Origin of the sequence: Vibrio japonicus (genome assembly GCF_024582835.1) — a bacterium.
Lineage (GTDB): Bacteria > Pseudomonadota > Gammaproteobacteria > Enterobacterales > Vibrionaceae > Vibrio > Vibrio japonicus.
Window position 1 is genome coordinate 865071 of the sequence record NZ_CP102097.1, and the last position, 115343, is coordinate 980413.

The window sequence follows — 115343 nt, forward strand, 5'->3', positions numbered from 1 at the left end:
CATCTTTGATGATTGATTCTTCATTGGTGTTCAGTGTGAGCAGGAAATCTTGATGCTGAATAACTTCTGGTAATGACATAGCTTACATCCTCGTGATTGTAGTAATGTGGCGTACTTGCCTATCCCATTAGTGGGTATTTGAAATTTTCAAAGCCATCTGAAGCGTTGATAGTGCAGCCATTTATGCAGTTTGCTTTTTCACTGACTAGAAAAGCCACAACGTCTGCGATCTCTTCTGGTTGGGTAAAGGTCTGGCGCATCTGTTCTTTACGAATGTGATCCCAAAGGCCAATTTCTTCGTATTGTCTTAACATCGGAGTGTCAACACGGCCAGGCGCAACAGCGCATACGCGAACACCAAGCGGCGCCAGCTCTAAGGCGGCACATTTGGTCATCATATCGACGGCGGCTTTGCTGACGTTGTAGGCGAAGGTCATCTCTGCCGCCATTTGAGCGTATACAGAGGAAGTATTAAGAATCACGCCCGGTGTGCCTTGAGCTTGGAACTGACGCCCCGCAGCTAAAATACCGTAGTAAACGCCGTTTTGGTTGACCTTTGAGACAGGTTCAAAATCTGCAATTGGGTCGTGCTCAAGGAGTGGTTTTGCCAAACCGATACCAGCGTTGTTAACCATGATATCGAGCTTTCCGAAATGGTTGGTCGCTTGTTTGACCATTGCTTCCACTTGCTGGTAGTCGGTCACATTTGCAACAAACGTTCGCAGTTGGCTATCGTCATATCCTTCAAATACTTGCAATGATTGTTCGGAAATGTCGACGGCAAGTACTTTCGCTCCTTGAGCAAGAAGTTTATGAATAATCGCTTGGCCAATGCCACCTGCAGCTCCCGTGACTATTGCGGTTTTGTTGATAAGTTCCATAAAGCGCCTGTCCATGTTTGTTTGTTATCAAAATGTAACTTAGATCAACTCGTCGGCACTCACTTGACCTTTTGCGAAGTTAATTTGATATATTGCGATTTACAACTTGTTAACATTTAAAAATCGAGACATGGATATCGTAAGAAGTGGTGCAGCAGACAAATTTGATAGCTTGGTTTCTGAACTTGGTCAGAACCCTATTGAGATCATGAAGCAAGCAGGGCTGTCAGCGGCACAGTTTCGCGATCCCAATACGTATATTGCAAACTCTCGATTGGCTGAATTATTGGAAGTGGCCGCATTGCGCTGTCATCAGCCATTGTTTGGCGTGATGCTCGTTCAGCGCCAAACCACGAACGCGTTAGGTGATTTGCCGATGTTGGTTGCGCGGTCAAAAACGGTCGGTGATGCGTTAAAGAAAGCGAGTGATTACCTTTATCTGCAATCGTCCGGCGTAAAGTTCTCGATGACTCAGCATGATGAATGGATACGGCTGTCGCTCAGCTTTGACGCTTACAGCGAGCAAGGTGTCAGGCAGTTAATGCAAGTCAGTGTTGCCCAGTTAGCCAAGTTTGTTGCTAGCTTGCTCAATATTGATCGCAACAGTTTTTGTTTGCACCTATCTCAAGCCAGTGGTGTTGAGATAGCAGAAAATGTTCTGTCCAATTCGCTTCAAATACGTTTTGGTGAAAAGTTTGATGGCATCATGCTCAAAGCAAGTTTGCTCAGCACTAAAAATCACCAAGACGAAGAGGTGCTAGAGCGCCATTTTCAGGAACATTTGAAGTATCTACAAAACCGCTATCCGAATAACTTGCGTGATCAAGCCGCAGATATGATCGGAAGGCTTTTACCAACCGGGGAGTGCAGTGTAGAGCAAGTCGCCCGAGCATTAGATATGCACCCTAGAATGTTGCAGGCTCGGTTGAAAGCACAGAGCAATAGCTATCGACAGATACTGCAACAAATTCGACAAAATTTCGCCGAGCAAAGACTCAGTGAAAATGTACAAAGTATCACTGACATCGCTCTCCAACTGGGTTACGCAGAAACCGCCGTCTTCAGCCGACACTTTCGTCGATGGACAGGCAAATCACCCAGCCAGTGGCGGCAGGATAATGTAAATAAGTAGTTATTCTCTTATGAGACGTCAGGAAAAACGTCTTTTTGGGTCTCTTGCTATGAGCCCTGTTCAGAAAGCAAAGAATATAAAATATAAAAAACATATTGAAAATATAAATGATATTTGTTCTTATTCGTATCCGATTGATTTTATACTCACTCAAATGGAATTTGATTAATGAACAAATGCTCGCCTTTGCATCCTGTCGCGCTCGCTGTGGGTGCATCACTGGCCACGTTAACTTTCACTTCTACCGCTTTAGCTACTGACGACCTCATCAGCGATAAAACGACGCTAGACACACTGACAGTGTATGGGCATCAGTATGAAGGGTACGCAGAGCACTCGCCTCAATCAGGAACAAAAACCAACGTCGAATGGTTGGACGTACCTCAAGCTGTTTCAGTGGTGACCAAGACGGAAATTCAGGATCGAGGTGCTGTAAGGCTTGTTGACGCACTCGATGGCGTGGCAGGTGTTAACAACACGCTTGGTGAAGGCAGCCGAGACCAATTTGTCATTCGTGGCTTTGATGCCCTGAATGATATGTATCGCGATGGTATGCGTGACGATGGAACACTTCAGTCTTACCGCAGTCTGGCGAATATTGAACGCGTTGAAGTTGTGAAAGGTCCGGCAGGTGCGTTATATGGACGAGGTTCAGCAGGCGGTATCATCAATTTAGTGACCAAACGTGCAAATGGCGAGACTTTCACGCATGTAAACGGCAGCGTAGGAAGTAATAGCCAATTTATAGGTCAAATTGACAGTTCTGGTTCTTTCTCTGAAACGGTAAATGGGCGAATTAACTTGGAATACCGACAAGCGGATTCCTATGTGGATTATGTCGATTCGAACGACTTTTTTATTGCGCCAACGATTCGAGTTCTGCCAGCGGAAGGTCATGTGGTTGATATTGATGTCGAGTACGCTCAACAAGAGTTAGTTCCATATCGCGGCGTGCCATCTAAAGACGGGAAGCCTGTTGATGTGCCTGCAAAGACGTACTTTGGCGCAATGGATGATTTTCAAGAGTCTGACAGTTTACGCTTGGCAATTAACTATGAATGGAAGTTAAACGATCAGTGGGTATGGAATAACCGTGCGTCTTATAACCACATTGAGCTTGAGCAAAAAGGGACTCGCCAGGGAGCGGTTACTGGTGATCAGGTTTCTCAAACTGTAAACAACTTTGGTTATGACCCGAGAACCACCACCACACTTCAATCCGAGTTGGTGTGGCAAACAGAGGACAATCAGTTGTTGATCGGTGCAGATTACAACCAGATTGAGATTGATCTCACCCTAGCCAGTGACAAAACGCTTCCTTCACAAAATATTTACGACCCTGTGGTTGGTTCTACCCCAAACCCCGGCTTTAAACCCTTCCGCGACAATACCACCACGAGCACCGGGCTCTATGTACAAGATGTTTTCACGCTTGGCGACCTGTCTCTTATTGGTAACGTGCGTTACGACGCAATGGATCTAGAACAGCAAAAAGCCGGATCAGACAAAGAAAATCTGGACGATAGCAAATTCAGTTACCGAACTGGTGTTGTTTACCGAATTAACTATGACGTATCGGTTTATGCGAGTTTAGCGCGTTCTTGGCAGCTTCCTTATTCGGGTATCTACATCAATCCAAAATTAGCGGAGTTTTTCCATACCGATCTTAAAGAAGTGGGTGCGAAAGCCTATCTGCTGGATGATGCGTTAATGCTGAACGCCGCACTATTTCAAATCGACCAAGAGCAGCCACAAACTAACATTGATGGTGATGTGATTGATAAAATTGAAGCGCGCCATCAGGGGATAGAGTTGGAAGCACGTGGTCAGCTTAACGATCAATGGGATATTTCTATCGGCTATAGCTACCTAGATGCAGAAGATAAAGATACGGGTAAAAAACCGAATGATGTGTCGGACCACTTGTTCTCACTTTGGAGTTCCTACCAACTTAACGACAATTGGCGAATCGGTGGCGGCTTAAAGTATGTTGGAGATCGCTACGCAGGAAATGATGAAACCGTCGCACTTGGAGACTACACCACGGTAGATTTGGTGGCGGCCTATACGACCGGTCGCCATAAGATTCAAGCCAACGCGTATAACATCTTCGATGAAAAATACATTCTGGGCGCAACCAATGGCACGTCTGGCCTCAACCAAATCGGTTACGGTTCGCCAGCGGAATTTATGCTCAGCTATGGTTATCAGCTTTAACGCTTCTCTCAATTTTTCTTCCTCAGTTTGAGGAACTTTATCCCTTCGGGTTACGGCAAATTTATGTGCTGTAACCCTCAAATCCCTTAAAGGAGTACCAATGTCTTACCAGAACTTGGATGGTAAAGTGTGCCTGCGATACAACATTTTAGCAGCAGCTATTGCCTCTGTGACTTCCATGAGCGCCACGGCGGCGTCGCACAACCATGAAGATACAACGAAACTAGATACGGTGGTGGTGAGTGCCAGTGTGATTGGGAATTCACAAATCGACGATGTAAAAGAGTATCCGGGTGCTCGTACTGTCATCGACAAATCGCACTTAGAGAAAACAGCGGCGCAATCAATCGATATGGCGCTGCAAAGCGTTCCAGGCATTAAAGTACAAGATGAATCTGGTACAGGTGTGCTACCTAATATTTCCGTTCGTGGCCTGAAAGCAAGCCGCAGTGGTCACGCGCAATTCTTAATGGATGGCGTTCCGTTGACGCTTGCACCATACGGTCATACCGGACAATCTATTTTCCCGGCAACCCTCTCAATGCTAGACAGGATCGATATTGTTCGCGGCGGTGCTGCGGTTCAGTACGGTCCTAACAACGTGGGTGGCGTGATCAACTTGGTCACTAAACCTATTCCTGATGTTTGGCAGACTGAAATCAGCAATCGTCTGACTGTGTTTGAAGGTGGTGACACACCACTGAATGACCTTTACCTAAGAACGGGTGGGTGGTTGAACGATACCTTGGCACTTCAGCTCGAAGGTAACTTCCTCAATGGGGAGAGCTTCCGCGAACATTCAGATACTGAGGTGAAAAATTATCAGGCAAAGGTTCAATGGCTGGTGAGTGATTCACAAGAGCTACAAGCCTTCATCCAGCGTTACGATGCAGACACACAAATGCCCGGCGCGCTATCTCCCGATGACTACGAGCAAGATCGTCACCAGTCGAAACGCCCATACGATGAATATCAAGGAGAGTCGACGCGCTGGAGCGTCAAATACCTTCAAGATTTAGATCTAGCAGGTGGTGCAGAATTTGAAATTATGACGTTTGGCCACCGCTCAGAGCGCTTTTTCCAGTGGGGCTTTAACAATGCTGGTGGGCATTGGGCGGATCCTGCACTTCCTTCCACACTTGTTCGGACGTCACCTCGCGAATTCAGTGTTTACGGTATTGAACCTAAACTTGCCGTTTTCGTTGATGGCACATCAGTTACGCAAAACTGGATTATAGGTGCACGTTATGTCAACGAAGATATCGACTATAAGTTAACTCAGACCCCAATTGCTGGTGGTGTGACAGCGGTTCCTCGCGACTGGCATCTAGATACAGATGCGTATGCGGGTTATGTGAGTAATGAAATTGGCCTGTTTAATGATGCGTTAAAAATTACGCCGGGGCTTCGTTATGAGCGTGTTGATATGTCATTCAAAGACTTAGGCCAAGAAAGTCAGGCTGACAACGAAGTGACTGAATGGCTACCGGGTTTGACGGTTGCTTATCACTTTAACGATCAATGGCTTGGCTACGCGAACGCGCAAAAATCTCTTCGAGCTCCCCAGATTGCTTATATTCGAGGTTTAGGAGAAGAGGGGAGTGAGTTGGCTTGGAACTATGAGCTTGGCGCACGTTATACCCAAGGAACAACCAGCTTTAACGCTGCGTTGTACCGCATAGACTTTAAAGATCAGTTGCAATGGCAAAGCGCCACTCAAACGTTTGATAATATAGGAAAAACCCTTCATCAAGGGTTGGAGTTATCAGCGCGTTACGTACCTGTCTTTTTACCAGCTTTAAGCGTGGGCGCAAGCTATAACTATCTCGATGCCACGTTAGAGGAAGAGGGTGCAAATAAGGGGAACCAACTGCCTGATACTTCGAAGCATCAACTTAGCTGGGATGCAACCTACGCGTTTACTGGATTTGATACCACGTTGTCAGGGTTCTATTTCAGCGAAGCGTATTCAGACAACGCGAATACCAGTGAAGAGGATGCAAGCGGAGCAACGGGTAAAGTGCCATCATACATGGTGTGGAACTTCAATTTGGGCACCGATCTGTACAAAAGCGAAGCCAGCACACTTCGTATGAATCTTGCGGTGAGTAATCTGTTTGAAGAGGATTATTACTTCCGTGGTATCGATACCAGCCCGGTTGGACGTTATCCAGCACCTGGTCGCTCTTACACCTTAGATATCAACTATCAGTTTTAGCCATTAGGCTTCGCGTGAAGGGTAAGCCGTCAGCGTTTGTTGGCGGCTTTTTTGCGCAGATTGGTTTTTGATACACAGACGTTGGCTGGAATTTACACTATAAATTTCTGTTCGATACGTGTTGTCGGTTATTCACTGCTGATGATCTCAGTCGTGAAACGGTGAATGACAATATCCTCACTCCAGTATGCGCTTGGCCATCTCCCTTTTCTTTTCAACTCAGTAACAAATCGTTCTGGTGTCGTTAATGTACTCCACACTGAGGGGAGAAAGACCGCGCGGTGAGTCTCATCTTCAAGCAGTAGCCCATCCACACCGGGTTTTAGCGTGTTTAGTAGGGCGGATTCCCCCTCATTATCCATTGCAATCAATGGCGACAACACGGACACTTCCAGGCTTAAGTCAGAGCGTTCCTCTTTAGTCAGTGGCAGAAAGCGTCGGTCGTTAAATCCGCTTTGGTACGCGTTTTCACAAGCATCGCGCCATAGCGGCTCGCGTACCTCTAATGATCCGATACAGCCACGCAGCTTTCCATTGTGCAGCAAAGTCACAAAGCAGGCGGCTGGCGTTAACAACTCATTGATGTTTGGCGCAGGGGGAAGTTGTAATCCTTCTCCATTTAGGGCTTTATCCAGCACCCCCCACACTAGATTAATTAAGGTGTCACGAGCCGTGTCGCTCAATTTAGTACAAGACGAAACTGGCATAACCGACTACCTTGTTGATGTGTTGTGGAGAGCGTTGTTCGTGACGGGCGATGATATCTCCGGAGTTAGTATGACTGACGCATTTGATCTGCCAGTGCTGTTGCTCGGCATATTGCATTAAACCATTGATGCCATAAAATCCGCAGGCTTGTTCGGGGTGAATATCCGTATTGAGTGCCAGAACATGTTCAATGGTATTGGCGTCAATGTCGTTGGCTTCCAGATAAGGGTGATAATGGCTCAGATCGCTACTAACGACAATTAAGGTATCTGGCTGCTGTGCTGCCGAGGCCAACAACCGCCGAACGAGATCGGATTGCGAGTGCCCAACTACGATGGGAAGTAAGGTGAAATCGTCGAGACAATATTGCAAAAAGGGCAGTTGAACTTCCAGAGAGTGTTCCCAATGATGGGCTCTGGTCGACTCGACGGCTAAACCCTGGTTGATGAGCGATTCAGCGAGTTGTTTATCGATTGTTACTTCCCCCATCGGGGTTACAAACACATCGCAACTTGGTACGGCGCATCCATCAAGGGCAACGTAGTGGCTAGGCCCTAAAAGCACAACCTTAGAAAATGGCGGCTTGGCGTTGCTAAGTAAGCGATAAGCCGTTGCCGCCACCTCGCCCGAATAGAAATAGCCCGCATGTGGGACAATCAAGGCCTTGGGTATCACTGAACAACATGGCTCCTCAGAGAAATACTCATCCATCATATGTTTGAGATCGCTTACTGTGCTGGGGTAAAACTGACCGGCGACGGCGGCTTCCCGGTACTTCATCATCTTCCTACACACATTGCATCAACTATACTTTCAGTGTAGGTCATCAGATGGCAAATTCACTATGCAAAGCACCCCTCCCGTATCTTTCCCCACCAAGTATTGGCACAAACTGGACGATGGCCGAGTCTGCTGCGATGTTTGCCCTCGCAAATGTACTCTGCGAGAAGGAAAGCGTGGCGCGTGTTTTGTGCGAAAGCATGAAAATGGCGAAATAGTACTGACGAGTTATGGCCGTTCGTCTGGATTCTGTATTGATCCGATAGAGAAAAAACCGCTGAATCACTTCTTTCCTGGCTCGAGCGTACTGAGTTTTGGGACCGCAGGTTGCAATCTCAGTTGCCAGTTCTGTCAAAACTGGGATATCAGCAAATCACGCGAATTTGATACTCTGTGCGACAGCGCCATGCCTGATGTATTGGCGCAATCGGCGTTGAAATACGGCTGTAAAAGTTTGGCATTCACCTACAACGACCCGGTCGTGTTTATGGAGTACGCGATGGATGCCGCCCAAGCTGCACGGGAGCTGGGGCTAAAAAGCGTCGCGGTGAGTGCTGGCTATATGTGTGATAAGCCAAGAGAAGAGTTCTATCGCCATATGGATGCGGCCAACATTGATCTGAAAGGATTTACTGAGCAGTTTTACCACAAGATCTGCCATGGTCATTTGCAGCCTGTGTTAGACACCTTGCTTTATTTGAAGCGTGAAACGGACGTCTGGTTTGAAATCACCACTTTGTTGATACCGGACGAAAATGACAGCGATGAGGAACTCAATGCCATGTGTCAGTGGATCGCTGAACATTTAGGGCCAGATGTACCATTGCATTTCAGTGCATTTCATCCGGATTTTAAAATGTTGGATAAACCGCGCACGCCGCTTAGCACCTTGCTCCGAGCGCGCGAGATTGCCCTTAGCCATGGCTTGCATTTTGTTTACTGCGGCAATGTCCACCACCCAGAATCCGACGCGACTTATTGCCCTAATTGTGCCGCGCGGGTGATCGAACGGGATTGGTACAAGCTGGGTGACTACGGGCTAGATGACCATGGCCACTGCTCCCATTGTGGTTATTTAATTCCAGGCTGCTTTTCTGGGCCGAAAGAGAACTTTGGTCCTCGACGAATTCCCGTGTCTATTCAGCGTAATTGATTATGTTTGGCGATGTTCGAACTAACTTAAAGTAATTAGGTTTCAATCGCCAGCTACGAATAGCAGCTGGCGGAGGGGCATTGAACAATGGTGTTAACCGCGAGCCTCAGTGATGGCTTGCTCGCTATCAAGGTCAAACAGATGGCAGTGTGTGGTATCAAAGCTCATCATGACGGGTTCGCCGTCTGTCACCATTCTATCGGCGTCAAATGGGACGCGAGCTACCATCTTATCGCCGCCCAGCGCAAAGTAGAGGTAGAGCTCATTACCCATCGATTCCACCACGCGTAAGGTATGGCTTTGCGTGTTTACATCCGTTGCCAGAGCATCATGGTTTGCTAAGCGAATATGCTCTGGGCGAATACCAAACCAGACCCATTTTCCACGATGCTGACGAGCAAGGGACTGTTTGTGTTCGGGCAATTTCCATAGCGTTCCGCTTTGGCTAATCACGTGCATCACGTCATCAATTTCATCAATGCGCGCTTTGACAATGTTCATCGCGGGCGAACCAATAAATCCGGCAACAAATTTGTTGGCAGGGTAGTGATACAGATTCATCGGCGTATCCACCTGCATGATCTCGCCTTGGTTGAGCACACAGATGCGATCGCCCAGCGTCATGGCTTCGACTTGATCGTGGGTCACGTAGATCATGGTGGCGTTTTGCCCTTCGGCTTTTAAATCGTTGTGCAGTTGAGCAATGCTGACACGGGTAGATACACGCAATTTGGCATCCAAGTTAGACAATGGCTCGTCAAACAAGAACACATCTGGTTTGCGTACCATTGCGCGTCCAAGTGCGACACGCTGCCTTTGCCCGCCAGACATCTCGCCCGGTTTGTTCTCCAGAAGGTGTTCAATCTCTAACGTTTTGGCTGCCTCAGAAATGCGCTTTTCAATTTCATGTTTCGGCAGTTTTTGCTGTTTCAGGCCAAACGCCATGTTCTCGTAAACCGACATATGCGGATACAGTGCGTAGTTCTGGAACACCATTGAAATGCCGCGATCTTTAGGCGGGAGGTCATTAACGCGCTTATCACCAATGTACACATCGCCGTTTGAAATCTCTTCTAAGCCGGCAATCATTCGTAGTGTGGTCGATTTCGCGCAGCCCGACGGGCCGACAAACACCATGAATTCCCCTTCACGGATGGTTAGGTCTACGCCATGCACCGCTTTAAAACCATTTGGGTAGGTTTTTTCTACCCCTCTTAACGTGACTTCAGCCATTGTCCGTCCTTAAAACAATTCATTAAATGCGTGAGCGTCAAAGTGTGCCACCGAAGGAATCACCAAATCGGCGATCGGCTCCAGCTCGCTTCTTAGCGCGGTTCCGGTTAAAACCCCGACCTTCTTGGCTCCTGCGTTGTGGCCAAACTCCATATCTGACACGGTATCGCCAAACATGATCACCTCGTGCGGCTCAATGCCACATTGCTGGCAAAATGCGTTAAGCAGTGCTGGTGCAGGTTTGGGTTCAATGTCACCGTCTGAATAGCCGACGTAATCAAAAAATTCGCTCAGTCCCGATTGCGCCAAGGTGTACAGCGTGGAGTCTTTGGTATCTGCGGTTGCAATGCCCAAAATCATGCCTTGCTGTTTGAAAGTCAGCAGTTTCTCGGTGACGCCGGGCAGGGCGGCGATCCAATCTGGGTTGTCTTCCACTTGGTCATTAAACGCGGCCTTGGTGATGCGGGTGAATGTTTCCAAAGACACGTCCGGTTGTAACATTTCAAACCAAGCCAACGCCGTGTCTTCCACAGGGTTTGACGCCAACAAACCGTGGTTATGTACGATGTCGCCTTCAACGCCGATGGCAGAGAGTAGCTCAGTATCGGTGACAGTTTGATGACCCTGATGGGCATCACTGAACGCTTTCACTTGCGCGCACGCACTGCGGGATACGTTCAGCCACATGTTGTGAAATTCCAGTAACGTGCCGTCTTTATCAAACAATAGTGCTTTAAACTTCATCACTATCTAATCGCTCCATAAGTTCGCCCCAAGTGTTTACCAAAGGCGTGTTGAATATTGATTGGTTGCCGTCAAACACGGCATTAATGCAGCCTTCTAATTCGCCGCGTGCTTGCTCATTTTGTTGGCGGCGGATGTCGATACGACACCATGTGTAGCCCTGTGCGACTTGAACATGCGTCGGCGCTTTGGAAAGAGGAATGCGCGCGGTGACTTCGCCATCCACCACCACTTCGGCAAGGTAGTGTCGCGTGGTATCTGCTACGGACAGCGTGTAATCCAGCGCTTGGCCTTTCGAGTCTTGTCCTGGGATCAACTGCCCGTGGTTGATGTTAAATTGCAGCCCGCAGCGGCGTTCAAAGTAAACATGACCATGACGCAGTCCGGCTAAAATGCCTTCGCCGCTTAAGCCGTGACTAAATACAAAGGTGGAAGGGTCACCGTAAATGGATGGTTCATCCGCTTTGGGATTGCGTTCGTGTGGTTCTAGGTGAGAGTCACTGCCACCAATAGCGGTGATCCGATGGCCGCAGTTCCACATCTCGTTAAGTACGATCAGTGCTTGCTCTGCGGCTTTGGGTGAGGTAGACCACGTTGGATCGCAACACACTTCGAAGGTGGAGACTCGGCTCAGCTCAATCTTGTCATAGTGCCAGTGCCACGGTTTCATCATCGGATGGTTGATACCTATCGAGGTATGATTGGCTTTTGCTAGCGCCAGGCCCGCCTCGATAGTAGCTTGGCTTGAATGTTCTACCTCACGGAGATCGAGCGATTTTACGCCGCCATGGACATTGAAGTGGCCTAAATCGGTGGTGATTTCGACACCGGGTAGGAATAAGCACTGTTGGGATACGGGCAATTTAGGCTGCGAGATATTGTGCTCGGTGAAAAAAAAGAAATCGAGTCCTTGGCTTTCTACGATGGATGTCGCCGCTTCTAAGGTGTTGTGTCCATCAGACAGTTGGGTATGCGCATGCAGATCGCCGCGATACCAACGGGAATCACGGTTTAGAACGGCGCTGTAGTCAAATTCAATCTCATGGCGACCAGTCACCGTGTTGACGAGCTCAAGTTCTGATGCGGTGTGAGGTTGGTTGAAGCTCACTTCGACGTGATACTGCATCGCTCGCTCTGTGCGAAATTCGCCTTCAAGGTTATAAAGTTCCAGATACCACTCGCCCGATGTGATGGTTCCGTCAAGCGCGCCTAAGCCAGAATGGTGCGGCTGGATATCGAGTGATTTGTGCGCTTTTTCAAACAGCACTTTGCCACGAAAGTCGCCATTTGCATCGTACGCCGCAGCGTAAAGAAAGCCTTTTGTCACCGTAGTACCAGTAATTGAGACAGAGCTGGCATCCGCTGGGACATCAAAATGGAGACGGACTCTACCGAAAGGCAATTCACCTTGAAATTGGGTCATAGTGTTCATCAAATTCGTCCTTTATCGGACTGGGTCAAAAATAGCCCGCCTGCAATGAGTGCAAAACTCGCTGGTTGGCGGGCTGGTAAAGGGTTACGAGCGGTTGGCTTTATCCAATGCGCGCTGCGCTTTCTTCGCGGCGGTTTTTAGTGCTTTTTCTGCTGGCACGTTTTGGATTTGTATCTGGTCTGCTGCGACTTTGAGCGCATCCATGATTTTGCCGTTGGTTGGGTCTAGGAAGTCTTTAGACGCGAAGCTCGCTTGTTTCAGAGGGATCAACGCTTGTGGGTTCTTGTCCGTAAACGCCTTGTATTCCGGTACATTTTCTACGCTCATACGTACAGGGATGTAGCCCGTGAACATCGACCAAGCGGCGGTATTTTTCGCATTGGTGTAGAATTCCATGAATTCAAATGCGCCTTTGGCGGCTTCTTCATCGGTGCTTTTCGGCATCACGAACACCTGCGCGCCCGCTTGTGGTGCGGATGGGTTTGAACCCCAGCCCGGCTGCGTGGTTGCCGCTAATTTTTTGAAGTCCAAATCACCTTGGTCACCGGATGAGCCCGTGTAGCCCAGCGCGTTGTCTTTCATCACATCATCAATGGTTTTGTACCAGTATTCCCAGCCTTGACCGCCGTAGTGAATGCGCATGATTTGGTCGTCGTGAATCCATTTGCGGAAGCTATCCCACACTTCCACCCACTCAGGTGAGTCAATCAACACTGTTTTGCCATCATCGCTGATCACTTTCGCGCCGTTAGAAAACGCGGCATCAATCATGTTGTGCTGGCCCCACATTGGTTCCCAGCCATAAAAGGTGGTGTTGCCTTTGTCATCACGCTTGGTGACTTTTTCAGCGACTTTCGCAACACCCTGCCAAGTGCTGAGATCTTTTTCGCTAAAGCCGTTGCCTGCCAATACTTGTTTGTTGTAGTAAAACACTTGTGTGGTGCCGTAGGCAGGTAGGCCAATAACTGTGCCATCTTCAGCCGTTACTTGATCTCTAAAGGCACCGACGAAATCAGCAAAGTTAAACGCTTCATCCATGTATGTGGAAAGGTCACGGCTTAAACCACGTCCATGCATCGCTTCCGCACGTCCAGAATCCAGCAGTACCAATTCCGGTGCGGTTTTAGACGCCAAACCCGCTTGCAGTTTTTGGTAAGTTTCTGAGTAGTTACCTTGTAGTGCTGGTTTGATCTCGTATTCATCTTGGCTCGCGTTGAACTCTTCGATCAGCTTCACCATCATTTGCTGTGGCTTAGTTCCGCCTGAATACCAGAAGTTCACCTCTGTTTTAGCCAAAACGCTGCCAGAGAAGATTGAAGCGCTTGCAGCGCTAGCACACACTAGTGCGAGAGTGTTTAGTTTCATTTCCGTTTACTCTTTTACGCCGTTATCGGCGATACCTGAAAGAATCGTCTTTTGACAAATGACGAATAGAATTAACAAAGGCAGCACCGCGATTGTGCTTGCCGCCATAATCTGCGACCAGTTCAACCCGTAGTTACCTTCCGCAATAAAATAGTGACGAATACCAGTCGCAATCAGGTTGAGTTCCTGAGTGGTGATAACCAGACTCGGCCACATGTAGCTGTTGTAGTTTGTGATAAAGGTGATGAGGAAAAGGGTCGCGACCGCCGCTCGGCATTGTGGCAGCAGGATTGACCATAAGATTTTCAGCTCACCCGCGCCGTCGATACGCGCCGCTTCAATAAGCGAAGGGTGAATTTTGATAAACACTTGGCGCAGGTAGAACACACCAAAAATCGACGCCGCGTTCGACACCACCAGCCCTAAGTGAGAATCCAATAAGCCCAGTCTTGCCAACGTGATGTAAGACGGAATATACGTCACCGCACCCGGCAGCATGTAACAGCCCATCACCACAAAATAGAGCACGGTTTTAGAGCGAAACTTAAGCTGAGTGAGCGCGTAGGCAAACATCGCAGAGTTAATGATCACCAGCAAAGTGGTGAACAGTGCGACGCTAAAACTGTTAAAAATGTACAGACCGAATGGCGCGCTCTGAAACGTCTCAATGAAGGTTTCCCAGCGAAAATGCTCAGGGATTAAATTCAGTGGATTGGCAAAAATCTCGTCGTTGCTTTTCAGTGAACCTGACAGCATCCACAAAAACGGAAACACCATGATCGTGCCGCATGTGGCGAGAAACAGGTGCTTTGCCCATGTCGCCATCGCTTGCGTATTCAATCCTATCGGACGATCTTCCGTCGCCGCTTTATCTGCGCGTTTTGTTGCCGTTTTTTGTATTGATTGTGCCTTTATCGCTTGGTGCACAACCTGATTTGAATCCATTACTTGAGTCGTCATAACCGTGTCCTTAGTAGTAAACCCAGCGCTTGCCGATGTACGTGTTTACTAGAGCTAATGCCCCTGTGATGATGAAGATCACCAGTGAGGTCGCCGCCGCTGGCCCCATCTCATAGCGTTCAAACGCTTGTTGATAGAACAGGTACAGCAAGGTGCGCGTTTCACCGCCCGGGCCGCCTTGCGTCAATATTTGGAACTGGTCGAAGGCTTGCACCGCGGTAATGATGTTGACTACGACCAAGAAGAAGGTGGTTGGCGAGACCAGCGGTAAAGTGATTTTGAAAAAGCGGGTTAGGCTGCTGCATCCATCAATCAACGACGCTTCGTAGAGAGATTCGGGGATCTTGTTTAAGGCGCTGATGTAAAACAGCATGGTCCAGCCAATCGCCTGCCAGATGGTGACAATGATCACCGCAACCATGGCCGTATCGCCTTGTTCAAACCACGCGATTTTTTCAAAGCCCGCCGACATTAACAGCTGGTTCACCAGCCCGGATTTGGACTCAAACACCCAAGACCAAACGATAGACACCGCTACCGTTGGGGTAATCCAAGGCGAAAAGATCACCGCGCGATAAAACTGGCTGCCCGCGAAGTTCTTATGCAGCATTAGCGCAAACAGCAGCCCCAAAGTGACCGTCGGAACAACCACGCCGAGCGAAAACCAAAACGTGTTGAGTAGCGCCTGGGTAAATTCAAAGTCTTCGACCATATATTGGTAATTGTCTAAGCCCACAAAGTCATACTCGGGGGAGATGTAATCCCAATCGGTAAAACTGATGTAGATAGAGTAGCCAAATGGCACCAACCAAAAGGCCGCCAAAGGCACCAATAGCGGCGCGGTAAAAAGCAGCACCTTGAATCGATTTGTTAGTTGTTGAGAGAAAGCACTCATGGCGACCTCGTCCGTGTTTGTATGCGGTTAAATTAAGCGAGTAATGTGACAAGTCTGTGGGCGTGTGCCTCATATTTTTTATGGCGACCCATAAGAAAATCTTTAATCTTGTTCGCTGGTTTCAATTTGGTGGTGCAGCCAGTCACAAAAGAAATTCACTTTGGCGCTGCGGCTGTGTTTGGTGATCAAATAGTGGCCGGACTCCGCTGGCATCGAAGCATTCACCGCCAAGACTAGGTCGCCATTTTTGAGTTGCTCCGAGACGGCCAACGAGCGAACCAGCAGCACGCCCACACCTTGTTTGACCGCTTCTAGCGCGTGCAGGGAGTTACTGATTTCGAGCTGAACTTGAGGCAAGGTGACGTCAAATTGGTTATGACTGAGCCACTGCAACCAGTTTTCCTGGTAGCCTTTGACTTGTACCGCGGGAAGTTGAGAAAAGTCTTTCGCATCCAACGCCTCTTGGTATTGCTGCTTAAACTCGGGGCTGCAAACCAGTTGCCAATGCTCCTGAAATAATCGCTCTGAATGGGTGTCTTCGCTGTCGACTTTGCCATTGGTCAGCTCGATATCGACATTCTGACACGGGGTCGTCGAGGGCCAATCGACCAGCTGGATATCCAAGCGAATAAACGGGTATTTTTGGTAAAAGTGCGGTAAGCGAGGCAGCAACCAGTTGTGGCATAAGGTGTGGTTCACCCGCAGGCTAAGTACATCGGCTTCTTTTTCCCCGAACAAGATTTGGGTTTGCAGCTTCAGGTGGGTGAGTGAGCCAGACACAATCGGTTGATAGTGCTGAGCGGCCGATGTGAGCTTCACCCCTTTTTGGCTACGTTCGAAAAGCGTAGTGCCAAGGAACGCTTCTAAACTTTTGAGCTGCTGACTGACAGCCGCTTGCGTTACGCAAAGTTCACGCGCAGCAGCGCCAATAGAGCCTAACCGGGCAACGGCTTCAAATGCCACTAAGGCACGCAGAGGGGGTAACATAGCTTCACCTGATTGAAATAAAAGTGAAAAGTACTTCAATCAGGTTGCAGATTTTCGACGTTTAGATGACAGATTAGTGACTAACGGACGAAGAAAAGACGTTGATGATGACGGTTCCCAGCAAAATAAAACCGATACCGACTAGGGCGTAAACATCGAGTTTCTGTCCGTAGACCAGCCAACCAATGCTGGCGACTAAGACAATGCCGGCGCCACACCATATCGCATACGCCACGCCTAAAGAGAGACTTTGCACCGCAACGGAGAGTAAATAAAACGCCAACCCATAGCCCAGCAGCACACACAGCGTGGCGGGTAATGAAGTAAATTGATTGGTTTTCGGTAGCCAAGAGGTGGCAAAGACTTCCAGCACAATCGCTAAAGACAGGGCCAGAAAAGGTGAAGATGACAACATAGACAACTCAGAGTAACGCTAGGGAACGGGAAAAGTAGCGCAACTTTATTGCAAGTGTGTGCCTTGTGTCGATAGAAAAACTCGCCCTTTTGCTTAGCTTTTCTACGTGCGCGTTTTACGGTGATGTTGCGAGGTTTGCTCTAGGGTTTGGGCTTGCCACGGATTAAGGTGGCAAGCGGAAACCAGCGTGACCAGTCACAATTAAAATTGATTGATGAGATTTTGCGTCGAATCGACCTTGCAGTAGCCAAACTCCAGCGCGGCCATAAAGGCGGCGTGCACCAGATGTGCTGGCACATGAGTCCCATTGAACTCTAGGTCCAGAGTTGCACACGCATCGTGCGCTAAGTGGCATTCATAGCCTAAGTCCGCTGCGGCGCGTACCACGGCGTCGATACACATGTGGCTCATCGCGCCAACCATCACTAGGCGCTCAACGCCTTTCTGTTTTAACACCGCATCTAACTCGGTGTCTTTAAAGCTATTGATCGCCGATTTCACCACCACGGTTTCCCCTTCTTGTGGCGCGATGCTGGCGTGGATCTGCGCGCCCTCTGAATTCGGAGCGAAGAACGGGGCGTCTGGGGTCGTGAACTCGTGTCGCACATGAATCACTGGCAGATTTTGTGCTCGGAACTTGGCTAATAGCAGTGCGGCATTGCTTGCAGCCGCTTCTGTGCCCGAAAGCGCCCATTTAGCGCCGTCAAAGCTTGAAAAGTAGTCATTTTGAATATCAATAATCAGCAGTGCAGTTTTCGTCATGGGTCTGTCCTTACGTTAATGTGTTGCGTTGCATAACCATTATGACTAGTCTGGGCATTCTATCGAATGTCAAAAATGACAGAGTCTATGGCAAAAGTGACAAACACGATTACGGTTGAAATCATCAATTACCCCGGAGCATTGCAAAGCGCCGTGCATGGCATGCAAGAGTTTTTGCTGTTAGCCAACAAGCAAACCACGCCAGAGTCATCTCGGTTTGTTCCAATTGTGTCTGAGGTGTCTGAGGTGTCTGGGGTGGCGCAGCTCAACACCATAGACACAGACATTGTGGTCTTGCCGCCTAATCTGGAAGGAGAATACTTTTTAGACCCCGATGAGGCGCTGCTCGATTACTTGGTGGCCGCGCACAGCAAAGGCACGGTAATTTGTTCGGTGTGCGCAGGGGCGTTTATTCTCGCGCGTTCGGGTCTGCTGCGTGGCAGAACCATAACCACACACTGGCAGTTAGAGCAGCAACTGGCGCAACATCACCCCGAGGTGAAGATTGATATCCACAAAATCGTGATTGATGACGTTGATATTGTGACGGCTGGTGGACTGATGTCTTGGATGGATTTGTGCTTTGCGCTGATCACTCGGTATGCGAACGCCAAAGAGACCAGACAGTTAGGAAAGTATTTGGTGGTCGATACGGGCGAGCGAGATCAGCGCTACTACCAAAGTTTTACTCCTAACTATTCCCACGGCGATGACAAAGTGGCCCTGGTGCAGCGCCATATTCAGACTCACTTTCACACCCCACAGGACATCGACTCACTAGCTACCCTTGTATGCATGACGCGCCGCACCTTTATTCGCCACTTTGTGAAAGCGACGGGACTAACGCCCATCCACTATATTCAGCGAGTTCGTATTCAAAAGGCATGTGAACTGCTGGAGGGCAGCACTAAATCGGTCGAGCAGGTAAGTTTTTTGGTCGGCTACGAAGACGTTAACAGCTTTCGTAAGGTGTTTGTCAAAGTCATCGGCCTGACCCCGAGTGCATTCCGAAGCCGTTGGAATAGCGTCGTACCAGACTAATCGATATAATAAATTTCGTCAGAAACACTAGGTAAATTATGGAATTACAGATCTATCAGGTCGATGCGTTTGCATCAGAACAGTTTAAAGGGAACCCTGCCGGGGTATGTATTACCGAAACGGCATTGGAAGAAGGCTTAATGCTGGCGATCGCCGCAGAAATGGCCGTATCGGAAACCGCGTTTTTGTCGCTCGATAGCATGCAGTTAAAGTGGTTCACGCCCCAAGTGGAAGTGAAGCTGTGCGGTCACGGCACGTTGGCTACAGCGCATGTGCTTAAATCGATGGGGATGTACCAACAAGGCGATAGCATTGCCTTTAATACCCTGTCCGGCGTGTTAACCGCAGAGTTAAACCGTGACAGTATCGATTTGGCTTTCCCTGCGCCAGAGCTGGATTTCACCGTGGAGGCGGATGCCGATATCCTTCGCCTGCTAGGGTTAAGCACGAGCGATGTGGTTGACTACGGAATGTTTGATAGCAAGCAGTTTATTGTGATCGATAATGAGCAAAAGCTGCTGGAATTGCAGCCAGACTTTAACGGCTTAAAAGCGCTAGCCGGACGTGGTGTGTTGGTGACCGCCCAATCGAATGCGGATCAGGATTTTACCTCTCGTTACTTTGCGCCTTGGGTTGGCGTTGATGAAGATCCGGTTACGGGTTCAGCGCATTGCGCGCTTGGCGTCTATTGGGCTAACAAGTTCAGTAAACACAAAATGCTGGGCTACCAAGCCTCTGCGCGTGGCGGGTATGTCGGTGTGGAAGTGCTTTCGCCATCCTTGGTGAAGCTGTCGGGCAGCGCAGTGACCGCGCTTTCTGGCGTTATGACCGTCTAAGTAAACATGATCGTCTAAGTAAAAAAGAGCCGCGTGATGCGGCTCTTTGAGTATTTATGGTTTGAAAATGCAGCAGTTACAGCGCGGCTTTTTTCGCTTCGGCAATCCAAGCGTCAAACTGTTTGCGGTTTGCTTTTACCCAGCCGTCAACGTGCGACTCAATGTCTGCCATGCTGTTTTTGCCTTTGCTCATCATCATGTTTTGCGCACTGACATCGTTGATGTTGAGCTTGATGATTTCAAACAATTTTGCCGCTGCAGGGTTCTTCTCGGTGAACGCTTTGTTTGCCACAATGCGCATCGAGTTCATTTCAAAACCGTAGTTTTTGCCGTTTGCTAGCGTGGTGTCGACACCTTTACGCTCGCCAGGCAGTGCTGAGAACGGCACTTCTAGCCAGACAACATCTTTACCCGGAACAAGCACACCACTTACCCAGTAAGGTGTCCAAGTGAAGTACAGGATTGGGTCGCCTTTTTTGTAGCGCGAGATGGTATCGGCGATGATCGCCGCGTAATTACCTTGGTTGTGGTCAACCGTATCACGCAGGTTGTAAGCGGTCAGGTGTTCTTCTACGACCAGCTCACACCCCCAGCCTGGGTTACAACCGGTTAAGTCCGCTTTGCCGTCACCGTCCGCGTCAAACAGCTTCGCCACTTTTGGGTCTTTCAGTTGAGCGATATTGGTGATGCCATATTTCTCAGCGGTTTTCTTATCGATCAAGTAACCTTGCGCAGCGCCACTGACATACTGACCCTCACGGAAAAACTTGTCGTCGCCGCCAGATTGAGTGTACTTGTCGGCGTGAAGTGGGAACCAACCGACCGCTAGGAAGGTGGCGTCACCTTTGGCAATGGAGGTGTAACCAACGTTGTAGTCCACTTCTTTGGTTGGCTGCACGTCATAGCCTAGCTCTTCAAGTGCGCGGTTGACGATCAGTGTTTGGAAGGTCTCTTCTGCTACTGTTGACTGAACAGGTTGAACCGTCACCCCTTCGCCCGGCAGCTTTTCAGCCCAAACGTTAGTGGATAGCGCAAGCGTTGAAACTGCGCCTACAGTGAATGCCTTCTTCCATGCATTATTCATTGGTATTTCTCCTTAATGTAAGTTCCTGATTCTTACTTTTGCTGCGAAGTAACAGGCCGATAGGACCGGTGTGGTACCAACGGAGTTTGGTGTTACCTGCGTTTGTCCCTAATTCTTGTGTGATGCGGTCAAGCAAAATCGCGAGGATAACGATGCCGACGCCACCGACTGCCGCGAGGCCCATATCCAAACGACCGATGCCACGCAACACCATTTGGCCTAAACCACCCACCGCAATCATCGACGCGATCACCACCATCGACAGTGACAGCATGAGCGTTTGGTTAACACCCGCCATAATGGTGGGCAGTGCGAGCGGCAGTTGAATGCGATACAGCATCTGTTTTTTGTTGGCACCGAATGAGTGACCAGCTTCGATCAGCTCTTCCGGAACTTGCTGAATCCCTAAAATGGTCAGACGGACGACGGGCGGCAGCGCAAAGATGATGGTCACCACGACGCCTGGCACGTTACCGATTCCAAACAGCATTACGATAGGGACGAGATAAACGAAGGCGGGTGTGGTTTGCATCGCGTCCAGTAGCGGCCTGACAAATCTCGCCGCGGTATCGCTTCTGGCGAGCCATATCCCCATTGGCAACCCAATCAGCAAGCAGAAAAACACCGAGGTCATGACCAAAGACAGAGTGGTCATGGCTTCAGACCACGCGCCAATCAGGCCAATAAACACCAGTGAGACCACGGTAGCGAATCCGAGTCTTAAGCTCGAAAACTGCCACGCGAGCAAAAACAGAATCACCAGCATGAAAGGCGCAGGTGTCGAGACCAAAGCGGTTTCAAATGAGCTAAGAATAAAGTCGATGGGAATGCGGATCGCCTGAAATAGCGGACGCCCGTGTTCGACCAGCCAGTTTAATCCGGTTTCAACCCAAGAGTCGAAAGGCAGCACCGCGTTATCAAATGGGTGCAAAACATCGAATGGCTTTTCTGTCACCACTTCGGAGCTTAACCAGTCTGACGCGGCTGAGTCGCTGGAGGAGGCTTGACCCCATGGATCGCTCTGCTCAGTTGTCGACTGTGACCAAGGATCGTTGTTGGTTTGTTCTGATGACATGGTACTAATCCTTATCTAGCGTTTGTAGCAAGCGTGATTTAGTGACAACACCGAAATAGTTGCCGTTGTCATCTACAACGGGCACCGAGTAAGGCACGCTCGCCACCACGCTTAAGATGTCGTTAATCGGCTGATCTGGTTTGAGCGTGAGGCCATCTTCCAATTGAGCGCTGGAAAGCGAGCGGCTTTCTTTGTTTGCCACGCGTAGCGAGTCGAGAGAAACGATGCCCGAGTAGCGGCTGGTTTTATCAACGACAATGCCGTAGTCACGGTCGCTATCGATCAGAATCTGCAGTGCCGACGCCGGACCATCGTGCTCCGATTTTTTGAACACGGCCGCTGGCTTTTTCCGCGCAATGTCTTTGGCGGTCAGTACGCTGGCCACGTTCACGCCACGGAAAAAGGCGCGCACATAGTCGTTGGCTGGCTGGTTGAGAATTTCGTCTGGCGTGCCGACTTGGACAACTGAACCATTTTGCATGATCGCGATACGATCGCCGATGCGCATGGCTTCGTCCAAGTCGTGAGAGATAAATACGATGGTACGTTTGTCATCGTTTTGCAGGCGAATCAACTCGTCTTGCATTTCGGTTCGAATCAAAGGGTCAAGTGCGGAAAACGCCTCATCCATCAGCAAGATATCCGGGTCACACGCCAGCGCTCTGGCTAAGCCTACACGCTGCTTCATGCCGCCGGATAATTCATCCGGGAATGATTCCGCGTAGGCATCCAAACCGACGCGCTCAAGTGCGGCTAATGCGCTGGTTTTGCGTGTGCCTGGGTCGATTCCCGCTAGCTCTAGGCCGAACGCTGCATTTTCAATCACCGTCATGTGCGGCATTAACGCAAAGTTTTGGAAAACCATAGAGATGTTGTTGCGGCGTACTTGGCGAAGCTCATCTTCCGAGATGTGTGCGATGTCTTTGCCTTTGAGAAAAACGTAGCCTTTGGAGGGTTCGATGAGTCGATTAAGGAGACGAACGAGAGTGGATTTACCGGAGCCAGACAGCCCCATAATAACGAAAATCTCGCCTTCTTGGATGGTAAGAGAGACATCGTTGACGCCTATGGTTGCTCCGGTTTTCTCAAACACGGCGTCTTTATCGGCGCCTTGATTGATCATCGAAAAGGCGCGTTCAGTCTCATCGCCAAACACTTTGTACAGTCCCTTAACTTCCAGTATGGGATCCATGTTGTTAGTCCTTTTTGGATATGCTTTGTTGGTTAACGTTTAGTACTCTAAATAAATAATTGATATTTTTCAATGAATGATGTTCTGTAAGATGTGTTTCATTCATTTTCTGTGTTTTTCTTTCTTCAAAATCCTCATTGTTTATATTAAATAAGTTACTGTTTTTAATGATAAAGATAAGTGGTGTTTTTTGTACTATCCCTCTGTTAACTTTTATTTTCGCGATTGTAAGCCGATCTTTTACGCACTCCAATGTCACACTTTTTCGTTAGAGTTCTTTTGTAAAATTTGTTGTAAATGGAAAAATAATTTGAGTACGAACTAATTTTCAGGCATTTTATATTTAACTAAACGTTCAATTAAAAATAAAAAAGGACGAAAAATGCCTAAAGTTGGGATGCCAAAAATACGCAAACCGCAGCTTGTGCAAGCCACAATGACGGTCATTGATCGTGTGGGTTTACACGCGGCGAGCATTTCTTTGATCAGTAAAGAGGCTGGGGTATCTACGGGGATCATTAACCATTACTTTGGCGGTAAGCATGGTCTGTTGGAAGAAACGATGCGTGAGATCTTGCGTCAGTTGTCTGAAACCATCACTGGCCGTTTACGCGAACTCCCAGCAGATGCACATAAGCAACGAATTAACGCCATTATTGACGGCAACTTTGTCGGTTTTCAGGCAGAGAACAAGGTGGCAAAAACTTGGCTCGCCTTCTGGTCGTACTCGATGCACGACCAACAACTTAAGCGATTGCAACGCGTCAACGAACGTCGTTTGCTTTCTCACTTGCTTATTGAACTCAAAGCACTTTTTGCCAAAGAGCAGGCCGAAGTGGTCGCTCATGGTATCGCGTCTTTGATTGACGGTATCTGGCTTCGCGGGACGCTCAACCCCGACGGGATCGATGCCGAAAAAGCGCGCACCATCATTAACGATTATCTGGATAAACAACTTACGTTTTATTCGCAAAAATAAACATAAAGTCAGCATCTTCATATGAAACTAAAATCATTATTTATCAACGGTAAAGCTTGCTCGGCCAGCTCTGAAGAAAGTTTTACCACTTACAATCCGGCCAACGGTGAACCGCTTGCTGAAATCGGCCAAGCGAGCGAGAGCGACGTCCAAGCAGCGATCGATTCAGCCAAGCAAGGTTTTGCCATTTGGTCAGCCATGACGCCAATCGAGCGCAGTCGCATTTTGCTCAAAGCTGTCGCTATTTTGCGCGAACGCAATGACGAGCTCGCCAAGCTGGAAGTCGCCGATACGGGTAAACCACTGCAAGAGGCGCTCGAAGTCGACATCGTAACTGGCGCAGACGTAATCGAGTATTACGCAGGGGTGGTCCCGGCGATGCAGGGCGAGCAACAGCCACTTGGCCAATCGCAGTTTTTCTACACCCGACGTGAACCATTAGGCATTTGTGCCGGCATCGGTGCATGGAACTACCCAATTCAAATCGCGATGTGGAAATCGGCACCGGCACTCGCTGCGGGGAATGCGATGATCTTCAAGCCATCAGAAGAAACGCCGCTAACCGCGTTGAAACTAGCAGAAATTTTTAGCGAAGCGGGGCTTCCTGATGGTGTATTTAACGTAGTTCAAGGTGACCACCGAGTCGGGCAAATGCTCACGGCGCATCCGGATATTGCCAAAGTGTCGTTCACTGGTGAATCGGGTACCGGCAAGTTGGTTATGGCGGACAGCGCTAAAACGCTCAAAGATGTGACGATGGAGCTGGGCGGAAAGTCTCCGATGATCGTGTTTGATGATGCCAAGCTCGACGATGCGGTCTCTGCGGCGATGGTCGCAAACTTCTATACCCAAGGCGAAGTGTGTACCAACGGCACACGTGTATTTGTCCACGAGTCGATTTACGATCAGTTTGTTGCTCAGCTTAAACAGCGCACCGAGAAACTGGTGGTCGGCGACCCAATGGACCTGCAAACACAAGTTGGTGCACTGATTTCCACTGATCACATGCACAAGGTATTGGACGCTATCGAACAAGGTAAAGCCAGTGGCGCGACGTTGCTGACTGGCGGCTACCGAGTGACGGAAAATGGCCTAGACAAAGGCAACTTTGTTGCGCCAACCGTGTTTGTTGACTGTGATGATTCAATGCCGCACGTGCAGCAAGAAATCTTTGGTCCGGTGATGTCGGTGCTGAAGTTCTCTGACGAGCAAGAGGTTGTCCAACGTGCTAATGCGACCGATTACGGCCTCGCCGCGGGCATTTTTACACAAAACTTGTCACGTGCACACCGCGTTATTCATCAGCTCGAAGCCGGCATTTGCTGGGTAAATACTTGGGGTGACTCGCCGGCAGAGATGCCAGTCGGCGGCTACAAGCACTCTGGTGTTGGGCGTGAAAACGGCCCAGAAACCCTGCGTCATTACACACAAACCAAGAGTGTACTGGTAGAGCTTGGCGATTTCGCCAGTCCTTACGCTTAAACGCTAACCTCAACGGAGACAACAAATGCAACAACGCTACGATTACATTATCGTCGGCGCGGGTTCGGCCGGCTGTGTGTTGGCGGACAGGCTGACAGAAAGCGGAGAAAATCAGGTACTGCTACTCGAAGCCGGTGGTACTGATAAAAGTATTTTCATCCAGATGCCGACCGCGCTTTCATACCCGATGAATACCGAAAAATACGCTTGGCAATTTGAAACCGAGCAAGAAAAAGGCCTCGACGGACGTCAGCTACATTGCCCACGCGGTAAAGTGCTCGGTGGCAGTTCGTCGATCAATGGCATGGTGTATGTTCGCGGTCATGCGTGTGACTTTGATGAATGGGAAGAGCACGGAGCGAAAGGCTGGAACTACCAAGCGTGTCTACCGTATTTTCGCCGAGCGGAGTCATGGCAAGGCGGGGAGGACGAATACCGTGGTGGCGAAGGCCCGCTAGGTACTTGCAACGGTAACGATATGGCGCTCAACCCACTTTACCAAGCGTTTATCGACGCAGGTCAGCAAGCCGGTTACCCGCAAACGGACGACTACAACGGTTATCAGCAAGAAGGCTTTGGCCCGATGCACATGACCGTCGACAAAGGTGTACGCGCTTCGACCTCTAACGCGTACTTAAGGCGTGCACTCAAGCGTTCGAACTTGACGCTCGTTAAAGGTGTGGTCGCGCGCAAAGTGCTGCTTGACGGTAAGAAGGCCGTTGGCATTGAGTTTGAAAAGCGCGGCAACGTACAGCAGTGCTACGCGGCAAAAGAAGTGATCTCATCAGCGGGTTCTATTGGCTCGGTGCAACTGCTGCAACTGTCAGGTATCGGACCCAAAGCAGTACTGGAAAAGGCCGGAGTTGAAGTCGAACACGATCTGCCGGGTGTGGGTGAAAACCTGCAAGACCACCTTGAAGTCTACTTCCAGTATCACTGTAAACAGCCGATCACGCTGAACAGTAAGTTAGGTCTAGTGAGCAAAGGGTTGATTGGCACTCAATGGATCCTGACTCGCAAAGGTCTCGGCGCAACCAACCATTTTGAATCGTGTGCGTTTATCCGCTCTCGCAAAGGTCTTAAGTGGCCGAATATTCAATATCATTTCTTACCAGCCGCGATGCGTTATGACGGACAAGCCGCGTTTGACGGACATGGATTTCAAGTCCACGTTGGGCCGAACAAGCCGGAAAGTCGCGGCACGGTTGCGATTACTTCGGCAAATCCACACGACAAGCCACGTATCGAATTCAACTACATCTCTACCGAACAAGACCGCCAAGACTGGCGTGACTGTATTCGTCTGACGCGCGAAATCTTAATGCAGCCAGCAATGGATGAGTATCGCGGTGAAGAGATCCAACCGGGTATGGATATTCAGAGTGATGAAGCTATCGATGAGTGGGTCAAAGAGAACGTCGAAAGTGCTTATCACCCTTCTTGCAGCTGCAAAATAGGCGCTGAAGATGACCCGATGGCGGTTCTGGATGAAATGTGCCGAGTACGCGGTATCCAAGGCCTACGAGTGGTGGACTCATCGATCTTCCCAACGATTCCAAACGGCAACCTCAATGCGCCAACCATTATGGTCGCCGAGCGAGCGACGGACATGATTCTCAATAAAGCGCCGCTGCCAACACAAGATCTACCAGTGTGGATAGCCCCGCAGTGGCAGGAAAAACAACGAATTAATTCACCAAAAAGAAAATTGGGCTAAGCCCCCAAAGTCAGTAATTAATATAAGGAAATTCATATGTCTATGAAGACAAAAATGCTCTCAACTCTCGCGCTAAGTACCTTAGCGATGAACGCTTATGCTAACCAATGTGAGACCGTGCGTTTCGCTGATGTCGGTTGGACCGACATCACCGCGACCACAGCGGTAACAAGCGAGCTACTGAAAGGTATGGGTTACACAACCAAAACCGACCTGCTTTCTGTGCCAGTGACGTACTCGTCGATGGCGAACGGTGATATCGATATCTTCCTTGGCAACTGGATGCCAACAATGGAGGGAGATATCGCTAAATACCGTGAAGCGGGAACGGTTGAAACCGTGCGCGCTAACCTCGAAGGGGCTAAGTACACACTAGCTGTACCGAAGTACGTTTACGAAGCTGGGGTGAAGAGCTTCTCTGACTTGGCGAAACACGCGGACAAGTTCCGCGACCGTATTTACGGCATCGAGCCAGGTAATGATGGTAACCGCTTGATCCAATCGATGATCGACGAAAACGCCTTTGATCTTAAAAATTTTAGCCTTGTTGAATCGAGTGAAGCGGGCATGGTTTCTCAAGTATCACGTGCCGCGCGTCGAAATCAGTGGATTGTCTACCTAGGTTGGGCGCCGCATCCGATGAACAGCAACATCGAAATGGAGTACCTCGACGGTGGTGACGACTATTTCGGTCCTAACTATGGCGGCGCGAACGTGTACACCAACGTACGTGCTGACTACCTCAACCAATGTCAGAACGTAGGTCAGTTGCTGAAGAATCTCGAGTTCAGCCTAGAGATGGAAAACGAGTTGATGGAAGCGATCCTCAACCAGAAAGTGAAGCCAGTGAAAGCCGCTCAGCAATGGCTGAAAGAGAATCCAGAGCAAATCGAACCTTGGCTGAAAGGCGTCACAACGCTTGCGGGTGAAGATGCGGCTCAAGCAGTAACGAACTATATCAACTCAAAAGCGTAATTTAACTGGGCGAGCGATTTTGGCTCGCCCAACAAAATAAAGGTGTATTGTGAATTTTATTACAGACAACAAAATCCCCTTAGGTCAATGGATGGAAACGGGCGTAGATTGGTTGACGACCAATGCGTCTGGCCTGTTTGACGCGATTTCCATTTTTCTCGAAACCATCATTCTTTTTGTTGTAGATATTTTTAAGTGGATGCCGCCAGCTGCGCCTATCGTACTGACGGCTGCGATCGCATGGTATTTGCACCGTAGCGTGCCACTGGTGCTGTTTATTGTCGCGGCGCTACTGACCATTTTGAACCTTGGATACTGGCAAGAAATGCTGGAAACCTTTGTCTTAGTCTTTGCGGCGACAACGATTTCCGTATTAATTGGTGTTCCTCTTGGCATTATGGCGGCGCATCGTCCTTGGTTATATACGCTGCTCAGACCAATTCTCGATTTGATGCAGACGGTGCCGACTTTTGTTTACCTGATCCCGACACTGGTTCTGTTTGGTTTGGGTATCGTTCCGGGGCTTATCTCGACCATCATTTTCGCCATCGCGGCGCCAATCCGTTTAACCTATCTCGGGATCACCAAAGTGCCTGAAGAGCTGATTGAAGCGGGTAAAGCGTTCGGTGCCAACCGTATGAAGCTGCTATTCAAAGTTGAGCTTCCTGCTGCGATGCCAAGCATTATGGCGGGGGTGACTCAGTGCATTATGTTGTCACTGTCGATGGTGGTCATTGCTGCGCTTGTTGGCGCGGATGGTTTAGGTAAACCCGTCGTTCGAGCGCTCAACACGGTGAACATTTCGCAAGGCTTTGAAGCCGGACTGGCGATTGTACTTGTCGCGATCATTCTCGACCGCCTATGTAAAACACCTAACCAGAAGGAAGCATAATCATGGACGCAATTACGATTAAAAACCTTGATGTGGTATTTGGTGATCAGCAACAGAAAGCGTTGGAGTTACTCGACCAAGGCAAAGCCCGTCAGGAGATCATCGATCAAACTGGTCAAGTCGTTGGTGTGGATAACGTCAGCATGAGCGTTAAAGAGGGCGAAATCTGTGTCTTGATGGGGCTCTCTGGCTCGGGTAAATCCAGTTTGCTAAGGGCGGTGAATGGTTTGAATGCTATCTCGCGCGGCGCACTGGAAATCAAAGATGGTGAGCAGAAAGTTGACCTAGCGAATTGTGACGAATCCACATTGCGTCATCTGCGTACTCACCGCATTTCAATGGTGTTCCAGAAGTTCGCTCTAATGCCTTGGTTGAGCGTGCTCGATAACGTCGCATTTGGCCTAGAGATGCAAGGTATGCCTAAAGCGGAACGCAGAGAGAAAGCCAAGCAGCAGCTTGGTATGGTTGGGTTGACTGAATGGGCGGATAAGTTTCCACACGAGCTTTCAGGAGGTATGCAGCAACGTGTCGGCCTAGCACGCGCTTTTGCCATGGATACCGATATCTTGCTGATGGATGAACCCTTTTCCGCGCTTGACCCGCTGATTCGCGCACAGTTGCAAGATGAGCTGATCGCGCTGCAAGAAAAGCTCAATAAGACCATCTTATTTGTCAGCCATGACCTCGATGAAGCGCTGAAAATAGGCAACAATATTGCGATTATGGAGTCGGGGAAACTCATCCAGCACGGTAAGCCAGAGCAGATCGTGTTGCAGCCAGAAACCGAATACGTTCGTGATTTTGTCGCGCACACCAATCCATTGAATGTGTTAAAAGGACGCTCGTTAATGCAACCAGTGGGCGAACTAAAGCAGCAGCAAGATAAACTTGAAGTCTGCTCGGCTAAGCAAGTATGGGTAGAGCAAACTCCCGCGAGTGTTCAGCTTGTGGAAAGCAAAAACCTTAAGTTGATTGAATGGCAGCAAGGTCAGTTTGATATTGATCAGGTGGACCAAAATACCATCGTAGTGGCTAGCCCAGAGATTGGTATGAGAGAAGCGATTGAGCTTAAGCAGCGTAGTGGTCAACCAATACTGCTGGTCGAGAATGGTAAGCTGGTGGGCGTGCTCAACGACAGCAACTTCTATGACGCGTTGCTAGGCAATTATAACGCTCCACAAGCGGCGTAGCTTGCGGAGCGGTTCAGTAGTCTTAGTGTTCGTTATGTAGCAGTGCATCGAAGCGTGGATTACCGTGTAGCCCTTCTAAATCAGGCTCTGTGTTGATCAGGTCTCGGATAGAAGGGCTCGCTTCGATCGCGCGCTCCAAATCTTCAATCGCTTGCTCTTCAACCCCAAGACGAGAGTAGGCACACGCACGTTGGTACAGTGCAGGTCCGTTGGTTGTATCAAGATCAAGCACTCGGTTTGAAAGGCTGAGTGCCCAGTGGTACTCGTTGATTTCCATTGCGGCGTCAGCTTTGTACGTCAGTGCTTCCAAATCCCCTGGGCGAATGCCCAAAATCTCATCGTAAACATCAATCTTCTGTTCTGGCGTTGGCATGCTTTGCGCACGCAGCCACAGGTTGTGGATCTCGTTGATCTTCTCTATTTCTCTGTTGTTCTCACTAATGATGCGTGTCTTACGCTTCAAATCGCGCTCCAGCACACTGAATTTTTTTTCGTACTCTTTGGCAATCGCGTCAAGGCGTTTGTCAGCCATCTCTCTAGTATTACTTTTGAATTCATTCAAAGATTGCCAGCCAACAAAGGCAATTAACGAAGCGACACCCGCAATGATGTAGAAAAAGTACGTTACCGTGACGTTGGCGTAGTTGAGTGATTTGTCGGCAACGGAAAGCTCGCGATCGGTGATTTGAATGACCAGTTTTCGCTCTAAGTCTTGTTGCTCCTGTCTCAATGCTTTGAGCTCATCGAGTATGTATCGCTCCATTAAAGGGCGGTCGAGCAAATCGCTCTCAGAGTATGACTTTTGTTCGGCGAGTGTCGGCTGGACAAAAGAAAACAGCCCCAAGAGAAGTATCAAAATGCGCATATGCAAGTCATCCGTTTGTTTCTTTATTTTATCGTAGAAGCACGGTAACAAATTCGCGTGCCAGTTAGTATGGCAATTCGCAGGAAATTCAGATTCTTGCACGAAACTAACCTGCTACATGCCTGAGCGATTCCCGATTCCTGTCAGATATTGATAGCTAAATAGATTAGAGTCCTAACCTTTTTTATGTATTTTTTACTCATTAAGCGTGATCTGCGTCACATTAACGCCGATATATTTTGATTTTAATTGGTGTTGTAGAGTCATAATAAATACGAAATTTGTTTAGAGTTCAAAGGAAATGTTTTTTCATATGATCACATCAGCGCCTTGGGTGATGTATCCCGAAATCGGTGAGACCCCAAGTAAAAAATGGAACTTTCGCGAACCTAGCAGAGCGGATGGAAGCAAGATTTTTGGTTTGATTGCAGACTGCCCGCCATTGGATGTGAACTCTTCGTACTGCAATTTTCTTCAAGCAGCGCATTTCAGTGACACTTGCATCATTGCAGAGCAAGACAAAGACATTGCGGGTTTTATCTCAAGTTACAAAAAACCCAGCGATCCTAATGTGTTGTTCGTATGGCAAGTGGCTGTCTCTCCTCGCTATCGCGGTAAAGGCTTGGCTTACAAAATGCTCGACCAGTTGTTACAGCGCAAATCGCTGCAAGGTGTCGATGCAGTAGAAACCACCATCACGAAAGACAATGACGCGTCTTGGTCATTGTTCAAAAAACTCGATGCCAATAACGGCAATGGTGGTGAAGTCAGTACTTTCCTAGACGAAGAAGCACATTTCAAAGGCACGCACGATACCGAGTATTTGTATCGCATCCCTTTAAATAATCCTCAATAAACAGGAGCCATAACGGTCTTTCACATGGATATTTTTAAAAAACGAGAATCCCAAGTACGTTCATACTCAAACAGTTTTCCGGTGGTATTCAAAAAAGCAAAAGGTTGCTGGCTAGAAACTGATCAAGGCGAGCGCTATCTGGACTTTCTTGCCGGTGCCGGATCGCTTAACTATGGGCACAACAACCCAGTCCTTAAGCAAGCACTATTGGAATACATTGAAGCCGACGGCATCACACACGGATTGGATATGCACTCCGACGCAAAAGCGATGTTTCTCAAGTCGCTGCAGCGTTACATCCTTGTCCCAAGAGATCTTGATTACAAAGTCCAGTTTACTGGCCCAACGGGCACCAACGCCGTCGAGGCTGCGCTGAAATTGGCGCGTAAAGTAACGGGTCGCAGCAACATCGTTGCTTTCACCAACGGTTTCCACGGTTGTACCGCGGGCGCATTGGCTGCTACGGGTAACCAACATCACCGTGGTGGTAACGGTGCACCACTTAGCAACGTAACTCGTATTCCATTTGACGGTTACGCGAACATTGATGGTTTGGCATTTTTTGAAACCATGCTCTCTGATAACTCAAGCGGTATGGATAAGCCAGCGGCGGTTCTGCTGGAAACGGTTCAGGGTGAAGGCGGCTTGAACGTGGCGTCAAATGAATGGTTACAGCGCTTGAGCAAACTTTGTAAAGCGCACGACATTTTACTGATTGTTGATGATATTCAAGCAGGTTGTGGTCGTACTGGTACCTTCTTCAGCTTCGAGCCATCGGGCATCAAACCAGACATGGTGACGCTATCGAAATCGATCGGTGGTTACGGCTTGCCAATGGCCATTGTTCTGCTGAAACCTGAACTGGATAAGTGGAAACCGGGCGAGCACAACGGTACGTTTCGTGGCAACAACCACGCCTTCGTGACTGCCGCGAAAGCACTTGAAATCTATTGGGCAAACGACCAGTTCGCAACGCACATTGGTCAATGTTCAGAGATGGTTTCGAACACGATTCAGCGTTTGGTTAAACGCTACCCAGAGCTGTTTGTACAGCAGAAAGGTCGCGGCATGATGATAGGTATCGAATGTCGCAATGGCGATCTGTCGGATGAGATTGCTAAGACTTGTTTTGAACTGGGTATGGTGATTGAAACCGCAGGCCCAGACGATGAGATTGTGAAGTTCTTCTGTCCACTGACGATTACCGAGCAAGAACTCGAACAAGGCCTGAGCATTTTTGAAAATGCAGTAGAAAGCGTTGCGACAAAATATTTTAAAAAAGCATCATAACAAGGAAGAATACATGATTGTTAGAACACTAGCTGAGTGTCGAAACAGTGAACGTCGAGTAGTGGCAGAAACTTGGGAAAGCGTCCGTATGTTGTTGAAAGATGACAAAATGGGCTTTTCTTTCCACATTACGACCATCTTTGAAAACACCGAAACACATATCCACTACCAAAACCACCTAGAGTCGGTTTACTGCATGAGTGGCGAAGGGGAAATCGAAGTGGTTGGCGGCGAAACGTACCCAATCAAACCGGGGACGCTATACATTCTCGATAAGCATGACGAGCATTATTTACGTGCTTACAAAGGCAAAGAAATGGTCATGGCTTGTGTCTTTAATCCACCGATCACTGGCGCAGAAGTGCACGATGAAAACGGTGTCTACCCTTTGGTTGACTAACCGAGCGGCGCAAGTGGGGCATCGCCCCGCTATCTCAAATCACCCTCAATCCCATGTCATTACATACGTGTCATTAAATAATCGAGGTTATCTAATATGACTTATACCGTAGAAAAAATCGGCGGTACTTCTATGACAGCATTTGATGCTGTTCTCGAAAACATCATCCTACGTCCACAAGATCGCTATAAGCGTGCGTTTGTGGTGTCGGCATACGGCGGTATTACCGACGCGCTACTGGAATGCAAAAAAACCAGTAAGCCGGGTGTGTACCAGTTAATTGCCAAACGGGATGAAAAATGGCGAGAGGCTCTGGATTATGTTGAGAAACGCATGTTGTTGACCAACGAGAATATTTTCGCGGATCCAATGAATCGCATGCGAGCAGACCAGTTTATTCGTTCGCGCATTTCTGAAGCGAAAAATTGTGTCACAAATATTATGGAAACGTGCCAATACGGCCAGTTTTCACTGCGTCATTACCTGCCGCAAATTCGTGAGTTTTTATCCTCACTGGGTGAAGTCCACAGCGCCTTTAACACTGCGCTAAAACTGAAAAATATGGGCATCAACGCCAAGTTTGTGGACTTGTCCGGTTGGGATTCGCAAACCCCCAAAAGCTTGGATGAGACCATCAAAGATGCTTTTGAAGGCATTAACATTGACGAAGAACTGCCAATCGTCACCGGTTACGCGTATTGTAAAGAAGGCCTGATGACCACCTATGACCGCGGCTACAGTGAAATGACATTCAGCCGAATTGCATCAATCACTAACGCGGATTTGGCGATCATCCACAAAGAGTATCACTTGAGCTCGGCAGATCCTCGCGTGGTTGGCCCTGAGAAAGTGCTACCGATTGGTCATACTAACTATGACGTCGCTGACCAGTTAGCAAACTTGGGTATGGAAGCGATTCACCCGAATGCCGCGGCTGGCCTACGCGAAAGCGGTATTGAGCTGCAAATCAAGAATACTTTTGAGCCAGAGCATCAGGGCACATTAATCTCAAGTCAGTACAAACCAGATGAAGACCGCGTTGAGATCATCGCAGGCAAAGAGAAAGTATTTGCTTTGCACTTGTTCGATCAAGCGATGGTTGGCCAGGTGGATAACGTAAGCTGTGAGTTGATGGAATTCATCGCAGACGCTCGGGTGAGCCTGATTGGTAAAGAGATGAATGCGAACTCGATTACCTACTATCTTGGTGGCAGCACAGAGAGCCTAAACAAAGTGTTGTACAAAGCGGAAAAACGCTATCCGAAAGCGTCGATTAAAGGGCGCATGGTGGCGCTGATTTCTGTGATTGGCTCGCAGATTGATACCAACAAAGCGTTGGCGCAAGGCGTGTTGGCACTGATGAACAAGGGGATTACCCCTGCCGCGTTGCACTCATCTATGCGCAATGTCAACGTGCAGTTTGTGGTCAGCGACAAAGAATACCAGAAAGCGATTTGTGCGCTGCACGAGGAGTTGTTCCCCAAGCAATCTCATCTGGCAATGGGTGAGGTGGCGTAGCTTTTTCTGGATGTATCAAGCAAAACGAATCATCTGAAAACAAAAAAGGCGATGCCCTAAGGTATCGCCTTTTGTACTAATCTTGTCCGTTTAGATGTCGCGGTTTTCCGCAAACTTTTCTAAACCTAGAACCAGTGCAATGGCACACAGCATCAATACGATTGCAATACCCAGTTGTGCGGGGTGCGAGGTAACTGCTTCGAAATCAAATGGAGATAGGTTCTCTTGCAACAGTGGTACTTGCTCACCTTTCGAGTTTGTGCGCCAAGTTAGCGTTTCTTTCCAAGGCCAAATCTTAGGCAATGTACCTAGCATCAAACCCGTTAAGAACACCAAGGTAAAATCGCGGAAGTGCCGCAGTAGCCATGACAGCAGGTGCGAAAATGTCAGTAGCCCCACCACGCAGCCGGAAAGAAATAGGGCCAGAATTGGGATGTCAAATGACTTCACAGCGCCCAAGACAGGGGTGTACATGCCGATTAGCAGGAGAATAAAACTTCCTGAAATACCAGGAAGGATCATGGCGCAAATCGCGATAGAGCCAGCGAGTAAAACGTTCAGGCTAGTTGGTTCCATGTGCAATGGCTTCAGCATGGTAATGCTATAAGCAAACACGACACCCAGTAACAGGAACACAAAGCGGCTTACATTACGTCGCTCGACTTGTTTGAGCATGTGGAAAACGGAAACCAGAATAAGCCCGAAGAAGAAGGACCATAATGGGATTGGGTGAGTGACCAATAACCATGAGATGAGTTTTGCGAGTGTCGCAATACTGAAAAAAATGCCGCCAAACAATGAGATTAAGAAAAATCCGTTGATATGGTTGAAGGCTGCTTTAACCCCTCCTTTTTTCCAGATCCCCAACAGACTTGGATTTACTCGTCGGATGCTTTCTAGAAGCGTGTCATAGATACCAGTAATAAACGCTATTGTACCGCCTGATACACCGGGCACTACGTCTGCAGCACCCATCGCTATTCCTTTGAGAAACGTCGTAAAATAATTCATGCTAACTAATGGATAAATTTAGGTGGTACGAGTATATCGACTCTTTAGTTTAAAAAGTACCGCAAAAGCTAAGTTGACATTCTTGTTTATAAGAATCTGGTTTTATATTAATTTGCAAATTGATCGCAAAATGCAATTTCATTTTGCAATTTGGGAATTGAATAATGGCTAAAGTGGCGTTTCTTTAATCGAAAATGGCCATAAAAAGTTGGCACGGATGCTGCATTATAGATATCGACCCTTATTAAGCCGAGGGTCACCTAGCCAACTGACGTTGTTAGTGAATGCTTTTTGTTCACACAAAATATAAGCCAATCGCCCTTTGCGATTGGCTATTTTTTTGTCTTGGATTTTGTAAATTCCCATTAACAAACGTAATTTCAGTAACTTATGGTATTTACCTAGGTGAACCCAGCACACGTTTTTAGTGTCACAACTCGACAACACGTGAAAAATCCATTAATAATGTCCGCCTTCTAAGCTCATGCCAGTATTTAATTCTGGTTATTCTGTTGAAATGGAGTGGGATCGCCCGCTGTAGAGAGGAAATTTTTCAATAGACAAATTTTACTAATCGCACAGGTAAGTCGTTGGTTGATACCACGCTAACTCGTCCTGTCGCTGAGCCGAAATCGGGCTCTTAACTCATTAGGGAAGATGAGTGACGCATAATAAAGAGGTTATATGAATCAGATAATTTCAGTTGGACCGCAAGAATCTTTCATGGTCGCCATCGGCGTTCTATTCTTAGGTCACTTTATCAACTCGAAGCTCCCTATTCTTAAGAAATTTAACATTCCAGAGCCTATTGTGGGTGGTTTGATCGTCGCTATCGGCATTACGATGATGCATTTTAATGGGATCGATTTAGAATTCTCGTTGCCATTGCAAAATGTGTTTATGTTGATGTTTTTTAGCACGGTGGGTTTGGCTGCAAACTATACCCAGCTAATGAAAGGTGGGGCGAAAGTGTTCCTTTTTCTTGCTGTGGCATCGTTTTATATCATCATCCAAAACGGAGTAGGGATTTCACTCGCAAGCGCGCTAGGTCTCGATCCGTTGATGGGTTTGATTGCAGGTTCCATTACACTGTCAGGTGGGCATGGCACGGGTGCCGCATGGTCTAATACATTTTCAGAAACCTACGGTTTAACCAACACTCTTGAAATTGCCATGGCATCGGCGACATTCGGTTTGATCATAGGCGGTATTATTGGTAGCCCTGTCGCTCAGAAACTGATTGATAAAAATAACTTTGAATCAGTCTATGGCCGTGGCACTCAAACTCACCAGAAGTTTCCAGAAGTCATTACTTACAACGAGTATGAAGAGGATAAAGTCACCGCTAAGAAGGTGATTGAAGTGCTGTTCATTCTGCTTATCTGTGTGACAGGCGCGAAGTATTTGGAGCAGTTGGTGAGCAGCTTTGAGATTAGCTGGTTGATGATCCCTGACTTTGTTTATGCTCTGTTCATTGGTGTGTTTATCACTAATATCTTAGAAGTCACTAAGGTACATAAAGTGAATGCGGAAACCGTCGATATTCTTGGTACCGTATCCTTATCGCTGTTTTTGGCAATGGCGTTAATGAGCCTGAAACTGTGGAATATCTTTGATTTGGCGATTCCATTTTTGGTTATTCTGGCGGTTCAATCGGTGGTGCTTGGTGTATTCGCTTACTTTGTGACTTTTAAGGTGATGGGCTCTAACTACGACGCAGCGGTCATTGCGGGTGGGCACTGTGGCTTTGGCTTAGGTGCAACACCTACGGCCGTTATGAATATGGGCTCGTTAGTCAATAAATACGGCCCTTCTCCGCAAGCCTTTATGGTAGTGCCTATCGTTGGCGCGTTCTTTATCGATATCGTGAACCTGATTATCCTTCAGGGGTATATATCGTTTATCGGATAGTGAACAGAGACTGTTAACAAAAACGCCCTACAGAATCAGCAGGGCGTTTTTTTATGTTTATTTTGTGTCGTTTCGAAGGGTGAGTTTAGTGCCGTCAAACTTGAGGTGGCTGAGCAGTGTTTTGGCGTTGTTTTTTCCTGACTCATTGAATTGCACACCATATTTGGAATATTGCATGGAACGCTGCAGATTACAGACTTTTCCATACAACGGCTCAAAAGAGACCATTTTTCCGCTAATGGACTTAATTTGAACGGTTAGCTCTATCTTATCTCCGACTTGGAAAGAACGGCTTAAAGGTGCGGTAATAAATCGGCAGCCACTTTTTGATAGATCACGAATTTCACAGTCAAGTTTTCTATCTTTAGCTATGACTCTCGCACTCAAATTGACTTCAAAACGTGGTTCTTTGCGAAGTTGGGACACTTGCATGGTTTTGGGAATGGAAAGCATCACCATAGGAATGGGATCTTTAACGATATATTCCAACTGACTACGAAACTGAATAATAGCGCCTTCACCACGAGGGGAAATCGCTTTCACCGTTGCCCAGAAACCTTCCTGGAAAAAGAAATTGAGGTCACTGTCCGCCACTTTAGGCAGCTCTGCTAAAATGATGCTATCGGAGTGTGTACCTATAAAGGCGGTTTTGCATCTAAACGTTGTGCCCACTGGTGTTGTGATCCCTAGGGTAAATTCACCACCATGCTCGATCATAGCCAATGCATCAATACTCGTTACCGTGGCGACACTTCTTTCTCTACTTGTGCGTAACGAATTGTCCTTATATGCTGACGCTTGGGTATTCATCTAGTCTCCACATATTCCGCATGTTATGTTTTTAATAGCGGAAAATATCTGTTATTAGTTTTGTTATTTATATTGCTACAAATTTAATGTATAGCTGCTTGTTTGTTCAAACACCAAATGGCCTGATTTATTTGAACTAGGTATCAATTTTAGGAGTTTCTTATGTCTGACGTTCTGTATTTTGAACCGGATCTCTCTCAATTTCGCGTTCATTTAGAGGGAGATTACTACGCGGTAGTGAAATTTGAAATTAAAAGTGACGTCTATGTTATTACTTCAACGAAAGTGCCTGAAGAACTGAGAGGCAAGGGCTACGGAAAAGTGATGATGGAAGCGGTTTTACCTGAATTGGAAAAAATGGGTGTCAAAGTGAAACCGGTTTGTAGCTACGTTGCTCATTATCTCGAACGCAATCCACAGTGGGCGCACCTTAAAGCTTAATATGTCGAGCATGGATTATTTACCCGTGGTTAAACGGCTTGGTTTTCGCACCATCCACCAAATTGAAGCATTGCAAGTATTGTGGGGTGGCTATGGGGAATTGGTCCGAGTATTTGTTGACGACACCAGCATTGTTATTAAGCATGTGCGCTTACCTAAACCAGAGCAACACCCGCGAGGATGGAATACCGACTTTTCCCATCAGCGAAAGTTAAAGTCATATGAAGTTGAGCTTTATTGGTATCAAAACTACGCCAGTTTAATGAACCGTGAAAGCCCAGTTCCAGCTTCCCTTTGCGTGGAACACAAACCTAACGAGTGGCTATTGGTCATGGAAGATCTATCCGCAAGTGGATTCACTGAAGTGGTTAAGGAAGCGGATCAAAGACACCTTGGTGCGGTTTTACGATGGTTAGCTTACTTTCATGCTCAGCACATACAGAATTCAGGTGATGGACTTTGGCAAAGTGGCACATATTGGCATATTGAAACCAGACCCGATGAACTTGAAGCTCTGACCGACCAACCACTCAAAGCGATGGCTGAAAAGGTCGACCATGCGCTTAAATGTGTTCCATATCAGACCTTAGTTCATGGCGATGCCAAGCTGGCGAACTTTTGCTTTACCAGTGATGGTTTGCGAGCCGCCGCAGTAGACTTCCAATATGTGGGCAAAGGGTGTGCGATGAAAGATGTGGCCTTGTTTATGAGTAGTGCTGTTAAACCTGCGCACTGTCAGAAGATGGAAAACTGGATTTTGGATGAGTATTTCAAACACCTTAACTCTGCGTTAACGAACATCAGGCCAGAGATAGATGCCGATGAGGTAGAAAAATGTTGGCGACCCATGTTTGCTATCGCATGGGCTGACTTCCAACGTTTTGTGAAAGGTTGGAGTCCAGAGCATTGGAAAATAAATGCCTATACCGAAGGGTTAAAAAATAAAGCGCTGGAGCAATTAAAGGCTTACTGAAACGTAAGCCTGAATATGATCAAGGTTTAATGCGCGCCATATAATAGGTATTAATGTATTCCCCATCACGGAAAGACGCGCATTTCGCTTCCCCTTCGATTTCAAAGCCAAATTTCTTGTAGCACGCGATCGCTTTTTCATTGTCGCTGTTCACATCGATTTGGATTCTTTTCACTTGTAGCCAGTTATCCGCGAGATCAATTACCGTCTCGATTAACTTGCTGCCGACGCCCAAACCGTGAAAATCATCGTGTACACCAATGCCAAATGACCCGCTGTGTGCGATTCTAGGGCGTTGGTATTGCTCAAAGCCGATATTGCCGACAACACGCCCATCGACCTCGGCAACGAAGCTATATACACCTTCAGGTAGGTTTTCCAGTCGTTTCGTCCACATCGCGATAGATGGTTTTGGCAGCTGCAGAGTTTCACGCTGTGCATTTGGCTGTGAGTAAATATCGGATAATGCCGCTGCATCACTGATTTGAGTGGGACGAATGATTATTTCCATATTATTCTTCTCGACTGGTTAAACATTTCTCAACAATAACGATTAATTTTTATTTGTTAAAGCCTTGTTTTAAAGAAAAATTTTCGCTCTAGATTTTGTTTTTCTTTTTACTAATCGCTCAGTAAGAGAATAGGACGTTGTTTATTACTTCTTATGGCTATAATGTAAAAGAAAAAGACAAATTGGATTTATAAAATGGATCAGTCGGCTAGTTGGAAAACCCCACAAAACTTCCTGTTAATTATCTCTATTGTTGTTCCTATCGCATTCTCGAGTTGGATGGCCTTACTCAATAATTTCGTGATTGAGAAAGCGAATTTCGATGGCTCAGATATCGGTTTATTGCAAAGTGTGCGCGAAATTCCTGGTTTTCTCGCCTTTACCGCGGTGTTTGTGCTGCTGTTTATTCGCGAACAAAAATTCATTTTGTTGTCGCTTTGCGCGCTGACATTAGGTACGGCGATGACTGGATTTTTTCCTTCATTGTTTGGTTTGTTGCTGACGACATTATTGATGTCGACGGGTTTTCATTACTTTGAAACGTTAAAACAATCGCTGTCACTGCAATGGTTGTCGAAAGAAGAAGCACCAGAAATGCTGGGTAAATTCATTTCTGTTGGCGCACTCGCCTCACTCTGTACGTACGGCGCATTATGGGTGTGTTTGGAAGTGCTCAAGATGGACTTTAAATGGGTGTATCTAAGTTTTGGGGGCGTAGGTTTTCTGCTGGTATTGTGGATGACGTTTGCCTTCCCTCAGTTTAAATCTGAAGTCCCGCAAAATAAGAAACTGGTGCTGCGCAAGCGTTACTGGCTCTACTACGCCCTCACGTTTATGAGTGGTGCGCGTCGTCAGATCTTTACCGTCTTTGCGGGCTTTTTGATGGTGGAAAAATTCGGCTATTCTGCTGCAGATATCACCATGCTGTTTTTGATTAACTACCTGTTTAACTTCTTGTTTGCGAAAAAAATCGGCCGTTTCATCGGTAAAGTGGGTGAGCGAAAAGCGCTGATGTTTGAATACACCGGACTGATTTGCGTCTTCGTTGGTTATGCGTTGGTAGAGTCAGCTGAGTGGGCGGCGGCACTGTATGTGGTTGATCACTTGTTCTTCGCGCTTGCATTAGCGATTAAGACGTACTTCCAGAAAATTGCCGATCCAGCGGATATGGCATCGACCGCTGGGGTCGCTTTTACGATCAACCATATCGCGGCTGTCTTCATTCCTGTTTCGTTTGGTTTAATCTGGTTAGTCTCGCCAGCCGCAGTGTTTTACATCGGTGCAGCAATGGCGTGCGTATCTTTTGCGTTGTCGATGAACATTCCTGCGCAACCGGATGAAGGCAACGAAGTGCGAGTTTTAAGGTGGAGTTGAACGAGGTGAATGATTCATTCTTGTGAGCGTTGTTGTTACATCTGTTCGTGAAAATTAACATCGCTGAGATTATACTGGATGGCTATTCGGTTGAGCCTGTAATCAATGGAGATGTCAATGACCAAACCCCTCAACGAGTGCATTGTGCCAATGTACCCGACCATCCAAGCTCTGGATGTTAATGCGCTAAAAACGGGTGAACATAAGTTCTGGTTTGCAGTAGCGACAGATGCGATTGGCCATCCACAAACGCTGCCTGTTAGAGTGTTTAAAGGCGAAAAAGAGGGGAAACGTTTTGTGATTACCGCCGGTGTGCACGGGGATGAACAAAACGGTATTCTGACCGCACAACGCTTAGCGCGTGAATTGGTCGGAAAAGAGATCGCGGGTGTGGTGACGATTGTACCGACGGTTAACTTGTCAGGCATAGCCCGACATAGCAGGGACTTTCATTCAGCCGCGCCAGATAGCTCATCTGCTAACTTGAACCGTGTGTTTCCCGGCAGTCCAAACGGTGACGATGCCAGTCGTTACGCCAATAGCTTGTGGGAGAATCTGCTCAAACCAAACGCAGACCTAGCGATTGATCTCCATTCTCAAACCAGTGGTTCGGCGTACCCGCTTTATGCTTTTGCAGACTATCGTTTGGAAGACGCGATTCGTATGGCAAGACTGATCAATCCCGATGTGATTCTTAATGACCCCGGTGACCCTGGCATTCTTGAAACGGTCTACAACCGAGCGGGAATTCCATCCATCACCATCGAAGTGGGTATCGGGCGTTACACTGACCTTGAGATGGTCGACAGAGCAACACGCGGCGTACTCAATATTCTAAAAGCGTACGAAGTGATATCTGGAACCGTCGATTCTGCGCCTACTCCTTGCGTAGAAGGCAATGAAATTGTCAGTGTTCGTGCTAGTCAAGGTGGCTTTGTGATTTGTCATGTTGATTTAATGGACCGCGTAACAACGGGGCAAACATTGGCTACGCAATACAACAGCTTTGGTGATGAAGTTGAAACCTACGTATCGCCGATTGATGGTACGGTGATAAGCCACAATGTGGAGTCGGTCAGAGCACCGGGCTCGCTGGTGGTGAGATTAATTCGCTAAGCGATAAGTAAACGAAAAAGCGCCGATTTATACTGGCGCTTTTTTGTGTCTACGTTAAGCGAGTGACACTTCGACGTCACTTTGTATCTGGCTTGAACAGGCGAGCGTGTAACCTTGCGCCAACTCTTCTTCAGTCAGAGTTTCCGTACTGGTTCTGCTCACTTCGCCTTTGGTCACTTTGCACTTGCAAGAGCCGCACATGCCGCTGCGACAGGCGATAATGATCGGCACACCGTTTTCTTCCAATACATCGGCGAGCGTTGCACCTTGCTCGACTTGCGTGGCAACACCGAATGCTGGTACTTCAAACTGCACTGCGCCACCGCCGCTGTTTTCTGTATGCGCTTCAATCGGTGTAAAACTCTCTTGATGGAACTGCGAAGGATCAACGCCAAGTGCCAAGGCGTTTTGCTCCATATCCTGCATAAACTGAGTTGGACCACACAGATAAACCGTGCGCTCGCTTAAGTCAGGGCAGAGTGCGCGAAGCCACTCTTGGTCCAAACGTCCTTGAGGATGCTCAGTGCCAGCATTGTCTTTGAGTAGCAGACGCAAATGGAAGTTGGGATAAAGCGAATGCAGCGTCTCGAGTTCATCGAAATAAATCGTTTGTGCGCTGCTTTTCGCCATATGGATAAAGGTAATGTCGATGTCTGCTTGAGCTTTCAACCAGGTCTTTGCCATCGACATCACTGGCGTGATACCACAGCCCGCGCTCAGCAAAGCAACTTTAGACTTCGGCGCGCAATCGACCGCGTTAAATGGACCTGTTGGCGCTAACACCGAAACGTTATCACCGACATTGAAGTGGTCAATCATGTGGTTGGATACCAAGCCGCCATCAACGCGTTTCACTGTCAGTTGCAGATAGTGTTCTGCCGGCGTCGAGCTGATCGAGTAGGCGCGATATTCCATCTTGCCAGCCAGTTCAAACCCCAATGAAACAAACTGTCCCGGTTTAAAATCGAATGTGAGCGTAGGATCGGATTGGGTGCTCGCTAGCTTAAAACTAAAGGTATCAGAAGTTTCCTGCCACTTGTCGATGCAGCGCAGCGTCGTAGGCTGATTATTTTGCCATTCATTAATCATGGAGTTCTCTCATACAAAAGTGCCCAGCCAAAAATTTGGCCGGGCAAAGGACAGCAGGGATTTAAGCTGCAAGGATGGTTTTTAGATCGTCTTCAACGTTACCGATACTGCGCATATCGAACTTATCTTGGATGATCTTAATTAGGTTATCAGTCAAGAACGCAGGCGCAGTTGGACCGGTGTAAATGCCTTTTACGCCCAGTGCAAACAGCGTTAGCAGGATCACGATGGCTTTTTGTTCGAACCAAGACAGAACCAGCGTTAACGGTAGTTCATTGATGTCGCAGTCAAACTCTTTTGATAGCGCAAGAGCCAATTGGATTGCTGAGTAGGCGTCGTTACACTGACCCACATCTAACAGGCGAGGGATGCCGTTGATATCGCCAAACTGATTTTTGTTGAAGCGGAACTTACCACACGCTAGCGTTAGGATCAGCGTGTCATCGGGTGCACTTGCAGTAAAGTCGGTGTAGTAGCTACGTTCAGATTTATCACCATCACAACCGCCGACAAGGAAGAAGTGTTTGATGTTGCCCGCTTTCACTTGCTCAACCACCGCAGGTGCTGCGCTCATCAGTGCATTACGACCAAAACCAACGGTGATCATTTGCTCAATCTCGTTGTGTTGGAAGCCAGGTTGTGCCAATGCACATTCGATCACTTGGCTAAAATCGTCACCTTCAATGTGTGCCACGCCCGGCCAACCTACGATGCTGCGAGTGAATAAGCGATCTGCGTATTGGCCGACATTTGGGTTCAGCAAGCAGTTTGACGTCATCACAATCGCACCAGGGAAGTTGGCGAACTCCTTCTGTTGGTTTTGCCATGCGCTGCCGTAGTTGCCCACTAGGTGTGGGTATTTCTTAAGCTCAGGGTAACCGTGTGCTGGTAGCATTTCGCCGTTGGTGTAGACGTTGATGCCTTTACCTTCGGTTTGCTGAAGGATTTTCTCTAGGTCGTGTAAGTCGTGGCCAGAAACCAGAATACACTTGCCCTGAACGGTTTTTACGTTCACTTGAGTTGGCTCTGGGTGACCAAAGGTTTTGGTTTCACCGTGGTCAAGCATTTCCATGACTTTGTAGTTCATCAGACCGATTTGCATCGAGCAATCTAGCAGTGCGCCTAGGTCTTCTGGATCTGTGCCTAGCCAAGCCATGATTTGGTGGTATTCCGCGTAAATGTCATTGTTGGTTTGTTCCAGTACGCGAGCATGTTCCATGTAAGCTGCTGCACCTTTTAGACCGTACAGACACAGTAGGCGTAGACCGATTACGTCTTCGCTAATACTTTGGTAGCCGCGGTTTACCGCCACTTGAGGCGCGAATGCGAGAATTTCTTCAGAGCTTTGCGGTAGCTCGAAATCCGCGACAGCAGGGATGTTGTCGATGCTGGTGTCAGTCAGTTTAGCGGCAGCAAGAGTTTGCTCTTTTAAGCGCGCTTTGAAAGTCGCCGCTTGCGCAGACAATTCAAGAATTCGCTCAGGGTCAAAGTTAACATTGGTTAATGTAGAGAAGAACGCTCTTGGCGCCCACTGGTTGACTTCGTCGTCAACAATATCAAAGCGCAGCGCTTGTTCTGCCCAGTAAGAAACACCTTGTAGGGTGTAAACCAGTACGTCTTGTAGGTCGGACACTTCAGAAGTTTTGCCACACATGCCTTGTGTGAATGAGCAGCCTTTAACGGTAGGGGTTTGAATAGTCTGTTCACATTGAATACAGAACATTGCGCTTCTCCAATAACAGTAAGTTCTTTATTTGCGGTCGAGCCGCTTCTCTTTTCGATGTCACTGTTAGAGCAGATTGCGTGCCAGTTTTTAAGTAATTGAATTTTATTGATTTTGCTGTTTTTCATTGTTTTGTTTGATGTATAAAAGACAACGCGCCTAGTGTCTTTTATACATCAAGGGTAGCGACTGATTAACTTGAGAGATCGAACTTTTTACCCATGCGGTACAGATTCCCTCGGTCCATTTGCAGAAATTCTGCAGCTTTTGACCAAGTTCCGTTCGTTTTTTCAAGCGCATAGACAATTAAGTCCTTCTGATAGTTCTCAACCAGCGAGCGCATACCGTGGCTGTTATCCGGAAAATACTTGGATGTATTTTTGACATCTTGCTTGTTTAGGCTGCTATCAAAATGACTGACTTTGATGATCTGTTGCTGTTCTTGAATCGCGCGCAACGCCGCACGGGTTAAGGTGTGTTCCAGTTCGCGCACGTTGCCCGGCCAAGGCTGCTTTTCTAGCAAAGTGAGTGATTTAGAATGTAAGTGCAGGTTCGGGATATTGAACTGGCTGCGAACTTTTTCCAGCAAGTAGCCAGCCAGCACTGGGATATCACCTTCGCGTTTGCGCAGTGGTGGCACTGAGATTGGGAACACGTTGAGGCGGTGGAATAGATCGGCGCGAAACTGACCTTGTTCAACCTCTCGTTCCAGCGAGCGGTTGGTTGCTGCGATAATACGCACGTTGACCAACAAGTGCTGGTCGCTACCGACGCGTTGTAGTTCACCTTGTTGAATCACGCGCAGCAATTTAGCCTGCAGGACCCAAGGCAATTCGCCGACTTCATCGAGGAAAATCGTCCCACCGTCTGCCAGCTCAAATTTACCCGCGCGGTGGCTGTTTGCGCCAGTAAACGCGCCTTTAACGTGGCCAAACAGCTCGCTTTCCGCTAGCCCTTCTGGCAGTGCGGCGCAGTTGACGTAAATCATCGCTTTATCGCGGCGGCTGGATTGGGCGTGGACGCTGTGCGCGACCAGCTCTTTGCCGACCCCCGTTTCTCCGGTGATCAGCACCGCGTAATCGGATTTGGCGACGGTTTCAATATTATTACGCAGTTGCTGGATTTGCGGGCTTAAACCGATCATCTCACCTTGCTTGGAACGTGCTTGTTGGATCAAAGCTTGGGTGACGTTCTTCTGTTTTTTGTTCTGAGCTTTTAATGCTTTGATCTGCCCAATGTTACGCAGCGTTGCTGCTGCGAGAGCGGCGAAGGTTTCAAGGGTAACGGACTCAATCACATCAAACGCGCCGACAGTGAGTGAGTCGAGCGTCAATACGCCCACCAGTTGTCCGTCGACATACAGGCTACAACCTAAGCAGTCGTGCACATCCAATTCGGCTTCTTCGCTGAGTAGCGCTCCGCTGAATGGGTCAGGTAACTCGCAGTCTGCACCGAATCGAACTGGCTGTTTGGACTGCATAATGGCTTCCAGTCTTGGGTGTGTGTTGGGGAAGAATCGACGGCCTAGAACACTGGCAGAAAGCCCTTTAACGGCGACTGGCGTAAGAAAACCGTCTTCATCCAGCACAAATAACGCACTCGCATCACAAGGAAAGACTTTGTCGATGCCGTTGATGAGGTGTTGGTACTGGGCTTCACTATTTAGGTTAGAGCTAAGATTGAGTGCTATCTCAAGCAGCACGTTATTCAGATTTGGATTCATTGACTTCACTAGCGGAACAAACGTGCCAGAATCCTATCAAGCTGATGTCTTTTTTACATCGCTAGAAAGGGTATAAACGCTGTGTCATTGATTGAGGTCAATTTGTACCGGTGATCTATACCTGAAAAACGACATATTGAGATGTTAATTAAGTGTTTTAGCTTGCGATGAATGTTGAGCAATCTGACCGCAATTCCATTATGATGGGCGCACAGTTTCTTAATCTCTCCCTCAAATATGTTCGCTGAATGGATCTCTACTGAAGCATTGATTGCTGCGTTGTTAGTCTTTCTCGGTTCGTTTGTTCAAACCGCGATTGGCTTTGGTTTAGCTGTTGTGGCCGCGCCTTTATTGTTTTTGATTTCGCCCGACTACGTGCCTGCGCCAATCTGTTTGTTGGCACTATTTATTTCGTTGCTAAACGCGTTGAAACACAGAGATAGCGTAGAGATCGGTGGCCTGAAAATGGCATTGATTGGGAGAGTTCCAGGATCGTTGGCTGGTGGCGTGTTGTTAGTCATGGTATCAACTGACATGCTGGCATTATGGTTAGGGGGATTGGTGTTGTTTGCAGTGGCGGTGAGCCTATTGCCGTTTCGTATTGAGCCAACGCCAATGCGCATGACGGTAGCGGGTTTCTTTTCAGGGTTCTTTGGTACCAGCTCATCGATTGGTGGTCCGCCGATGGCTTTGCTGCTCCAGCATCAAGAAGCCAACCAACTACGGGGTAATCTCTCGGCCTTCTTTGTTTTTAGTTCACTGATTTCGCTGATTATTCAGATTCCAGCTGGGTTTCTAACCTGGCATCATGTCTGGATTACGATTCCACTCTTTCCTGCCTCTTGGTTAGGCTATAAGTTAGCGCGACTCACTACGCATTCACTGCCTAAAGAACAGATACGTATGGGAGCGCTTTTGTTGTGTACGGTGAGTGGCGTGACGGCTGTTTGGAAAGGGTTAATGTAAACTGCTCCTCAAATTTAAAATGTTCATCTTATGTTTAGTATTCATCTCGGGTTAAGGAAAACACATGATACTGGAAGTGGCGATATTGGATGTGAAACCAGGCTTGGAACAAGAATTTGAACAGAGTTTTGCTAAAGCGCAAAGGATCATCGCCTCGATGAAAGGGTATGTGTCCCATCAACTGCAACATTGTATTGAAACACCAAGCCGCTATATTTTGTTGGTAAACTGGGAAACGCTAGCCGACCATGAACAAGGTTTTAGACAGTCGGCAGAATATCAGGAATGGAAAGCGCTTTTGCATCATTTTTATGATCCATTTCCAACTGTAGAGCATTACGAACCGGTCTACAGTGAAATGAGTTAAGGAGTAGTAAAGTGTTAAGAATACTCGGAAATATTATTTGGTTTTTATGTGGTGGCGTTGTGATGGGGCTGATGTGGTGGCTTTTTGGGCTGCTTGCGTTTATCAGTATCGTCGGTATTCCTTGGGGACGTGCTTGTTTTGTCATGGGTAACTTTTCGTTCTTCCCGTTTGGTCAAGAGGTGATTGAGCGCGATGAACTGACCCGTCGTAAAGATATTGGCACGGGTGCGCTAGGATTCATTGGTAACGTGATTTGGTTCCTGTTCGCGGGGATTTGGCTAGCTATCGGTCACATCTGCTCTGCGGTGGCGTGTTTTATCACCATCATCGGTATTCCGTTCGCGCTTCAGCATCTGAAACTGGCGTATATATCGTTAGCACCGATTGGTAAAGCGGTGGTGTCTAAAGAAGAAGCGGCGATGGCGCGTTACCCACGCTAATCGAAATCAATCAAATTAAAACCAATAAAAAAGCCCCGCGTCGGGGCTTTTTGCTGTCTTAACAAACGGATAATTACAGCTTTTCACCATAGATATCGAACGAGAAGTACTTACTTGCGATTTTGTCGTAAGTACCGTTAGCGCGAATCGCTTCGATGGCTTGATTGAATTTTTCAGCTAGCTCTTTGTCTTTCTTTCTCAGCGCTAGTGCAGTACCTTCACCGATGTAGGCTTTGTCTGTGACCGCTTCGCCCACAAACTCAAAACCTTGACCGATTTCTTTATCTAAGAATGCCAGTGCCAGTTGGTCAGAGTTACCGAAAGTGACGTCCAGACGACCATTTTGCATATCAATGTACACTTCATCCTGACCAGAGTAACGTTTGATTTCCGCAACATCGCCGTACATGTCAGTTACGTAGCGATCATGGATAGTACCGGTTTGAACGCCAATCACTTTGTCTTTCAGACCTTCTTTACTGATTGTGATCGGCTGATTGCCGTTTGCTACGAAGCGTGCAGGGGTTTGGTAGTATTTGTTCGTAAATAGTACGCGCTTTTTACGGTCTTCAGTGATACGCATAGACGCCATGATGACATCGGATTTACGAGCCATCAGAGCAGGAATTAATGAATCCCAGCTTTGAGAGACCCAGCTACACTCCAATTTTGCTTCTTCACAAAGTGCGTCTGCAATCTCGATGTCGAAACCAGCAGGATTTCCGCTAGCATCCATGTAATTAAACGGCGGATAGGTAAAATCAGAAGCCAGTCTTACTGATTTTGCCATTGTTGGGGCAGCGAGAAGAATGGTCGAACAAGCCAATACGCTTAGTAGTTTTTTCATAGTAAGTCCCTTATTTACTTCGATGTTGTCTGCGATTTGGTGTAGTTACAAATAGTTTGAGCAACTTCCTGCATGCTCTGTTCTGAGCCGATGGTGATACGAACACAGTGTTTCAGGCTAGGCTCATGAGCCTGATTGCGCGTCACAATTCCTTGTTCTGCTAAATAACTAAACAGATCAACATCCGCGTGTGTACGAATTAAAACAAAGTTTGTTGCAGAAGGGTAGATGGTTTCTATCCAAGGCAATTCTTTAATGTTACTGATAAAGCGCTCTTTGGTTTCGACCAGTGTTTGAGTGCTTGCTGCGACTTTCTCAAGCCCTTGCTCGCTCAATGCCTTAAGGACGATTTCTGCGGAGCTGTCTGGCATTGGATAAGGAGGGATCAGTTTCATCACATAATCCATCACTTCTTGAGCTGCCACAATGAAACCACATCTCACCGCTGCCAAACCAAATGCTTTTGATAACGTACGAATCACAACAAGATTTGGGTATTGGTCGATTAAACCAACCACATTTTGCGCCAGTTCGAACTCGATATACGCTTCGTCAACAACAACTAACGCGTCTTGCTGAGTTTGCTCTAAGATAGCCACAATCTGTTCTTTTTTAAGCAATTGACCCGTTGGGTTATTGGGTGAGCAAAGGAAAACAAGATTCGCTTGCTTCGCCGCCTTGACGACACCATCCACATCTAACGAGAAATCCGGTGACTGCAGTGGGACATCAATGGTTTCTACCGCCAATGATTCCGCGCAAAATTCATACATAGCGTACGTAGGGGTGCAGATGGCAATACTGTCCGAGCCAGGTTTACAAAAAGTACGAATGAGCAGATCAATCGCTTCATCGGCACCACGAACCGCCACGACGGGTTGCTCTGTTTGGCAGTACGCTTGATAAGCGCTTGCGATTTCATGCGGTAGGAAGTCAGGGTAGCGATTGTAATCTGACTGTTGCTCACTGAACTCAATGGATTGTTCGAGTTCGTTCGCGTTGAGCCACAGTCGACCTGAACCGCCAATACGGCGTGCAGATTGGTAAGGTATTAATTTTTTTATGCTCTCAGGCGCTAATTTGTCTGCAATTGAACCCATTGTAAATCCTTATGTGTGACTTATAAATCGACATAGATGAAATAAAATTCATCTTTAACGGGACTAGTTGTTAATTTAGTCAAAATGGGTTTAATAATGAATCGAAAATAAGACATAATAGCCATGCAAAAATAACATGGCTTAGTGGTGTAAGAATGAACAGTCGATTGCCTTCTACAAAAAACTTACAAGCGTTCTTAGCGACTGCTGAACACTTGAATTTTACGCACGCAGCGGAAAAGCTAAATATGACGCAGGGGGCGATCAGTCGTCAGATACAGGCTTTGGAGTCGATCATCGGCGCGACGCTGTTTTACCGCCAAGCAAGAGGGCTGTCGCTAACGCCTGAAGGCGACAAGTTCGTCCCGAAAGCGGAAGACATAATAAAGCGCTTACAAATTGCTGTGAGAGAGGTTTCCGAAGGCGCCAATCGTATTAAGCTCAATGCGCCTAGCTGCGTTACAAGTTGGATTTTGGCGCGGATTGCTAGTTTTCAGCAAGCATACCCTGAAATTAATGTTGAACTCACTTCTACGACCAAGCATCAAGCGATTCCTAATTTTGATAGCTTTGATCTTGTCGTGATGTATGGCAAACCTGCAAAATCTAAAAGCATTCGTCAGGCTCTGCTATTTGAAGAAAAATTAGCGCCGATCTGTTCACCTGAGCTATGGGCTAAGCAAACGTCAAGGAGCAACAGAACCGATCAGCGTTTACTGGATCTGTTTACGTGGTTACATGCTAACCAAGAGCAATCGGACTGGAAGCTTTGGTTAAACGAATGTGGGTTGGCAGACCTTAGAGGAAAAACTAATCAGACGTTTGCTACGCTCGATCAAGCGATGAATGCGGCGCAGCTGGGGTATGGTATCGCGATTGGGGATTTGACCTTAGCCGAACAAGATTTGAAGCTAAAACGCGTTATCCAGCCATTTGATGAAGTGGTGTCGTCGGGCAATGGGTACTACTTGATGTCACATAGCGATAATGACAATGCAACCATTTCAAATCTCGTAGACTGGCTGACTTCAACCGAGCACCAAAGCAAGTTTGTGTAAAGCTTTAGTAAGCTTTGATGCCATACTCAAGTGTTTTGGTGGTAATACGTTATCAAGTTGGTCGATCGCTTCCGGGAATACTTCGATGAGTTCAAACTGATGCGCTTGGTCGATGGACCTAATCTGCTCGCGCTCTTTGTCTGACATAACTTGTTCCAGAAAGTGGTGTGACTCGGCCTGTTAGCCAGGCACATATAAGTCATCTGATATTTCTACTGTTCAGGCTAATTAGCATTGATTCAAGACAAGTCGCCGCTAAATGTAAGATATGCCAATAAAGAAGGGCATTTTTCAATGCCTTTGGATTTAAAACAGTTTTCCGTCAACCAATACACCAGTGGTTTGATAATCTGCGTTGAGGATGGTTGCGGCGGCGGTCATACCCGGTCGTAGCAACCCTAAGTTGTGGCAAGCGAGAGCTTGGGCTGGGTAGGTTGACGCCATGCGCAGCGCTTCTTCTTCTGCGAATCCCCACGCGATAAGGTTTGCGATGGATTGATCCATGCCAATGTGTGCACCAGCAAGACTGCCTCGGCTGTTCACCAGTTTGTTGTCTTTGACGGAGATTACCTCGCCATCTAGCACAAAACTGTTGTTTTCACTGCCTACCGACGCCATTGCATCAGTAACAACAAGCAGCTTACCTTTTGGCTTAATTTTACTGGCAATATGCACGCTATCAGGGTGAACATGGATGCCATCGGTGATGATAGAGCACCACGCGTGGTCGGTTTTTAGCGCTGCGCCAACAGTGCCGGGTTCGCGCCCTTCTAATGGGGACATGGCATTAAACAAATGAGTGAAGCCATCAACAAGCGAGAGCTTTTGCTCCGTAAGTTGCGCGATTTGTGCGTTACTGTGGCCACATGAAAGTGTCACGCCCACTTGTTTCAGGTATTCCAGAGCCGAAACGTCGATTTTTTCTAGTGCTGCCGTCACAAGCACTTTGCCTTCTTTCGGCCACGGGAACTGCGCAAGTTGTTCTGCAGTAGGTGCATAAAACAGGCTAGCGTTGTGCGCACCTTTCTTATCTACGTTAAGCCATGGGCCTTCGAGATGGACCCCGAGGACGCCGGGAATATGTTGCTGTTTGGCTTGCTGGAGAGAACTGAGTGCTTGGCTGAGATCTTCTGGAGTGGAGCTGATTAAGGTTGGCAATAAGTAAGCTGTACCATGGGCGCGGTGCGCTTCACAAATCGTACCCATTGCTGCAGCAGAGATGTCGCTATTAAACATCACGCCACCTCCGCCGTTAACTTGCAGGTCGATAAAACCCGGTGCGATCAATGCACCTTCAAAGTGTTGATGTTCGATGTTCGGCGGCAACTTTTCTAACGGTACAATGCTGATTATCGTTTGACCCTCCCACACTAATGCAGAATCTTGATAGTAAGTATGTCCATCAAAAAGGCGAGTTGCAGAAACGGCTCTTAGTGTCATAAGTTATTCCTTAAACTGGAAAGCAGCGCCGAGCAAACAAGCATCATAATCACCTTTAGCGGCAATAACCGGAACTCTAAATACTGCTGGGCGGCGAGTTATCTCTTGGTTTACTTTTTTAAGATAGTCTGTGGCTAATCCTACACCACCACCTAATACAATGATGTCTAAATCCAATGCGGCTTTAAGATTGCAACACAGCGTTGCGATTGCATTGGCGCTATTCTGAATCAGACTATTGGCCTGTTCATTTTGTTCAGCGATACGGAACAGTTCGATATTCGAAATCGGCGGGTTAAAAATGAGACTGCTGGCGCGTTGAATGGCGGTGCCAGAAGCGATCGACTCAACACAACCCATTTGACCACAGCCGCACGCGGGCCCATTGGCGTCGATAGACATATGGCCGATGTGTCCAGCTAACCCAGACTTACCGCTATGAAGGTTACCGTCAATAATGATCCCGCCTCCGACACCCGTCGAGACGGTGATAAACGCCATATTTTTTGCTGGAACGTCTAAGTTGAGATATTCAAACCAAGCCGCAGCTTGTGCGTCATTGAGTATTTTGATGGGTTTGGCCGTCAGTGTTTGTAGTACTTGAGCGAGCGGGAACGGAGTAGGAAAAGCCAGTGTATCTGGGTTGATCGCGCTGATGCCCTCGTCGCTCACCAAGCCCGTGGTCGAGATGCCAATTTGAGCAACACTTTCAAGCCAGTCGTGGCAATGCTCAATAATGTGTTCGGCAAACTGCTCTGCGTTTTGCGCTGCTGGGGTTGGCAACTGACGGCGTTCGCGTATCTGCCCATGTTCAACTAATCCAAGGGCAATTTTCGTTCCGCCAATATCAATGGCTAAGGTCAACATTATCTGGCTCCTGCGGTTTGTGTCGCATGATTAAACCAATTGGTAACGACTTCCAAGCGAGTCAGTGCTGATCCAACCGTTACCGCAACAGCGCCGTGTTGGATTGCCTGTGCTGCAAGTTCAGGTGTGTTGTATCGACCTTCTGCCATAGTAAAGAAACCTGCTTGAGAAAACTGTTCTACTAATATTAAGTCGGGCTCGGTTGGTTCGTCATCACCTACGTAACCAGAAAGAGTCGTGCCGATGATATCGACGCCAAAGTCACTTGCCCATTGACCGTCAGCGAAGCTAGAGCAATCAGCCATCGCAAAGCAACCAGAGGTTTTAATCGCGCTGGCGATGGTTTCGCGACTCTCTGGTCTAATTCGGTCGGTTGCGTCAAAGGCAATAATGGTTGCACCCGCTGTGGCTAACGCTTCGACGTCGGTGGTGTAAGGAGTGATGCGCACCGGACTTTCCGTTAGGTCACGCTTCACGATGCCGATGATCGGTATAGTAACCGCACGGCTGACGGCGTTAACGTTATTAGCGCCTTCGATGCGAAGTGCACGCGCGCCTGCTTGCTCCGCAGCTTGTGCCATAGCAACGATAATGTCTGTTTTATCGAGTGGACTCCCTGTCACTGGTTGAATAGATACCACGGTTTGTCCTTGCAAAGACTCTTTTAACTGATTGATATTATAAGTTTTTGTTTTCACGCTTGGCCTCTCAATAAGACATATTGCCGCGGGTTTGAGCTAAATGGATAGACGATTTCATGGGGTGCTTTGACCGTTCTGAATCATCTATCCTGCGAATTTTTGTCCGCGATCACATTTCGAAAAAAGTTGGTTTGAAAATAATCTTCGCCACAATAATAATTCATAACGAAGATTTTTTTCAAATAAAATAAAAGATTTTTTCGGATTGAGTGAAATTAGGCAGAAATAACGAAAAGGGAAGACTATGAAAGCCATGAACAAGATTACCCTCGCTATGCTAGTGCTTGGATGTTCTGTTTCAGCGCAGGCTGCGACCACACTGAAAATGGGCATGCAGGCATCGGTAGGTTCTGTGGAATACACTTCAGCAAAAATGCTGGCAGATAAAGTAGAAGAACTGAGTAAAGGCGAGATCAAGATTGCGTTGTACCCTAGCGCTCAACTTGGTGATGACCGCGCGATGCTGCAACAACTGACCTACGGTGATCTGGATATTACTTACGCTGAGTTCGGTCGTATGGGGTTGTGGATCCCTCGTGCAGAGGCCGTCACTTTGCCTTACGTCGCGCGTGATTTCGACCATTTACGCCGTATGTTTGATTCCGATTTTGGTCAAAGTATTCGTGAAGAAATGCTGAGCAAATTCAACTGGCGTGCATTGGATACTTGGTACAACGGTACACGAGAAACCACTTCTAACCGCCCTCTAAACAGCATTGAAGACTTCAAAGGTCTCAAGCTGCGTGTGCCAAACGCTAAGCCAAACCTTAACTATGCGAAACTTTCAGGTGCGTCGCCGACTCCGATGGCTTTCTCTGAAGTCTATCTAGCACTGCAAACGAACGCAGTTGATGGGCAGGAAAACCCGCTACCGACGATCAAAACCATGAAGTTTTATGAGGTTCAGGCCAACCTAGCCATGACTAACCACATTGTTAACGATCAAATGGTGATCATCTCTGAGCCGACTTGGCAAAAACTGTCTGACCAGGACAAACAACTGATCCAGCAAGCGGTTGAGTCTACGGGGCAGATACACACGGATGGCGTTAAGCAGCAAGAAGCAGAGTTAATCTCGTTCTTTGAAGAAGCAGGTGTCAATGTTACTTACCCTGAGCTAGCGCCGTTCCGTGAAGCGATGCAGCCACTTTACGCAGAATTTGAAGACAAAATCGGTCAGCCGATCGTGAAAAAACTCGCGGCTATGTAAGCAAATTGACTCTAAGTTAATTTCCAATATTCCGGCTGGCCTGATTTTGGCCAGCCTTGGAGCTCAAGATGTTACGCAAGATTATTAATAATATTGAAGAGATCATCACCGTGCCTTTGATGGCTGCTTTGTTGGCGGTACTGACATGGCAAATCGGTACCCGATGGTTACTCAATGACCCTTCGCTTTGGAGTGAAGAACTCGCCAGAGTTCTGTTTATGTATATGTCGTTAATTGGCTGTGCGATTGCGATCAAACGCAGTACGCACGTCAATATTACTTTCTTCTCCGATAAGTTGCCGGAGAAAGCTCGCCTGTGTTTGGTGTTATCGCTGGAGTTGGCGGTGTTGGTTTCGATTCTCGCCATCATTTATTTGGGTTATCAGCATGTCCAAAGAACCGCTTTTTTTGAATTGATCACTTTGGGTGTATCAAGCAAATGGATGAACTACAGCTTGCCTTTAGGGGGCTTGTTTATGGTCTTCAGACAGCTTGAGAAAATGTTTTGCATTTCCAAACAGCTGGTGAGCTGTGGCAATGGCTGCACTGCGGTCGACTCGAACACTGCGCAGAGATAGGGATAGATTATGGTAGGCTCAATTTTTGGCTGGCTCGCGTTGCTGTTTGCAGGCATGCCGGTTGGCTTTTCACTGATATTTGTGGCTTTGGTTTTCTTGGTGATGACCAATAGCACAGGGATTAACTTTGCTGCCCAACAAATGCTGGGTGGTATTGATAACTTTACGTTGTTAGCGGTTCCTTTTTTCGTTCTGACCGGTCATCTGATGAACAGTGCTGGTATTACAGAACGTATCTTTAACTTTGCTAAATCTATGGTTGGTCATATTACTGGTAGCCTTGGCCACGTAAATATTATGGCAAGTTTGTTGTTCTCGGGTATGTCGGGTTCAGCATTGGCGGATGCAGGTGGCTTAGGCCAACTCGAAATCAAGTCGATGCGTGATGCGAAGTACCATGACGATTTCGCCGGTGGTCTGACGGCCGCATCTTGTATTATCGGTCCTTTAGTTCCCCCTTCAGTACCTTTGGTTATATACGGTGTGGTGTCGAATACGTCTATCGGCGCTCTTTTCTTAGCGGGCGCGATCCCTGGTATTTTATGCTGTGTCGCTCTGATGGTGATGAGCTACTTTATCTGTAAGAAACGTGGCTACATGACCTTGCCACGTGCAACGCGCCGCGAGCAGTTTAAATCGTTTAAAGACGCGTTTTTATCGCTGCTGACACCAGTGATCATTATCGGTGGCATCTTCTCAGGTAAGTTCACACCAACCGAGGCAGCGGTCGTTTCTTCGCTATACGCGCTGTTTCTTGGCACGGTTGTTTATAAGCAGCTTACGCTATCGGGCTTTGTCGATATTCTTAAAGAGACGGTGAATACCACCGCTGTGGTTGCTTTGATGGTTATGGGTGTCACCGTGTTTGGCTGGATTGTCGCACGTGAACAGTTGCCACAAATGCTGGCCGATTACTTCTTAACTATCAGCGATAACCCGTTGGTTCTATTGCTACTGATCAACTTGCTGCTGCTGTTCTTAGGCACCTTTATTGAGTCTTTGGCTCTGCTATTACTGCTTGTGCCATTCCTAGTACCAGTGGCGAGCGCGGTGGGTATTGACCCTGTTCACTTTGGCGTTATGGCTATCTTGAACTTGATGATCGGTATTTTGACTCCGCCAATGGGCATGGCGCTGTACGTGGTGTCCCGAGTCGGTGACATTCCGTTTCATACGCTGACTCGCGGCGTTCTACCGCTGTTGGTGCCATTGTTTATCGTCTTAATTCTCGTTGCGGTGTTCCCTCAATTTACGTTGCTGCTACCTGAATTGTTCCTCGGCTACGGCCAATAATATGTTATGGGCGGCGTGTGTCCGCTCATATTGATTAGGAAAGAAAAATGAATAAATTAACCGGATTAATTGCTGCGCCTCATACCCCGTTTAACCAAGACAACAAGGTTAACTTTGACGCGATTGACCAGATTGCAGCACTGCTGATTGAACAAGGTGTAAAAGGTGCTTATGTGTGTGGGACGACGGGTGAAGGTATTCACTGCTCGGTCGAAGAGCGCAAAGCTATCGTAGAGCGTTGGGTAAAAGCGTCAGACAACAAACTGGACTTGATCATCCATACTGGCGCGTTAAGCATCACCGATTCGCTTGAACTTACTCGCCACGCAGAAACACTCGATATTCTGGCAACATCGGCGATTGGTCCTTGTTTCTTTAAGCCGGCTAGCGTGGATGACTTAGTCGACTACTGTGCGCAAATTGCCGCTGCGGCACCATCGAAAGGTTTTTACTACTACCACTCGGGCATGTCTGGAGTCAATCTGGACCTAGAGCAGTTTCTGATCAAAGGTGAGCAGAAGATCCCGAACTTATCAGGTGCTAAATTCAACAATATGGATTTGTACGAGTACCAACGTGCGTTACGTGTTTCTGGTGGGAAGTTCGACGTACCGTTTGGTGTAGATGAGTTCTTGCCAGCAGGGCTAGCAGTGGGTGCAGTTGGTGCAGTTGGTAGTACTTACAACTACGCGGCGCCGTTGTATCTCAAGATTATCGAAGCGTTTAACAATGGTGACCAAGCATTGGTCGCGACGTTAATGGATCGCGTGATCGCCATTATTCGCGTATTGGTTGAGTACGGTGGTGTTGCTGCGGGCAAAGCGGCGATGCAATTGCATGGCATTGACGCAGGCGATCCTCGTACCCCAATTCGCGCTCTGACTGCCGCGCAGAAAGCGGATGTTGTCGCGAAGATGAGAGACGCGGATTTTCTGAATCTATAAAGTAAGCCGCAGTATGTCGGAAATTTGTCTTATATACTGCGCATCACAGAAAATCCTTACAAATTAACTCCAGCTAATGTGTCAAAGTGTCTGTCTCTTTGTTATTTTTAGCAAACAGCAATAAGCGTAGAAGAGGCACGCGTGAATTCGCCTAAAAATTTGTTAGTTCGCTTGCGTTCAAATATTGAGCCATTAAGCAAAAAACTGCGCGTCGTTGCGGATTATGTTCTTGAGAATGCCAACGAAGTGCAATACCAGACGATTACCGATCTGGCGCGAAATACCGAAACCAGTGAGGCGACGGTAGTGCGCTTATGTCGAGATATGGGATACAAGGGGTATTCCGATTTTCGTATGGCATTAGCGGTTGACCTTTCGCAATCTCAGGACCGTAAACCAAAAGAGATTGACGGAGATATCTGTGATGTTTCGGCAAAAAGCGCTGCGGCGAGTTTGCTAGACACCGCTGAGCTGGTGGACCGCAAGGTGCTAAATCGCATCTGTGAGCTGGTACACAAGGCGGATTTTATTAGCTGCGTTGGCGTTGGTGCTTCGAGTATTGTCGGGCGCTATCTGGCGTTTCGCTTACTACGGATCGGCAAGAAAGTGTCAATGTATGAAGACACTCACTTAGCGGCGATGAATGCGGTTCGCAGCCAAGACGGTGATCTTTGGTTTGCGCTTTCCAGTTCAGGTTCAACGCGAGAAGTGATCCACGCGGTGAAGCAAGCGCATGTACGTAACGTGCCTGTGGTTGCGTTGACAAACGTCAGTCACAGTCCGCTTACTTCGATCTGTACCGAATTACTGGTTGCTGCACGTCCTGAAGGCCCATTAACGGGTGGTTCGTTCTCTTCGAAAGTAGGGGCGCTATTACTTGTCGACGTACTCATTAATACCTTACTTGATAAGTACCCGCAGTATTCGGACTCCGTTCTTGAGACCGCTGAAGTGGTTGTCCCTTTGATGAAGTAACGTTCAAAAAGTTCTAATAAGCCTGCTTAGTGCAGGCTTTATTTTCCTCACTTTGTGAAGATTATTTTTTCCTTAAATTTTAAGTTAAAGAAATATTCCTCAATTATTGATTTTTTCGTTCGTTTAGAACCTGTTTAGGTGCTAAACCGAGAATCTATGACGACGTAAAGGTGTCACATGTCTCTTCAATTGACTCAATTACCTCCGCTTCCCTCTGGCTTTCGTAACGGAGCGGGTTTTGCTCACAAGGATAAAGTTTATGCTGGGCTTGGCAGCCTAGGCCGTAAATGGCTACAACTCGATACAAGACAGACTAAGGAGTGGGTGGAATGCGCAGAATTTCCGGGCGTAGAGCGGACTGATCCGGTGTGCGTGCCTGTTGATGGTGGTTGCTATATTTTATCTGGGGCGGGCATTGTACAAGGCGAGAGCTCTCCAAGTGTGTTGGAAGATGGTTATTTTTACAATGCGGAACAAGACAGCTGGCATTTGGTGACTGATGATATTCCGATGGGCCTCTTAGGTGGAGCGGGTATTGAGTTGCTGAATAAACAATTGGTTTTTGTCGGTGGTTATAACAAGTTGGTTTTCGATAGCTTAATGCAGCAACTTAACGACCCTTTGGTCTGCGATAACGAAAACAAGAAGCGTGATTGTTTGCATGCTTTTATGGACCAGCCGATCGAATCCTACGCTTGGAACGACAAGATCTACCGTTTTGATGTGCAAACTAAGCAATGGTTGCACATTGGCGACAATCCATTTGAGCCGAATTGTGGCGCTGGTGTATGGCGTTTGGATAACACGCTTGTGTTGATCGAAGGAGAGGTAAAGCCAGGGCTACGCAGTCTCAAAAGCAAACAGTTGATTTTAAGTCCTCAAGGTTTAGTGGATGCGACTGAGTTGAGTTCGATTGTCGAACAAGATCCGCTTCATGAAGGGCTGGCAGGGGCTTATTGCTCGGAACTTGACGGTCGATGTGTGGTGCTGGGCGGTGCGTACTTCATAGGAAGTCAAAGCAATTATCGCAATGGTCAGTATTACAGCCACCAAGGACTGACAAAGACATACGCGACTAAAATCTGGCAGTTGTGTGATGGTAAGTGGACGTGCATTGGTGAGTTAGCCAAAGGAAAAGCTTACGGTGTTTGTTTGTCGATTTCTAATGGGGTTGTATTGATTGGTGGTGAGGACGAAAACGGCCAAGCGCTGACCGAATGTGAGTTGATTTCAACTGAGTAATCGGATTTACATCCGCACTGCTGTGAGTGGTGCGGATGTATCTTTATGTTTGATTATACGACAGCACCCGATGCCCAAGATTTAGCGTAAAAAATTGCCATTGACGTTGGAGCAACAAGGACTTGCTTGTGGTCGATAGTTTGGTGCAACTTATGTGAATCAGTGTTGCAGATCATAACCCACTCTTGGTCAGATTCTGTTGGCAGCGTAAACCTTGCTGGCGCATTGGTCTGGTTAATACAGTAAAACAACTCATCGCCATCTTCACCCAGCCCTAAATGAAGCGCTACAGAGCTTAAATTATTCCAGTCTTCGTGTTCCATGAACGTGCCATCTAATCGACGCCAGAATATGCGATTGTCGTTGCGTTTTTCTCCGCTAAAAGCACGAATAAAAGGCACCATGTAGCGTTGACGTGCTTCCATCATCTTGGACAGCCAATCTTTAAAGTTCTCTTTGTTTGGTGTCATGCGCCAATCTAACCAGCTAATTTCGTTGTCTTGGCAGTACGCATTGTTGTTGCCTTTTTGAGTATGAGACAACACATCCGCAGTGAGAATATGAGGAATGCCGAATGCAAAGAGCAAGCTGGCCATAAAGTTGCGCTTTTGTTTTTCACGCTTTTCTATGATGAGTAGATTTTCCGTTTCCCCCTCGATACCGTAATTGTCAGAACGGTTATCGCCGTGACCATCGCGGTTATGCTCTCCATTGGCCTCATTATGTTTTTGTTTGTATGAGACGAGGTCCTGCATACAAAATCCGTCATGGTAGGTGATGTAATTGACGGTCATTTTATAAGGCCAGTTCGCCGCACTATAAAGATCGCGTGAGCCCATAATGCGAGTCGCGAACTCTTTCAAAAAGCCGTGATCACCTCTCCAGAAGCTGCGTGTAATGTCTCGTAATCGGTCGTTACACTCATTCCACCCAAATGGGAAGTTCCCTACCTGATAACCATCTGGGCCGATGTCCCATGGCTCGGCAATGAGCTTCACTTCTTTCAAGATGGGATCTTGCGCTACTGCTTTAAAAAATCCCGATTCTGCGTTGAAGTAGTCGCCATTGCGTCCCAAAGTGGCAGCAAGGTCGAAACGGAAACCATCAATTTTATACTCCTGCACCCAGTAACGAAGCGTATCCATGACGAGATTGAGGCTTGGTTGGTAGGACAAATCAACCGTATTGCCACAGCCAGTGTAGTTTGCAAAGTGGCGACCGTGCTTGAGATAGTAGTTGTTATCGAGCGCTTTTAAGTTGAAGACAGGGCCATCAGCGCCGCCTTCAGCGGTATGGTTGTAGACCACGTCGAGAATCACTTCTATCCCATTTCTGTGAAGCTCACGAATGGCGGTTTTAAGTTCAACGACGGCATTAATGCCCGCATAGCGTGGGTCTGGAACCATGAACAAATATGGGTTATAGCCCCAGTAGTTGACCTTTTCCATTTTCAGCAGGTGTGGTTCATTCATACACGCGGCAATAGGAAGAAGCTGTAGCGTGTTGATATTTTGCTGCTTGTAAAACTCCAGCATGGCGTCACTGGCTAACCCAAGATAACGGCCTCTATCTTCATTAGGAACATTAGGGTTGAGCTTCGTTAACCCTTTTACGTGAGTTTCGAACAATACCATTTCTTCGCGAGGACGTTTAGGACGCTCAATGCCCTGCCAGTCGAACTTGTCGTCAACAACAACGCATTTTGCTAACTCGAAACTTTTCTCTGAGCTAAAGGGCAGGGAATATTTTAGTGGACGTGAAAGGGCTTTGGCGTACGGATCAGAAATTAAATGTGGTTTTCCATCTTGCTCAATAATATAGGCGTACTTAGTACCAACGGTTATTCCTGGAATAAAAGTGAATCTTATGCCTGCGTACTCTCCTTCCAAAGGGTAGCTTTGGAAGCATCCATGTTGATCAAATATCGCTAACTTAATATTTGGCGCATCTGGCGCATAAATTGAAAAGTTACACCCGTTTTCGTTTGGTGTAGCTCCTTGAGGGTATGGGTGAGAGCACTGCATATTCATTTTTTTAGAGTTGGTTATATGTATCCGGGAGTTTAGTAAATAGTTTTGTTTGAGCGAGGTCAAGCGCCTTATCTCAAAATTGTAATTGTAATTTTATTTCAGAATAACGATGGTTTGGTCAAAAAAGGTTGAGCTATTTGGCATTTTGTTGGTTGTATTAATTAATAATAAGGTGGCTCTACACCCTAGAATTGTGATTTACGACACGAATATGTCATTCTGTTAATTTTCTCATCCTTTCTCATCCCCCTGAGATATTTTTCATCCGGATGAAGTCGAAATACTCCTCCCTAAGTAATCTGGCAACAGTTGAAACAAATAGAGACTACGGCATTGCTAGCGTCTCATCTTACCTCTCTTTTATTAAATGCCTGTTACTGCCTTTCCAGGACTATATTGAGAGATGGAAAAAGAATAAGAAACCCTAAATGGAGTTAAAAATGAAAAAAGTAAGCGTAATTGCTGCTGCAGTGGCATCAACCTTAGCAGCTGGCGCATTTGCAGCTGACGTAGACTTCCACGGTTATGCACGTGCTGGTGTTGGTCTGAGCGGTGAAGGTTCTCATGCAACTTATGAAAAAGTGAAATTAGGCCGTTTGGGTAACGAAGATGACTTATACGCTGAAATCGGCTTAAACGCTGAGTTGTATAAGAAAGATGACGTAACATTTAACATCGAGTCATTAGTTGCGTACGGCCAAGCGGGTAACAACAACTGGGAAGGTAATTCCAACGCTCTTCGTGTGATGAACGTGCAAGCGAAAGGTCTAATGGAGTCAGACAAAGAAGCGGTACTTTGGGCTGGTCAGCGTTACTACCAACGTAAAGATATCCACATTACAGACTTCTACTTCCTAGACACATCTGGTGGCGCTGGTGGCGGTATCGAAAACCTATCTGTTGGCGGTGGTAAACTTTCTGTAGCGGTAATGCACGATGATGGTTCTCAATCAGTCAAAGATGGAAAAACACTGAAACTTTCCACTGCAGGTGAAGCTAGCTTAAAAGCTTGTGACGGTGACCTAAAGTGTGAAATGGATATCAAAAACAACAGCGCAAACTATGAAGAAACTGACGCATTCAAAGACGAGACAGTTTCAGGTTACACTTTAGACCTTCGTTACGCTGGTATCGATCTGTGGGAAGATGCAAACCTTGAATTGGCAGTGGCTTACGATTTTGCCTCTGAAGCGAAAGATCAAACAGTTCTAGCGGATGATGGTGTCCTTTTAACTGCTGTTTTGGGTCAAGGTCTATCAAATGGCTTTAACCAAACCGTACTGCAATACGGTACTGCGTCATACGGTGCGCAAATGGCGACTTACGGTGCAGGTGGTTGGTATGACCGTTCAGGCAAAAATAACGATGCCGATGGCTACCGTCTAATTAACTGGGGTGTGGTAGGTCTTGGTGACGCATGGGAACTAGGACACGTAGTCATGTTTGCTCAAGCGTCTGATGCATTTGCCAAAATTGGCGGCGTAGAAGCAACTGGTGACATTACGGCGTACAATGCAGTAATTCGTCCTGTATACAAATGGGATGAGCATATGAAGACGGTTTTTGAAGCGGGTTATTTCTACGATGAAATGGACGTTAATGGCGGCGGTGAAAACAAAGCTGCTGGTTCAAAGCTAACAGTAGCACAAGCTTGGTCTGCTGGTTCTAGCTTCTGGGCGCGTCCAGAAATCCGTGTATACGGTTCATACTTCATGGATCACGAAGCAGATAGCTTTGCTAGCAACACTGATGACTCAGAGTTCTCTGTTGGTATCCAAATGGAAGCTTGGTGGTAATATAGTTTCCTAGTTTTATAAGTCTTAAATAATAGCCGGCTTACGAAAGTCGGCTTTTTTCGTCAAAAGTAGAGGTGTAGATGAAACATTTAGTTCTGGGCTGCGCAATCAGTATGGCTTTGTTGGGCTGTGCGACGACAGAAACCGTTGTGTTTGATGCCAATAATGTTTCGGAAGTCGCAGAGTCTTACTCTCAAATTCAGTGGATTGATGTTGAGCCGACCAAGCGAGTTAACTTCTCGATTAATGAAAGAAATCAGAAGTATCAATTTGCATCCGGTATAAGCCCAATTGCGGCTTTTAATATTAATACCCAAGGGAAAGATCTCGATCTTGAAATAATCAGCCACTTTAAGAAAACCGTTTTTTATCCTAATGCGGTATTACTAAATGAAAACAATCAAATATTAAAAACGTTTACGACTGAAGATTTCGAATATCAACATGCCTATGGGTTGGATGGGGACCGTTTGACGGCGGAAGTGACCATACAACCGGTGGGTGAGCAACGCGTTAAGCTTTTGCTATATACCACGCCAGCATTGATCGAAGAAAAGTCTGAGATAATGCACCCTGTGAAACTCGACGCGATTGCACGTGGTAACTATCCGCCGGACGTTCCAAATCCGTTAATTCCTCATGCTCAATATGGCGAGCTCAGTATTGTTGCGAAAGTTGACAGTGCAATTCTTGTAGAAGAGCCATTGACGGTGTCGAGTACCGACACTGCGCACCAAAAGTTCAAAGAAGAACTGGCTAAAAATCAGCCCGTGCTAGAAAAGAAAGAGTTAATTCCAGTAATGGGGACTTCATTGGCTGTGGCAAGCCCTGCAACCCTTTCGGCCGAGCAGCAACAGTTCTATCTTTCTAGTATTGAAAACGCGGTAAAAGTTGGAATGCTTGACAAAGCATTGGCGTTACTTGAAGAAGCGAAAGCCCTTAACGTTGAAGGTGCTCAACAGGTATTTGTTAGCGCAGTAAATAGCAAGTAATTGCCAGAATAAAACATAAGAAGCACTCAGTAATATGGGTGCTTCGGCGGTGAAGCTAAGTTCCTACTCCTATACGACACATTTTCTCTCTATCTCTTTTCTTCTTCCTCTACTTTCTGCGTCTCAGTCAAATATGCGTACTTCCAGATTATTGATGTTTCCTGCGCAATAACCTGAACATTTACCTATTACTTACAGCACCGGAAACCGCCAAAGACAAAAAATCGGCTGGCACAATATATGTGACAGCCGATGTGAGAATAGATATTTAGCGCTGATTATTCTTAATCGAACTCAACACCAGACTCTTTGTATAGTCGTTGGCACGCAGTCCCATTACTATGGAATAGGTGACAACGGTGTGCTGGAATGCCGACAGATAGCTTATCGCCAGTTTCAACAGAAAGCGTATCTGGTTGACGGTAGATCATGTCTGCATCGGCGGCATCGATGTGCATGTAAACCTGAGTTTCGTTACCTAGTTTCTCAACAATGTTCACTTTGCCTTCGATTGTCGCATCCCCTTCGTTGGCTGGAACGAGGTGCTCAGGACGGATACCTAACGACATACGTTCGCCTTGATTCACGGTTGTGCCATCAACAGGAATCCAGAAAGCGGTTCCGTTTGCCAATTGAACCATCACACGCTCTTTTTCAACGGCTTCAATAGAGACGCTGATAAAATTCATTTTTGGAGAGCCAATAAACCCAGCAACAAAACGGTTTTGAGGATAGTGATACAGTTCAAGAGGTTTACCTACCTGTGAAACAAAACCTGCATCCAGAACGACAATTTTATCTGCCATGGTCATGGCTTCGACTTGATCGTGCGTTACGTAAATCATCGTACAACCAAGTTTGCGCTGAAGTTTTGTAATTTCAGAACGCATCTGAACACGTAGTGCTGCGTCAAGGTTTGAAAGCGGCTCATCAAGTAAGAACACTTGTGGTTGAGACACCAACGTACGTCCAATCGCAACACGCTGACGCTGACCACCAGATAGAGCTTTAGGTTGGCGTTCTAGAAGGTGGCTAAGTTGAAGGATCTCTGCGGCGTGTTCAACGCGTTTATTGATTTCGTTTTTATCTGCTTTAGCCAGTTTTAGGCCGAAAGACATGTTATCGAAGAGGTTTAAATGAGGGTAGAGAGCATAAGACTGGAACACCATTCCGACACCACGCTTTGATGGTTCTACATCGTTCATGCGCTCATCACCGATGTAAAGGTCGCCGGAGGTAATGTCTTCTAGACCAGCGATACAACGAAGCAGGGTAGATTTACCGCAACCAGATGGACCAACAAAAACGACAAACTCGCCTTCTGTGATATCTAAATCGACGTTTTTTGAAATTAAAACGTCGCCATAAGCTTTACATACATTTTTTAACGTGACACTCGCCATCTAGCTCGCCCTCGGTCAATATTTTTATTTGTACTGTCAAACATTATATGAATATTTGCGAAGACAGTAACTGTAGGAATTGGGTAAGACGTGGATTCTATCTCTTATGTAAGAAAAATGGGTGATGGATAACTCGCATCACCCGCCAAGGCCAATCATAAGTCTGCTTCCCCCTTACTTTAGTAAGTATCTCCCCCATTTCAGTCCGATCCAGAGATCAAATTCAATTCGAATACTTACGTAGTAATAGCAAACCCTGCGGCATTGTAAATCAGACAGTTAATTTGGTACTGACCAATCGACTACTGATAAGGGTTCTTACCATCCACTCTTGGATGTGTGTAGTTTCCCTAGATTGAGTGTTAGGCGCATCCTCCCGACCTTATTTTTTGTAGGGGGAGTAGATGAGGATGAGGGAGAGGAGGGGGTAAAAGGCGTAGCGAGATCGAGTTCAAATAAATGCAGTTGGTAAAATTGAAACTGATCACATAAAGAGTCATTTCTGTGACTTTCGTCCGATAGCTATGTCGATGAGGATCACGAAAGTAGTCCATAATATTGAGGGCGTAGGGAGTAGGAGGATGAGACACCTTTCGGTTTGGCTAAAAATAGATGTCGAAATACGGTGAAACCTCCTGGTCCAACCCTACGAGAGAAATATAACAAGGATATGAATATGAAAAACGCCCTAAGCACAGTCGCTCTAGGTACGCTAGTTGCTCTTGGTTCATTCGGTGCAAATGCTGCTATAGAAGAAGGCCAACTGACCATTTGGATTAATGGCGATAAAGGTTACAACGGTCTAGCGGAAGTTGGTAAACAGTTTGAAGAAGATACAGGTGTTAAAGTGACAGTGGCTCACCCTGATGCGCTTCAAGATAAGTTCCCTCAAACTGCTGCGACAGGCGATGGTCCTGATATTGTGTTTTGGGCTCATGACCGTTTTGGTGGCTACGCAGAATCTGGCTTGTTGGCTGAGATCAAACCATCAAAAGCAATTAAAGACGGCATTGTAGACTTCGCATGGGATGCAGTGAAATACGATGGCAAACTGATTGGCTATCCAGTTGCTGTTGAGTCTTTATCACTTATCTACAATAAAGATCTTGTGGCGAATCCACCTGAGAGCTGGGAAGACATTGCTAAGCTAGACGCTGAGCTTAAAAAAGATGGCAAGTCTGCGATTATGTGGAACCTAAAAGAACCGTATTTCACATGGCCACTTATGGCAGCAGATGGTGGTTATGCGTTTAAATTTAGCTCCGCTGGATACGATGTTAAAGACGCGGGTATCGCTAACGCTGGCGTAAAAGACGCAATGAACTTTGTGAAAGGTCTTGTCGATAAAGGGGTGATTTCATCGGATATGGATTACTCGGTATCTGAATCTTCATTCAACCAAGGCCAAACTGCGATGATCATCAATGGCCCTTGGTCTTGGGGTAACATCGAAAAGTCAGGCATTAACTACGGCGTGAGCACGCTTCCTAAATTTAACGGTAAGCCTTCTAAACCATTTGTTGGTGTACTAACAGCAGGCATTAGCACTGCGTCACCTAACAAAGACCTAGCAGTGGAATTCATCGAGAATTACCTATTGACCAACGAAGGTCTGGGTAAAGTGAATGCTGATAAACCATTAGGTGCGGTTGCGCTTAAATCTTACCAGAATGAGCTGGATTCTGACCCACGCATTGCTGCTACGATGAACAACGCGATGAATGGCGAAATCATGCCTAACATCCCTCAGATGAACGCATTTTGGGGTAGCGCGAAAAACGCAATCATTAACATTGTAGATGGTCGCCAAACTGTAGACGAAGCGTTAGCGGATGCAGAAAAACAGATGATCAAATAATTACTATCAATTTTTGGGGAGAGGGCAACTTCTCCCTATTTTCTAAGTTTTATTATCGCTAGCAGGTTCCTCTATGCAGTCAGTTCAAGGTACCGATGTTATGACATCAACAACAACGAGCTTGCCATCAAGTAAAAATGTATTCATTAAGTGGGCACTGCTTGGCAGTGTGGGCGTCCTTAATGGTTATGCAACGATTTTAATGTACTCGCGTGGTGAGATGGCGTTTGCGCTGCTTACCCTTATTCTAACCGCACTGGCCTTGTATATATTCGGCAGCAAAAAAACGTATGCTCACCGTTATATCTATCCAGGCATCGCGGGTATGATCCTTTTCATCCTTTTCCCACTCGCGTACACAGTCGGTTTGGCATTCACTAACTACAGTGCCAAAAACCAGCTTACGCTAGAGCGTGCGCAAACCGTTTTGAAAGAGCGCACGTTTCAAAGTGGTGATAGCTACCCATTCACGTTGTACAAGACTGAAAACGGCCACCGCATTGCTGTGGAGAAAGGCGATCAACTTTTGGCAACGGATGAATTTAACCTTTCCGCACTTTCAGCTGAAGATTTTGAATTAACACCCGTTGAGTCTGTTGCCGGTGAAAAAGAGAAGATCAGAGCCATCATTAGCAATAAAGATGCGCTAGGTAGCATTGATCTCCACATGCCATCAGGTGAAGACATCCGTATGAGTGGACTGCGTAAATTTGCGGCGGTCGTTCCTCTCTATACGCTTCAAGAAGATGGTGAATCTCTTTATAACAATGAGACAGGCGAAACGCTGCGTCCAAATATGGAAGTGGGTTTCTATCAGCCAGTTGACGAGAACGGTCAATTTATCGGCTCAACGGTTTCACCTGGTTTTGTGGTAGAGATTGGTACGCACAACTTTGAACGTGTTTGGAAAGATGATGGCATCAAAGAACCGTTTATTAGCATATTTATCTGGACGGTGATCTTCTCTGCGGTCAGTGTTGCATTGACGGTGATTATCGGTTTGGTGTTAGCCAGTATTGTGCAGTGGGAGGCGCTAAAAGGACGTGCTATTTATCGCGTACTACTGATTCTGCCATACGCTGTACCAGCCTTTATCTCTATTTTGATTTTCAAAGGTTTGTTTAACCAAAGCTTTGGTGAAGTGAACATGGTGTTGGAGGCTATGTTTGGCCTTAGCCCTTCATGGTTCTCAGACCCTTTCCTTGCGAAAACAATGATTATCATTGTGAATACGTGGCTGGGCTTCCCTTACATGATGATTCTGTGTATGGGACTACTCAAAGCGATTCCGGACGATCTCTATGAAGCTTCGGCGATTGACGGTTCAAACTTTGTGACAAACTTTACCAAAATCACACTACCCTTGATGATTAAACCGCTCACACCTTTATTGATTGCAAGCTTCGCGTTTAACTTCAATAACTTTGTATTGATTCAGCTTCTAACCCAAGGTGGTCCGAATATGATTGGCACGTCAGAGCCAGCAGGTTATACGGATCTATTGGTTAACTACACGTATCGAATCGCGTTTGAAGGCGCTGGTGGTCAAGACTTTGGCTTAGCAAGCGCAATCGCAACACTTATCTTCTTACTTGTGGGTGCACTCGCGTTGCTTAACCTACGTGTAACGAAAGTAGCTCAGGACTAAGGAGGTTCAAAATGGCAATGGTACAAGGTAAATCTCTTAAATACCGTGTATGGGCAACCCATATCGCTATGTGGGCATTCCTATCGATGATTATCTTCCCACTATTGATGATCGTAGCGATTTCGTTCCGTGAAGGTAACTTCGCAACAGGGAGTATTATTCCGGATAACCCATCCTTGGAGCACTGGAAATTAGCACTTGGTTTCTCGGTCACGAATGCAGATGGCTCAGTGACACCTCCTCCATTCCCAGTTCTCACTTGGTTATGGAACTCGGTAAAAGTGGCGGGCATTTCGTCTATATTGATCGTTGCTCTGTCTACCACGTCTGCTTACGCATTTGCCCGTATGAGATTTAAAGGTAAGAACACAATCCTTAAAGCGATGATGATCTTCCAAATGTTCCCAGCAGTACTGGCGCTAGTGGCACTTTATGCTTTGTTCGACAAACTTGGACAATATATTCCGTTCCTTGGCTTGAACACGCATGGAGGTCTGATTTTCTCTTACTTAGGTGGTATTGCACTGCACGTATGGACAATCAAAGGCTACTTTGAAACGATTGATAACTCGCTAGAAGAAGCGGCAGCGCTTGATGGTGCAACACCGTGGCAAGCCTTTAGATTGGTACTGCTTCCGTTGTCTGTACCGATTCTAGCGGTCGTATTTATTCTTTCATTTATTATGGTCGTAGGCGAAGTTCCGGTAGCATCATTACTACTTTCTGATGTAGAATCTTACACATTAGCGGTTGGTATGCAGCAGTATCTCTACCCTCAGAACTATCTATGGGGTGATTTTGCAGCAGCAGCAGTATTGTCTGCTTTACCAATTACGATCGTATTCTTACTTGCGCAGCGTTGGTTGGTCGGAGGATTAACCGCCGGCGGTGTGAAAGGTTAATAAGAACGATAAGGGCGGCCGAGAGGTCGCCCATTTGTTTCTCGACTTAACATCATTTGGTTTGGCCGCCGATCAGTTAAGAAGAAAACACTACTGGCGTTACGCATAGCTGGCTGTTAGCTAGATTCCTTACTATTTCACTACTAACAGTTTTTGTAACCATAGCCCGAGCAATGCTCGGGCTTTTGTTTTTGTGGCGGTGATTATAAAGGTCTTTTACTAACCATACTTTTGGTGTGGCAAAGCGTGCGAGGCATTACTCACAGTTATATGTAATGAGTTAGAAGTGACAATAGATTTGTTGACTGGTCTATAAATATTGGTGGTTTGGCGCGAGAAAGAGTGGCGAGTGCCAGAAATAAGTTTTAAACGTTTTCAGGAAATGAGCGAAGCCGTCTACCCAATCCCATCATTTACATTCTTAAAGCTCTCGGCTTGAAGGTGCGCATCCCATGTATTGCAGCAAAACGTAGATGCTTTCTTGGGAGAGTGCAACGCGACGAAAGAGATCTGCAAACGTATCATCCCCACCAAAACACGCCTTGATATAGTGGTTGATTTCGGTATCTGCGTAACCTTCAACATACATAGTGCGAACCCACTGGTATTCAACCGCTTTTAGGTTAGACAACGTATTTTCACTCAGTGTAACTTCGCTTATGTTCACTCACAGTCCTTTATACAATTATATGTGCTAGAGGATTAAATCAGATCAATGTGAATGAATGATGACAGGAAAGTGTAAAAAAGAGGCATTAAAGCCTCTTGCAAGAATTAAAACCTTATTTAAGGTACTTAACGTGCGCTTCCATCTCTTCACCTATTTGTTGACGCATGTTCATAAGGCGGATGGCAGAGTCTCTTAGCTCTATGTCTTCAGGGGTTTCTGGCACCCACTCAGGAACGGAGGTAGGTTTACCATTTTCATCGACAGCAACCATAATCACGATGCAGTGCGTAGTTAAACGGTTTTTCAGTTCTTTCGGGTCGCTGGCTTGAACATCAATCGCAATATGCATTGAGCTTCGGCCTGTGTAGATCACCTTTGCGCTGACTTCAACGAGGTTACCGACGTGAATCGGCTGAACAAATCGAATTCCGCCAGCGTAGGCAGTAATACAGTACTTACCGCTCCATCCTGCCGAGTTTGCGTATGCTGCTAAATCGATCCATTTCATTACGGCGCCACCATGGACTTTGCCGCCAAAGTTTACATCTCCGGGTTCAGCGAGAAAACGTAGGGTTGTTGTGCGTTGACCAGTGCTCATCTGTCAATCCTGTATTTGCTATATGTTTATTGTTAATAACAAAATGATTACTCACGCGCAACACATATTCGACGGTCGTCTAAGATTTGTTTGGCATGTAATAGATGAAGGAATGAAAGACAGGGGAGAGCAGCAACATGCCGATAGTGAAGATGTCGTGAATCAGCTTTGGATGCGATCCGGTTCTTATCTGTCGCGTGCGCCCCAGTCCATACGGAATTTGCTTTATTGCATGACTTATTTGCAATGCCTATTTGGATACGTCCTCGTATTCGCCTTCGAGCACAGTGCCATGACTGCTGGTGTTAAACGTAGCCGAGTTGGCCTTACTTTTATTCAGTAATTTTTTACCAGTAATGATTGCGAAGATTGTTACTGGTATCGCTAAAATAAGCCCCATCACCAGGGTTAACACACTAATAAATAGTACAACGATACTTGTGATTATTCTCTTCATAGTGAACCTCTTCTGTTTCGTCTATTAGGCTAATTTATCATCAATGAATCAAAGATGAACAAATGCAAAAAAGCCACTTTCAGTGTATGAAAGTGGCAATAACATAGGGATTATTATAAGAGTTGTGGAGGTTTGCTCCTGACAGCGCCAGGAGCTTAATTCTTCGAATTATTTGCTAGGGTAAGTTTTGTAACGTACGCCCATCATTTGTTCCATACAGTGAACAACCTGGCAGCTGTAACCGAATTCGTTATCGTACCAGATGTACAGTACGCAACGGCTGTCTTGCGCGATAGTTGCAGCGCCGTCAACAACACCAGCGAAACGAGAACCCACAAGGTCTGTAGATACAACTTCTGTAGACTCTGTGTAGTCGATTTGCGCTGAAAGCTCAGACTTTAACGCCATTTCACGTAGGTACGCGTTTAGCTCTTCTTTGTCTGTGCCCTTTTCAAGGTTCAGGTTAGCAATAGCCATAGAAACGTTTGGCGTTGGTACACGAATCGCGTTGCCTGTTAGTTTGCCCGCAAGCTCAGGTAGTGCTTTCGCTACCGCTTTCGCAGCGCCAGTTTCTGTCAGTACCATGTTTAGCGATGCACTACGGCCACGACGCTCGCCTGAGTGGAAGTTATCAATCAGGTTTTGGTCGTTAGTGAATGAGTGAACAGTTTCGATATGACCTGATGTCACACCATACTTATCATTCATCGCTTTTAAGATTGGTGTAATAGCGTTGGTCGTACAGCTTGCTGCAGAAACGATCTTATCTTCTGGCAGGATAACATCTTGGTTAACGCCGAATACTACGTTCTTAATGTCGCCTTTACCTGGAGCAGTAAGCAGAACTTTTTCCGCACCTTTACAATCCAAGTGTTGGCTAAGGCCGTCAACGTCACGCCAAACACCAGTGTTGTCAACAATAAGAGCGTTGTTAATGCCAAAGCTAGTGTAGTCCACTTCTTCTGGCTTGTTCGCGTAGATGAACTGGATGTAGTTACCATTCGCGATGATTGCTTTGCGCTCTTCATCTACGATGATGCTGCCGTTGAATTGACCATGAACAGAGTCACGACGTAGTAGGCTTGCACGCTTCTCTAGGTCGCCTTTCTTACCACCACGTACAACAACAGCACGCAGACGAAGTGGGTAACCTGGACCGCTTTTCTCAACTAATAGTCGAGTCAGTAGTCGGCCGATACGACCAAAACCATAAAGGACAACATCACGTGGTTCGCTAACAGTTTGACCATCCATTGCGCCTAGTAGCTGGCTATGAAGGAAGTCTTTAACACCGTGTTCGTCGTCACGACCTTGCCAAAACTCATGCGCCAACTGGCCAACATCGATACGGCATGGAGACAGTTCCATTTCCGAAAGTGCTTTGATAAGAGGAAGAGTTTGCTCTGGAGAGAGAGGAGTACCTGTGTAGCGGCGAGCTAGACGGTGAGTCTTGATAATATCAATTGTCGCTGCATTCACTAGCGTTTTACCAAAAAGTAAAACTTCTACGCCTTTCTGACGGTAAAGCTGACCAAGTAGTGGCGAGATGATTTCCGCAATCGTTTGGCTAGTTTGCCAGTCTAGTAGATGTTTCTCTGGACTCATTTTTCGTTGGACCTTTCGCTTTTGGGGACTGACTCTACCCGCGTTGTAGGGGAGGCGAGTAGAGCTTGGAATATATTGTATTCATTTTGTAATTTTTATGGGGCAGGATTGTAAGCCCACCTCCCCTTATTCTGCTAGTAAAAATAATGATAGGTGAATACGCTGTTAACGCGGAGCTTTGTAGCGATATTAGCTGTAAATTTGTCGTCGTTTGGACTATTGACAATAAAAAAGTGTGCTAGTTAATTTTCATCAAAAAATACCAATAGCACTTTAATGGCGGTAATGAATGAAAATTTACGTATTCATTTGTGACTACAAGTGCATTACAAACAGAAATGGTAAACGAAAAAAGGCACTATGCAGTGAGTGTGGTTACAAAGTTGATATTTGCCCGTTTAGACCATGAAAACGCGAGGAAATTTTTGTATTTCTTTGAACTGAGTGAGTGTTTCTTATGCGCTCTACAAACTAAGTTTGCATGGTTTGGTTCAAAGTGACGGAAATTCACAGAGGATAATGAGAGAGATTTGGTTGTTTACACGCCACCAACACGTTTGAATGTTGGCAGCGTCAGGCATTATTTGAGTAGCGGCTAAATTTAAAGTGACGCCTCAGCGTTGCAGCAAGAATCAATCAACTTTTTTAAGCTGTGGAGGGTATTCTGATAGTTCATTAAGTGGAAGCCAGTTTACTTTAACGCCAGCTTGAAGAAACATTTCTTGGCTCACTTTAATTTTGTCGCCCCAGCGAGATAGAAAGTCCACCGTTTGCTCTGGGCAGTGGACAGCCGATATGCCTGTTTGAATAATCTTTGCTGCACAGTTAGGGCAAGGAAAATGCGTTACCCATATTTCACAACCATCAAGATCGCGTTTAGCAAACAAGATGGCGTTTTCTTCAGCATGCAGAGTTTTAAGATATTTCATTTCTCTATCGTCGGTTATTGCACTGTCTGAAATACCATGTGGGTAGCCATTAAAACCGACAGAAACAATACGGTTCTGCTTGGTAATGACCGCGCCGACTTGAGTGGATGGGTCTTTACTCCACGAGCCAACAAGTTCAGCCATTTGGTAAAAACGTTGCGCCCATTTAGAAATCATTCAAATTTTCCTCTAGGAAATGTTTATCTGCCTAACGTACTGATAGGCATGGAATAGGTTAATTGTGATAGAGATCGCCTAATAATATCCTAATTTCTTGCTCGAGAGTCCAGCAAAAAAGGTGGTCAGCGGAGTGTTTGTCGCGCACAAACTCATCATGGAGTGATTTGTATCACGCTTTGTTTTGATGTGGTGCGAACTACTTTTCAGCGATCGGTCATATTCGTTGTGAGAGATCTCTTACAAAGATGTGAGTTTAAATCGTATATTCTCTGAGGATATTTCAGTTAAATTTTATAAGATGTTGATATTTAATGGTTTAATTTTGTTGGTTGATTGGGTGAATGCAAGCGAGCCAAAAACTTACGTTGTTAAAAACGGCTGCTGGCATATTCTTGAGTTGTCAGCAGGAAGCAGACATGGAACAGGAAAGACCCAAGGATTGGTCATCTTCAGGAAGAAGATTCGATTGTTTAGGATGAGCAGTCGGCACGGAAAGCAAAGGACATTGGCTGGACGCTAGTAACTAGGATGGTTACTCAAGGACAAACAATGGACGCTTAAAGGACTAAGGCAATTTCTGTCAGGATGACAGAGTCAGGGACACCGCTTAAGGATAAAGCGATGAGAGTTAGCGAGGATTGCTAACGGGCTGGATTGCCAAGGACACCGCTAGGAAGGCGATGATAAGGAAAGAGCTGAAGGATTCAGCGTACTATCAGGGAATAGATGCAGGGAGCACCTATTAGTAGCCGGATTGCTGCGAGTAAAGATTAAACCCCACTAGGCGAAAGCTTAGTGGGGTTTTCTTTTATCTTTGTTTTCATATTGCATTTTTGCAAGGCCCATAAAAAAGAAGAGCCAATCTCAAAAGGGTGAGATTGGCTTGTATGAGTGTGAACATTTAGGTTCACTAACAACGTCAGTTGGCTAGGTGACCCCTGGCTTATTAAGGGTCGATATTATTAATGCAGCATATGTGCCAAGTTTTATAGGCGGTATTTCAATAAATTTCTAGTCCTTTAGTGTTAGATTTCTCTAATTCGATTGCATATTGAAAATGCAAAATGCAACTGTTTGCAATAGTGGAAAAATGGAAGGCATATCACTAAAGCATGACAAGGCTGGCGGTTCCTAAAAACGCAAAAAATCCAACGACGTCTGTTACTGTGGTCAAAATAACGGAACCTGCCAAAGCTGGATCAAGTTTTAACTTGTCCAGAGCGATTGGAATCAATACACCAAACATCGCAGCGGTGATGATGTTGACGACAATAGCTAACGCGATCGTTGCGCCTAAAATCATCGATTGGAACCACAACCCTGCGAGTGCCCCGATGATCACCGCCCATAAAAGCCCGTTGATTGATCCAATGCCAATTTCGTTTTTTAACAGCGCCCAGCGGTTGCCTACAGTAATCTGATTTAACGCCATAGCACGTACCATCAGTGTTAGGGTTTGGCTGCCAGCGATGCCACCCATTGAAGCGACGATCGGCATTAAGACGGCTAGCGCAACAACTTGAGCAATAACGTCTTCGAATAAGCCAATAGTGATCGAAGCGAGAATCGCAGTCATCAGATTAATGCCAAGCCAGACCCCACGTTTCTGTGAACTTTTTATCACAGGGGCAAACAGGTCATCACCTTCATCCATACCGGTACCTGCCATCAAGCGTGATTCGTATATCTCGCGTTGGGTACTCAGTGCAAACTGCCAATCGACCTCACCAATAAGGAGTTGTTCGTCATCAATAACAGGCATTGTGGAGGTAGAAGAGTGCTCCAAGGCTTCGATGCTTTCCGCGAGGGTGAGTTTGGCGTTGAGTGTCACGACATTATCGCTCGACAGATTCTTTAGCCTTTCTGATGCCTCTGCACGTAGCAAATCAATATAGCTGACAATGCCACGAAACTGTTTACGCTTATTGATTAAGTAAATTTGTTGGGGGGCGTCATAACTGTAACGCTCCATCAACGCTTTCGCTCTTTCTACTGAAATATTGAACGGAAGTGTGACTATTTTACGTTCGGCCCAACGTCCTAACTCATCATCGTCGTACTCTTTCGCTTGGTCGTAGAGTTCTAGCTCATCCTTTTCGATGAGTTGGAGTGCTTCGTTGATGATCTCATCCGGCAGTGAGTCGGCCCATTCGATCAACGACAAGTTGTCGAGCTTCGCCAGAGTGATCTTTAGCTCAGTGTCTGAAAGTGCAGCAATGATGGAGTTACGTACATCTGCACGCGCGTCGGTTAACACATCAATGTGCAGCTCCAATGGCAGACCCCGCCACAACCGTACACGGTCATCAATCGGGAATGCTTCCAAAATGAGCGCGATGGAACCTGTTTCGAGGCCTTCTTCAATATAGTCGTTTAAGATTTGGTTTTGTTGCTCATCATCAGCACGAGCAATGGTCTGTATTTGATGAGATAGCTCTTGAAATTCGCTCATCCGATTTACTCCGCAAGCTTACGGTTTAATTCACTGGGCACATGTTAGCAGAAGAGGAAAGCCGGGGAATTAGAATTTATGAAAAAAGCCCAGAAATTCTGGGCTCTTAAGCTATTCGGGTTTTGGTTGTTTAATGGGTCGCAGCTTTACCCAAGGAATAGAGAATAGCGCCAAAATGGTGAGTGCATAAAGCATAGCCCAGCCCAAGCAGATAAAAACGATGGTGCATAAAATTAATGCAATTCCTGCGAGTACTTTTCCAACCCCAGTAAGGAGCTTGTAGGCTGAGAGCATCGCCAACAGATAAATCAAAACGAAGACACTGTTGGCGAGTTTAAGAAAGAACTCAAGATCCAATCCAGAAAACTCCCCCACAACGCAGGAGATAACTAGCACCCCGCCAATGACAAGCGTTGCATTAGCAGGCACACCTTTAATTGATATTCTGGCAAGTGGGCTAGTTGGCCTGTATTCACGAGCTTGCGCCCACACCATGCGTGCGAGGCTTTGTGTATACAGGTTCACACTGGCAAAACAGGCTGCAAATCCAAGTAAGCTGATCAGAACTTTGAACTGATTGCCAAACAGTTGTTCTGAGATCCAAGGAATCGAGGTACTTTCAAATTCCGGTGAGCCGTAAGCGCCCAGTTTTAGGATCACGACGGAACACGCCCAGTATGTGGCACCAGCGATAAAACTGCCAACTAAAATGGCTATTGGAAAGTCGCGCTGCGGGTTTTTAAACTCCTCTCCCATGTGGGCAAACGCTTCGATACCCACGAAACACCAGAACATGACGCCAAGCGCAGCGCCAATGGCCCAAACGGACTCCGAGTGAAGTACTGGCATGGAGATATCTTGAGTGGAGACATCGCTTTTCCACCAGAAAGCCGCCACAAGAGCGAAGACGCTCAGAGCAATCACCGTTTGCAACCGGCCTGACGATTTTGTCCCAGCCAAATTGACCACCATTAACAATACAACGGTAATGACTTGGGCAAGAATTGCGGAGTTTGCTGCGTCGGGCAACAGTTGTTGTAAAAAGCCAGCAGCCAGTGCGATAGCGGCGGGTACTCCAACGGGTATTACGCTAACGAACAACCAAGCGACGCTCTTTTCTAGTCGCTTATCAAACGCCTGGCGCACGAAATAAGCAGTACCTCCTGCGCTTGGGTATCGTTTGCCGAGCTGAGCAAAAGTGAGCGCAATTGGACATATCGCGATAAACAGTAATCCCCATGCCCACAGTGACAAGTGTCCCGCAATACCAGCGGCGATCGCCGGAACCATAAATAGCCCAGTGCCTAACAACGTTGTCGAGAGTTGTCCTATTCCTGAAATAAGGGTTATTTCTTTTTTTAATTCGCCCATAGTATCCATTCCTTGAGATATAGCGGTAGCTTACTCAATAACCTCGGGATAAGCAGCCATCATTTCGTCGTAGATAGCCGTCAATTTAACGGAATCACAGCCAAATTTATGCAAAGTGACGGCTTTATTGGCAGACGTATTTGTGTCACATTACCTGAAATCAACAGGATAAGTTGAGTTATGACAGGAAGTAATATGGATAAGTTTGATCGCCAAATCGTAGAAATACTAAAACATCAGGCTCGCGCATCAGTGAGTCACATCGCCCGAGAAGTGAACCTTTCCCGTTCTGCCGTGACGGCCCGCATTCAAAAGCTCGAAACAGATAACGTCATTTTGGGTTATCACGCACAACTTGCACCGGTGAAGAACGCACCCAAGATACAAGCTTATATGGCGCTTAAGTTTGACATGTCTGCGACCATTCATTATTGCGAAACCTATGCGAACCGAATCTATCAGATTGACGGCGTGAAATGGTGCCATGCTATCAGTGGCGAAACCGATATGATGCTGTTTGTGGAAGTTGCTAGCATGGAGCGTTTAAACCAGATTAGAGACGAGTTGCGAGCGATTCCTGAGCTTCGTCACTTGATGACCCACACCGTACTGACTGAATTTTTTAATACCGCGCATGCCTCTTAATCATATTAATCTTAATTTACTGCGTTCGTTGCAGGTCTTATTGGATGAATGCCATGTTAGCCGCGCAGCGGAGCGTTTGAATATCACGCAATCTGCTGTTAGCCGTCAACTTTCTCAATTGCGTGAACTGTGCCGCGATCCACTGTTAGTCAGAGATGGGAATGCGCTAGTTCCCACACCAAGAGCGGTGGCGATACAAGCGAGATTGAATGACCTACTCGGGGAGTTTGAAAGCTTACTGAGCGATGACCTATTTGACCCGAAAACGTGGAAGCAAGAGTTTGTTATCTCATCCAGTGACTACGTTGCGCAGCACATCATGCCGGATGTGGTTTCCGTGATGGTCGAGCAGGCTCCCAATGTGAACATCGCGTATCGCTTGTGGCAACCGGACTATTTGCAGCAGTTCAATGCGAGCGGTATCGACTTAGCCTCAACTATGCTGCCGGAACAACCAGAGAGTCTGAGCAGTATTAAGATCGGTGAGGACAAATCGGTGTGCTTAATGCGACAAGGGCATCCGTTATTGGAGAGTACAACCGTCAGTTGCGATAACCTCGTTGCTTATCCACATTTAAAAGTGACGGGTGGGGGAGACAAGGACTCCAGCGCCGACGTCGTTCTCAATGAACTGGGTTTTCAGCGACGCATCGCGTTGAAAGTGCCGTTTTTTTCTGCTGCTATTAATGCATTAATGTCCAGTGATTATCTGATGATTGTCCCTGAGCACATAGCGGTAAACCTTTCCAATGACTACCCATTAGCCTATTGTCCATTGCCTTTTGAAACACCGCACCATCAATATTGGTTGATGTGGCATCCCAAATATGACCAAGACAAAGCGCACCAATGGATGAGAGAGTTAGTGTTAAAGGCAATGCGCACGTCACGCTATTCGATTGGTATGACTTAAAATCATAGTGATTATTCTTAAGTTTGATTTCAAATCATTATGTGTGTGGATTAAGTTAAACATATCGGTAACACAACAGGACAACAATAATGACGCTTACGATTTGGCTATCTCTTTTTACGATATGTTTGCTGGGTGCGATGTCACCTGGCCCAAGCTTGGCTATGGTGGCCAAACATAGCTTGGCGGGTGGTCGGGCAAATGGTCTGGCGACAGCGTGGGCGCACGCATTAGGCATCGGCATTTACGCATTTATTACATTAATTGGCCTTGCGGTCGTGTTGCAGCAATCGCCTTTGGTGTTTAAAGCGATCAGCTACGCGGGCGCGGCCTATCTGGCGTATTTGGGTTACAACGCACTACGCTCAAAAGGTGGTGTGGCAGCAAAACTGGAAGCGGGCGAGCAAAGCAGCATTTGGCAATCGGCGAAAGAAGGTTTTTTAATCTCTTTGCTGAGTCCTAAGATTGCGCTTTTTTTCACGGCGTTATTCAGCCAGTTTGTCGCTGTTGGTGATAGTGTGGGGGCAAAATCATTGATTGTCTTAACGCCGCTAGTTGTTGACGGGTTATGGTATACCTTTATTACGCTATTGCTCTCCAGTCCACGCTTATTGGATAAGATTCGTTCAAAAGCACAACTTATCGATAGACTTTCTGGTGCAGTTTTGATTCTCTTAGCAGTTAGAGTCGTGTTAACTGTATAACGACGACGTAATAACAATTAAAATTTAAGATTCGTTTCTGATGGGAGCCAATTTGGCTCCTTTCGTAGTAAGGGACAAAGTTATGATTAAACTTGCTGTGATTGGGACAAACTGGATTACCGGCCAGTTTGTTGATGCTGCAATTAAAACTGGCGAGTACCAGTTAAGCGCAGTGTATTCGCGCTCAAAAGAGAAAGCGGAAGAATTTGCTAAGGCGTATGGTACGGTAGAACTGTTTGACGATTTAACTCAGTTTGCGAAATCTGACGCATTCGACGCGGTCTATATCGCGAGCCCTAATTCACTGCATGCGCCACAAGCAATGCAGATGATGAAAGCGGGCAAGCACGTTGTGTGTGAAAAGCCAATGGCTGCGAATGAAACGCTGGCGAAACAAATGTATCAAGTCGCAGATGAGAACAAGGTGGTGCTGTTTGAAGCGTTTATGTCGCCTCACGCACCAAACTTCAAGCTACTCAAAAGCAATTTGAGTGCAATTGGCCAAATTCGCAAAGCGTTTATTACTTACTGCCAGTATTCTTCGCGTTATCCGAAATATTTGGCAGGTGAAAATCCAAATACGTTTAACCCAGCCTTCGCGAATGGCTCGATCATGGACATCGGCTATTACTGTTTAGGGTCGGCTGTAGAACTGTTTGGTGAACCGACGTCAGTAAAGGCAGAAGCGCAGCTATTGGATTCTGGCGTTGATGGTAGCGGCAGTGTGATTTTAGGCTACGAAGGTTTTGATGTGGTGTTACAACACTCTAAAACCAGCGACTCTTACCTTCCTAGTGAAATTCAGGGAGAAAATGGCGCACTCATGATGGAGATGATTTCAACAGCGAAGCGACTGACGAAATTTACTCGCGGTGGAACTGGTGTTGATTTGAGCGTGAAGCAAGACCCAAACCCAATGTTCTATGAAGCCCAGGCTTTCGCTCAGCAGGTAAAAACAAAACAAATCGACCAAGAGTGCAAAACGCGTTCATTAATCGTCGCTAAATTATTAACAGAAATCCGTCGCCAAACTGGTGTGGTTTTCCCAATGGATGTTTAAAGAGAAAAGTACAATGCAAGCTGAAGTTAAATGGATCGAAGATTTTAAATTTTTAGGTCAATCTCAGTCAGGACATTCCGTTGTCATGGACGGTAATGGTGGTGCGACTGCGCCAAGCCCGATGGAAATGGTTCTTATGGCCGCTGGTGGGTGTAGCTCTGTAGACGTTGTTGATGGTCTAAAAGAAGCTGGACAAAAAGTGTCTGCGTGTACCGCAAAACTCACCACAGAACGCCGAGAAACGGCACCACGTATTTTTACAAAAGTGAACGTTCACTTTGAAGTATCAGGCGAAGAACTAAGCGCCGATGTGGTAGAGAAAGTCACTGCTGACTCACTAGAGAAATATTGCTCAGTCTGCCTAATGTTAGGACAAGGTGTAGAAATGACCCATAGCTGGGAAATTATCTAAGCTTTCGGCAGTATGTATCAAGCCGGACTGATTAAAGTCCGGTTTTTTTTCACCTGAATAATGTGCTCAATTTCAATGAGACTAAGGCGAAACAAGTGAGCCAATACAAATTTACCATTTGCGGAGTCATTGCCATCCTACTTTGGAGCGGTGTTATGGGCTTTGTCCGCAATGTAACGGAACTGCTGGGCCCTGTTGGTGGTGCAGCGTTAATCTATACTGTGGCGTCACTCTTTTTGATGGCGGTGATGGGCATCCCTCAAGTCAAACGTTATCCACCTAGATATGTGGTTATCTGCGGCGGACTGTTTGTTGCGTATGAGATCTGCTTGGCGTTAGCGCTGGGTATGGCAAATTCTAGACAACAAGCGATCGAAATGCTGGTCATCAATTATTTGTGGCCTGCGTTGACAGTGTTACTCGCCGTGATGTTTAGTGCTAAGAAAACCAATCTGCTGGTTTATCCAAGCATTGTTCTCGCGTTTGTCGGAGTGGCGTGGAGCATCACCGGAGATCAGGATTTATCATTCACCCAGATCGCAACAAACGTGGCTACCAATCCTGCCACCTATGCTATGGCATTTGTTGGCGCGTTTCTTTGGGCAATTTATTGCAATTTGACGAAGCGAATATCGAATGGGCACAATGGCATTACGCTATTTTTTGTTATGACCGCCGTGACCCTTTGGATTAAATATGCGCTCAGCGACGAACCTAGCATGACCTTTACTTGGGAGGCGAGTGGGCTCTTGATCATCTCCGGCATCGCGATGGGGAGCGGTTACGCGTTGTGGAACTATGCGATCATTGGCGGGAACATGGTGCTTTTGGCAACACTGTCCTACTTTACGCCTGTGCTATCAACGATTCTATCGTCGTTTATTTTGGGTATTGCGCTGACACAAAGCTTCTTGCAAGGGGTAGTCATGGTCACCATTGGCTCTCTTATGTGTTGGTGGGTGACCCGAGAAAAATAGCCGTTACCAATAAATCTCAATCGGAGTACCAAGGTCGATAAGTTCAATAAACTCATCCATCTCTTGATTAGTTAAAGCGATGCAACCGTCTGTCCAATCAAAGCTTTGGATAAAATTTGCCGACTTGGTCTCACCATTTTTGAGACCATGGATTTTAATATTGCCACCGGGGTTTACGTTAAACCTACGCGCATTCTCGCGATCTTGAGCGTTAGGATAGCTAATGTTCACAGAGCGATAGTAACGTGATTCTTCAAGTATATGATCTAAGACGTAGAGACCTTCAGGTGTACGCTGGTCGCCTTCTTTGACCTTATGACCTTTCGGCTGTTTGCCGAGTGCAATGCGAAACTCTTTGATCACTTGATCACCATCGAGTAGGTACATTCTACGCTTGGATTTATCGACTTTAATCAGGTCCACATTCGCCCAACTAGGCAGACTTAGTAAAATAGTGAATAGCAGAGCTAACTTACGCTTCACAGAACAGATTCCTTCAATGGATTATTTATTGTTGTTTATCCGATTGTATCGAACAAAAACGACGCCGTAGGAGGCGTCGTGAAATTAGTGTGAGCGCAATGCTAGATTCCATTTACTGTCAATGCAAGTTCTGGAAATAAGATCATAAAACTTTAACGGCTATCATAACTGGGCAACTTGAGTTGAATAAATTGCGAGTGAGTTAACATAGAAAATCCAATAGTGTTTGTTTGCCAAAGACTTACTGCTACTTTTTTGAGCGAAAAAAGATAATAAATTTGCTTTAGGCTAGGCTGATGTACTCGCGAAAATTCCTCAAAAAAATCTTAGCCGCCAGAAACCAGCGGCTTTTAGCACAGCTACTTATTCAATATGTCGAAGAACAGCTACAGACAGATCGTATATGCATTTTCCATCAACGAAGAGAAAGCAAGCAAAGTCACATTCTATATGGAAACAGCCCATCTCATTCAATAGAACTTTTTTCTGATATCTTCTGGAATTGGGCGTCTCAGTTCGATATGTCTGATGGATTGATCCCAATGGTATCGAATACAGACCATGAGAACGCTTTCGAACAAAGGGGTGAAACGAGCTATTTGTTCGTTCTTGATCATCACCCAGAAATAAGGACGTGTATGGTGGTTGAACATGTCGCAATAGGATTGAACGAAGAAGTAACGCAGCGTATTGAAATCGAAGTATTGCAAATGTTTGCTGCCCGTTGGCAGTGTGTACGCGCAGAATCAGAAGTCGCTAAGCAGTTTAGGGAAAGAGACAGCAAAGAAGCGCAATATCTTGATGTTATTAAACAGCGTGAGCATTTTATTGATCATATGAGGCGGGTTCAGCAAGCCGCGCTTGAGATTGCCAATCCCTATGATCTGGATGACTTCTACCGTATGGCCGTTGAAACTGTGCGTAACAAGTTAGGATTTGACCGTGCGGCTTTCATGCTACTCGACATCAAAAAACGCTGTTTTAGCGGAACTTATGGTACGGATGAATTGGGTAACACAGTCAGTGAACACCAGACTCAGTATGACCTTCACCAGCTGGATTCTAAGTATGTAGATGCACTTTTGGAAGGGCAAACACACCTGCTAATCGAGGAGGATGCGCCTTTATATACAGCAGGGGTCGTTGTTGGTCAGGGGTGGAATGGAATGCTCATTCTTCGTAATGGCGAAGAGATCATCGGTTGGCTAGCACTTGATAATTACATTTACCGTGAGCCTGTTACAGCCTATCAAAAACAGATGCTTGAGGCATTTGGTGCTCTGCTATCTCAAATTTATATCCGTAAAAGACAGGAACAGAATGTCCGCATGCTTCACGCAAGTATGGTGGAACTCTCGCGCTGTATGACCGTCAGTGATGTGTGTAAATCGGCGGTGACGTTTGCGATTACAAAGTTGGGCATTGATCGTTTCGCTGTTTTCTTAACCGATGAAAATTGTACCTACATGCAAGGCACGTGGGGAACAGATGTAGAGGGTAACGTTGTTGATGAATCTTACTACCACTGTGAAACCGTAAATTGTGATATCGTGAATGCGGCGCGGATCAATCCCAATGATGTGGTTTTTGAAGAATCTGTATCCATTTATCACGACTTTCATGTGGTTGGGTTTGGATGGACAGCGATGACATTATTAGTCGATCAAAATGGTATGCCTATCGCCTTTATTGCTGCTGATAATCTTTTAAAGCGCACCCCGCTGACACTTCAACTTCGAGAAGTTATTCGTATGTTTGCTTCGAACATTACCGAGGTACTTCTTCGCGTAACAGCGCAAGAGGCGATACACGAGCTCAATGAACACCTTGAGCGCGAAGTGAAAATCCGTACTCATGAGCTGCAAAAAGCGAACGAACGGTTAGAACTAATGGCGAAAATGGACCCGCTAACCCGACTGGGTAATAGACGAATGTTCGAAGCGCTTCTCGAAGATGTGTGTCTAGAATCTCAGAGCCGGAGCTATCACTACGGTTTAATTTTGGTGGATCTTGACCATTTTGGCTTATACAACAACCATTATGGACACATGCAAGGCGATATTGCTCTAATGCGTGTCGGAAGTATCTTGCAGAATTATACGCAATCGGAGAGTGAAGTTTTTTGCCGGATAGGGGGCGAGGAATTTGCGCTATTGGTGTCAAATCAGGACGAATCCAGCGTAGCCCAGCTAGCTGAAAGCGTCAGGCGAAGCATTGAAAATGAAAAAATCCCTCATAAGTTGAACACTAGCAGTACGTATTTGACCGCTTCTGTTGGGTATGCAGTGAAAGCTCTGGAGCGGGAAAGCTTCAACTTTGACGATCTTTATGAAGAGGCTGACAAGGCGCTCTACAAGGCCAAAGAAAATGGCCGTAATAGTGTAGTGGGAGCAGCGTGACTGATGGGGTTGGAAGGATGAATCGAAAAAAAAGGCCATTCTAGGGGGATTGAACGGCCTTTCAGGAGTTCTAGGCTTGGCACCTAGTTATTGTATAGGGTTCTGTCGACTTGTTCTGGCGCTAATGTAATGAAGTTGACTCCATTATTTAGCCAACGGCCTTCTAAATGAATCCTTAATAAACCAACGACTTTCTGCTCTATGCCTTGCCGAGATCGTTCAAATCAATATGAGGACTGAGTAGGTCGATGGGATAACTTCAATGATTCCAGTGTGATAAAACACCAAGGTGTGTTGCTTTAAATAGCGTTTACCGTCAAACAATGTGTTTGGGGTAATGGCTTTAACATGAGGCTTTTCTTCTCACTTCTGGCTTTTTTTCCACGTCAGCAACAGCATCAAGATACCAAGAGGTTGCCACCTCGAGGCGTGTTAATGCAGATCCAACGGTCACAGAGAGTGCTCCTGCTTCAATCGCTTGTTTACATAGTTCTGGAGAATTGAATCTACCTTCAGCCATAGTGAGGTAGCCTGCTTGAGCAAATGCAGTCACGAGGGCCAAATCTGGCTCTTCTGGTACGGACGCGCCAGTGTAACCAGAAAGTGTTGAGCCAATCAATTCAATACCTTGCGAGTGAGCCCAAAAACCGTCCGCAAACTCTGCGCAATCGGCCATACCAATACAACTTGATTGAGCGATAGCCTCTGCGATCGCTTGTCGACTTTCTGGTCTTACGCGATCAGTCGCATCAAATGCGATAACAGCCGCACCAGCAGCTTCTAGTGCTTTTACATCATCAACAAATGGGGTGATACGTACGGGGCTGTCAGGTAAGTCTCTTTTTACAATACCAATGATTGGGATCGAAACGGCTTTAGCGACAGCGTCGACTCGCTCGACACTTTCAATTCTTAATGCGGGAGCACCTGCCATTTCAGCGGCTTTCGCCATAGCGACGACAAATTCAGTGGTATCTAGTGGGCTTCCTTCAACTGGTTGAATCGAAACGACAATAGTATTGGCCAACGTTTTGGCAATCTCAGTGATATCCCAGCTCTTCATTATTTGCCTCTTTAAATAATTCTTTTGGTCAGAATTTGTTTTACATCGCAATCATACTAATGAAAAACTTTTTTATCCATAATGAAGAAAATATTTTTTATTTAGATCACAAATTTTCTTCGTGCCGTTTGAAGGAAATTTTTATTGAGCTAATAATTAACTTGTTTAAAGGAAGCTGCTGAGCGGTTTTCTATGCAAGATTAGTAACTAAAAGGGTTTGGATGGCAGATGAACGGTATCTTTTCTGTATTACAAAAAATCGGTAGGGCATTTATGTTGCCTATTGCCGTATTACCGATGGCGGGGATCTTATTAGGCGTTGGTGGTGCATTTACCAGTGGACCCCTGATTGAAACCTACAATTTGACTTTCCTTGCACCGGGAACGATTGCCAATCAGTTCTTGGTGCTTTGCTTTAAGGCGGGTCTATTTGTGTTTGTAAACTTGCCACTGTTATTCGCTATTGGTGTTGCCATTGGTATGGCAAACAATAACAAAGAAACGGCGGCTCTTTCGGCCGTACTTGGTTTCTTGTTATTCCATACTGTTATCGGAGCTGTGCTGGGTTTCCAAGGATTTTCACCGGAAACGACCAATGTTGAAGCTTTGATTGCGGCTGGTGCCAATGCGGATGAGGCAGTGGGTTTGGCTTCTCTCTATACAAAAGAGCTCGGTATCTTTACCCTACAAACTGGCGTATTTGGTGGTATTACATGTGGCCTATTGTCTGCATTTATCACGAACCGTTTCTCCAATGTGACGCTGCCTGATTACTTGGCATTCTTTAGCGGTAACCGCTTAGTGCCAGTCATGACAATGCTGTTTTTTATCCCATTAGCATTTTTGTTCCCAATCATTTGGCCACCAATTTTCAAATCTATTGTTTTTGCAGGTGAAGCCTTCTCAGCAATGGGTTACATCGGTACGTTCTTCTATGGTTCATTGATGCGTCTACTGAACGTATTTGGTCTGCATCATGCGATTTATCCACTGTTCTGGTACACCGAGCTAGGTGGCGTGCAAGAAGTGGCGGGTGACATTGTCGCTGGTGGTCAAAAGATTTTCTTCGCTCAATTAGCTGATCCGTCAACGGTTCATTTTAGCTCTGAAGCAACTCGTACAATGACTGGTGGTTTCTTACCAATGATGTTTGGTCTACCAGCGGCGGCACTTGCAATGTACCGCTGCGCGGATGACAAGAACAAAGCCAAAGTAAAAGGTATCCTGTTCTCAGCAGCATTAACATCATTCTTAACTGGTATAACGGAACCATTAGAATTTACCTTCTTGTTTATTGCTCCAGTATTGTATGCAGTGCATGCAGTATTAGAAGGTGTCGCTTACATGTTAATGCACATGCTAGATGTAGCGGTAGGTATTACCTTCTCACGCGGTATTATCGACTTTACTTTCTTTGGCCTGTTGCAAGGTACAGCTAAGACATCGTATCAATGGATTCTGATTCTTGGCCCGTTCTACTCAGTGATTTACTACTTTGTGTTCAGCTATATGATTCGTAAGTTCAATTACTCAACACCAGGTCGTAACGATGCTGAAAGCAAACTTTACACTCGTAAAGATTACAATGGCAAAGAGAGCGTGCTCATTGATGAAATCGTGGCAAACTTAGGGGGCCAAGAAAACATTACGTCGATTGACGCATGTATTACGCGCCTACGTATTACGGTCAAAGATAGTGAGTTGCCCGCAAGTGATGAGGTTTGGAAGTCACTCGGTGCTAAAGGTGTGATTCGTTCCGGCAATGGTATTCAGCTGATTTACGGTACACAAGCTGAAACTTACAAGAATCAGATAATTGAAAAATATCCTTTATAACAAATGATTGAGAGTAGAACCCAGCACCAGCTGGGTTCTTGTTCTTTCAAATTGAGTTATACTCGCAGCGTTAATTTTGGAATCAAGAGCACTATGAACGCACCATCTCAAGTTAATCTCCTCTCTCGTCTCCGTTATGGGATGGAAGGTTTCAGCCCTAAATTAAAGAAAGTGGCTGATTTTATTGTATCTAACGCTGATAGCGCTCAATACCTAACCATTACTGAGCTGGCAAGAGAAACAATGACAAGTGAAGCGACGGTGATTCGCTTGTGCAGAGACTTAGGTTTTAAAGGCTATTCGGATTTTCGTATGGCGTTGGCGATTGAAATTAGCCAACCGAAGGCCGTGAAAACAAGTGATGCGCCAAAAGAAGAGGGTGATCGAGTTGATAGTGCGACTCAAAGCGCGATTACCAGTTTGCAGGACACCAGTGCTTTGATTGACCGTAAGCAGATTGATCGCATTTGTAAGATGATTCATGAGGCTGACAACATTCATTGTGTGGGTGTTGGTGCATCGAGCATAGTTGGTCGTTATTTATCGTTCCGCTTAACGCGTATTGGTAAGAACTCAACGATGTTTGAAGATACCCACATTGCTGCAATGCGCGCGATTAAATCTAAACCAAACTATTTGTGGTTTGCCATCTCAAGCTCAGGGTCAACTAAAGATGTGGTTTACGCTGCGACAAGAGCAAAGAGCCAACAATCTCCTGTGGTGAGTTTAACTAATATTCGCCACAGCCCATTGTCGGTTACCTCTGATGAAGTATTGGTAGCAGCAAGGCCAGAAGGTCCATTAACCGGTGGTGCGTTTGCTTCGAAAGTGAGTGCATTGCTATTGGTGGATATTTTGATTAATCAGCTGGTGGCGGAGTATGAAGAGTACGCCGAGTCCGTTAAAGATACTGCTGAAGTCACTATGGCCTTCATGGTGTAACTTCAACCTTATTTTGACTTACAGCATAACAAGAAAGAGGCACTTGATTAGGGTGCCTCTTCTCATATAACGCTAGGGTGTGATAGAAAAAATATCCTTTGTAGAAACTCCTGTCCCCTTGAAGGCTTCGATGGCTGCTTTGCGGCTACTTGCCGTCACTTCAAATTTAGCCATGTTCGCGCCATCAAAATAGAGGATTATGTATTGGCGATCTTGCTCGTATTTCTCAACAGCCGACATCCGCCCTCCTTTTCTCAAATACCAATATTATGACGTTAAAGTTCTGGCAGTTTCGCAGAGGCATTTTTTGGCTGCGCTGCCTGCTTCTCGATTGTCGAGATCAGCTCGAATATCGTTCGGTTATCCCATTTATCGTTACTTGCAGAGTAATGATGACGATTCATTCCCTCTAACTCAGCGTTAAATGCGTCTAACAGCGATTTATCTTGAATAGAAATTTCCTTTAGCCACTCTTTAGCATAATAGCTCGTTCGCACGAAATCTTCTTGTCTCAGCGCTTCTGTAAGGTGACTTTTGTTACTTAAGCTTGCGGTTACTTTGGGCTGAGTCACAGTTGGTGCACGAGTAGCCCTTCTCCAGAGGACCAAAGTAATCAGCCAGAGCACACCAAATAGAGCGGTTAGGTACGGCCATATTCCTGTGTCTTTTATGACAGTAGCGTCGACAGGATCAGGCGTATTATTAACAAAGGCAGGCTCACCCACATTAATGGAATCGCCTTGTGAGACAGAGAGGGTGATACCGTCGATGTTGGAGCTCTCTTGTTGCTTATTTGTGCTGTTCCACCAGTTCACGGAGATATCGTTGAGATTAATTTCTCCTTGCTGTTGCGGGATTAACACTTGAGTAAGCGTCATTCGCGTGACGCCGTTACCCATTTCTTTGAATTGAGGTTTTTCCTGATATACACGCAGTGAGTCTGGGTAATTGACCGTAAGATTAGGGAAGCGTTCAGCTGTAATGCCCTGAATATCAAGGTTTATCTCTCTTGTAATGGATTCACCGACTTTGGTGTTGTAGGTACCCGCCGAAATCGTGTGGCCTTCAGAGTCGATCCAGCGTTGTTCAAGTGCCAGATTCGCTGCTGGAAGCCAATTCCCCTTGTAACCTTCGGGAATGGGGTTAACGACTATCTCAAGTTGTTTGGCTTTTGTTGATGCATCAATCAGGCGGGTGCTTCCCGAGCGATTATTTCCGTGCACAACGCTTCCAGAAAAGCCAATCCCACTCAGTGAATAGTTACCAGGTTGATTTGCGGCGACTCGGTAATTTTGCTCTACGACCGTGACTTCTATGCCGTCTGATACGGCTTGGTATTGTTTTGCCTCACCCAAAGCGGTCAGGGTAAGTCCGTTTGATTGAGGTGGAATGATGTTGGCATTTTGCAAACGTCTTGGATCGGTTTTTATCACCAATCTTGTTTTAAGCAGCGCACTCTCATTCGGGTACAGCTCTTGTCTGTCTAGAGACGTTTGTAGCTCGACTAAGTCGCTGACCTGCGGCTCATTAGAGTCAACATTCACTTGGATGGTAATCGGTTGTGATGTCGCTCCTCCTACAGTAAATGCAGGGATTGTCACGACCCCAATTCGTTGCGCCGCGAGCGAGATGTTCCACTCACTGCGGGAGCTATGAGAGCCGTTGATGATATTGATAGAAGTCCCAAAGCTAGGTCTACCCAAATAAAAATCTTTCTCTAGCACAGAAAAATCAATGTCATCAGAAGAGACTTTTTTATCTACCACTACCCTCAGCTGGAACACTTCGTTTTTTACCACTTTCGTTTTGCTAACGGTGACTTGAATGTTTGCGGCCAGTGAAACAGGGCTCGCGATAAGGCTGAATAAAGCGAGTAAACCGACCAAATAAAGTTTGATATGTTTCATCATTACCATGTTTTACCTGTTTGTTGAGGCGCTTGTTTTTGTTGTGCTTGAAGTAAAAGCTGCGCGCGGAGAAGTCTGCTCGGGTCACGGGCGTTTTCTACCTGCTCAAGTTTTCTTAATTCCGGGTCTATCTGTTGTTGGTTATCTTGCGCTGGGATAGCTGTAGCCTGATCGTCTTCAGCTTGCTTATCAGTATCTTGTTCACTTTCAGCATGCTTAGCGGCACTTTGCTGTTGTGTGCTCTGCTCAGCTTGTTTGCCGCGATCTTTATTTTGTTTATCAGAATCGGCTTCAGACTTATCTGAGCGTGACGTTGAATCCGCTTGGTTTTGTTCAGAAGGCTTCGCTTGGTTTTCGCGGTCTTGGCTTTCGCTGTTTTGGGTTCGGAAGGATGAAGACTGTTTGCTATTTTCGCCTTGCGCTGGGTTGTTTGACTGCCCAGAATCGCCTTGCTGTTGCTGTTGCTGTTGCTGTTGCTGTTGCTGTTGCTGTTGCTGTTGCTGTTGCTGTTGCTGTTGCTGTTGCTGTTGCTGTTGCTGTTGCTGTTGCTGTTGCTGAGCGGCTTTTACCACTTCTAGGTTTTTTTGAGCATCTTCATTATTTGGATCTTCTTTTAGAATCTGCTCGTATAACGTAGTGGCTTGTTCATATTCCCCTGCTTGAGCATAGGCATTGGCAAGATTGTAACGACCACGAATGCTGTTGTTGTCGCTTAACGATTCAATGGCACCTTGATAATCACCCGCCTGATATTGAGCGATACCTTTCCATTCTGAGTCGGTAAAAAGATCAGCCGCTTCACCATATTCATGAGCGTTATAGTGTTTCATCGCCTGTTGGTCATCGTTAAGCCAAGGATTCGCTTGAGCAGGTGACGGCATGGCTAAAGGCAAAAATAGGACAAGCAAGCCACTTAGTAATACGCCTTTTCTGAACATCAGTAATGCAGGTACGAGTAGAATCGGAAGCAGCCAGAACCCTTGATTGACCCTGTCGGTTATTTTCTGGTTGTCGGCAAGTGTACTGGCGTCATCCACATGCGAGGTTATTCTCGCAATTTGGTTGATATCGCTATTCGTCAATTGGATGGGGATGAATTGACCATTGACTGCGCTGGCTAAACTTTGCATGTTACTGAAGTTAGATTTAGCAACAACGGGTTGACCGTTGTCTAGGGTCAGAAGTGTTCCATCGGTCAATTGAATAGGCGCGCCTGAGCGAGAGCCGATACCCAAAATGGTGAGTCGCCAATTTGTTCCAGACAGCAGTGACTCGATATCTTTTCGTTCTGCGTCATCTAAATCATCGGCCAGCAGTACGATATTACCTGCACCCACACCGGTGTTCTGCATCATCTCAATCGCGATCTCTATGCCTTTAGCTGCGTTCGCGCCGGGGTAGGGCATAATGTCGGGTGACAAGTTGGGTACCAAATTTGCGATGGTTGACGTATCACGGGTAAGTGGGCTCACAATATAAGCGTCACCTGCATAAGCGACGAGACCAGTACTGCCTTCCTGCCAATGCTTTAGTAAGTCGGTGACTTTGTAGCGTGCCTGAGTCAGCCTATTTGGTTTGATGTCAGTTGCATACATCGACATCGACATATCCATGACGAGCACTCGCGTGCTGTTGTTTGCAAAACTTGGTCTTTCCTGAGAAATAAAGCTTGGTCCTGAAAGCGCGCTTATCGCGACTGCGCCACACAGGCCAGCTATGGCGATCAACGAATTGTGAGATGCTTTACTCGTTAAACCCAACCCTTTTGCTAGGTGAGGGGCGATCAATGTTTGGCTACGCTGGCGCTTTCGTAGCCAAAGGATCAATATTGCCCAAGGAATGAATGCCGTTAGCCAGATTGGGTAGAGGAAAGTAAAATCAGACATGGTTTCTCCTCATCATAAGCAAAACAATAAAACCAAAGAACGCAATGGATAGAGGGACGGTGAACCACTCCGTTTGTGGTCGCCAAGTCTGTGTTGCCTGTGAAATTGGCTCTAGACTATTAATGGTGTCGTAAATCGTTGCTAGCTCATCGGCGTTTCTTGCCCTGAAGTATTGACCACCCGTGATGTTCGCAATCTCCATAAGCGTTTTTTCGTCCAAGTCTTGCGCGGTATTCACTTTGCGCGTCATAAAGAACTCTTTCACCACCATTTCGCCCGCGCCCACACCGATGGTGTAAATCGTCGCGTGATATTTTTTGGCAATGTTGGCGGCTTCAATCGGGTCAAGTACACCGGATGTATTACTACCATCACTGAGTAGAATCATCACGCGTTGCGGTGCGTCACTATCAATGAAGGTTTTTGTTGCAAGACCGATCCCTTCGCCAATTGCGGTCTTTTCACCGATCAAACGCAGCACCAATTGATCCACTTGATCAGAAATGGTCGCTCTATCTAAAGTCAGCGGCGTTTGTAAGTAGGCATGATCGGCAAATAAGACCAAACCGAGTCGGTCGCCTTCTCTTTGTTTCGCAAAATCGCTGACGACTTTCTTTACGGCTGAAAGACGGTCAATGTAATCATCACTGCCGTCATTCATATCTTCTTTACTCATGGAGTAGGAGAGATCAAGCACCAACATCAGGTCTCGGTGCTTAGGCTGAGTCGTCACAGGTTCGCCATACCAGACGGGCCTTGCTAGCGCGCATACCAATCCGATCCAAATGATGGCGGCGATAATTCGAGTGAGTCCGTTTTTGGGTGTTGGACTCGCGTCTGCTTTGGGAATGTAGGGCAGATAAATCGGCGTTGCCTGCTTAGCTGCAGGTATTAAAAAATACACCAAAAAAGGCAGTGGAAGTAGAAGAAGGCTCCACCACCAGACTAGCTCAAAACTTGCCAAGTCAGTTTCTCCTTGTTTTAGGGGGTAACGCCTTCTCTACCCAATCCATGCAGTGGCGAACCAATTCGTCAGAATTCTCAATGGGTTCTTTTGAGTACAGAGCTTGTTGCCAAAGGTGTTGGTTAGCAACAAAGCGTGGCGTGTCTATTTGAGAATCCAGAAATTCATACCAGTCATTGCCAGTTAATTGGGCAATATCCGCTCTTGGGTAATAGCAAAATGCCGCTTGGCGGAGCAGCTCTATCGCTTCAGAAGGCCTAGTACATGTGTTAAGAAGTCGCAATGCGGTTATTTTCGGTGCCTGACGCTTTTTGTTCCGACGTATGACAAGCCAAGTCACCAGAATGAGCATTAAGCTGGTGGCAATTAACGCCAACCAACCCCATGACAGAGGAAGCCAGCTCGGTGGCTCTGGTAAATGCATTGGTTGAAGGGGTAGAGGTGACGTTTGAGTCTCGTTGCTCATTGATTAAAATCCGTGTAACTGTTGAGAAAGAGCAACATCACTTGAAAGCGCAGAAAAGCTCATACCTAAGCTGTGAGCCAACTGGATCAACTGTTGCTGCTGCTGAGAGAAAGCGGACTCTATACCGTCGCGAGTTTTAGTAGAAGAAAAATCTAGCCAGCGAGTGGTGTTTTTGTCTGACACTTGTTCCGTGCCACGATAATGGGTAATACCACGCTCAAGAGGGTCGAAGATTTGCACAAGTCGAACTCGATTGTGTTGTCCTAGCCGTCTAAGTAGCAGCTGCGATTCGCCATCTAACCGAATAAAGTCGCTGAGTAGCACGATTTCGCTCCCTTTTGGGCACATTCTCGCGAGTGTATGAAGTCCTAGACTCATTGAAACACGACTATTTGATGGTTGTGTCAGTTGCTGGTTATGAAACTTCACTAATCCCTGTGCTATGGCTAAAGCGCCCTTATTTCGCCCAACAGGCTTGAACTCAATAATTTGGTCGCCAGTGTCGATAATGGCACCGACGCGATCTTGTCTCGCAACGCTCAGCCAAGTAATTAAACTCGCCATGTGAGACATCAATACGGACTTCAGCATTAATTGAGACCCAAACATCATACTGGCACTTAAATCGAGATAGAGCACAATGGGCTTTTCTCGTTCTTCGCTGAAGAGTTTCGTGTGTGGTTTTCCAGTTCGCGCGGTGACTCGCCAATCAATTGCACGGATATCGTCTCCGGCTTGATACTGGCGCACTTCGCTAAAGTCCATCCCTCTGCCTAGCTGGCGGCTTTGGTGCTGGCCAAGCATTTGTGACCACAAGCTTTTTGCAGGTGGCAGCCACTTTACGCATTGCTGTTTGTAGTACAGCAGCTCGTCGAGTGTCAGATTGACGCCATCACTGTGTGGAGGTAATGCATTTTCCATCACAACAACCTTACGCACTACCAACCAGTGACAATAACTTGTTGATCACTTGGTTCGGATGAATGCCCTCAGCTTGCGCATGATAACTAAGCAGCAGTCGGTGTCGAAGTACCGGAAACGCCATTTGCTGAACATCCTCAGGAGAAACAAAATCTCGGCCGTTTAACCAAGCGTGAGCGCGTGCGCAGCGGTCCAACGCAATGGTTGCGCGCGGGCTTACACCCATTTCAATCCAATGACTTAATGTATCGTCATACTTCTTAGGTTGGCGCGTCGCCATCACAAGGCGAATGATGTATTGCTCCACGCTTTCTGCCATGTGGGTATTCAACACTTCCTGACGCGCAGCAAAAATATCATTTTGACTAATGACGGGTGGCGTTTGGGTCGTATCACCTTTCGCTTCACCACGGTTAAGGCGCAGAATCTCAAGTTCGCTCTCGGCGCTTGGGTAATCCACATCAAGGTGCAGCAAAAATCGGTCGAGCTGAGCTTCTGGGAGAGGATACGTGCCTTCTTGTTCAATCGGGTTTTGAGTTGCCATGACTAAAAAAAGCGCTGGCAAGGCATAGGTTTTACGCCCAGCGGTGATTTGTTTTTCCGCCATTGCTTCTAGCATGGCTGCCTGTACTTTCGCTGGCGCACGGTTAATCTCATCGGCCAGAATCAGCGAATTAAAAATAGGTCCAGCCTGAAAGGTAAACTCCCCCGTCTCAGGGCGGAAGATATCGGTGCCCGTTAAATCAGCAGGTAACAGATCTGGAGTAAACTGGATTCGGTGAAAGTCACCTTCGATGCAATCTGCGAGGGATTTGACTGCGCGGGTTTTTGCTAGCCCAGGAGGTCCTTCGACCAAAATGTGACCATCGGCAAGTAAGGCGACCAATAGCTGATTCACTAATTCGGTCTGTCCGATAACTTGGCTATTTAGGTACTCACGTAGTTGCAAAAGCGCTTCTGAATGCATCGATTTGTTTCTCCTGATTTTTTCACTTAGTGGATGTTAACCCCAAAAAGTTCCTCGTTGATGACTTAACTCTGTGCAAGTGGACAAAAAAGAGTCAAAAAGTGACTGGCGAGAGAAAAATATCACAATTTTTTATGACTAAATAATATATGGGGCTATTTCTTTAATTCCAAAGCGTTACGCTCAAACGCCCCAAAATAAAAACGTTTGCGCTAAATTCGACTGGAGAATTTTGCATTTAAGAGCGTAAAGGAATGATGTCCAGTGTCGATATAAAAGGCCTAAGGTTCGGCGTCTCGATTAACGGTTTAGAGTGCTGCTGACAAGAAAACGTTCACATCATTGCTTCAATAGGCAGATAAATATATGAAACTTAATTCCATCACAATTAAGCAAAAGGTGGTTGCAGGCATTACTTTTGCTGTGCTGGCATCCACAGTGATTGTCGGTGTTTTAGCTCAGAACCAAGCTCGTGGTGTGCTTGAGCATCGTCTTATCGACATTGAACTTCCGTCAATGCTCGATCAGGTTAGCGACCAAATTGATTATGAGGTTACCCAGTTATTATCAGCCGCTGAACAGTTAGCCAACAACGAATTTATTCAACAAGCGGTTAATACCACGCAAGTTGACGCGTTTGATGAAGCGCTGCTTGTTAAAGAGTTAAACAATGTGCGCCGTCAGTACGGTTTGAATGACGCTTCTGTCGCGAACCGCAATACCGCTAACTACTGGAACCAAAATGGATTCTTGCGCCAACTCAACCAGCAGCAAGACGGTTGGTTCTTTGGGTTTACTCAGTCAGGTAAATCGACCTCGGTGAGTATTTTCCAAGAAGCCAACGGTGAGGTGAAGATGTTCACCAACTACCAGAACGTCAGCGGTCACACGATGTCTGGTCTGTCTAAATCGATGAATGATATGGTCTCTTTACTCAACAGTTTTAAGATCGAAAAGACAGGTTTCGTTTTCTTAGCCGATGAAAAAGGCCAAGTAAAAATTCACCGCGACAGCAGCAAAGCGAGCTCGTCGTTAAGCAACCTGTTTGGTCGAGAGTCATCTCAGCTGTTGAATAAATCGAGCTTCAACCTGATCCAAGCGGACTACCAAGGTGAGCGCGTATTTGTCGCGACCACGCATGTGCCATCCATGAACTGGTTTGTGGTTGGTGTGGTGCCAGTTAAAGAAGTGTTTGCCGATTTAGATAACGTGGCTAAGCAGATGATGATCACAACGGCGATTGTTGCTGGTTTATTTATTCTTATGGGCCTGTTTTTAGCAAACAGCATTGCGCGTCCAATCCGTGCGATTGCAGAGCGTTTCAGCGATTTAGGTAAAGGCGATGGTGATTTGTCACAGCGTATTGAAGTGAAAGGCAGTGATGAGGTTGGTCAGCTATCGCAAGGCTTCAATGGTTTTATCGAAAAAATCCACGATTCGATGAAAGAAGTCGCCTCGACCAGTCATGCATTACAGTCGGCGGCAGATGGCGTGTCAGTGAAATCGACGACGACCCATAATAACAGCCAGATGCAACGCGATCAGACGATTCAGGTTGTTGCCGCTATTAACCAAATGGGTGCGACGATCAGTGAGATTGCCTCTAACGCCGCAACGGCAGCAGAAACCGCGACACATGCTTCTGACAACACTCAAGTGGGTCAACATGTCGTGAACAAAGCAAAAGATGCCATCAGCCGTTTAGCAATGGATATTGAGAACACGGGTATGGTCGTAGAGCAGCTTGCTTCAACAACGCAGGATATTGGTTCGATTCTGGATGTTATTCGTGATATCTCTGAACAGACCAACTTATTGGCACTCAATGCTGCGATTGAAGCTGCGCGAGCGGGTGAACAAGGTCGTGGTTTTGCGGTTGTCGCGGATGAAGTTCGTAATTTGGCAAGCCGCACTGCAGATTCGACAGAAGAGATCCAGAAGATGATTAATCAGCTTCAAAGTGACGCGCAAGACGCCGTGACAGCGATGCAAGCGGGCAAAGTGGTCACGAGTGAAGGCGTATCATCGTCGGATGAAGCGGTGGAAGTTCTGATCAGTATTTCAGAGCGCATTCACGATATTTCGGATCGCAATACTCAAGTGGCAACCGCAACCGAAGAGCAATCTACGGTTGTTCATACCATCAACCAAAATATTGAAGAGATTAACTCAATCAATGAAGTGACGACTGGTACAGCGGAAGAGCTAGCAGAAGCCAGCGCGGATCTGAAAGCGTTGTCTAAGCGCCTAGACAGCTTGGTTGGCGGCTTCAAACTGTAATCTTTTTACAGAAACTAGAATAACTGGGGTTAAGTAGGTAAACTTGACCCCAGTTTTTGTATTGAAAAGGTAAGTGGGATCATGAGTGATTTCGAAAAAGAACTTGAGCTAATGTCGCAAGAAATGGGTGATGAACCTGAAGTGGCACTGCCTTCACTGGAAGAGCAGAAAGCGATTGCTGCTGAACTTAAAAAGCTGGAAGCAGAAGGCAAGCTGACGCCAGAAGTGCTTGAAGCGCATTTCGGTAAATTTTACGCCAAGACAGATACGCCGATTCACTAGTATCGGATTCTTACCTTTTAAGTAAGAAAATCAAATTATTAAGGTCGCTTATTGCGGCCTTTTTTATACTAAAAATTTAATGATGGCGATAAAGTGGCGGTAGTCATGGTACGTGTTTGTCAGGGTGTCTTAGTCGATAAGATTCGTAAAACTACGGTTTTTTACTTCCATCTTTTAAGTTGCGGATTGACATAGTAAATAGCACTTTAACTGTGTATAAAAACAGGTCAACCGATGTAAAATGAACAGCAATCTTCATCAGTGAAATGAATCTCGAAGATTGGTTTGATTTGTAATCTATCAGGATAACCAATAATGGCAATTTACGAGTAAGTCTGTAAAATACGCCGGCTAAGTTTTTTATGAGTGGTTTGAATGACAATTAAAGCGATAGATTTATTTGCTGGCGCTGGTGGTTTTACACTTGCTGCACTTGATGCAGGGGTAGACGTGCTTGCAGCTATCGAGTTTGATAAGGCGGCTGCTCACACGTATAAAGAAAACTTTATCAACGCTCGCAAGCAAAAAATTGACTTACGTGCCGGAAAAGACTTTGGTGATATCAACAATGTAGCTCCTTTAGAGCTACGAGAGAGCTTAAATCTAAAGAAGGGGGAATTAGATTTGATATTGGGTGGTCCTCCATGCCAAGGCTTCTCTACACATCGTATTAAAGGTGCTGGTGTTAACGACCCACGTAATGCTCTGCTGCTTAGATATTTTGAGTTTGTTAATGAATTCAACCCCAAAGCTTTCTTAGTTGAGAACGTCGCAGGCTTGTTGTGGGAACGCCATAAAGACTTTTTAGATAAGTTTATCTCTCTTGCTGAAGATGCAGGTTATATCATCAAGTTCTGTGGCATTGTGAACGCGAAGGATTATGGAGTACCACAGAATAGAAAGCGTGTCTTTATCTATGGATTGCGCCAAGATTTAGATAGAGATGATGATCATGTTTTCCCTCCTGAGCCAACTCATTTTTCTGAAGCAAGTGGGAAACGCCCTCTATGGGAAACTGCATCTAGTGTTTTTGAAAAAATTCCTAAAGACTTATACGAACAGTATTGGGAAGAATATTTTAAGAACAAAACGAAGTACTCATATGAGCAAACAATGGATCTTCTTAGCTCTCTTACACCTGGCAGAAAGGTTGAAGAAGATGATCTATGTAATGTTCACATGCAGCCTACTGCTAAGATGATGGAGCGGTTTTCAGATACCCCCCTTAATGGTGGTCGTGAAGATGCTGGAGAAAAGCACCGACTAAAGTGTCATTCTGGTGAGTACAAAGGTCATAAAGATGTTTATGGGCGTATTTTGATCCATCTGCCAAGCAATACTATCACCACTGGTTGTAATAACCCGTCAAAGGGTCGATTTGTTCACCCGTGGTTAAATCATGGGATGACATTACGGCATGCAGCGAGGTTACAGTCTTTCCCTGACGAGTTTAATTTTTATGGAAGCTCAACGGAAAAAGCCCGGCAAATTGGTAATGCAGTACCGCCATTACTTGGTAAAGTACTGATAAGTGACATATGCAGTAGATTGAATTAAATAAAGTGCCTACAATGTTAGGCACTTTTTTTATAGATAACCATCTGATATGACAGAAAAACCAACAAAGAGATCTGTTTCTTTCAAGGCACAAGCACGAACGATAGATCATCTAGGTAAAGGTCAAATTGCCGATGCCCCAACGGCTGTCAGTGAGCTTTGGAAGAACTCTTACGACGCCTATGCTCGGAATGTAGCTTTGCACTTATTCGATGGCGATATCAAATGCGGTGCCATAATTGATAACGGTTGCGGCATGACATACGACCAGCTTATTAATAGTTGGCTGACTGTTGGCACTGCTTCGAAAACTCAGAAGAAATTACTTCCAGAAGAAGATAGATTCGGTCTTGATGACAGATTTACACAGGGTGAAAAAGGAATTGGTAGATTATCTACAGCATTTCTTGCACCAGTAACGCTGATCGTGACAAAAAAAATGAACACTAGGTTTTCAGCTGTACTGATCGATTGGCGTTTATTTGAAAACACTTATCTTGGCCTGAATGATATTAAAGTGCCTATGGAAGAGTTTGATAGCTTGGAGCAGTTGCCAGAAATATGTTCTGGCTTACAAAAAGAGATGATCTCGAATCTTGCGTTAGAACCTGAAACAGAAGACGAGAAACTTCTACGTCGAATGTGGGAACTATTCACTGTAGACGAGAAAGAAGCGTTTGAATTACGTCACAATCCAAATAGTAAAGAGCTGTTTGTTTCTACAGAAGACAAAGTTAGGGACCTGTGTCATAACTTTAAGTTCAATGTAGACTTCACTGATAGCTGGCTACCATTGCTAACGAAAGTTGAAGAATTAGATGGTTCGCAGCATGGTACGGCATTGTACTTGTTAGATCTTGGAAGAGACTTAGAGCTACTTACTAATCGTGGAGATATGAGTAGAGACTCATCCGAATATCAAGATGTCCAGACAGACTTAGTCGATACACTCAGAGCATTTGTTGACCCATTTAATCGACATAGAACGATTAATAACGAGTTTTATTACGAGATAATTGGGTTTGATTCGTATGGGTATTCGTTGGGTGAAGAAAACATAATTCTAAATTATGAAGATGTATTTGGATACGAGCAATTTGAAACCTTAGAACATCGAGTCGAAGGCAGTATAGATGAAAAAGGGTGGTTTAGAGGAAAAGTAACAGCGTTTGGAAAAGATCACTCAGATGTAGTAATTCCTTGCCGCTCACCTGGTATGGATATTTATACGAAAACTGGATCATTTGACTTAAAGTTTGGTTCATTTGAATTTGAAATTTCAAAGTCAACGCATGATGTTGACCACCATCTACTCCTCAGAGACCAGGCTGAAAAATACGCAGGGTTTATGATATTCCGTGATGGTCTAAGAGTTTTACCTTATGGTAGAACAAACAATGATTTTTTTGGAATAGATGAGCGTCGAAACAAAAATGCAGGCCGGTACTATTGGGCTACTCGACGAATGTTTGGTCAAATTGAATTAGACCAAAAAAAGAATAAGCGCTTGATTGATAAAGCTGGTCGAGAGGGGTTTGTTAAAAACCAAGCGGCTAGAGAACTAAAAGCGCTGGTTATGAACCTTCTTGTCCACGTTGCAGATAGCTATTTTGGTACTAAATCTGATGAACGTAAATCAGTTTTAGAACAATTATCTAAGGATAAAAAAAGGCAGAATAGAGCTCGTAATTCATCAGCTAAAATCACTAAACAAGCATTTAACCATGCATTAGAAACCAATCTTCCGAAACTGAATATACAAGTTGAAAATGCTCGTAACGTTCATAAAGAGCTTGAAAAAGGCATAGAAGTTTCTCTGCATCATTTAGATGAGTTGGCGTCCCAGATTGATAAACTAGAATCTCTACGCCCAGATCTAAAGGCTCCAAATAAGCCCGCAAAATTAAGTGATTCTCAAGAAGTACAATATCGTAGCTACCGTGACCTTTTTGGTGAGCTAAGCGAATTGCTGCAAACATGTCGTGAACGTTTAAACAAAATTGAATCGCTTAGCCAGCAACGAAGCCCAATGGAAAGTGCACAAAATAAATATGACTCAAGTGACGCTGCTATTTCAAAGCAAGTTAATCGCTATGCCAAAGCGATAGACAGTACGCTAGAACGTCTTCAAGCCACTTGGAAGCATGAAGTCCGAATGGATCGGGATGCTTACAAGAATCAGGCTATAAATATTTTGGATGCCGTTACTAACTCCAGTGATACTGAGTTTGTTCTCAATGAGCTTGATAAAGTGTATAGAGAGTTAGCCGATGATATTTCGACAAAATATGAAGGCTTTCTATTTGCTTTAGAAAAGTTGGAACGGGGTGTTGATATTGAATCCGCATTCAATCTTGCAGAAGAGGAAAGAGAGAATGCTGAACGAGAAATTAACCAGATTCGTAATCTAGCTCAACTGGGGATTAGTTTTGAAATTCTTGCACATGAGTTGAGTGCACAGGATAAAGCGGTAACTCGTTCTCTAAACTCTATGAGTTCCGACGCAAAAAAAGAAATTGGCTTTAAGAATGCGATGCGAGCACATAAGCAATTTACAGATTATTTGCGCTTTTTATCGCCTCTAAAACTATCAGGTTATCAAGTTAGAGATGATATACATGGTCTAGATATAGTTAAAAATATAGCAAACTTCTTTACTGATCAGTTTGAAAAGCAAAATGTACATCTAAATATTAGTGATTCATTTAAACGAATGAAAATAGTCGATGTGCAGTCTCGAATTATCCCAGTGTTTATTAACTTGGTTAACAATGCTCTGTATTGGGTAGGAATGGCAGAAGGCGAACGTAAAATCAAAATTGATATCATCAACGATTTGGTTGTTATAGCTAACAACGGGCCTGCAATAGATCCGGAGGATGTGAAAAATCTCTTCCAGCTTTTTTATAGCCGGCGCCCGAATGGGAACGGTGTAGGTTTATACCTGTCACGACAGAACTTAGCTGTTGCTCGTCATAAAATATGGTACGCAGAAAACCCAGAAGAAAAGCTTATTAAGGATGGGGCCAATTTTGTTATTCAGTTTCGCGAAATGGAAGTAAAATAAATGCCTGAATTATATAGAAATAAAATTGTAGAAGCATTTCGTGACAATGCTATTCGATCTGTTTTACTTATTGATGATGAGTATTTGCCATTTGAAAATCTGGTTGCTACGAGCACTTCATTTCGCGATGAATTAGAGTCTATTTCTGGTGATGTTAATCCTACTATTTCAGGTAAAGAAGTAGTTTATCAAGCTAAATTGAGTCGATTACGAACTCTGCTAAAGCAAGCAAGTAGTACTCTAATGAGATCTGACGTTGCTAAAGACTTTGTTAGTTTCTTTCATCAGAAACGACTTATCTGTGATGTTGAAGATAGAACAGATAGTTTAGATAAAGATAAGGTTCGAAAGAGTGATCTTATTGTTTTAGATTATTATCTACAGAAACCTGGCGTGACAAATAACCCTGCCGAATATTCTCTCAAGCTTATTGACGAATTAAGTGAAAGTAAGCACATGAATATCGTAGTTGTTTATACTAAAGAGAATCTTGATGATGTGTGGTTTGAAGTTGCGGCCACGTTACGTGGCAGTTATGAGAGTGATATAGAAGCCTTCTTATCTGACCCAGAACTATATGATGAATGGAAAAACAACCAACAAGACTGGGAAGGTGAATGGGCTCACATTGTTTCAAAAGGTATACATGAGAAATTCTTAAAATCTGAACATAACTTGAACCAATTAACTCAAGGTCTATGCGATGCATGTGATGACAAAGGTTATGAACACCCCCAATCAAAACATGTTGAGTGGTTACTAGAGCAAGCAATTAAGCCATATAATAAGAATAATTGTCCTACTTCTACGTTTGAAATTCACGGTAAACGTAAAAAGTGGTTACAAGCTGGAGATGTGTTTGTTGTCTTTTGTAGTAAAGATACTGGTGAAGGTGACCAAAGGCGAGATACAACCCCAGAAGAGGTTTGGGAACTCATTCAGGAAACCTTGATTGATTGGTATCCTAGCTTTTACCGTGTAGTTACATCGGAGTTACAAAACCAGATTGAAGATGCTAATCTTTCGATGGAAAAAGTGTTAGCCGCAGGGAATACTGAACAGATAGCTTCTCTATGGGGGGTCTTAAGAGTAGAAGACTCTTTACGAGAGCAAGCCAGTAAAGAGTTGCTAAACAACTTACTTAATGATGTCGTTGATAAGATTCAAAATAGTTCAGAGTTGCTTAAGTTTATAACAGAAACAGCTAATAGTGTTGATGATAATTTACCAGAGTTTATTAGCTTCGAAACTAATAAAGAAAGACATCAAAACTATCTACAGAATATAGTTGAGTCAGCGAGTAAAAACCTAAAAGTTCCCGAAGAAAAAGTAACTAAAGAATTTCGCGGACAGGTTCTACATGCCTTTAATGAACAACTTAGTATAGAAAAAGAATTACCCGATCATATTTCTACGGGCGTTATTCTTAAAGATACAGAAGAAGGTTCTTATTACTTATGCATCGCACCGAGTTGTAACACTGTGCCAAAACAAACTACGGGAGAGGTAGCCAAGCGAATGAAACCGCATAGGCCAATGCGATTTATAAGAATGGCTAACGTGACCAATAAATTATTGGATAAACTAAAAGTTGCTCATCAATCTGACGTTATATTTGTGAGTGATAATGGTGAAAGACTAGCACTTGGAATTTATGAAAGTAATGACGTTCCTACTATCGAACAAGGTGTCGTAGTTCATCACGACACTGCTCTAATTGCGTCTGGGGAAACCAAAGATGTACAATTTTTGATAACGAACCCTGAAACTTCACTCTTAGAAGTAGTCACTAGGAAATTCAAACTTGTAGCCAAGCTTCGCCCAGCATTTTCATCTCGATACCAAAATTATCAAATACAATATGAAGCTCGTATTGGGGTGGATTTGGTAAGTGCCAATATGAAATAAAGAAAGCGGCTATAATCAGTTATTACTATTTAAGTTTCTGTTCTAAAGCCGCATAATGCGGCTTTCTTTATAATGGCAACTCTTCAATTGTTTGGAAGCCCCATGTTCATTGTTTACCGACTACTTAAACTGGCCGCGATTTGTGCGGTTTTCTTCTCTATCTACGACTTGATTGCCTTCGGCGAAATCACTTGGGTATCTCGTTTTCTGAGTGAGTTTAAGTAACAAAAAACCGCCAGCTGGCGGTTTTTTTATTAAAGTGGCAGGTTGTGGTTGTCGAAGTTACTTAACCGTCCAGCCGATGGTTTCACCTGCTCGGATTGGCACAACAATGTCGTCGCCAAATGGCATGCTTTCTGCGACTGGCCATTCTTCTTTTGTCAGAGTGACGGTGTCTGAATTGCGTGGAACGCCGTAGAAGTCTGGGCCATTGTGGCTGGCAAATGCTTCTAAGTTTTCCAGCTTACCTTCCAGTTCGAACACTTCTGCGTACAGCTCCAATGCAGCATGAGCCGTGTACGAACCCGCACAGCCACATGCGGCTTCTTTATTGCCTTTTGCGTGTGGTGCTGAGTCTGTGCCCAAGAAGAACTTTTTGCTTCCGCTTGTTGCTGCTTCAATCAGCGCTTTTTGGTGGGTATTGCGTTTAAGAATCGGCAGGCAGTAGAAGTGTGGCTTGATACCACCAACCAGCATGTGATTGCGGTTGTAAAGCAGGTGGTGCGCAGTAATCGTTGCGGCAACATTGTCACCTGCGTTGCTAACGAACGTCGCGGCATCAGCGGTTGTGATGTGCTCTAAAACAATTTTTAGATTAGGGAAGTCGTTAACGATTGGGGCAAGAACGGTATCAAGGAACTCTTTCTCTCGGTCAAAAATATCGACATCATGAGTGGTAACTTCGCCGTGTACCAACAGTAGCATGTCCACTTCTTGCATCGCTTCTAGCACATGGTAAATGTTTTTCGCTGAAGTCACACCGGAATCGGAGTTTGTGGTTGCGCCCGCTGGATAAAGTTTTGCAGCGACGACTTTGCCCGATGCTTTTGCTTTACGAATTTCATCCGGAGTTGTGTTATCGGTGAGGTAAAGCGCCATAAGCGGCTCAAATTGATCAGAAGGCTTCTGCGCCATAATGCGGTCGCGGTATGCCAGCGCCATTTCTGTTGTGGTTACAGGTGGGATTGTGTTTGGCATGATAAGCGCTCGTCCATTGTAGCGGCTGATGTCACGCACAGTATCCTTTAAAACGTCACCGTCGCGAAGATGAACATGCCAGTCGTCAGGACGTGTAATCGTAAGTGTTGTCATTATTGCTCCCACCATAATGTAAGTTGTCTGATTGGAGCCTAAACAAAGCGATAACTCTAAAAGCAAACGCTTACGCTTAGGCGACAGGATGATAGAGCAAAGCGAGGGGCATTTCACCCCCTTTTTTTGAAACGGGCGTGAGTTATGGTAACCAAACCTTTGCTTATCGCGTTATTTCATCGTCAGCCACAGGTCGCGAATACTGCCGGGAAGTGCAGCAGTGCATTAATGTTTTTCTGTTGTTTTTTAAGGAAATTATCCAAAATAAACAAAGTGTTGCTTTTATGAGGCTTGTAAATAAGGGGCGAAGACAAGGCGAGAGAATTGCGTATAATGTTCACACAATAACGAATACGAAGGATCAGTAATGTCAGTTCCCACTCTTTCTCAAATCAACGTATTTCCAGTCAAGTCTGTTGGGGGTATTGCACTTTCCACCGCATGGGTTGAAAAACAAGGACTTACCTTTGACCGTCGATTTATGTTGGCGTTTTCTGATGGCTCTATGGTCACCGCAAGAAAATACCCACAAATGGTGACAGTGCAATCCAGTTTGACGCCTGATGGTTTGATTTTTAGCGCACAGGGGAAAGCATCGCTACGTATTCGTTACTCCGACTTCAAAATGCAGGAAGCCCCCGCGCAAGTGTGGAATGACTCTTTTACCGCATACACAACAACCGATGACGCAGATGACTGGTTCAGTGACGTGTTAGGCCAAAGGGTCGAGCTTTTATACTGTGGCGAACAGTCGAATCGCGTACGAGAAAAGCTCGGCCACAACGTGAGCTTCGCTGATGGCTATCCGCTGTTGGTGATAAGCGAAGCATCGTTGGAAGAGCTTAACCGACGTAGTCCTGAGCACCACTCAATGGATCAATTCCGAACGAATCTGGTCGTTTCTGGGACGGAACCTTTTGGTGAAGATGGTTGGAAGCGAATTCGAATCGGAGAGGTCGAGTTTGAATCTGTGAAGCCTTGTGAACGATGTGTACTTACCACAGTTGATGTGAAAAAAGGCGAATTTCGTAGCAACAAAGAACCCCTGAATACGCTTTCCCAGTTCCGCGCTAACGATCGGGGAGGAGTGTTTTTTGGTCAGAATCTCGTTGCCAAAAACGAAGGGATGATCCGCGAAGGGGACGAAATTGAAGTTTTAGAGTTTAAAGAGAAAGAGTACTACCCAGACAACTCACCTGAAAAATTCGTAATGACCTGTGTTGAACGTGAAGAAATCGCACGTGATTTTGTCACCTTCTGGCTAGAACCGCAGCATGGTGATACGCCCAATTATCTTCCGGGCCAGCATTTGCCGATTACCGTTGATGTCGGTGGAGAAACGATAGGGCGTCGTTATACTTTATCTTCGAGTCCTTCTCGCCCTGGGCGTTTGGCGATCTCGGTTAAGCGTGTGGATGGCGGTCGAGTGTCTAATTGGTTGGTGGACAACTTAAACGTTGGTACAACGCTGAGCTGCGAACAACCTGATGGCAGCTTTCATCTGGATGAGAATAACGACAAACCACTGCTGCTTCTTTCGGCAGGAAGTGGTGTGACGCCAATGATGTCGATGCTTCGTTACCTGTCTGATCACGAACAAATTCGCGATGTGGTGTTTTATCATCAATGTCGAAGTATTGAAGATATTCCATGTAAGGAAGAGCTGGACGAGTTGAAACGCAAGCATCCGGGGCTGACTGTTTTGATTTCGTTGTCACAAGCGCCTATCGACTGGTTTGGTTTAAAAGGTCGATTGTCATTAGCCCACATCAAGCAGATAAAAGATGCAGAGCAACGCCAAGTGTTTGTATGTGGCCCAGATGGATTCATGCAGAAAGCGAAAAATCTGTTGCTGAAAAAAGGCTTGCCCGAGGCGTGTTATCATCAGGAAGCGTTTGGTGTGGGTGAGATCAGCCAACAACCATTTAAACAAGTGACGATCAGTGTTAACGGCCGCCTATTTAGTGGAGACAATCAAAAAACACTACTTGAGCAAGCAGAAGATGCTGGAGCACCGATCGCAAATAGTTGTAGAGCTGGATTATGTGGCGCTTGTAAGGTGACGGTTGAATCCGGAAAAGTGCACCAGCCGGATGTCCCAGCCTTACAGGATCATGAAATTAGTATGGGTGTGGTATTGGCGTGTTGCTGTGTACCTGAAACGGATATTGAAGTCGTTAGCTAGAACGTATACAGCCCTGATTACTCACAGGGCTGTTTTTACTGTGCTATTGGATACTTGGGTGTTGGAGGTTAAATCTGCTCAAGGCTTTGAGTTGGCGGTAGCGGTTTCTTCGCCCGTTTTACCTGAGATAAAACAACCCCACCAATCACCATGGCTCCGCCAATAAGGTGGAAGTTGTGAATCGTTTCTCCCAACCACAGTGCTGCGAGAGTAATGGTCACGACAGGGATAAGGTTCATAAACATGGCGCTGGAGTCTGCGCCGATCAAGTCAATCGCTTTGACCCACATCCAAGGTGCCGCGACCGATGCCGCAAGGCCTGCATAGGCGATAAGTGGTAAAGACGCCGTTGGCGGAGCCAACTCTTGGCTGGATAGCCACAGTGGAACCAGCATAATCAAAGCCAACACCCCTTGGGTGTAGACTAGAGTCCAGTTGGACAGCGGCATCTTCCAGCGCTTTAGCAATACGCAGTACGCCGCGTAACACAACGAAGTGAGTACCATCAGTCCATCTCCAAGCGCGATACTGCTGTGTAAGAAAAAGGCCACATCACCTTGCCCGAGCATAAACGCCAAACCGGCAAGTGCGATAACACTGCCGACAATACTATTGGCTGATATGGGTTTACCCAAAATCGGTAAACTCATAAATACGCTCATCAGTGGGACAAGCGATGTGATCAACGCCATATTGGATGCGCTGGTGGTCAGCCCTGCGTAGTAACCGAGTGATTGGTTCAGTACCATACCAAGTAATGCCAAAACGCTCAGTTTGAATAGGTGAGGCTTGATCACCTGCCACTGTCTGATCACCGTTGGTAAACAGAAAGGGGTGAGAACCAATACCGCGACCAACCAGCGGTAAAAACTCATCGCGCTGGGCTCAATCGCTTCGGAGGCCATTTTATTGATGATGGTATTGCCACCCCATATACAAACGGTAAGAAAAGGCAGTAAATAGACCATGTGAGCTCCATCGCGATATTAACGGTAGAGAGTAGTGTGACAGGTCGGTATAATTATAAGTATCTCCAAAACGACATTGTAAGCCACAGGAAGACAAAGTTTGAGAAAGTCGGTAAAACACCTCCACCCTTCGTTATCCATCGATAAAGCACCATCGGATGTGTTTATGAATTTCGAAGCGTTTTTGTCCAACACGGAAACCCGTATGCACAGCCACCCTTGGGGGCAGGTGCAGCTGATCAGTGGCGGAATTCTGGAGATGGAAGCGGAAGACACGCGCTTTCTCGCTCCGCCCCATTTAGCGATTTGGGTGCCTGCCGGGATCCGGCATACCAGCTTTAACCGTAAGCCAATCTCATATTGCTCACTCAACATCGCACAAGCGCTGACCAAAAACTTTCCAGAGTGCACGAGCTTAATCAAGGTAACGCCGATTGTGTCTGCGATTATCGACGACTTTCGCCAACGCGGTATCAATGTGGCACAAACGCAGCAAGACAAACGTTTGGTGCAGGTATTGCTCGATCAGCTTGCCACGCGAGACACCCAACATCATTTTTTACCAGCTACGGATAACAAATATTTGGCCAAAATATTGGCAGCGGTGGAAGAGAACCCAATTGATAACACCAGCTTGTCAGAATGGGCCGAGCGAGTGCACACCACTGAACGAACATTGGCGCGCCACTGCCAATCAGAACTGGGGATGAGCTTTACCGAATGGCGACTGAGAGTGAGGTATCTCTATTCGATGGAGTTGCTGCGTGATGGTCGCTCGGTGAAAGAGGTTGCGCTAACCTTAGGCTACAACCAAGCCAGCCCATTTATTTCCATGTTTAAGAAATACTCCGGGCAAACCCCGGAGCAATACAAAAATCAGCTTTTATAGTTGGGCATCTTAGACAGGATAGTTGTCGTTTTGGGCAGATAAGTTGTCACGGTCTACCGTTAGTTTGGTACATCAAAGCTGCTCTACTTCCTCAACATCCCTCTACTTCTTTAACATCCCAAAGAGCCCTCGACACAAACTAAACAAACAGCTTTCCTGTACATCCAAAATAATGTTGTTTCGATAGTAAGGGCTTAGGTCGACGCCCATGCCGACACCGTAGATTTCTATTTTATTCCGCTTTGTTTCGCGCTCTATAACCTGTTTTAAATGATTATCGAGGTAAAATTGGTCGTTGGCCGAGCTCGTGGCGGTGTCCATAGGGCAGCCATCGGAGATGACGATGAGTATCTTTCGCTGCGCGCCTTGTGCAGTTAGACGTTGAGCGGCAAACTGTACGGCTTCTCCGTCAATGCCTTCTTTGAATATGTCGGCTTTTCGTAAGCTGGCGATGCCGAGTCGTGCTCGTCGCCAATGAGTATCGAAGTCTTTGAATACAATATGTCGAAGTTCGTTTAATCGACCAGGGTGTTTTGGCTGTCCTTGTTGTAGCCATTGTCGATAAACTTTCCCGCCGTTCCAATTTCCTGTGGTGAAACCAAGGATTTCAAAAGGGATTTCGGTTAGGCCTATGGATTTAAGCAGGGTGTCCATCAACAAGCTCATTTTATGACTGTGCTTTTGCATGGAGCCAGAGCAGTCCATCAAAAACGTAATGGCGCATTGATGGGATGCACTGAGTTCTGGTTGTGAGAATATGGTGCGTTCAAGCGGAGAAGTGACCAGTTTAGTAATGGTGTTGGCGTTGACGATCCCTTCTTCCAGATGATCTTGGCGTTTGTTTCGCTGCGGGGTTTGGACAATGCTAGACAATATTGCGGCTAAACGACGAGTGTTAACCTGCCTTGCCATCATGTCGTCGGTGAGCTTTTGTCGTAGTTCAAGCAGTAACGCCTGTCTCACCAAGGTTTCAGCGCCAACCTCTCGGTCAAACTCTCGACTAAAAACTTGATAATGAGATCCGGCGAGCTGGAACGCTTTACTGCTACCAGTGATATCCGCATCGTAGTCTTGGTCTTCAATGTCCCCGTCTACAATGAGCGCCAGTTGGGCAAGGATTTTAATGTCTTCTTCAACGGTAGGAGTGGTTTGATTGCTGGATTGTTCTTGCTCTTGAGCGATCAGTTCGCTGGCGAGAGTGACAAGTTGGTTGGCATAAGTGGCGAACAAACGCTGATCTAGTCGATGTCTTTTTAGTTGTACCAGACAAGTGCCTATGATCGGTACAATTCCAGCTCGAGTGGATTCAATCGCGTCGGCGATAGGTTCCGAAACAGGTATCCCGGTTAAACGAGAATGGATGACCTGCATAAGCGTAAAAAGAAGCATACCAAGACGAGATTCAGTGAAACCATTCTGATGATACTGCTCACTCCAATAACAGAAGTTGAATCGAGTACTCGCTTGAACACCTGC

Annotated in this window: 102 protein-coding genes (2 of these 102 cut by a window edge); 53 read left to right on the top strand and 49 right to left on the bottom strand. The window is 46.2% G+C overall.

Annotated features, from left to right (window positions below):
* Nucleotides 1-79 carry the 5' portion of a 2,4'-dihydroxyacetophenone dioxygenase family protein gene (locus tag NP165_RS17065; RefSeq protein WP_257085733.1) on the bottom strand. The gene continues 434 nt to the left of window position 1, outside the view, so only the first 79 of its 513 coding nucleotides appear in the window; it begins with the start codon at nt 77-79; the stop codon falls past the left edge of the window.
* A gap of 40 nt (nt 80-119) precedes the next feature.
* Nucleotides 120-881, bottom strand: a complete 762-nt coding sequence (locus tag NP165_RS17070; RefSeq protein ID WP_257085734.1) for an SDR family NAD(P)-dependent oxidoreductase — start codon at nt 879-881, stop codon at nt 120-122.
* Between the two features lie 130 nt (nt 882-1011).
* Between NP165_RS17070 and NP165_RS17075 the strand changes: the two genes are divergently transcribed.
* From NP165_RS17075 to NP165_RS17085, 3 genes are all read left to right on the top strand, one after another.
* Nucleotides 1012-2013, top strand: a complete 1002-nt coding sequence (locus tag NP165_RS17075) for an AraC family transcriptional regulator (protein WP_257085735.1) — start codon at nt 1012-1014, stop codon at nt 2011-2013.
* A 168-nt stretch (nt 2014-2181) separates the two neighbouring features.
* Nucleotides 2182-4230 carry a TonB-dependent receptor gene (locus NP165_RS17080; protein WP_257085736.1) on the top strand — a complete coding sequence of 683 codons (2049 nt, stop codon included), beginning with the start codon at nt 2182-2184 and terminating at the stop codon, nt 4228-4230.
* A 100-nt stretch (nt 4231-4330) separates the two neighbouring features.
* Nucleotides 4331-6448 (top strand): TonB-dependent receptor family protein, encoded by a 2118-nt coding sequence (locus NP165_RS17085; RefSeq protein WP_257085737.1) that lies wholly within the window; start codon nt 4331-4333, stop codon nt 6446-6448.
* Between the two features lie 128 nt (nt 6449-6576).
* Here the strand turns inward: NP165_RS17085 and amrA are convergent, their stop codons facing one another.
* Together amrA and amrB are read right to left on the bottom strand one after the other, a co-directional pair.
* Complete coding sequence (amrA, locus tag NP165_RS17090; protein WP_257085738.1) at nt 6577-7155, bottom strand: AmmeMemoRadiSam system protein A; 579 nt, start codon at nt 7153-7155, stop codon at nt 6577-6579.
* Nucleotides 7133-7939, bottom strand: coding sequence for an AmmeMemoRadiSam system protein B (amrB, locus tag NP165_RS17095; RefSeq protein ID WP_257085739.1), 807 nt, complete (start codon nt 7937-7939; stop codon nt 7133-7135). Before amrB ends, amrA begins: the two co-directional genes overlap by 23 nt.
* Nucleotides 7940-8000: 61 nt before the next feature.
* On the opposite strand from amrB, the gene amrS reads away from it, so the two are divergent.
* A complete protein-coding gene (amrS, locus tag NP165_RS17100; protein ID WP_257085740.1) occupies nt 8001-9089 on the top strand; it encodes an AmmeMemoRadiSam system radical SAM enzyme in 1089 nt (362 codons plus the stop codon).
* A gap of 93 nt (nt 9090-9182) precedes the next feature.
* On the opposite strand, the gene NP165_RS17105 is transcribed toward amrS, so the two are convergent.
* The 9 genes from NP165_RS17105 to NP165_RS17145 all read right to left on the bottom strand — a co-directional run bounded on the left by NP165_RS17105 (nt 9183) and on the right by NP165_RS17145 (nt 17882).
* Nucleotides 9183-10322: an ABC transporter ATP-binding protein gene (locus NP165_RS17105; RefSeq protein ID WP_257085741.1), complete on the bottom strand. Its 1140-nt coding sequence runs from the start codon at nt 10320-10322 to the stop codon at nt 9183-9185.
* A gap of 9 nt (nt 10323-10331) precedes the next feature.
* Nucleotides 10332-11066: an HAD family hydrolase gene (locus NP165_RS17110; protein WP_257086849.1), complete on the bottom strand. Its 735-nt coding sequence runs from the start codon at nt 11064-11066 to the stop codon at nt 10332-10334.
* Entirely contained in the window at nt 11056-12489 is a 1434-nt protein-coding gene (locus NP165_RS17115; protein ID WP_257086850.1) for a CehA/McbA family metallohydrolase, read from the bottom strand. The genes NP165_RS17110 and NP165_RS17115 overlap by 11 nt, the downstream gene beginning before the upstream one ends.
* A 93-nt stretch (nt 12490-12582) precedes the next feature.
* Nucleotides 12583-13863: an extracellular solute-binding protein gene (locus NP165_RS17120; RefSeq protein ID WP_257085742.1), complete on the bottom strand. Its 1281-nt coding sequence runs from the start codon at nt 13861-13863 to the stop codon at nt 12583-12585.
* A gap of 6 nt (nt 13864-13869) precedes the next feature.
* The gene (locus NP165_RS17125) at nt 13870-14823 is read right to left on the bottom strand and encodes a carbohydrate ABC transporter permease (protein WP_257085743.1); all 954 of its coding nucleotides are present in this window, start codon (nt 14821-14823) and stop codon (nt 13870-13872) included.
* A 10-nt stretch (nt 14824-14833) separates the two neighbouring features.
* The gene (locus NP165_RS17130; protein ID WP_257085744.1) at nt 14834-15718 is read right to left on the bottom strand and encodes a carbohydrate ABC transporter permease; all 885 of its coding nucleotides are present in this window, start codon (nt 15716-15718) and stop codon (nt 14834-14836) included.
* A gap of 102 nt (nt 15719-15820) precedes the next feature.
* Nucleotides 15821-16705, bottom strand: coding sequence for a LysR substrate-binding domain-containing protein (locus NP165_RS17135; RefSeq protein WP_257085745.1), 885 nt, complete (start codon nt 16703-16705; stop codon nt 15821-15823).
* A gap of 73 nt (nt 16706-16778) precedes the next feature.
* A complete protein-coding gene (locus NP165_RS17140) occupies nt 16779-17120 on the bottom strand; it encodes a DMT family transporter (RefSeq protein ID WP_257085746.1) in 342 nt (113 codons plus the stop codon).
* 201 nt (nt 17121-17321) lie between these two features.
* Complete coding sequence (locus NP165_RS17145; RefSeq protein ID WP_257085747.1) at nt 17322-17882, bottom strand: cysteine hydrolase family protein; 561 nt, start codon at nt 17880-17882, stop codon at nt 17322-17324.
* A gap of 87 nt (nt 17883-17969) precedes the next feature.
* On the opposite strand from NP165_RS17145, the gene NP165_RS17150 reads away from it, so the two are divergent.
* Both NP165_RS17150 and NP165_RS17155 read left to right on the top strand, forming a co-directional pair.
* Nucleotides 17970-18923: a GlxA family transcriptional regulator gene (locus NP165_RS17150; RefSeq protein WP_257085748.1), complete on the top strand. Its 954-nt coding sequence runs from the start codon at nt 17970-17972 to the stop codon at nt 18921-18923.
* Between the two features lie 38 nt (nt 18924-18961).
* Nucleotides 18962-19759 (top strand): PhzF family phenazine biosynthesis protein, encoded by a 798-nt coding sequence (locus NP165_RS17155; RefSeq protein WP_257085749.1) that lies wholly within the window; start codon nt 18962-18964, stop codon nt 19757-19759.
* 76 nt (nt 19760-19835) lie between these two features.
* On the opposite strand, the gene proX is transcribed toward NP165_RS17155, so the two are convergent.
* The 3 genes from proX to proV are packed head-to-tail and all read right to left on the bottom strand — an operon-like array spanning nt 19836 to nt 23110.
* Nucleotides 19836-20843: a glycine betaine/L-proline ABC transporter substrate-binding protein ProX gene (gene proX / locus NP165_RS17160; protein ID WP_257085750.1), complete on the bottom strand. Its 1008-nt coding sequence runs from the start codon at nt 20841-20843 to the stop codon at nt 19836-19838.
* Nucleotides 20836-21918, bottom strand: a complete 1083-nt coding sequence (gene proW / locus NP165_RS17165; RefSeq protein ID WP_257085751.1) for a glycine betaine/L-proline ABC transporter permease ProW — start codon at nt 21916-21918, stop codon at nt 20836-20838. Before proW ends, proX begins: the two co-directional genes overlap by 8 nt.
* 4 nt (nt 21919-21922) lie before the next feature.
* Nucleotides 21923-23110, bottom strand: coding sequence for a glycine betaine/L-proline ABC transporter ATP-binding protein ProV (proV, locus tag NP165_RS17170; RefSeq protein WP_257085752.1), 1188 nt, complete (start codon nt 23108-23110; stop codon nt 21923-21925).
* A 382-nt stretch (nt 23111-23492) separates the two neighbouring features.
* Here proV and betI point away from each other — a divergent pair, with 382 nt between their 5' ends.
* The 6 genes from betI to choV are packed head-to-tail and all read left to right on the top strand — an operon-like array spanning nt 23493 to nt 30345.
* Nucleotides 23493-24089: a transcriptional regulator BetI gene (betI, locus tag NP165_RS17175; protein ID WP_053407167.1), complete on the top strand. Its 597-nt coding sequence runs from the start codon at nt 23493-23495 to the stop codon at nt 24087-24089.
* A gap of 21 nt (nt 24090-24110) precedes the next feature.
* Nucleotides 24111-25571 (top strand): betaine-aldehyde dehydrogenase, encoded by a 1461-nt coding sequence (betB, locus tag NP165_RS17180; protein ID WP_257085753.1) that lies wholly within the window; start codon nt 24111-24113, stop codon nt 25569-25571.
* A gap of 25 nt (nt 25572-25596) precedes the next feature.
* Entirely contained in the window at nt 25597-27288 is a 1692-nt protein-coding gene (gene betA, locus NP165_RS17185) for a choline dehydrogenase (RefSeq protein WP_257085755.1), read from the top strand.
* A gap of 36 nt (nt 27289-27324) precedes the next feature.
* Nucleotides 27325-28263 carry a choline ABC transporter substrate-binding protein gene (locus NP165_RS17190; RefSeq protein WP_257085756.1) on the top strand — a complete coding sequence of 313 codons (939 nt, stop codon included), beginning with the start codon at nt 27325-27327 and terminating at the stop codon, nt 28261-28263.
* 49 nt (nt 28264-28312) lie between these two features.
* Entirely contained in the window at nt 28313-29155 is an 843-nt protein-coding gene (gene choW, locus NP165_RS17195) for a choline ABC transporter permease subunit (RefSeq protein WP_053407171.1), read from the top strand.
* A gap of 2 nt (nt 29156-29157) precedes the next feature.
* On the top strand, nt 29158-30345 hold the full coding sequence (gene choV / locus NP165_RS17200; RefSeq protein ID WP_257085757.1) for a choline ABC transporter ATP-binding protein: 1188 nt from the start codon (nt 29158-29160) through the stop codon (nt 30343-30345).
* A 22-nt stretch (nt 30346-30367) separates the two neighbouring features.
* Here choV and NP165_RS17205 read toward each other — a convergent pair whose 3' ends face one another.
* The gene (locus NP165_RS17205; RefSeq protein ID WP_257086851.1) at nt 30368-31210 is read right to left on the bottom strand and encodes a tetratricopeptide repeat protein; all 843 of its coding nucleotides are present in this window, start codon (nt 31208-31210) and stop codon (nt 30368-30370) included.
* Between the two features lie 313 nt (nt 31211-31523).
* Between NP165_RS17205 and ectA the strand changes: the two genes are divergently transcribed.
* From ectA to NP165_RS17225, 4 genes are all read left to right on the top strand, one after another.
* Entirely contained in the window at nt 31524-32066 is a 543-nt protein-coding gene (gene ectA / locus NP165_RS17210) for a diaminobutyrate acetyltransferase (RefSeq protein ID WP_257085758.1), read from the top strand.
* Between the two features lie 24 nt (nt 32067-32090).
* Entirely contained in the window at nt 32091-33356 is a 1266-nt protein-coding gene (gene ectB, locus NP165_RS17215) for a diaminobutyrate--2-oxoglutarate transaminase (RefSeq protein ID WP_257085759.1), read from the top strand.
* Between the two features lie 13 nt (nt 33357-33369).
* A complete protein-coding gene (locus NP165_RS17220) occupies nt 33370-33756 on the top strand; it encodes an ectoine synthase (RefSeq protein ID WP_257085760.1) in 387 nt (128 codons plus the stop codon).
* A gap of 96 nt (nt 33757-33852) precedes the next feature.
* The gene (locus NP165_RS17225; protein WP_257085761.1) at nt 33853-35274 is read left to right on the top strand and encodes an aspartate kinase; all 1422 of its coding nucleotides are present in this window, start codon (nt 33853-33855) and stop codon (nt 35272-35274) included.
* 90 nt (nt 35275-35364) lie between these two features.
* Here NP165_RS17225 and NP165_RS17230 read toward each other — a convergent pair whose 3' ends face one another.
* Nucleotides 35365-36285 (bottom strand): polyprenyl-phosphate transporter, encoded by a 921-nt coding sequence (locus NP165_RS17230; protein ID WP_257085762.1) that lies wholly within the window; start codon nt 36283-36285, stop codon nt 35365-35367.
* 684 nt (nt 36286-36969) lie between these two features.
* On the opposite strand from NP165_RS17230, the gene gltS reads away from it, so the two are divergent.
* Nucleotides 36970-38196: a sodium/glutamate symporter gene (gene gltS, locus NP165_RS17235; protein WP_257085763.1), complete on the top strand. Its 1227-nt coding sequence runs from the start codon at nt 36970-36972 to the stop codon at nt 38194-38196.
* Nucleotides 38197-38253: 57 nt separating this feature from the next.
* Here gltS and NP165_RS17240 read toward each other — a convergent pair whose 3' ends face one another.
* A complete protein-coding gene (locus NP165_RS17240; RefSeq protein ID WP_257085764.1) occupies nt 38254-39006 on the bottom strand; it encodes a flagellar brake protein in 753 nt (250 codons plus the stop codon).
* Nucleotides 39007-39168: 162 nt separating this feature from the next.
* Here NP165_RS17240 and NP165_RS17245 point away from each other — a divergent pair, with 162 nt between their 5' ends.
* Together NP165_RS17245 and NP165_RS17250 are read left to right on the top strand one after the other, a co-directional pair.
* On the top strand, nt 39169-39447 hold the full coding sequence (locus tag NP165_RS17245; RefSeq protein WP_257085765.1) for a GNAT family N-acetyltransferase: 279 nt from the start codon (nt 39169-39171) through the stop codon (nt 39445-39447).
* 1 nt (nt 39448) lies between these two features.
* On the top strand, nt 39449-40420 hold the full coding sequence (locus NP165_RS17250; RefSeq protein WP_371133726.1) for a phosphotransferase: 972 nt from the start codon (nt 39449-39451) through the stop codon (nt 40418-40420).
* A gap of 19 nt (nt 40421-40439) precedes the next feature.
* On the opposite strand, the gene NP165_RS17255 is transcribed toward NP165_RS17250, so the two are convergent.
* Nucleotides 40440-40931, bottom strand: coding sequence for a GNAT family N-acetyltransferase (locus tag NP165_RS17255; RefSeq protein WP_257085766.1), 492 nt, complete (start codon nt 40929-40931; stop codon nt 40440-40442).
* Between the two features lie 195 nt (nt 40932-41126).
* Here NP165_RS17255 and NP165_RS17260 point away from each other — a divergent pair, with 195 nt between their 5' ends.
* Both NP165_RS17260 and NP165_RS17265 read left to right on the top strand, forming a co-directional pair.
* The gene (locus tag NP165_RS17260) at nt 41127-42305 is read left to right on the top strand and encodes an MFS transporter (protein ID WP_257085767.1); all 1179 of its coding nucleotides are present in this window, start codon (nt 41127-41129) and stop codon (nt 42303-42305) included.
* Nucleotides 42306-42422: 117 nt separating this feature from the next.
* Complete coding sequence (locus NP165_RS17265) at nt 42423-43421, top strand: succinylglutamate desuccinylase/aspartoacylase family protein (protein WP_257085768.1); 999 nt, start codon at nt 42423-42425, stop codon at nt 43419-43421.
* A gap of 54 nt (nt 43422-43475) precedes the next feature.
* Here the strand turns inward: NP165_RS17265 and NP165_RS17270 are convergent, their stop codons facing one another.
* The 3 genes from NP165_RS17270 to norR form a co-directional block, all read right to left on the bottom strand.
* Nucleotides 43476-44510, bottom strand: a complete 1035-nt coding sequence (locus tag NP165_RS17270; RefSeq protein ID WP_257085769.1) for a hybrid-cluster NAD(P)-dependent oxidoreductase — start codon at nt 44508-44510, stop codon at nt 43476-43478.
* A 61-nt stretch (nt 44511-44571) separates the two neighbouring features.
* Entirely contained in the window at nt 44572-46233 is a 1662-nt protein-coding gene (hcp, locus tag NP165_RS17275; protein WP_257085770.1) for a hydroxylamine reductase, read from the bottom strand.
* 193 nt (nt 46234-46426) lie between these two features.
* Nucleotides 46427-47956, bottom strand: coding sequence for a nitric oxide reductase transcriptional regulator NorR (gene norR / locus NP165_RS17280; protein ID WP_257085771.1), 1530 nt, complete (start codon nt 47954-47956; stop codon nt 46427-46429).
* Between the two features lie 237 nt (nt 47957-48193).
* Between norR and NP165_RS17285 the strand changes: the two genes are divergently transcribed.
* The 3 genes from NP165_RS17285 to NP165_RS17295 all read left to right on the top strand — a co-directional run bounded on the left by NP165_RS17285 (nt 48194) and on the right by NP165_RS17295 (nt 49729).
* Nucleotides 48194-48922, top strand: a complete 729-nt coding sequence (locus NP165_RS17285; RefSeq protein WP_257085772.1) for a sulfite exporter TauE/SafE family protein — start codon at nt 48194-48196, stop codon at nt 48920-48922.
* A 64-nt stretch (nt 48923-48986) separates the two neighbouring features.
* The gene (locus NP165_RS17290; protein WP_257085773.1) at nt 48987-49289 is read left to right on the top strand and encodes an antibiotic biosynthesis monooxygenase family protein; all 303 of its coding nucleotides are present in this window, start codon (nt 48987-48989) and stop codon (nt 49287-49289) included.
* Between the two features lie 11 nt (nt 49290-49300).
* Nucleotides 49301-49729: a YccF domain-containing protein gene (locus tag NP165_RS17295; RefSeq protein WP_257085774.1), complete on the top strand. Its 429-nt coding sequence runs from the start codon at nt 49301-49303 to the stop codon at nt 49727-49729.
* A 73-nt stretch (nt 49730-49802) separates the two neighbouring features.
* Here NP165_RS17295 and NP165_RS17300 read toward each other — a convergent pair whose 3' ends face one another.
* Nucleotides 49803-50576, bottom strand: coding sequence for an ABC transporter substrate-binding protein (locus NP165_RS17300; protein ID WP_257085775.1), 774 nt, complete (start codon nt 50574-50576; stop codon nt 49803-49805).
* A gap of 14 nt (nt 50577-50590) precedes the next feature.
* Nucleotides 50591-51676, bottom strand: coding sequence for a histidinol-phosphate transaminase (gene hisC / locus NP165_RS17305; protein WP_257085776.1), 1086 nt, complete (start codon nt 51674-51676; stop codon nt 50591-50593).
* A gap of 155 nt (nt 51677-51831) precedes the next feature.
* Between hisC and NP165_RS17310 the strand changes: the two genes are divergently transcribed.
* On the top strand, nt 51832-52734 hold the full coding sequence (locus NP165_RS17310; RefSeq protein ID WP_257085777.1) for a LysR substrate-binding domain-containing protein: 903 nt from the start codon (nt 51832-51834) through the stop codon (nt 52732-52734).
* Here the strand turns inward: NP165_RS17310 and NP165_RS17315 are convergent.
* The 4 genes from NP165_RS17315 to NP165_RS17330 all read right to left on the bottom strand — a co-directional run bounded on the left by NP165_RS17315 (nt 52705) and on the right by NP165_RS17330 (nt 55739).
* On the bottom strand, nt 52705-52881 hold the full coding sequence (locus tag NP165_RS17315; RefSeq protein ID WP_257085778.1) for a hypothetical protein: 177 nt from the start codon (nt 52879-52881) through the stop codon (nt 52705-52707). The two genes, NP165_RS17310 and NP165_RS17315, sit on opposite strands and share 30 nt — an antisense overlap.
* A 159-nt stretch (nt 52882-53040) precedes the next feature.
* Nucleotides 53041-54174: an N-acetylglucosamine-6-phosphate deacetylase gene (gene nagA / locus NP165_RS17320; RefSeq protein ID WP_257085779.1), complete on the bottom strand. Its 1134-nt coding sequence runs from the start codon at nt 54172-54174 to the stop codon at nt 53041-53043.
* Nucleotides 54175-54177: 3 nt separating this feature from the next.
* The gene (locus NP165_RS17325) at nt 54178-55041 is read right to left on the bottom strand and encodes an N-acetylmannosamine kinase (RefSeq protein WP_257085780.1); all 864 of its coding nucleotides are present in this window, start codon (nt 55039-55041) and stop codon (nt 54178-54180) included.
* Nucleotides 55041-55739 carry an N-acetylmannosamine-6-phosphate 2-epimerase gene (locus NP165_RS17330; protein ID WP_257085781.1) on the bottom strand — a complete coding sequence of 233 codons (699 nt, stop codon included), beginning with the start codon at nt 55737-55739 and terminating at the stop codon, nt 55041-55043. The genes NP165_RS17325 and NP165_RS17330 overlap by 1 nt, the downstream gene beginning before the upstream one ends.
* Nucleotides 55740-55986: 247 nt before the next feature.
* Between NP165_RS17330 and NP165_RS17335 the strand changes: the two genes are divergently transcribed.
* The 6 genes from NP165_RS17335 to NP165_RS17360 all read left to right on the top strand — a co-directional run bounded on the left by NP165_RS17335 (nt 55987) and on the right by NP165_RS17360 (nt 61984).
* On the top strand, nt 55987-56952 hold the full coding sequence (locus tag NP165_RS17335) for a sialic acid TRAP transporter substrate-binding protein SiaP (protein WP_257085782.1): 966 nt from the start codon (nt 55987-55989) through the stop codon (nt 56950-56952).
* A 56-nt stretch (nt 56953-57008) separates the two neighbouring features.
* Nucleotides 57009-57530: a TRAP transporter small permease gene (locus NP165_RS17340; RefSeq protein ID WP_257085783.1), complete on the top strand. Its 522-nt coding sequence runs from the start codon at nt 57009-57011 to the stop codon at nt 57528-57530.
* Nucleotides 57531-57539: 9 nt separating this feature from the next.
* On the top strand, nt 57540-58823 hold the full coding sequence (siaM, locus tag NP165_RS17345) for a sialic acid TRAP transporter large permease SiaM (protein ID WP_257085784.1): 1284 nt from the start codon (nt 57540-57542) through the stop codon (nt 58821-58823).
* A 47-nt stretch (nt 58824-58870) separates the two neighbouring features.
* Nucleotides 58871-59767, top strand: coding sequence for a dihydrodipicolinate synthase family protein (locus NP165_RS17350; protein WP_257085785.1), 897 nt, complete (start codon nt 58871-58873; stop codon nt 59765-59767).
* A 141-nt stretch (nt 59768-59908) separates the two neighbouring features.
* Entirely contained in the window at nt 59909-60742 is an 834-nt protein-coding gene (locus NP165_RS17355) for a MurR/RpiR family transcriptional regulator (RefSeq protein WP_257085786.1), read from the top strand.
* 177 nt (nt 60743-60919) lie between these two features.
* The gene (locus NP165_RS17360; protein ID WP_257085787.1) at nt 60920-61984 is read left to right on the top strand and encodes a YjhT family mutarotase; all 1065 of its coding nucleotides are present in this window, start codon (nt 60920-60922) and stop codon (nt 61982-61984) included.
* A 53-nt stretch (nt 61985-62037) separates the two neighbouring features.
* Here the strand turns inward: NP165_RS17360 and glgX are convergent, their stop codons facing one another.
* The gene (glgX, locus tag NP165_RS17365) at nt 62038-64008 is read right to left on the bottom strand and encodes a glycogen debranching protein GlgX (protein ID WP_371133727.1); all 1971 of its coding nucleotides are present in this window, start codon (nt 64006-64008) and stop codon (nt 62038-62040) included.
* A 446-nt stretch (nt 64009-64454) separates the two neighbouring features.
* Between glgX and lamB the strand changes: the two genes are divergently transcribed.
* Nucleotides 64455-65810, top strand: a complete 1356-nt coding sequence (lamB, locus tag NP165_RS17370; protein ID WP_257085789.1) for a maltoporin LamB — start codon at nt 64455-64457, stop codon at nt 65808-65810.
* An 80-nt stretch (nt 65811-65890) separates the two neighbouring features.
* Nucleotides 65891-66802 carry a MalM family protein gene (locus tag NP165_RS17375; protein WP_257085790.1) on the top strand — a complete coding sequence of 304 codons (912 nt, stop codon included), beginning with the start codon at nt 65891-65893 and terminating at the stop codon, nt 66800-66802.
* A 284-nt stretch (nt 66803-67086) separates the two neighbouring features.
* On the opposite strand, the gene malK is transcribed toward NP165_RS17375, so the two are convergent.
* Complete coding sequence (malK, locus tag NP165_RS17380; RefSeq protein ID WP_257085791.1) at nt 67087-68205, bottom strand: maltose/maltodextrin ABC transporter ATP-binding protein MalK; 1119 nt, start codon at nt 68203-68205, stop codon at nt 67087-67089.
* Nucleotides 68206-68881: 676 nt separating this feature from the next.
* Between malK and malE the strand changes: the two genes are divergently transcribed.
* The 3 genes from malE (at nt 68882) to malG (ending at nt 72613) form a co-directional block, all read left to right on the top strand.
* Entirely contained in the window at nt 68882-70063 is a 1182-nt protein-coding gene (malE, locus tag NP165_RS17385; protein WP_257085792.1) for a maltose/maltodextrin ABC transporter substrate-binding protein MalE, read from the top strand.
* A 73-nt stretch (nt 70064-70136) separates the two neighbouring features.
* On the top strand, nt 70137-71711 hold the full coding sequence (gene malF, locus NP165_RS17390) for a maltose ABC transporter permease MalF (RefSeq protein ID WP_257085793.1): 1575 nt from the start codon (nt 70137-70139) through the stop codon (nt 71709-71711).
* Nucleotides 71712-71722: 11 nt separating this feature from the next.
* A complete protein-coding gene (gene malG, locus NP165_RS17395; protein ID WP_257085794.1) occupies nt 71723-72613 on the top strand; it encodes a maltose ABC transporter permease MalG in 891 nt (296 codons plus the stop codon).
* 421 nt (nt 72614-73034) lie between these two features.
* Here the strand turns inward: malG and NP165_RS17400 are convergent, their stop codons facing one another.
* The 6 genes from NP165_RS17400 to yjeH form a co-directional block, all read right to left on the bottom strand.
* Nucleotides 73035-73280 (bottom strand): hypothetical protein, encoded by a 246-nt coding sequence (locus NP165_RS17400; RefSeq protein ID WP_257085795.1) that lies wholly within the window; start codon nt 73278-73280, stop codon nt 73035-73037.
* A 115-nt stretch (nt 73281-73395) separates the two neighbouring features.
* Entirely contained in the window at nt 73396-73881 is a 486-nt protein-coding gene (locus NP165_RS17405) for an acyl-CoA thioesterase (RefSeq protein WP_257085796.1), read from the bottom strand.
* A gap of 625 nt (nt 73882-74506) precedes the next feature.
* Nucleotides 74507-75943 carry a glyceraldehyde-3-phosphate dehydrogenase gene (locus NP165_RS17415; protein ID WP_257085798.1) on the bottom strand — a complete coding sequence of 479 codons (1437 nt, stop codon included), beginning with the start codon at nt 75941-75943 and terminating at the stop codon, nt 74507-74509.
* A gap of 632 nt (nt 75944-76575) precedes the next feature.
* Nucleotides 76576-77049: a dCMP deaminase family protein gene (locus NP165_RS17420; protein ID WP_257085799.1), complete on the bottom strand. Its 474-nt coding sequence runs from the start codon at nt 77047-77049 to the stop codon at nt 76576-76578.
* 1108 nt (nt 77050-78157) lie between these two features.
* Entirely contained in the window at nt 78158-79504 is a 1347-nt protein-coding gene (locus NP165_RS17425; protein ID WP_257085800.1) for a magnesium transporter, read from the bottom strand.
* Between the two features lie 111 nt (nt 79505-79615).
* Nucleotides 79616-80875, bottom strand: a complete 1260-nt coding sequence (yjeH, locus tag NP165_RS17430; RefSeq protein WP_257085801.1) for an L-methionine/branched-chain amino acid transporter — start codon at nt 80873-80875, stop codon at nt 79616-79618.
* Nucleotides 80876-81070: 195 nt separating this feature from the next.
* Here yjeH and NP165_RS17435 point away from each other — a divergent pair, with 195 nt between their 5' ends.
* The 6 genes from NP165_RS17435 to yddG all read left to right on the top strand — a co-directional run bounded on the left by NP165_RS17435 (nt 81071) and on the right by yddG (nt 85586).
* A complete protein-coding gene (locus tag NP165_RS17435) occupies nt 81071-81520 on the top strand; it encodes an Lrp/AsnC family transcriptional regulator (protein ID WP_257085802.1) in 450 nt (149 codons plus the stop codon).
* The gene (locus NP165_RS17440; protein WP_257085803.1) at nt 81510-82433 is read left to right on the top strand and encodes a LysR family transcriptional regulator; all 924 of its coding nucleotides are present in this window, start codon (nt 81510-81512) and stop codon (nt 82431-82433) included. Before NP165_RS17435 ends, NP165_RS17440 begins: the two co-directional genes overlap by 11 nt.
* An 89-nt stretch (nt 82434-82522) precedes the next feature.
* On the top strand, nt 82523-83137 hold the full coding sequence (locus NP165_RS17445) for a LysE family translocator (RefSeq protein WP_257085804.1): 615 nt from the start codon (nt 82523-82525) through the stop codon (nt 83135-83137).
* Nucleotides 83138-83219: 82 nt separating this feature from the next.
* Nucleotides 83220-84197 (top strand): Gfo/Idh/MocA family protein, encoded by a 978-nt coding sequence (locus NP165_RS17450; protein ID WP_257085805.1) that lies wholly within the window; start codon nt 83220-83222, stop codon nt 84195-84197.
* A gap of 13 nt (nt 84198-84210) precedes the next feature.
* Entirely contained in the window at nt 84211-84609 is a 399-nt protein-coding gene (locus NP165_RS17455; RefSeq protein WP_257085806.1) for an OsmC family protein, read from the top strand.
* Nucleotides 84610-84764: 155 nt separating this feature from the next.
* Nucleotides 84765-85586, top strand: coding sequence for an aromatic amino acid DMT transporter YddG (gene yddG / locus NP165_RS17460; RefSeq protein WP_257086853.1), 822 nt, complete (start codon nt 84765-84767; stop codon nt 85584-85586).
* 3 nt (nt 85587-85589) lie between these two features.
* On the opposite strand, the gene NP165_RS17465 is transcribed toward yddG, so the two are convergent.
* A complete protein-coding gene (locus NP165_RS17465) occupies nt 85590-86087 on the bottom strand; it encodes a L,D-transpeptidase family protein (RefSeq protein ID WP_371133757.1) in 498 nt (165 codons plus the stop codon).
* A 278-nt stretch (nt 86088-86365) separates the two neighbouring features.
* On the opposite strand from NP165_RS17465, the gene NP165_RS17470 reads away from it, so the two are divergent.
* Nucleotides 86366-88468 carry a sensor domain-containing diguanylate cyclase gene (locus NP165_RS17470; RefSeq protein WP_257085808.1) on the top strand — a complete coding sequence of 701 codons (2103 nt, stop codon included), beginning with the start codon at nt 86366-86368 and terminating at the stop codon, nt 88466-88468.
* Nucleotides 88469-88811: 343 nt separating this feature from the next.
* Here the strand turns inward: NP165_RS17470 and NP165_RS17475 are convergent, their stop codons facing one another.
* Nucleotides 88812-89531, bottom strand: a complete 720-nt coding sequence (locus NP165_RS17475) for an N-acetylmannosamine-6-phosphate 2-epimerase (protein WP_257085809.1) — start codon at nt 89529-89531, stop codon at nt 88812-88814.
* A gap of 228 nt (nt 89532-89759) precedes the next feature.
* On the opposite strand from NP165_RS17475, the gene NP165_RS17480 reads away from it, so the two are divergent.
* Nucleotides 89760-91367, top strand: coding sequence for a PTS transporter subunit EIIC (locus NP165_RS17480; RefSeq protein ID WP_257085810.1), 1608 nt, complete (start codon nt 89760-89762; stop codon nt 91365-91367).
* Nucleotides 91368-91460: 93 nt separating this feature from the next.
* Nucleotides 91461-92309 (top strand): MurR/RpiR family transcriptional regulator, encoded by an 849-nt coding sequence (locus tag NP165_RS17485; RefSeq protein ID WP_257085811.1) that lies wholly within the window; start codon nt 91461-91463, stop codon nt 92307-92309.
* Nucleotides 92310-92381: 72 nt separating this feature from the next.
* Here NP165_RS17485 and NP165_RS17490 read toward each other — a convergent pair whose 3' ends face one another.
* The 7 genes from NP165_RS17490 to NP165_RS17520 are packed head-to-tail and all read right to left on the bottom strand — an operon-like array spanning nt 92382 to nt 99420.
* On the bottom strand, nt 92382-92549 hold the full coding sequence (locus tag NP165_RS17490) for a hypothetical protein (RefSeq protein ID WP_257085812.1): 168 nt from the start codon (nt 92547-92549) through the stop codon (nt 92382-92384).
* Between the two features lie 35 nt (nt 92550-92584).
* Nucleotides 92585-94219 (bottom strand): BatD family protein, encoded by a 1635-nt coding sequence (locus NP165_RS17495; protein WP_257085813.1) that lies wholly within the window; start codon nt 94217-94219, stop codon nt 92585-92587.
* Nucleotides 94219-96102, bottom strand: a complete 1884-nt coding sequence (locus NP165_RS17500; protein ID WP_257085814.1) for a VWA domain-containing protein — start codon at nt 96100-96102, stop codon at nt 94219-94221. The genes NP165_RS17495 and NP165_RS17500 overlap by 1 nt, the downstream gene beginning before the upstream one ends.
* Nucleotides 96095-97066, bottom strand: a complete 972-nt coding sequence (locus tag NP165_RS17505; protein WP_257085815.1) for a vWA domain-containing protein — start codon at nt 97064-97066, stop codon at nt 96095-96097. Before NP165_RS17505 ends, NP165_RS17500 begins: the two co-directional genes overlap by 8 nt.
* A 1-nt stretch (nt 97067) precedes the next feature.
* Nucleotides 97068-97532, bottom strand: coding sequence for a DUF4381 domain-containing protein (locus tag NP165_RS17510; protein WP_257085816.1), 465 nt, complete (start codon nt 97530-97532; stop codon nt 97068-97070).
* Nucleotides 97533-97535: 3 nt separating this feature from the next.
* Nucleotides 97536-98453, bottom strand: a complete 918-nt coding sequence (locus tag NP165_RS17515; protein WP_257085817.1) for a DUF58 domain-containing protein — start codon at nt 98451-98453, stop codon at nt 97536-97538.
* A 10-nt stretch (nt 98454-98463) separates the two neighbouring features.
* Nucleotides 98464-99420 (bottom strand): AAA family ATPase, encoded by a 957-nt coding sequence (locus NP165_RS17520; RefSeq protein ID WP_257085818.1) that lies wholly within the window; start codon nt 99418-99420, stop codon nt 98464-98466.
* 366 nt (nt 99421-99786) lie between these two features.
* On the opposite strand from NP165_RS17520, the gene NP165_RS17525 reads away from it, so the two are divergent.
* The 6 genes from NP165_RS17525 to NP165_RS17550 all read left to right on the top strand — a co-directional run bounded on the left by NP165_RS17525 (nt 99787) and on the right by NP165_RS17550 (nt 108739).
* Nucleotides 99787-101700 carry a methyl-accepting chemotaxis protein gene (locus NP165_RS17525; protein ID WP_257085819.1) on the top strand — a complete coding sequence of 638 codons (1914 nt, stop codon included), beginning with the start codon at nt 99787-99789 and terminating at the stop codon, nt 101698-101700.
* Between the two features lie 81 nt (nt 101701-101781).
* On the top strand, nt 101782-101982 hold the full coding sequence (locus tag NP165_RS17530) for a restriction endonuclease subunit S domain-containing protein (RefSeq protein WP_257085820.1): 201 nt from the start codon (nt 101782-101784) through the stop codon (nt 101980-101982).
* Between the two features lie 375 nt (nt 101983-102357).
* A complete protein-coding gene (locus NP165_RS17535; RefSeq protein WP_257085821.1) occupies nt 102358-103539 on the top strand; it encodes a DNA cytosine methyltransferase in 1182 nt (393 codons plus the stop codon).
* Between the two features lie 49 nt (nt 103540-103588).
* On the top strand, nt 103589-106606 hold the full coding sequence (locus NP165_RS17540) for a sensor histidine kinase (protein ID WP_257085822.1): 3018 nt from the start codon (nt 103589-103591) through the stop codon (nt 106604-106606).
* A complete protein-coding gene (locus tag NP165_RS17545; protein WP_257085823.1) occupies nt 106607-108514 on the top strand; it encodes a response regulator receiver domain in 1908 nt (635 codons plus the stop codon).
* A 102-nt stretch (nt 108515-108616) separates the two neighbouring features.
* Nucleotides 108617-108739 (top strand): hypothetical protein, encoded by a 123-nt coding sequence (locus tag NP165_RS17550; protein ID WP_257085824.1) that lies wholly within the window; start codon nt 108617-108619, stop codon nt 108737-108739.
* A gap of 57 nt (nt 108740-108796) precedes the next feature.
* Here the strand turns inward: NP165_RS17550 and pyrC are convergent, their stop codons facing one another.
* Nucleotides 108797-109825 carry a dihydroorotase gene (pyrC, locus tag NP165_RS17555; RefSeq protein ID WP_257085825.1) on the bottom strand — a complete coding sequence of 343 codons (1029 nt, stop codon included), beginning with the start codon at nt 109823-109825 and terminating at the stop codon, nt 108797-108799.
* A gap of 367 nt (nt 109826-110192) precedes the next feature.
* On the opposite strand from pyrC, the gene NP165_RS17560 reads away from it, so the two are divergent.
* Entirely contained in the window at nt 110193-112010 is a 1818-nt protein-coding gene (locus tag NP165_RS17560) for a hybrid-cluster NAD(P)-dependent oxidoreductase (RefSeq protein ID WP_257085826.1), read from the top strand.
* Between the two features lie 68 nt (nt 112011-112078).
* Here NP165_RS17560 and NP165_RS17565 read toward each other — a convergent pair whose 3' ends face one another.
* Nucleotides 112079-112978, bottom strand: coding sequence for a DMT family transporter (locus NP165_RS17565; RefSeq protein ID WP_257085827.1), 900 nt, complete (start codon nt 112976-112978; stop codon nt 112079-112081).
* Nucleotides 112979-113078: 100 nt separating this feature from the next.
* On the opposite strand from NP165_RS17565, the gene NP165_RS17570 reads away from it, so the two are divergent.
* Entirely contained in the window at nt 113079-113867 is a 789-nt protein-coding gene (locus NP165_RS17570; protein ID WP_257085828.1) for an AraC family transcriptional regulator, read from the top strand.
* A gap of 102 nt (nt 113868-113969) precedes the next feature.
* On the opposite strand, the gene NP165_RS17575 is transcribed toward NP165_RS17570, so the two are convergent.
* Nucleotides 113970-115343: the 3' portion of a cobaltochelatase CobT-related protein gene (locus tag NP165_RS17575; RefSeq protein WP_257085829.1), read on the bottom strand. Its footprint extends 348 nt past the window's final position; the window shows 1374 of its 1722 coding nt (coding positions 349-1722); its start codon lies beyond the right edge, outside the window; it ends in the stop codon at nt 113970-113972.

What these genes read in the sequence shown, in the direction of transcription:
- NP165_RS17120 (WP_257085742.1), bottom strand. Translation starts at nt 13,863, where the DNA reads ATGAAACTAAACACTCTCGCACTAGTGTGTGCTAGCGCTGCAAGCGCT.
- NP165_RS17245 (WP_257085765.1), top strand. Translation starts at nt 39,169, where the DNA reads ATGTCTGACGTTCTGTATTTTGAACCGGATCTCTCTCAATTTCGCGTT.
- yddG (WP_257086853.1), top strand. Translation starts at nt 84,765, where the DNA reads ATGGGCTTTGTCCGCAATGTAACGGAACTGCTGGGCCCTGTTGGTGGT.
- lamB (WP_257085789.1), top strand. Translation starts at nt 64,455, where the DNA reads ATGAAAAAAGTAAGCGTAATTGCTGCTGCAGTGGCATCAACCTTAGCA.
- NP165_RS17500 (WP_257085814.1), bottom strand. Translation starts at nt 96,102, where the DNA reads ATGTCTGATTTTACTTTCCTCTACCCAATCTGGCTAACGGCATTCATT.
- NP165_RS17470 (WP_257085808.1), top strand. Translation starts at nt 86,366, where the DNA reads ATGTACTCGCGAAAATTCCTCAAAAAAATCTTAGCCGCCAGAAACCAG.
- NP165_RS17440 (WP_257085803.1), top strand. Translation starts at nt 81,510, where the DNA reads ATGCCTCTTAATCATATTAATCTTAATTTACTGCGTTCGTTGCAGGTC.
- NP165_RS17285 (WP_257085772.1), top strand. Translation starts at nt 48,194, where the DNA reads ATGTTCGCTGAATGGATCTCTACTGAAGCATTGATTGCTGCGTTGTTA.
- proW (WP_257085751.1), bottom strand. Translation starts at nt 21,918, where the DNA reads ATGTCATCAGAACAAACCAACAACGATCCTTGGTCACAGTCGACAACT.
- proV (WP_257085752.1), bottom strand. Translation starts at nt 23,110, where the DNA reads ATGGATCCCATACTGGAAGTTAAGGGACTGTACAAAGTGTTTGGCGAT.
- NP165_RS17115 (WP_257086850.1), bottom strand. Translation starts at nt 12,489, where the DNA reads ATGACCCAATTTCAAGGTGAATTGCCTTTCGGTAGAGTCCGTCTCCAT.
- NP165_RS17515 (WP_257085817.1), bottom strand. Translation starts at nt 98,453, where the DNA reads ATGGAAAATGCATTACCTCCACACAGTGATGGCGTCAATCTGACACTC.
- NP165_RS17080 (WP_257085736.1), top strand. Translation starts at nt 2,182, where the DNA reads ATGAACAAATGCTCGCCTTTGCATCCTGTCGCGCTCGCTGTGGGTGCA.
- NP165_RS17075 (WP_257085735.1), top strand. Translation starts at nt 1,012, where the DNA reads ATGGATATCGTAAGAAGTGGTGCAGCAGACAAATTTGATAGCTTGGTT.
- choV (WP_257085757.1), top strand. Translation starts at nt 29,158, where the DNA reads ATGGACGCAATTACGATTAAAAACCTTGATGTGGTATTTGGTGATCAG.
- NP165_RS17140 (WP_257085746.1), bottom strand. Translation starts at nt 17,120, where the DNA reads ATGTTGTCATCTTCACCTTTTCTGGCCCTGTCTTTAGCGATTGTGCTG.
- NP165_RS17220 (WP_257085760.1), top strand. Translation starts at nt 33,370, where the DNA reads ATGATTGTTAGAACACTAGCTGAGTGTCGAAACAGTGAACGTCGAGTA.
- NP165_RS17480 (WP_257085810.1), top strand. Translation starts at nt 89,760, where the DNA reads ATGAACGGTATCTTTTCTGTATTACAAAAAATCGGTAGGGCATTTATG.
- NP165_RS17205 (WP_257086851.1), bottom strand. Translation starts at nt 31,210, where the DNA reads ATGCGCATTTTGATACTTCTCTTGGGGCTGTTTTCTTTTGTCCAGCCG.
- NP165_RS17250 (WP_371133726.1), top strand. Translation starts at nt 39,449, where the DNA reads ATGTCGAGCATGGATTATTTACCCGTGGTTAAACGGCTTGGTTTTCGC.
- NP165_RS17300 (WP_257085775.1), bottom strand. Translation starts at nt 50,576, where the DNA reads ATGAAAAAACTACTAAGCGTATTGGCTTGTTCGACCATTCTTCTCGCT.
- ectB (WP_257085759.1), top strand. Translation starts at nt 32,091, where the DNA reads ATGGATATTTTTAAAAAACGAGAATCCCAAGTACGTTCATACTCAAAC.
- proX (WP_257085750.1), bottom strand. Translation starts at nt 20,843, where the DNA reads ATGAATAATGCATGGAAGAAGGCATTCACTGTAGGCGCAGTTTCAACG.
- NP165_RS17565 (WP_257085827.1), bottom strand. Translation starts at nt 112,978, where the DNA reads ATGGTCTATTTACTGCCTTTTCTTACCGTTTGTATATGGGGTGGCAAT.
- NP165_RS17550 (WP_257085824.1), top strand. Translation starts at nt 108,617, where the DNA reads ATGTTCATTGTTTACCGACTACTTAAACTGGCCGCGATTTGTGCGGTT.
- NP165_RS17535 (WP_257085821.1), top strand. Translation starts at nt 102,358, where the DNA reads ATGACAATTAAAGCGATAGATTTATTTGCTGGCGCTGGTGGTTTTACA.
- betB (WP_257085753.1), top strand. Translation starts at nt 24,111, where the DNA reads ATGAAACTAAAATCATTATTTATCAACGGTAAAGCTTGCTCGGCCAGC.
- hcp (WP_257085770.1), bottom strand. Translation starts at nt 46,233, where the DNA reads ATGTTCTGTATTCAATGTGAACAGACTATTCAAACCCCTACCGTTAAA.
- NP165_RS17225 (WP_257085761.1), top strand. Translation starts at nt 33,853, where the DNA reads ATGACTTATACCGTAGAAAAAATCGGCGGTACTTCTATGACAGCATTT.
- NP165_RS17415 (WP_257085798.1), bottom strand. Translation starts at nt 75,943, where the DNA reads ATGAGTCCAGAGAAACATCTACTAGACTGGCAAACTAGCCAAACGATT.
- NP165_RS17325 (WP_257085780.1), bottom strand. Translation starts at nt 55,041, where the DNA reads ATGTTGACCTTAGCCATTGATATTGGCGGAACGAAAATTGCCCTTGGA.
- amrS (WP_257085740.1), top strand. Translation starts at nt 8,001, where the DNA reads ATGCAAAGCACCCCTCCCGTATCTTTCCCCACCAAGTATTGGCACAAA.
- NP165_RS17375 (WP_257085790.1), top strand. Translation starts at nt 65,891, where the DNA reads ATGAAACATTTAGTTCTGGGCTGCGCAATCAGTATGGCTTTGTTGGGC.
- NP165_RS17110 (WP_257086849.1), bottom strand. Translation starts at nt 11,066, where the DNA reads ATGAAGTTTAAAGCACTATTGTTTGATAAAGACGGCACGTTACTGGAA.
- NP165_RS17525 (WP_257085819.1), top strand. Translation starts at nt 99,787, where the DNA reads ATGAAACTTAATTCCATCACAATTAAGCAAAAGGTGGTTGCAGGCATT.
- pyrC (WP_257085825.1), bottom strand. Translation starts at nt 109,825, where the DNA reads ATGACAACACTTACGATTACACGTCCTGACGACTGGCATGTTCATCTT.
- NP165_RS17445 (WP_257085804.1), top strand. Translation starts at nt 82,523, where the DNA reads ATGACGCTTACGATTTGGCTATCTCTTTTTACGATATGTTTGCTGGGT.
- malF (WP_257085793.1), top strand. Translation starts at nt 70,137, where the DNA reads ATGCAGTCAGTTCAAGGTACCGATGTTATGACATCAACAACAACGAGC.
- NP165_RS17070 (WP_257085734.1), bottom strand. Translation starts at nt 881, where the DNA reads ATGGAACTTATCAACAAAACCGCAATAGTCACGGGAGCTGCAGGTGGC.
- NP165_RS17290 (WP_257085773.1), top strand. Translation starts at nt 48,987, where the DNA reads ATGATACTGGAAGTGGCGATATTGGATGTGAAACCAGGCTTGGAACAA.
- NP165_RS17420 (WP_257085799.1), bottom strand. Translation starts at nt 77,049, where the DNA reads ATGATTTCTAAATGGGCGCAACGTTTTTACCAAATGGCTGAACTTGTT.
- NP165_RS17490 (WP_257085812.1), bottom strand. Translation starts at nt 92,549, where the DNA reads ATGTCGGCTGTTGAGAAATACGAGCAAGATCGCCAATACATAATCCTC.
- malG (WP_257085794.1), top strand. Translation starts at nt 71,723, where the DNA reads ATGGCAATGGTACAAGGTAAATCTCTTAAATACCGTGTATGGGCAACC.
- NP165_RS17085 (WP_257085737.1), top strand. Translation starts at nt 4,331, where the DNA reads ATGTCTTACCAGAACTTGGATGGTAAAGTGTGCCTGCGATACAACATT.
- NP165_RS17405 (WP_257085796.1), bottom strand. Translation starts at nt 73,881, where the DNA reads ATGAGCACTGGTCAACGCACAACAACCCTACGTTTTCTCGCTGAACCC.
- NP165_RS17560 (WP_257085826.1), top strand. Translation starts at nt 110,193, where the DNA reads ATGTCAGTTCCCACTCTTTCTCAAATCAACGTATTTCCAGTCAAGTCT.
- NP165_RS17545 (WP_257085823.1), top strand. Translation starts at nt 106,607, where the DNA reads ATGCCTGAATTATATAGAAATAAAATTGTAGAAGCATTTCGTGACAAT.
- glgX (WP_371133727.1), bottom strand. Translation starts at nt 64,008, where the DNA reads ATGCAGTGCTCTCACCCATACCCTCAAGGAGCTACACCAAACGAAAAC.
- NP165_RS17135 (WP_257085745.1), bottom strand. Translation starts at nt 16,705, where the DNA reads ATGTTACCCCCTCTGCGTGCCTTAGTGGCATTTGAAGCCGTTGCCCGG.
- malE (WP_257085792.1), top strand. Translation starts at nt 68,882, where the DNA reads ATGAAAAACGCCCTAAGCACAGTCGCTCTAGGTACGCTAGTTGCTCTT.
- NP165_RS17530 (WP_257085820.1), top strand. Translation starts at nt 101,782, where the DNA reads ATGAGTGATTTCGAAAAAGAACTTGAGCTAATGTCGCAAGAAATGGGT.
- NP165_RS17360 (WP_257085787.1), top strand. Translation starts at nt 60,920, where the DNA reads ATGTCTCTTCAATTGACTCAATTACCTCCGCTTCCCTCTGGCTTTCGT.
- NP165_RS17150 (WP_257085748.1), top strand. Translation starts at nt 17,970, where the DNA reads ATGGCAAAAGTGACAAACACGATTACGGTTGAAATCATCAATTACCCC.
- amrA (WP_257085738.1), bottom strand. Translation starts at nt 7,155, where the DNA reads ATGCCAGTTTCGTCTTGTACTAAATTGAGCGACACGGCTCGTGACACC.
- NP165_RS17270 (WP_257085769.1), bottom strand. Translation starts at nt 44,510, where the DNA reads ATGATTAATGAATGGCAAAATAATCAGCCTACGACGCTGCGCTGCATC.
- ectA (WP_257085758.1), top strand. Translation starts at nt 31,524, where the DNA reads ATGATCACATCAGCGCCTTGGGTGATGTATCCCGAAATCGGTGAGACC.
- NP165_RS17255 (WP_257085766.1), bottom strand. Translation starts at nt 40,931, where the DNA reads ATGGAAATAATCATTCGTCCCACTCAAATCAGTGATGCAGCGGCATTA.
- NP165_RS17315 (WP_257085778.1), bottom strand. Translation starts at nt 52,881, where the DNA reads ATGTCAGACAAAGAGCGCGAGCAGATTAGGTCCATCGACCAAGCGCAT.
- NP165_RS17495 (WP_257085813.1), bottom strand. Translation starts at nt 94,219, where the DNA reads ATGATGAAACATATCAAACTTTATTTGGTCGGTTTACTCGCTTTATTC.
- malK (WP_257085791.1), bottom strand. Translation starts at nt 68,205, where the DNA reads ATGGCGAGTGTCACGTTAAAAAATGTATGTAAAGCTTATGGCGACGTT.
- siaM (WP_257085784.1), top strand. Translation starts at nt 57,540, where the DNA reads ATGGTAGGCTCAATTTTTGGCTGGCTCGCGTTGCTGTTTGCAGGCATG.
- hisC (WP_257085776.1), bottom strand. Translation starts at nt 51,676, where the DNA reads ATGGGTTCAATTGCAGACAAATTAGCGCCTGAGAGCATAAAAAAATTA.
- NP165_RS17105 (WP_257085741.1), bottom strand. Translation starts at nt 10,322, where the DNA reads ATGGCTGAAGTCACGTTAAGAGGGGTAGAAAAAACCTACCCAAATGGT.
- betI (WP_053407167.1), top strand. Translation starts at nt 23,493, where the DNA reads ATGCCTAAAGTTGGGATGCCAAAAATACGCAAACCGCAGCTTGTGCAA.
- NP165_RS17425 (WP_257085800.1), bottom strand. Translation starts at nt 79,504, where the DNA reads ATGAGCGAATTTCAAGAGCTATCTCATCAAATACAGACCATTGCTCGT.
- NP165_RS17335 (WP_257085782.1), top strand. Translation starts at nt 55,987, where the DNA reads ATGAAAGCCATGAACAAGATTACCCTCGCTATGCTAGTGCTTGGATGT.
- yjeH (WP_257085801.1), bottom strand. Translation starts at nt 80,875, where the DNA reads ATGGGCGAATTAAAAAAAGAAATAACCCTTATTTCAGGAATAGGACAA.
- nagA (WP_257085779.1), bottom strand. Translation starts at nt 54,174, where the DNA reads ATGACACTAAGAGCCGTTTCTGCAACTCGCCTTTTTGATGGACATACT.
- NP165_RS17510 (WP_257085816.1), bottom strand. Translation starts at nt 97,532, where the DNA reads ATGAGCAACGAGACTCAAACGTCACCTCTACCCCTTCAACCAATGCAT.
- gltS (WP_257085763.1), top strand. Translation starts at nt 36,970, where the DNA reads ATGAATCAGATAATTTCAGTTGGACCGCAAGAATCTTTCATGGTCGCC.
- NP165_RS17155 (WP_257085749.1), top strand. Translation starts at nt 18,962, where the DNA reads ATGGAATTACAGATCTATCAGGTCGATGCGTTTGCATCAGAACAGTTT.
- NP165_RS17265 (WP_257085768.1), top strand. Translation starts at nt 42,423, where the DNA reads ATGACCAAACCCCTCAACGAGTGCATTGTGCCAATGTACCCGACCATC.
- NP165_RS17260 (WP_257085767.1), top strand. Translation starts at nt 41,127, where the DNA reads ATGGATCAGTCGGCTAGTTGGAAAACCCCACAAAACTTCCTGTTAATT.
- amrB (WP_257085739.1), bottom strand. Translation starts at nt 7,939, where the DNA reads ATGATGAAGTACCGGGAAGCCGCCGTCGCCGGTCAGTTTTACCCCAGC.
- NP165_RS17145 (WP_257085747.1), bottom strand. Translation starts at nt 17,882, where the DNA reads ATGACGAAAACTGCACTGCTGATTATTGATATTCAAAATGACTACTTT.
- betA (WP_257085755.1), top strand. Translation starts at nt 25,597, where the DNA reads ATGCAACAACGCTACGATTACATTATCGTCGGCGCGGGTTCGGCCGGC.
- NP165_RS17230 (WP_257085762.1), bottom strand. Translation starts at nt 36,285, where the DNA reads ATGAATTATTTTACGACGTTTCTCAAAGGAATAGCGATGGGTGCTGCA.
- NP165_RS17485 (WP_257085811.1), top strand. Translation starts at nt 91,461, where the DNA reads ATGAACGCACCATCTCAAGTTAATCTCCTCTCTCGTCTCCGTTATGGG.
- NP165_RS17190 (WP_257085756.1), top strand. Translation starts at nt 27,325, where the DNA reads ATGTCTATGAAGACAAAAATGCTCTCAACTCTCGCGCTAAGTACCTTA.
- norR (WP_257085771.1), bottom strand. Translation starts at nt 47,956, where the DNA reads ATGAATCCAAATCTGAATAACGTGCTGCTTGAGATAGCACTCAATCTT.
- NP165_RS17455 (WP_257085806.1), top strand. Translation starts at nt 84,211, where the DNA reads ATGCAAGCTGAAGTTAAATGGATCGAAGATTTTAAATTTTTAGGTCAA.
- NP165_RS17540 (WP_257085822.1), top strand. Translation starts at nt 103,589, where the DNA reads ATGACAGAAAAACCAACAAAGAGATCTGTTTCTTTCAAGGCACAAGCA.
- NP165_RS17435 (WP_257085802.1), top strand. Translation starts at nt 81,071, where the DNA reads ATGGATAAGTTTGATCGCCAAATCGTAGAAATACTAAAACATCAGGCT.
- NP165_RS17125 (WP_257085743.1), bottom strand. Translation starts at nt 14,823, where the DNA reads ATGACGACTCAAGTAATGGATTCAAATCAGGTTGTGCACCAAGCGATA.
- NP165_RS17310 (WP_257085777.1), top strand. Translation starts at nt 51,832, where the DNA reads ATGAACAGTCGATTGCCTTCTACAAAAAACTTACAAGCGTTCTTAGCG.
- NP165_RS17130 (WP_257085744.1), bottom strand. Translation starts at nt 15,718, where the DNA reads ATGAGTGCTTTCTCTCAACAACTAACAAATCGATTCAAGGTGCTGCTT.
- NP165_RS17520 (WP_257085818.1), bottom strand. Translation starts at nt 99,420, where the DNA reads ATGCATTCAGAAGCGCTTTTGCAACTACGTGAGTACCTAAATAGCCAA.
- NP165_RS17475 (WP_257085809.1), bottom strand. Translation starts at nt 89,531, where the DNA reads ATGAAGAGCTGGGATATCACTGAGATTGCCAAAACGTTGGCCAATACT.
- NP165_RS17350 (WP_257085785.1), top strand. Translation starts at nt 58,871, where the DNA reads ATGAATAAATTAACCGGATTAATTGCTGCGCCTCATACCCCGTTTAAC.
- NP165_RS17240 (WP_257085764.1), bottom strand. Translation starts at nt 39,006, where the DNA reads ATGAATACCCAAGCGTCAGCATATAAGGACAATTCGTTACGCACAAGT.
- NP165_RS17450 (WP_257085805.1), top strand. Translation starts at nt 83,220, where the DNA reads ATGATTAAACTTGCTGTGATTGGGACAAACTGGATTACCGGCCAGTTT.